This is a genomic window from bacterium, from assembly GCA_020444325.1.
Lineage (GTDB): Bacteria > Bacteroidota > Ignavibacteria > SZUA-365 > SZUA-365 > BM516.
Window position 1 is genome coordinate 1 of sequence record JAHLLD010000012.1, and the last position, 115,343, is coordinate 115,343.

Genomic DNA, 115,343 nt, shown 5'->3' on the forward strand with positions numbered 1-115,343 from the left:
TCCCGCGCGATGCGAAGCGGCGCTCCTGCGTGAGCGCAAGCGAACTCCCGCGCGACGCGAAGCGGCGCTCCTGCGTGAGCGCAAGCGAACTCCTGCGCGACGCGAAGCGGCGCTCCTGCGTGAGCGCAAGCGAACTCCCGCGCGATGCGAAGCGGCGCTCAGGCGCGAGTTCCGTCCACAGGACGGAACGAGCTCACTAGAATTCGTCGTCGAACTCTTCGCCGCCCCGGCGCTCTTCACCCTTTTCCTTCTTGACGGGGTTCAGGTTGTAGCGCAGCGTAAGGGTGACCTGGGGTGACTCGCGTTCATAGTAATGGTAGGATGAAAAATCGGTACCGAAGGTCCTGGATTCGCGGTCGGCACTGCCGAAGACGTCTCCGATGTCGAGGGTCGCGGAGAAGCGGCGGTCGAAGAATTCCTGGCGTACGGCAAGATCGGCAACGGCGTAGCCTTCGGTGCGTCCCTGCGCGGAAACCGAGGGACTGTTGTACCGCAGGTTCAGCTGCAGCATGGTGGTCGGTGAAAGTTTCAGCGTGTTGTTGAAACGCAGATTCCAGGTCAGGCGCTGCTCGTCGAAATTCTGTTCACCCAGCTGTCCGCTGATGCGGTAATCATACACGTTTCCGAGCAGGTAGATGTCCCATAACCCGAAGGCGCGGAAGTTGAACAGCAGTTCGGCACCTGAGGCTGTCTCTTTGCCGACGTTCTCCACGCGATGCAGGGTGACGTTATCATTGAAAACACTGCGCACGCGTTCGATTTTATTCGAAGTCGCGCGGTGGTAGCCTTCGAGGGATAATAGGTTTTCGCCAATGTGGGTTTGCCAGGCCATTTCCCAGGAATCGATGTACTCGGGCTGCAGGTCAGGGTTTCCAACGCGTACATTGTAAGCGTCCATCCATGTCAGGAAGGGCTCGAGATACCAGCCTCGTGGACGCTCGATGCGACGCGTGTAGCTGGCCATGATCTGCTGCGTAGCGGAGAAACTGTACGAGGTGTGGAGCGTGGGGAAATAATCCCATCGGTCAATGGAAAAGGTCGCGGCGGTATCGGTGTATTCCACCGTCCTGCCCGTGTACTCCCCTCGCAATCCCGCCTGGAAACCAAACTGCCCCACTTCGCTGCGGAACATGCTGTACAGCGCATGAATGTTGCGGTCGTAGGTGGTGGAACGGCTGAATTCGGGCTGCAGCACATACTGCTGCTGCTGCGTATCGTAATCCGACAACGTGGTTATATCCTCCGAGGAACTGATCCGCGACTGGTAACCGGATTCGAGTGAAGAAGCGGTACCGAGGGGACGAAGATAGTCAACACGGGTTTCGACCCTGGTTCCGGGACCATCTTCCGTGCTGCGCCGTCCGCTTGTGATCGTGCCGCTTTCGTCCAGCAGCTCGTCGGTGGTCTCCTCCTCCCCTGTTCGATGTCTGTACGAGAACTGCGCGTTCAGTTCGTGTTTCTCACCGTCGAAACGGTGCTGGTAGTTGGCATCGCCGGCAAAGAAATTTCCACCCCGTCCACGGGTATTCTCACTGACGTAAGAACGCGGGATTTCGCCACTTCGCGTCTCGACATAATCCATCGTACTGTTTCCACCATGATCCCGGTATCCGTAGCGGAGTCCCAGCCCGAAATTATCCCGTGCGCTGAAAGGGAGATCGATACCGCTGCGCAGACTCCACCCCTCACGGGCATGCCGCGAGTCCCCTCTGCTGTCAATGAGAATACTTCCGTCGCCCGTCTGAAATTCGCTGTTCTCACGCTCGGTTGCGTAGCGCCCGCGTTTTCCATAATCCCCACCGAAATACACCGAGAAGCCTTCTCCCCGCTGCGTAAGCAGCATATCGGCGCCATAGCGGTCCTGCGTTCCCGCATTGATATTGAAGGTGCCGGTGGTGCCGGATTGCCGGCCCTTCTTCATGATGACGTTGATGATGCCGGAAACGCCTTCGGGATCATATTTGGCGGAGGGATTGGTGATGATTTCGATGTTTTCGATGGCGCTCGACGGAATCTGCTCGAGCGCATCAGAGGCATCGAGGGCTGAGGGACGGCCGTCGATCAGCAGCGTAAAACTACCACTGCCGCGCAGACGAACCGCGCCGTCGAGGTCCACGGTGACGGAAGGGACGTTCTGAAGCACGTCAACGGCTGTTCCGGACGTGGCCGTCAGCTGTCCTTCTACATTGATGACTTTCTTGTCGATCTCATAGGATACCGGCGCACGATCCGCGGCAACTTCAACTTCCTCCATGGCGATGGAGGCGACTTCCATGCGGATGCGCCCGAGATCGACGGTATTTCCCTGCACGCGAACGCCATCGACACGCCGCTTCTCATACCCCATGAAACTCACATCGAGATAGTAGCGTCCGTCCGGTACATCGTCGAGTGTGAAGCGTCCTTCCGCATCCGTGATCGTTCCCTGCACCATGCTGCTGTCGGCGCTGCGCGACAGCACCACGCTGGCATATTCAATGATATGTCCGCTTTCATCATCAACGATGATGCCGCGCACTGTTTCGCCGCTTTTCGTCTGCGGAGAGCCGGACTGCGTCGCCTGCGGAGAGCCGGACTGCGTCGCCTGCGGAGAGCCGGACTGCGTCGACGGCCCCCGTGCATTCTCCGATGCGGGGGCCTGCTGCGCGAAAAGTGTGACGGGAACGATAAATATCAGGATGGGAATGAGAACGCGAAAACAGCTTGCGATCATGGATACTCGGAGTTCGTGGATGCTTTTGATGGTGGTTGTCAGGAAGATGCGGCAGAAGCTGCGCTGGATGCGACAGCGGCTGTCACAGCAGCCATCACGGCGGCGTTTACCTCGGCGACGACAGCTGACACTGCCTTCCCTACCCTCTCGTCCGTGATAAAGGCATCGATGCGCTTCTTCATCTCGCGCTTGTTCGATTTGCCGAACACTTCGGTGATGAGGTCGCAGGCGCGCACGAGACTGAGCAGCGCCAGAAGCCGTTCGGTTGGAGCAATGCGTCCTTCGATCAGGTCGTGCAGCATCTCGCGCACACGACGTTCCGGCTGCGGATCCTCTTCGGGATACCGCTTGTACGGAATAACCCACAGAAATTTCTTTTCCTCACGCTTCAGAATGCCTTTCTGCACAAGGTTGTCGAATACACGCGCGCGGAACTTCGGGATTTTACGCTGCAACCGGGACACCCAGTATTTGCCGTCCCTCTCCTTGATCGAGTCATGGATAAGCTCCATCGCTTCATCAGCCAGCGGATCGCCTGTGGGAGTGGTATCAATCAGGGCGACGGTTTTCTCGCGCCATTGCAGGCGCTTCTGCATGTGTAATTCCAGCAGCAGCGCTCCGGCCAGACCATACGGTACCGAAGTCGACCCCGCCATTACGACGCTTCCTTTTTCGTCATCGGTTGCGAGCAGCAGAAGCTGTTCTGCGAGAGTAAGTTTCTTCATTGTCGCTCCGTATGCATGGTGATTCCTGACCGTCTCCCAACCTATAAAACCTCTCAGCACCCTGAAAGCGTTCCTGGGTGGGAAATTCATCCCCTTGTGAAATCATCGTTAATAACCGGAATTCGAAGGAGGTGCCAGCTTCGCCCGGGTCAGGCGGAAATATAGAGGAAGCGCTTGATCTTCTGTGTGGGAGTTTTTTCGAAAGGAATACGCTGCTCAATCACCGTCGCCAGCTGTGAGAAACGGTTGACCTGTGTGTTGACATATCCTTTCAGCTCGTCCAGCGTCTCTTCGACCTTCTTTTGCACATATTGCACTGCTTCCTCCTTCATATGCGCGAAATGCTCCTCGATCTCCTCGTAGTTGAGATGCACGAGAGCGACAAGCTTCCCCTTCTGCTCCATGACCAGGGATTCGAGGACGTAGCGGTGACGGTTGATGACCGACTCGATTTCTTCAGGATAGATGTTCTCACCGCTGGAACTGACGATCAGATTTTTCAACCTGCCCTTGATATACAAATGGCCATCCTCATCGAAACAGCCGAGATCGCCCGTGCGGAACCAGCCATCATCCGTCAGCGTCTCGCGTGAAAGCTCGGGTTCATTGTAGTAGCCGCGCATGACGCTCGCCCCGCGTGCCTGGATCTCGCCCTCGCCGCTCTGCGAATCCGCATCGGCAATGCGCAGTTCGATGCCCTGCATGGCGGGACCAGTGGACTGATACCGAATATGCTCCGGATTGGCCCCGGCAAGCAGCGGTGCGGTTTCCGTCAGACCATATCCGACGGCATACGGGAAGCGCGCCTCGCGCAGGAATGCTTCAACCGACGCATCCAGCTTGGCGCCGCCGACACCGAAAAAGTGCAGGCGTCCCCCAAACGTCTTCAAAAGTTTGCGGCCGGCAATGCGGTACAGCAGTTTGCGGCCGGCATTCGTCCCGTGCACGCGACGAAGCAATCCATTGCGCGTGACTTCGGGAAGCACACGCTGCTTATACACTTTCTCAATGACGAGAGGAACACTGAGCATGATTGTGGGACGCACTTTCTCAAGCGCCGGCAGCAGCGCACTGGCCGTCGGAGGTTTCTCGAGATAATGCACCGAGGCGCCGGTGAGTATCGGGAGGATAAGTCCGAGCGTGTTTTCGTATGTGTGCGAAAGCGGGAGAATGGAAAGAAACACATCCTCCGGCTGTACGGGCTGTATCGTCTGCACCTGCGTTGCATTGAACGCAATATTGCGATGCGTCAGCATCACGCCCTTTGATTTCCCTGTCGTCCCCGAGGTATAGATAATGGTCGCCAGGTCATCCTCGTGTACGTCGGATGCTTCTTCCACGCCGAATGAGGGACGCCAGAGAGGAGCGTGCGCACCTGTCCGGGTCTCTTTCGCGCCGTCTTCGATGATCTCGAATGAATCTATGAGCACGCGATGCCTCAGACGTGGTAAATCCAGGCCTGCAAGCTTCGGGTACAGCCTGGCCGACACAAACAACACATCACACCCGGCGTGCTGCAGAAAGGTCCCGATCTCGTTTTCATGAAAATCCGGCAGCAGCGGCACCGCCACTGCACCCATGGTTGTAATGGCAAAGTACGCCACCCCCCAGTTCGGCATGTTGCCGCTGAGGATGCCGACACGATCTCCTGGACGCACATCGAGCTTTCTCAGGGAGGCACGCACCTGTGAGACCGCTTCGCCGAGCTCGCTGTAACTCATCGGCGTGGCCGAGACGAAGGAAAGTGCGGGACGCTCAGCGTACTCCGTGATGCTCTGGTTGAAAATGGCGGTGAGCGTCAGGTCTTTGGTTCTAATCATCGTTGTGCGATGGACTGTGGGGCCGGTGTATTTCAGGTAGGATGCGAGAGGCGGAAAGCCGGATTCTCGTGCAGACGCCTTTCAGCACTCTTATTGCTGAAATATCCCCCCATTCATGGAAATTTCAAAGCAAAAACGGTGTCATCGACTCGGGGAGAAGCCCCTGCGGCTGACTATTTGATCAGCTGCATGCGCTGTACGCGACGTTGTGTCGGTGTGCGGAGAACGCAGTAGTAGAGTCCACTCGAAAGGCCATGCGCATCGAAAAGTAACGAATACACACCTGGCTGCAGGCTGCCCTGCTGCAGCGTACGCACCACACGTCCCACATCATCCATGACGACGACTTCAGTATTCCCGGCCTCGATGATTTCGAACGTGATGACGGTGCTGGAATTGAATGGGTTCGGTCGATTGGCTTCGAGACGAATCGTACCGCTTGCATCGAACAGACGATCTCCGCCCTCGGTACAGATTTCCACAAGCACCGCTCCGTCGATCAGATCCGTCCGCACCGGTGCGCCTTCCCAGGTATACGCGTGCAGTGAGAGGGACGTACTGTCGACCGGACCGAGGAGAACGAGAAATTCAAGTGTGAGCAGACGCTGCGGGGAGCCTGCCGCGGGACCTGAGACCGGAACGATACGCATATCGCCTTCCATCCGGCCTTCGGCCGTTGCTCCCCAGGGAATCAGAACGCGTCCGTCAATCTCCAGCTCGGCCGACCAGCCGGTGAGAGGGAGTCCGGCGAGTTGCTGCGCCTCGAGCAGATCGATGCTGATCATGATTCGCTCTCCCGGCTCGGCACGCAGCGTGGGGAGTCCGACCACAGCGCGGGCTTCCGCCGGTTCCATGCGCAACAGATGTGTGACGGTACCCGGACAGCCGAGTGAATCGAAAACGAGCGCTTGGTACACCCCGGTGTCCGCCACTGTGATGCATTGTTTGTCCGCGATGCCACTGCCATCAGGCAATGTCCACCGAATCTGCTGCCAATTCCTGTCAAGGCACAGCTCAGTAGTGCCGCCATACACCAGCAGCGTGTCGCCAGTGATCACGGGAAGCGGAGCAGGATATATGGTCAGCATCACGGAGTCGCGTGCGGTGCATCCGTTTGCACCCCTGGTTTCCAGCACGACGCTCCCTGCCCTGTTGCGGCGCAGCGTGTCATCTGTACTGCTGCCGTCGGCGGTAATCCATCGATGCGAGGCATACGTCCCTGCCGCCGTCAGGCTGGTGCTTTCCCCTTCGCAGAACGCCGTCTCACCGATGATGAACGCGTCCGGCGCCGCGAGTGGTGTGACGATGATGGAGGACGTATCCGCACAGCCGCTGGTATTCGTTGCCACGAAGCGGTGCAATCCCAACTGTCCCGTTTCGATGCTGTCGGTCCCGGAAACCCGTCTCCCATCCGGCAGTATCCACAGGCTGCCGCTTTGATGCGGTCCCACGGAAAGCCACGTATTCTCTCCGCTGCAGAGCTGCGTTTCCCCTGCAATCGACGGAGCGATCACGGTTTCCACCAGTACCTGGATACTGCTGTCGTGGGGACAGCCAGACGGGAATAACCTTGTCTGTGCAGTGAGTTCGTGAGTACCGACTTCATTCCATCGCACGAGTACATCCGCGGTACCAGCGCCCTGGAGGATTTCACCACCGGCCGGGAGTATCCAGTCGACGGAGGAAAGGGAGTCGCCACCGACATGGTATCGCACTTCTTCTCCGGGGCAGACGGAGCGGGGTCCGTCAAATACCAGTGGCCTCAGGGGATACGTGTACACCCGAATGGTGTCATGCAGCACGCAGCCGCGCGAAGTCGTGACCGTTGCGACATAGCTGCCCGAATCCGTCACCGTAATGCGGCGCGTCTGCTCCCCCGTGCTCCAGGAATAGGAGGCATATCCCGCTCCCGCGTCGAGCTCGCGAGCATCGCCGCGGCAGAGTGTATCCGTCGATCCGCTGATGAGAACGGGGAGCTCCGCGTAAATCGGAACGGTTGTATCGCCACTGCATCCATTGTCCGAGTACACAGTGATATGATAAATACCGGGTTTCGTTACCTCGATGATGCGTGTGGTATCACCTGTACTCCATTCATACCGCGCATACCCACCTCCGGCGTCAAGAGAAACGCTCCCTCCGGGACATAGGGTATCGCTGGGGGGACGAATCTGCGGGGCGAGTTCATCGCCGATGCGAACCACGACGGTGTCGGACATGGCACGGCAGCCGATTTCATTTTCGACCTCTACCCAGAAGCGCCCGCTGTCGGTAATGGCGATGTTCGACATCGGCCCCTCAAGCCCTGTGCTCCAGCGGTAGATGTCGAAACCAGGTGTTGCATTGAGCATGCTGACGGACCCTCTGCAGAGTACGAGTCCGCCATCGAGCCAGATGTCCACGCTTGGTTTTTCATGAATAACAATGTTCACTGGGTTCGATTTTCCCACGCATCCCATGCTATCACGCACGGAAACCTGGTAGAGCCCCGGCAGGGTCACATCAAGCCAGGGGTCGGGGCTGAGCTGACCGGTGTTCCACTCGTATTCCGTGTACCCGGGTGTTGCTTCGAGACGAAGGATGCCCTCTCCACAGAGCACGCTGTCACCGACCGCCCGGAGTTTAATGTCGGGACCGGCATGCACAGTCAGCCGTATCGTGTCGGATGTAATGCGGCAGCCGTTGGAATCCGTTGCGACGACCCAGTAGTCACCACTGTCACCTCCGGGTATGGAAGGAATCTCTCCGTTGGCCCCCGTGCTCCAGCGGTAATTCACGAATCCCGGTGTGGCGTGCAGCATGACCTCCTCACCTTCACAGTGTTCGGCGGGACCATCGAGTATCAGTTCCAGGAAAGGTGTGGGACTGCGACGCACGGTAATGGCATTCGATACGACACGGCAACCGTTGGCGTCGTATGCAACGACGGTGTATCGTCCTGAATCGGTCACCGAAAGCAGGTTGCCCTTGCTGCTGTCACCGGTACTCCAGAAATACTGCGCATATCCCGGCGTTGCACGCAGCGTAACATCGTCTTCAGAGGAACAGATAACCGTATCACCGAGCGCTTCGAGTTTCAGCACCGACGCCGGATAATCACTGATGCCGATAGCCGGAGACAGTCCGCTGCAGCCGTTCGAATCGATGACCTCGACACGATATGTGCCGGGTACGGTAACCAGAAGCGTGCGCAGAGTGTCATGCGGCAATGCCGGCTCCCAGCGATAGTGCTCGTAAGCTTCGCTGACGCGAAGCTCGACCGGTTCTCCTGTACATTTGATGAGCGCACTTGCTTCAACATGCGGTGTCGGCCGTTCATGCAAATCGATCTGCATCGAATCGGAGAGGATGTAGCAGCCGAGTGACGTGCGCGCTTCATACCAGTACGTTCCCCCTTCCGTGATGAATCGCACCGTGCCGCCTTTCCCGTCGTTCCACCGTATCTGTGTGAATCGCGGGTCGGCCTGTATGCGGACGGAATCGCCTTTGCAGATGACATTGGAAACAGTCTCCACGATGGGTCGCGGGGTACCGGCAAGTTCGATGTCATACAAGACCGGATTGTTCGTGGTGGAGCTGCCTCGAAAGAACTCGACGATCATCTGTATGTACCGCCCGCTCAATGCGCTGTCACAGTTCAGTGTGCCGTTCTCGAGATAACGGTATTCCTCATCCAGGAGATCTTCACGGCTGTCTGAAGCCCGTGCTTTCACGAGAATTCTGGAATCTGACGGCTCACTTGCATTCCACCTGACGCGCTGCCAGAGCAGCCCGTCCGCCCCCCCATCATGCAGCACCGACCACGTACCGTACAGCGCATAGTACTCTCCATACGCCGCACCGGTCATGTCACTGTAGTTGTAGGGACGCGCTCCGAACCCGAGATCGACCACCATGTCTATCAGTCCCTTCCCTGCATCACCCGCGGGATCGATGCGAAACACGTTGTTCGTGTTCGCGCATGTGATCCACACTTTCCCGTTGTAATCCACCGCGACACCTGTCGGAAACTCCCCCGGTGTTCCATTCGATGCCAGATCAAATTCCTTGATCAGCGCTCCATCCGCATCACGCCGCTCAACGGTGTTCGTGCCCGTACATGCTATCCAGACGTGACTGTCGTCCGGTGTCACAGCAACACCGCGAACGAGTGTGCCGTTGAGTGCTATCGGATATCCCGGGAGTATGGCTCCCGTGGGATCGAGTTTGAAAAGCAGAGCCTTCTCATAAGACGACGCCCAGATACTTCCATCCGGCGCTTCCGCGATGCCGTAGGATTCCACGGCATCGATGCAGGTGGTATCGCCGGACGATGACATCATCAGCATGGGACCGCTCCCGCCATTGAGCGAGGAAGAAAAGATCGTACCGTTCGCACTTACCAGTCCCCCGTATCCCCCACATTTCAGCTGCTCCTTCAGCATGAGAACATCACCGGTGTGTCCGTCGAGCTTCATCATCGTCGACAGGGTGATGTTCTGCATGGAATAGCCGCCCACCCAGACGTTGTTGTCGGCATCGATGGAAATATGCCGGCAGTTGCGTGCAGGAATTTTCTCATAGAGCAGGATGCACTCATCCTCGGCATCCTCAACGCCGTCACCATCCCAGGATTTAATATCCCCGAGTCCGCGGGATGTCCGGATCAGCCCATCCCCGTCCCTGTCCACCGCCGAGCAGTAGAGAAACGGCGGCTTGAGATACTCTCCACTTGCGACAGGAAGCCCGTTCCGGTCACAGCGGGTCCCGCCGAGCACCACACCGATTTTCACCACCGACCCCATGCCCGTTCCTGCCGGAACCGGCTGATCCCTGTTCGCGGCCCAGACATTACCGGCCCTGTCGACGGTTGTACGCGAAGGATTGTGCAGCGCCCCCTGCGGCGTTGTTCGATACTCCCCGAGAATTTTCCCCGTATTCGCATCAATGCGGATCACCGTGCCGCGATCAGAGGCAGCAACGTTCACGTACGGCAGCAGGGCGCTCTCATGGTTCAGCTGCAGCTGATCCGCGACGACATCGTGATTGACGTTAATGAGCAGTCCTTCGTCGAAATCCGCATTCACCGTCCATTCCTTCAGCGACTGCGCGGAGAGGGACGAACACAACAGCAACGACAGAACGACGCACAGGATCGTGCGGTCCGCCCTGCGAAAACATGCGGTCCCAATCGGGTTCATTACTGCTGCTCCGTACAACAATGGGGATGAACGACTGCAAAGAAAATACATATTCTCTGCATACCAGACATTCAATGCAAAACGAAATCCTCGCAACAATACCGCTGCATCACTTCAGTACTGTCATGACCTGTCGCTGCAGTGTCACACCGCTGCGCAGCTCTATGATATAGCTGCCGCTGGAGAGCGCCGCGGCATCGAAGGTCACCACGTACTGTCCCGGCTCTGCTTCGGCGTCGAAAAGTGTCTCGACGACGCGTCCACTCACGTCGCGTACACTCAGCAGCGCGTGTGCACGTTCGATTACCTGGAAACGAATGGCTGTTACTCCGTTGAAAGGATTCGGACTGTTCGGCTGCAGTGCGACGCGCGCATCCCCGTCGAAGAGACGGGTCCCACCCTCTTCGCAGAGATCCGTCAGCAGCAGAAGACCGTTTTCCTCCGAAAGTGCGACATCCCCGCCCTTTGCGGCGCTGTGTTCAAGCTGGAGTGTCGTCCCGGTTGTATCGCCCAGGACGACGAGGAAAGTGAATTCGGCGATGATATCGTCGCGCAAGGGCAGCGTGGGCAGGTCATCGAGTGGAATGACGCGATCCTTCCCGATAAGCTGTCCTTCGGGCGTGGCGCCCACGGGCACGAGGAGTGAGGCACGGTAACGCAGCTGTGTGAATACGGATGTCGCGCCGGAAAGCTGGAAATCCTGCATATCACGAAGCCGAATGGGAAGCGTGATCATCGTTCCTGCGGCAGCGCGGACAGTGTCCGTCGCCAGCACGGCGGCGGCCTGTACCCCTATTCCTTCTCCGAATAACTGCATGGTCACGGGCAAGGGGAGCCCCGCGGCATGAAAATGCACGCTTCCGCTGGTGCGTCCCGCCCGTTTCGGAGCGAAACGAAGTGTCATTGCATGCGTGGACCACGGAGGAAGCATGAAAGGTTCTGCACCATCGAGCATCACAAACTGTGCGCTGTCCGGTCCCGCCTGCACGATGTGCTGCAGTTCGACCGGCAGCGGACTCAGGTTGCGCAGAACCACATCCACAAGACTGTCGCGCACTGCGCCGACAGGAATGGCACCGAAGTCTACCGGACCCGTTACCACGGTAACGCGCTGTGCCACCGCACGTCCATGAATCCTGTACCGCTGCGTATCAACCTGTGTGTACAGCACGATGTCTGCTGAAAAATCGCCCTCCACGGCAGGATGAAATGCGAATACCACATCGTGTCCCTCTCCCTCGCCCACACGCACCGGAGGAATGCCCCCCGTGACAGAGAACGACCCGGCCTGCCCTCCCTCAATGATGATCGTGTCGATGCGAATTGCCGTCCTTCCCGTGTTTTCCACGAAACGTCGTAACAGGGAATCCTTTTCTGATCCCGCGAAGACTATCCCCATGTCCACATCCCGCGCCTCGGACGATGGCATGACAATGGAAAACACTGCATCAGATTGATCATGCACCTGACTGACGAGTTCTGGAAATGACCAGCCAGTCACCAGCAGTAAAAGGACGGAATATGCGAGTGTGCGGCGCATCATCTGAATCTCCTGACCACGCGGAAGCCGATTCCGGATGTCGTGCGTACATGCGTCCCGTTGCGGGCGGCGCTGCGGCATTCTGTAGCGAAGCGGTTGAAGCCCCCGCCGCGGTACACGCGAAACTGGGCGGGTGAGGCGACAGCCGGTCCATGGGGATCGATCTGTTGTCCCTCTTCATAGACGTGGTAATAGTCCCAGCACCATTCAGGAACGTTACCATGCAGATCGTACAGGCCGAACGCGTTCGGAGCCAGGGTGGCAACCTCCTGAACGCTGCCTGAGTACACGTTCCCGCAGTACCAGCCGATGCGCGTCAGGTTGGCATCGGGTCCGGCACAGTAAGGTTCACGCATCGGACCATTGGTGAAATCGTCACCCGAACCGGCGCGGCAGGCGTATTCCCATTCTGCCTCTGTCGGGAGCCGGTACCCCGAAGCATCGAAATCGCATTCCGCACTGTCGCCTGTAATGGTATAGCAGGGCTGCAATCCCTCCGCCTCCGAGCGTTTGTTGCAGTACGCAAGTGCTTCGAGCCAGCTGATGTTGGATACCGGGAACATGTCTCGCTGATGCGACGATGGATTATAACCCATGACTTCTATCCATGCACGCTGTGTGATTTCATGGGTCGACATGTAGAACGATTCCGTGAGCGTCACTTCATGTACGGGACGCTCGACGGGACTCCCGTTTCCATTCCCATCTCCCATGAGAAAACCGCCGGGAGGAATCAGCACCATGTCCTGCGGCGCGGGGAGAGACGCGAGCAAAGTCACGCGAACGAGGCAATGATCGCTCTCCACCAGCGGCACGCGCCACGTGTACGCCAGTCCCTTCGTCCGCTCCGCAATAACCGACCAGTTGACACCCGCATCCGCACTGAAATCCAGCCGGACCTCATCCTCCGGGGTGGCGTCTGTCCACGTAATAACCGTATCGCTCCCGGCCACGAACTCCTCTCCCCCGTTCGGATGCACGAGGGTGATGACGCGCTCGTCTTCTCCCTTTCCCGGGTATCCAGCGGTGGCGAAAAATGCCTTCTGGCAGGCGGATGATTCAATCGCAAAGCGGCAACTGGCATAATTGGAATCCAGCGCTTCATACTGCACGCGTATTTCGCGTTTCCGCCAGGCACCGAGTGTGAATGGGGGATCGATCCCTCCATAGTCGAGGATGCGAAATCGCGCGTCATCAGGGGTGATGCTGCGGATGTCCACATCTCGTCCCACCGCCGAGATCAAAATCGTCGCCTCCCGTTTTTCACCCGGCGGCACACCCTCGAATGCGATAACAGCGGAAGGATAAAAATCGAGCGCAGGCATATCTTCCCTGGTCAGGCTGTAGCCCGAGCGTGCCATGCTGCCATGCGCCGGCAGACGCACCACGACATCCCGTGCGTACGAGCATCCCCCGCTTTCCCAGGTGATGCGGCAGGGCTGATGCTCCCGCGAGATGTGAAGGATACTGCGGTAAATGTTCACGATCTCCTCCTGCGTCATGACACGCGGGAACGCCATTCCCCCGCTCTCATCGCAGAGGCGCTGCAGAAGTGGCGGCGTCTCCTCGCCGAGCGTGACACAGAACACCTGCGCATCCACCAGACGCATGGCATCGATGATTGCCGACTCCGTACCACGTGCACGGCCGTCGGTGAGCAGCACAACCACTTTCTTGTGTTTCCCCCTGCTGACGATGCGCAGTGCACCCGCGAACGGATCGATCAGCGCCGCATCAAAGCTGGTTCCGCCTCCCGCAGTGAGACGGTCGACCGCCGCGCGGAGCAGCTTTCTGTCATTGGTAAAATCCTGTTGCAGCACATTGAGGGTGTTGAAGGACGTCACCGCACATTCAGATTCTCCGGGTGGGAACGCATCGATCCATGCATGCGCCGCACTGCGTGCGAGTCCGAGACGCCCCCCGTCCATCGACCCCGACACGTCAACAGTAAGCACAGCCGAAAGCGCCTTCGGCGGAGCAGGCGTCGGGCATTCGACATCCAGCACCACACACTGCTCTCCGTTTTCTGTCAGGAAGAAGTCTCCGGGCTGGAGTCCCTGCAGCATATCGCCCTGTGCGTCAAACGCATAAAACTGCGCATGCATAAGCGGGTAGCTTCCATGATCGATATTGAACACGGTCAGAGACTGGGCCTGGAGGGATTGGAGCGACGCTCCACCAGCGAGGAGGATACAGCCCAAAAGGCGGATACAGCCCACGAGGCGGATACAGCATAGCAGGTACGGAAACGAAAAGCTAGGGCGGCGCACGGCAGTCCTATCGCTGTAAGGGGTACACGTAATAATACGAATTAATCCCGTTTACGTCCAGTCCCTGCCGGACTGCGATCCCGCTCTGCCAAAGAAAATACCACAACGCCCCCGATGAAGCTTACCGGTTGAAACCGCGCAGTCCCGGATTCGCCTCTTCCCGTGCAGCAATGATTCCCCTTCGCAGCAGGTCCGTCGATACGGCCGAGAAAAAGCTGCGGCTGTTGAGATCGTCGTAGACGATGGAACCGTAATCACTGATGCTCCCGACCCAGATCACCTGGGCTGTTTTCGGGAGGAAAAGCTTGATCGCCCCCGAGCGCCAGGCCGGAGTATCGCGCTGAATATCCGGCGCTTCGGGATACAGCCATTCCCGCAGTGAACGGTCACTGTTGCCCCCGAACATGTAGAGAACCCCATCGATGTTCTCATCTTTCAGCGCCCAGAGCTTTTCCTTCTCACTCATGTTTTTCAGCGGGGAATACAGGTCGATGTCACGGTACACAATGCATGCCGTGTTATCCCGAAGATACGACGCGAATGCCTCCTCGAAGGCATCCTTCTTCGCCAGGTCATGCGAGTCGTAGACCACAAGGATATTCTGCAGCGGGAGTGAACGATTGGCGAGCAGAAACTGCGTGTCGACGACGGTGTTGAGATCCACGGAGGAGCAGCCGAAAAGGAAAACGGCTGTCAGCAGACTAAGCGGCAATAGGGCTTTCATGAGCGAAAAGAAGGTCTGTTTTTCAATGTGGAAAACCGTCGCAGCGCAAAGGACAGACAACGACGGCAGCGGCGTGCCATTCCGGCGTGCTGGCTCAGTTCTTCACGCGGGCCGGATCAGGCACGTGCGCAAACTATAAAAGCCCTGCGCAATAAGCAACGCATGCGGCCGCAGGTGCTCCCCGTCATGGAATGCGGTGCGACACGCAGTGCGGCACTGAGACGGATGTGCGGCACTGAGACAGACGTGCGGCACTGAGACGGACTTGCGGCACTGATGGGGATTTGTGATATTCCTCTACGGGAGCTTTTCATCCTGGAGAAATACCACACCATCGTCTGACGGAGAACACACATGCCGAATATTTCCACGACGTATATGGGACTGCAGCTTCGCAATCCCATCATAGTGGCCAGCAGCGGACTTACGAAAAACATCGAACGTATAAAAGAAGCCGAGAAGGCAGGCGCGGGAGCGGTCGTCCTGAAATCGTTGTTTGAGGAGGTGCTCGCAGAGAAGGATTTCGGCCTCAAGGAAGGCACGGTCGATCATACCGAAGCATACGATTACTATTTCGCGCATCTCGAACTGCTTTACGGGGCGTCCGATTACACCGACCTCATCCGTGAAGCCAAGGCGGAAACCACACTGCCTGTGATCGCGAGCATCAACTGCGTTTCCTCGAAGTGGTGGCCAGATTTCGCACGTCAGGCGGAAGGTGCAGGCGCCGATGCGCTCGAACTCAATGTGTTCACCACCGCAACCGATCTCACCTTCGACGGACGCAAGATGGAGGAGCTGTACTATGAGATTCTCAGCACGGTCAAACAGAAAGTCGGAATTCCCGTCAGCCTGAAAATCGGTCCCTACTTCTCCGCCCTGCCCAATGTCGCTGTGGAATTCGGTCGCCGTGGACTTGATGGACTCGTCCTTTTCAACCGCTTCACACAACCGGATATCGATATCAATGCGCTTTCGCTGAAAACGACGTTTGCGTTCAGTTCGGAGGCGGACATGCATCTCCCACTGCGATGGACGGCATTGATGTCACACTACCTCCCGTACGACATCTGCGCGACGACGGGTATTAAAACCGCGGAAGATGTGATCAAACTGCTCCTTGCCGGAGCTCCTGCCGTGCAGGTGGCCTCCGTGCTCTATGACAGAGGCATCGAACATGTCGCGTCGCTCAATGAAGGTATCGAACGATGGATGTCCGAGCACGGATTTGAATCCGTGGCCGATTTCCGTGGAAAACTCAGTTTCCACCAGGCGGACAAAGCGGCCCACTATCTCCGCGCGCAGTTCATGGAAAAAATCTCGGAAGTGGAATAATTCTCCTTTCCTCGTCCAACTGCTGAGATTTTCGCACATCCCCTCCGCTCTCGCGTGAGGGGATGTTTTTTTTTATTTTTTTTTCCATGTGAATTCTCCTAGAAATTTTCTTGAAGCGTTTCCTCTAACCCCTTCCATGAAACCCGCTTCTCTGTTTCCTACACACCGCATTCCTCGTAACAGTCATGATTTCACCATGTTCCGTCGCCTGGAACACTTGACAAAATAAAATCCATCCCTTATAATGGAAGTGCTTCCAATTCTTATAGCAACCATGGCACCCTTACGGAGGAAAGTTTGGGCGTAACCATATATGATATCGCCAAAGAGGCCAACGTCGGCGTTGGAACCGTTTCCAGGGTGCTGAACAATCACCCGTCGGTTTCCGATACCACGAGACAGCATGTCATCGAAGTCGCCCAGCGACTTGATTACCGGCCAAATGCCTCAGCGCAGCGCCTTGCCCGGCGAAAGAGCCGAACGATTACCGCCATCATGCCTTACATCACGAATTACTTTTTCGTTGAGCTGCTGGGCGGTATCCAGGATGCACTCTTCGAGCGGGATTATGATCTGCTGCTTTACGGCGTCAATCATCCAAAGCAGATCGAGGTGTACCTGCAGCGCTCGCTTCGTGCGGGACATTCAGACGGCATGCTGATTGCCTCCATCGACCTCCCCCCCGACTACACACAGAAATACCTAAAAAACAATTTCCCGATCATTCTGCTCGACAGATTCAACGAAAACTTCGACTCGTTTTTCGTGGAGAATGTCGAAGGCGCACGTGCCGCCACCGAGTATCTGATCTCGCTGGGACACAAACGTATCGCCATGATCACGGGTATTGAAGACACGACCCCCGCTCGTGAGCGTTCGACGGGGTATCTCAAGGCACTCTCCGCCTATCCACACGTGAAAAACATGGGTATTCACCACCCGGTAATGGAATCCAAAAACGATGGTTTCAGCAAGGATGCGGGCTATGAAGTCATGAAACGCATTCTTGGCATGCCCGAAGATGAGCGTCCCACCGCAGTATTCGTGACCAGCGACATCCAGGCCTTCGGCGCCATGCACGCCATCAAGGAGACCGGTGCTTCCTGCCCCGAAAACATGTCCATCGTCAGCTTCGACGACATCGAGCTGGCGCACTATTATGGACTGACGACCATGCACCAGCCCATCCGGAAACTCGGCGTGCTGGCGACAGACAGGTTGTTCGCACGAATGGACGACAACAGTCTCGAGCCGCTGCACCGTCGCTTTACGCCGGAACTGATGATCCGCCAGACAGCCGGACCGCCCCCTTCGCGCTTCGGTACCCTGTAACACTCTCGCAACCAATGAGCGGTGACAATGAAACGTTGGTATGCCCTTCTCATCCTGTTGTTCCTCCCCTCCGTCGTCCTGGCTGGCTCGACCGGAAAGGTCGCAGGCAAAATCGTAGACGCCGAGACCGGGGAAGGAATACCCGGGGTCAATGTCATTCTCGTCGGCACCACACTCGGCGCCGCGACGAATTTGGATGGTGAATACTCCATCCTCAATATTCCCCCGGGGACCTATGAACTGAAAGCCACGGCGATCGGCTATGCACCGGTGACCGTGCGTGAAGTCAGGGTCAACATCGATCTCACCACACGCATCAACGTCGAGCTCGGTGAATCCGTCCTCGAGATGAAAGACGAGGTTGTCATCACAGCCTCTCGTCCCCTGGTGCGCAAGGACCTCACTGCGTCTACTGCCGTTGTCGGCGACGATGAAATCCAGGCGCTCCCCGTCACCGAAGTCAGCGAAGTGCTCAACCTGCAGGCGGGGTACATCGACGGACATGTGCGCGGCGGCCGCCAGGGCGAAGTCGCGTACTGGATCGACGGCGTGCCGGTCACCGATGTGTACGACGGCGGAACGGTCGTGGAAGTCAACAAGAATCAAGTGCAGGAACTGCAGCTCGTCAGCGGTGCGTTCAACGCCGAGTACGGCCAGGCACTTTCCGGCATCGTCAATATTGCCACCAAAGACGGCAACAATGACTTCAGCGGAAGCTTCGGTACCTACTTCGGCGATTACGTCAGCAATGCATCCGACATATTCCTGGGGATTGATGAAGTCGAACCGTTCGCGATCAGCAACTTCGACCTCTCCCTCTCGGGTCCCGTCATCAAGGATTACGTCTTCTTCACCGTCAACGGAAGGAAAAATGCCTTCGGCGGCTGGCTGAATGGCGAGCGCCGTTTTAATCCAAGCAATGTCGCATACATCGACAGCGCCGGGAATTTCATCGAGAGCCGCGATCCTGATCAGGGACTCGGTGATGGCAGCATCGTGCCCATGAACAGCAGTGACAAGCTGTACGGACAGGCCAAGCTGAGCGTGCGCATCACGAAAAACATCAAGATGTGGTATCAGTATATCCACGATGATGTCAGCTATCAGGATTACAATCAGTTCTACAAATACAATCCCGATGCAAATCCCACGAATTATCGTCTCGGACAGACCCATCTCGCACAGCTGACACATCTGCTGTCGGACAACACCTTTTATACCCTTGGTGTCTCCGTCTTCGACAAGAATTTTCAGCGCTATGTCTATGAATCCACCACTGACCCCGGCTACGTCCACCCCAACCTGCTGACCGCCATCACGCCGTACAGCTTCGCGACAGGGGGTGTGGACATGCAGCATTTCGAGCGCAACACGAACACGGTGGTCGGGAAATTCGATATCACCAGTCAGATCACGCAGCAGCATCTGGTCAAGGCGGGACTGCAGCTGAGCAGCCATGAGCTGTTCTTCAACAACATCACCCTGCGTCCTGTGGAAATTCAATCGGATTTCGATCCGGCGACGGACGATCCCCATATCGCCACGCGGATTCTGGATGTCAGTACGATTTACCATGACGAATACACACGCAAGCCTATGGAGTTTGCGGCATACGTGCAGGACAAGATGGAGTTCGATGACCTGATCATCAATCTCGGTATGCGCTTCGACATGTTCGATCCTGCGGGACAGGTGCTCGCGGATCCGACAGACCCGAGCATTTATAATCCCATTCGTCCCGAGAACCGTTTTCACGACACCAATGGAAACGGCATTCAGGACGCAGGTGAACCCGACGTGACCATCGCCGAGCGTGAGAGCTACTGGTATCGCGACACTGAGGTCAAGTACCAGGTGAGTCCGCGCTTCGGCGCGGCATTCCCGATCTCCGATCGCGGCGTGCTGCATTTCAGCTATGGACATTTTTTCCAGATTCCCCGTTTTGAGCTGCTTTACACGAACCCCTACTTCAAACTCGGATCGGGAACCGGGAATCAGGGTACGATCGGAAACGCCGACCTGGAACCCGAACAGACCATCAATGCGGAAATCGGACTGCAGCAGCAGCTGACCGAAGACATTTCCATCGATGCGACGGCATACATCCGAGATACACGTAACCTGGCCGGAACACGCGCGGAACAGATCACGATCTTCGGCGGGTCTGCGACGTACTCGAAAGTGGTGAATTCGGATTTCGCCTACACGCGCGGTGTGGTGCTGTCATTCAACAAGCGATTTGCAGACGGACTCGCAGCCACACTGGATTACACGTTCCAGATCGCGCGCGGCACCGCTTCCGATCCCTACGCAGCGCAGCAGGCAGCCGCTCGCGGAGATCTTCCTGAAGTGCAGCTCACCCCGCTCAGCTGGGACCAGCGTCACACCGTCAATGCTTCGGTATCGTACAGCGCCTCCTCCTACGGCGGAAGTTTCATTTTCCAGTACGGCAGCGGCATGCCCTATACGCCACGTCGTACCGAGGATATTACCTCGCTGATCACGAACAGCCAGTTCAAGCCCAATACCGTCAATGCCGACATGCGGTTGTACAAGACCCTCACGTTCGGCACACTCGATTTCATTTTCTTCCTGCGCGTATTCAATCTCTTTGATACCGAGAATGAAGTCGGCGTCTTCGACGACACCGGCCGAGCGGGATACACGACGGATCTTGAACGCATCAAGGCGCAGAACACACCGGAATACGTGAACACGATTGAAGAATACTTCACCATTCCGACCAACTACTCCGAGCCCCGCCGCGTCGAAATCGGTGTGAGCGTGGAATTCTGATCATGAGATTATCGATCAAATCATACGGATGTCTATGAAACGACAATGGTACATCATCGCCTGCGCTCTCCTGCTGCTCGCAGCTGAGCTGTCCGCCCAGAGCGGCCGGGAATACCGCCGTTCCAACGTCATGGCCGGCAACAGGGTGAAAACCGTGTTCGGAAACTGGGGCGTCATCGGACAGCCGGCCACCGGTGGTCCGCGTGGAGCATGGATTTACGACAACGACGGGTATCTCGGAGACGTCAGTCCTTTCGTCGGTGCTGAAGTGCAGTGGAATGGCACGACCTTTCACTCTGTCGTGACTGCTCCGATGGATCGCCCGACATCCCGCCGTGACGAATCACCTTCCGGCATACCCTGGACCTGGGAGCCGGTCTCCGGATATTTCAATGCGAGCCAGGACGGTGTCGCCCTCCTGACCGATCCGGAAACCTGGCCTTCGTTCTGGCCCGACCGCCTCAACGATGCGACGGATCCCGGCTGGCGCGGAAGCTGGAACGGCTTCTTCGGAAAGACGTCCAGTAGTGACGAGGAAACGTATTTCGTCATGGACGACAACGTGGACGAGCGCTACAATTTCGCGGCCAACAACACACTGGGCGTGGCGTTCAAGCCGGATTCCCGCAAGCCGTCGCGAAACGGACTGGCACTGGAAATGCGCGTGCGAGGACTGCAGTGGGCGCAGTTCCTGGCGCAGGACAACATTTTCTGGCTTTATGAAATCACGAACACGGGGACGACGAATTATAATCGTGCGGTGTTCGGAATGCTCGTTGGCACGTACATCGGTGTCACCGGCGGAGATGATTCGCCCGGTGAATATGATGACGATTTCTCCTTCTTCGATGTAGAGAAGGATCTCACGTATACCGGCGACTATCCTGACAATAACAGCCGCAACCCGAGCTGGGTCGGTCCTGTCGGGATCGTGGGCTATGCGTTCCTCGAAAGCCCGGGCAACCCCTTCGACGGTATCGACAACGACAATGACGCCGATTTCGCTTCGGCCGCCCCCTACTTCCAGGCTGACAGCTTCGATTCAACCGTGGCCTCGACGGGAATGACACTCGTACTTATCGACGACAACTACGAACGCAGCACCGTACAGCTCGGATCCGCCCCTATGACGGTGAATACGCGTGGACTCGAAATCGAGGTTGTCCCCGGCAGCACGGTACTCATGGAAGGCAATGTCATCACGGACGCCCAGGGCAACAGCATCGTCAATCCCAACGCGTACGACGGCGTCGACAACGATCTCGACGGCATTATCGACGAGAACTACTTTCTGCATTACCGCCAGTTGAAGCGCGACACGCAGGGCAACACGCTCATCGATGTGCTGCGTCCCGTACGTCATGTCGACTATATCACCGGCTCCGGCACCAGCGACAATATGGTTGATGAGCGTCGAGACGATCTGGTTGACAACGACGGCGACTGGAATATCGATTTCGACGATGTCGGACGCGATGGCGTCGACGAAACCAATGACTACGGCGAAGGTGACGGTACGCCAACCTCCGGCTATGATTTCGGTGGTTTCGATACCGGGCTCCCCGGTGAACCGAATATTGACAAGACCGACGTCGATGAATCGGACCAGGTAGGACTCACCTCCTTCCAGTATTTCACACCGGCCAGCGATGTCACGCTTGCTGACGACAACGATCTCTGGGACCGCATGGCACCGGGATTCTTCGATGTCCCGACCTCCATTGTCAACAATCGTCCCCAGCGGGGCGAGGACGGCGACTTCATTTATGGATCAGGGTACTTCCCGCTTCTCGCGGGCGGCACCGAGCGTTTTTCACTCGCCCTCGTGTACGGTGGCGGACAGGGTGGTTTTTCGACGGATCTCGTCGACCTCCTCAAGCACCGTGAAACCGTACAGAAAATCTATAACAGCAACTACCGCTTCCCTGTCGCTCCCGACAAGCCAACACTGCGTGCCGTGGCAGGCGACGGTGAAGTGACACTTTACTGGGACCGTGCCGCCGAACGCTCCTTCGACCCTGTCCTCAAGGAATATGATTTCGAAGGCTACAAGATTTACAAGGCGACGGATCCGAACTTCATTGACGCTGCAACCGTGACTGACGCCGATGGCATCGTCGTCGGCTTCAAACCTGTTGCACAGTTCGATCTCGACAACAACATCCAGGGGTATTTCCGACCGAGTCCCGCTCTTTTCGAAACCGTCTCGGGACGCTCATACAACCTTGGAAGCAACACCGGCCTCGAACACTCATGGACGGATCACGAGGTGCAGAACGGCCGCACCTACTACTATGCAATTGTCGCGTATGACCGTGGGAACGAACAGACCGATATCTTCCCCGCCGAAAACTCGAAGCGCGTGCGCCTGACGGCGACCGGCGATCCTGAGCTCGACATCAACACGGCGATGGTTGTGCCCAATGCTCCGGTTGCGGGCTATGTCGAACCACTTTCCGGCGTCAAACTCACCTCACCAACCTCCGTCGCAACCGGTGCACTCGCCTACGAAGTGCTCGATGCGATGCGTCTCGAACCGAACAGTTACGAGGTAACGTTCGAGGATGTTATGTCTGACGAAAAGGACAACGATGGAGACGGCATCATCGACCAGGAAGATTTCCAGGAGCTGGCGCAGATCACGACCACATACAGCGTCCTGAACAAAACGCAGCAGCAGTTCGCGTTTACCATCGAAGACACCCTGCCCGTCAAACTGCCGCATGAATATATCAATGCGGATGACGTGCTGGTGCGCACGGCGGCGGGTCCCGTGCTTCCGACGCAGTATCACATCGACACCCGGCGCGGCGACATTCGTCCCACCAGCGCGGGCAGCCTCTCCGGAGACTATGAAATACTCTACACCTATTACCCGGTGTATCGGAGTCCCTACATCGCCGGCAGTCCCTACGTCTCCGAAGCCATCGACTCCGACATCTTTGACGGACTGCAGCTGAACTTCCAGAATGACTGGCGTATCGATCTGGTCGACAGTCTTTCCGGCTTCCGCACAGCAAACCCGACGAAGAGCATGATTTACACCTTCGCAACCACCGACATTCTGCTCGGTCCGGGAGATACGCTGCGAGGCGCCCGGTATCCGTCTGACTACGAAATCCGCTTTGCGAACAACATCATCGACACTTCAGCCGCACTGTACGGCTCCCCCGCAATACCAGTGAATTTCACCGTCTACAATGTGACCGAGGATCATACCATCCCGTTCATCTTCGTCGACACCGACGGTAATGAACTGCTGTCGAAAACCGATCAGGTCGCCTTCTTTGACCTCAAGCAAAATGGCGATCCCTTTTTCACATGGATCATGGCCTTTGAAAATCGTCCCAGTATGCCTGAAGACACGGTGTTCGATTTCGGCGATGGAGAGATGGTAGAGCTTCGGACGAGCAAACCATTCCGCCATGGAGATGTGTATACGTTTTCACCTTCGCTCCCCGAGGTCGACGAGGTGCAGGCGGGTGATCAGCTGAGCAGAGTCGGTGTGGTTCCGAATCCGTATGTCGCGGCCACGATTCATGAGTCGCCCCTTCCCCCGGGCGTAACCACCGGTCGCGGTGAACGAAAGATCGACTTCATCCACGTTCCGCGTGACTCGAAGATCAGCATTTTCACCGCCCGTGGTGATCATGTCATCACGCTCCGGCACGAAAGCGCCATTGACGACGGAACGGTGACATGGAACCTGAAATCGAAAGAAAACCTGGATATCGCCTACGGTGTGTACTTCTACGTACTGGAATCACCTGTCGGTGAGAAATCCGGAAAAATTGCAATCATCAAATAGCCAGGACATGGAGCGCTTATGAACACCCTGCTACGATCTGTTCTGCTCGCATTGCTCGTTGCTGCACTGCCCATCGCCGCCGGTGCGCAGAGTAAGGTCGGCACGACTGCGGCACAGTTTCTCGGCATCGGCGTCGGTCCACGTGCCGTGGCTATGGGCGGCGCCTATGTCGCCATGAGTGATGACGCCTCTGCCATGTACTGGAACCCGGGCGCGCTTTCGCGCATGGATCATTCCCAGGTGGTCGCCTCCCACACCGGATGGCTGGTCGGCACCGACCTGAACTGGGTCGCGCTGTCATTGCAACTCGACGCCAGCAATACCGTGGGCATCAGCCTGACGCAGCTCGACTATGGCGAAGAAGAAGTGCGTACGGTGGTGCAGCCCGAAGGTACCGGTGCGCGATGGACAGCGCAGGACCTGGCATTCACCATCAGTTACGCCAGAAACCTGACCGACCGCTTCTCCATCGGCGGATCGTTCAAGTACATCACGCAGCAGATCTGGAACGAAAGTGCCTCGACGATCGCGTTCGATCTCGGACTGATTTTCACGACGCCGTTTGACGGACTCCGTCTCGGCGCATCTCTCTCAAACTTCGGTGGCGACCTGCAGCTCGACGGCAAGGATCTCACCCGGCGCATCGATCTCGATCCGGAAAACACGGGGAACAACGAAACGATTGTCGCAAACCTGAAGACGGATTCCTGGGAATTGCCGCTGTTCTTCCGCGCCGGCATTTCCTATGATTTCATGCGCAACGACCTCTTTCGCTTCACGATGTCCGCCGATGCGGTGCGTCCGAACGACAACAACGAGCATGTCAATCTCGGTGGAGAATTCGGATACCGCGACATTTTCTTCGTACGCGGCGGATACAAGGCACTATTCCTTGCGGATGCGGAAGAAGGACTCACGGCCGGCGTCGGACTGCATTATCCCCTGTTCGGAACGACCGCCGCCGCGATCGATTACACGTATCAGGAATTTGGAGTATTTGACGGTGTGCAGACCATCACGCTGTCGATCGATTTCTGATCCATAACCATTACTGGAAGCAACAGCTTTAATGCGTTCGCTCTATAATCTCACTTCAACGTTTTTGGAGGTACCCTCTATGAGAAAAGGCTTATTCTTTGCCGCAGTGTTGATGCTGACGCTGTTTGCGGGAAGTGCCATGGCACAGACCGTAGACGTGACGTTTGTCATCAATACCGCCACCGTGCCGGATACGCTCTGGCCGGATGAGGCCTTTGTGCAGATGCGCGGCGATACATCGCCGCTGACCTGGGACAATACGAGTCCGGTCGTGTTCACCAACGCCGGCGGCGATTACTGGACTGCCACAGTCGCCTTCCCTGAGAACACTACCGTGAATTACAAACTCTTCACCAATGCGGTCGACAGCGAGGGCGACAACGCCAACAAGGGTTGGGAAAACGACATCGATCCCGACGGCAACCGCGTACTGACCACGGGCACGACGAATATGACTGTGCCGGTGCAATTCGTCAACGGTTCGCCCGATCGCCAGGAGCAGTTCTGGACCCCGTGGCCGCCGCAGCAGGACAGTATCGCTGTCTGGGTGCGCGTCAACATGCAGGGCTGGGAAGGCTTCAATGCTGCAACACAGTTTGTCGGCGTCCGTGGCGCTGCATCCCCCGACTATCTCGGCAACCTGAGTTGGGGACACACGAACTTCCTCACACAGGAACAGCCGCATGGAAACGGCGGCAGCCGCCAGTACAGCGCGGGCAATTTCTATTCCGGACTGGTCCTCATCCCGAAGGACGAGGTGACGGATGGACAGACCATCGAGTACAAATTCGTCATCGTCAATTCCAACGACCCGGACGAAGATCCTGCTACCTGGGAAAGCCGCAACAACCGAACCTTCAACATCCCCGTAGGTAAAGCCGATACCACGCTTATGTGGTCATGGTTTGATGATGTACGTCCCGTCCCCTTCGTGGGAAGCGACACCATCGTTGTAAACTATACCGTCGATATGAGCACCGCCATTCAGGAGCGCGGCTTCCGTACGGGTGATACCCTCTTCGTCCAGGCAGGATGGAGCGGCACCGCACGCAACCTGGCCGGTGAGAGTCCGACTCGCACCATCCTGACCAAGCAGGGATTCACGAACACGTACGTGGCCTCCGACACCCTGGTGCTGAAGAAAGGCGATCGCGTGTTCTACCAGTATTACGTGCAGAAAGACGGTCAGGATATCCGCGAAACCTACTTCAATTTTGCATTCGAGGAGAGCAGCGATCCGCTTGCAGAGCGCCGCTTCTTCACACCGGATGCAGACAACTTCGATGTGATGGATACGGAAGACAGTCGCGTCAGCGCCAATCGCATGCCGCGTTTCCGCAATACCTCCGTGCTGTCGCAGCCTGTCACCGTCACCTGGGAACTTGATGTGCGTCCCGCCATTTACCAGGTCCTGGCCGGCGACACGCTGGTCGATATCCAGGGCAATGACAGCGTCATTGATCCCGCCAGCATTCTCACCAACGGTGCATGGATGAATGGTCCCGCCACCGGCGGATGGACGACCTGGGGTCTTACACTCCGCGAAGACCTTCCGAAAAAGATGTATGACGATGGCACGAACGGCGACGCTGTCGCCGGAGACAGTGTGTTCACCGTGCAGATCATGTATGCACCGGACAGCACCGGATCGAAGAAGTTCATCGGACAGGAATACAAGTTCGGTATCAATGGCGGCGACAATGAAGGAGGATTCGGCAACAACCATATCGCCAACATTGACGATTCGCAGGATGAAGTGACCATTCTCACGCAGTGGGGATCCATCGATCCCAACTTCTACGACGCATGGGATTTCGATCTCCGTCAGCCCAAGCCGCAGAGCGTGGAAGTCACGTTCATGGTCAACACCGCTACGGTGCCTGACACCCTCTGGCCGGACCAGGCCTTCGTGCAGATGCGTGGTGACACCGCCCCGCTGACCTGGGACAACACCAGTCCAGTTGTGTTCACCAACGCCGGTGGAGACTACTGGATGGCGAAAGTCGAATTCCCCGCGAATACGACCGTCAACTACAAGCTCTTCACCAACGCCGTGGATGGTGAAGGCGACAACGCCAACAAGGGTTGGGAAAACGACATCGATCCTGACGGCAACCGCGTCCTCACCACGGGCAACAGCGACATGATGGTGCCTGTGCAGTTCGTCAACGGCTCGCCCGAGCGCCAGGAACAGTTCTGGACTCCATGGCCGCCGCAGCAGGACAGTATCGCCGTCTGGGTGCGCGTCAACATGCAGGGCTGGGAAGGATTCAGCTCGGCCACGCAGTATGTCGGTGTTCGCGGCGCTGCATCCCCCGACTATCTTGGAAACCTCAGCTGGGGACACACGCTGTTCCTCAATCAGGAGGAACCGCATGGGAATGGCGGAAGCCGTCAGTACACCGCCGGTAATTTCTACTCCGGTCTCGTGCTGATCCCGAAGGATGAAGTCTCCGATGGCCAGACCATCGAGTACAAGTTCGTCATCGTCAATTCCGATGATCCGGACGAAGATCCCGCCACGTGGGAAAGCCGTAACAACCGCACCTTCAACATCCCCGTGGGGATGGCCGACACCACACTGCAGTGGGTATGGTTCGACGATGTGCGTCCGGTGCCCTTCGTCGGCAGCGATACGATCAACGTCAACTACACGGTCGACATGAGTACGGCCATTCAGGAGCGCGGTTTCCGCACGGGTGACACCCTCTTCGTCCAGGCCGGATGGAGCGGTACCGCTCGCAACCTGGCCGGCGAGAGTCCGACCCGGACCATCCTGACCAAGCAGGGCTTCACGAACACCTATGTCGGTTCCGAAACACTTGTGCTGCGGAAGGGCGACCGCGTCTTCTACCAGTACTACGTGCAGAAAGACGGACAGGATATTCGTGAGACCTACTTCAACTTCGATTTTGAAGACAGCAGTGATCCCCTTGCGGAGCGCCGCTACTTCACGCCGGAAACTGACGATGTCGATGTGATGGATACGGAAGACAGTCGTGTCAGCGCCAATCGTATGCCGCGCTTCCGTAACACTTCCGTCCTCTCGCGCGCCGTCACCGTGACCTGGGAGCTGGACCTTCGTCCCGCATTCTACCAGGTGCTCGCCGGCGATACGCTGGTCGATATCCAAGGCGTGGAAAACGTGACAACGACTGAGTTCATCCTCAACAACGGTGTCTGGATGAATGGTCCCGCCACCGGCGGATGGACGACCTGGGGACTCACCCTGCGTGAGGATCTCCCGAAGATGATGGTCGATGACGGAACGAATGGTGACGCTGTCGCAGGTGACTCCATCTACACCGTCCAGATGATGTACGCACCCGACAGCACGGGTTCGAAGCAGTTCGTCGGCCAGGAATACAAGTTCGGCATCAACGGCGGCGACAACGAAGGCGGGTTTGGTAATAACCACATCGCCAACATTGACGATTCGCAGGATGAAGTCACGATCCGCACGCAGTGGGGATCCATTGACCCGAACTTCTACGATGCATGGGATTTCGATGCGGGCGGTCCGAAGGTGACTTCCGTCTCCCGTCTCGACGTGGTACCTGCTGGTTACACTCTCGAGCAGAATTACCCGAATCCCTTCAATCCGACGACCACGATCACCTACTCCATCACCCGATCGGAAAACGTGACCGTTAAGCTGTACGACGCACTCGGAAACGAAGTCGGTACGCTCATCAACCGTTATCAGACGCCCGGCACCTATCAGGTGACGCTCGACGCAGCCGATCTCGGCAGCGGAACGTATTTCTACCGCATGACGGCAGGTTCGTTCTCGCAGATCCGCAAGATGACGCTGGTCAAGTAAGCCCGGCCTCACGCTTTAACTGATTTTCCCCGAACATAAGCACCCCCGTCAGTCTCCATCCGTTATGCAGATGGGTCTGACGGGGGTGTTTTTATTTTCCGAATGCCGCTAGTGCAGCAGCACCTTCTTCAGCACGAGTCCCTGTGCGCTCTGACAGCTGACGAGATACATCCCCCGGGGGACATCCGTCATATCAAACACGACCTGCCGCACGGATCCCACGCGATGATACACGCTGTGGGATCGCAGTTCCTGTCCGAGCAGATTGAGCACCTGAAACGATACCACCCCTTCAAACTGCCCGCGGACGCGCACCGTGAACTGTCCCAGCGAAGGATCGGGAAACACATCAACGAGCATGCTCTCGGCCACAGGCAGATCAGCTGCGCCGAGCGCATACGCGACGAAGGCGTCGGATCGTGATCTGCAGCTTTCTACCACCCAGGTTTCCACCGTGTATGTGCCGGTATCCTGCATCACGTAGACGCTGGTATTCGCTCCCGGGATCGGAATTCCGTTCCGGTACCACTGCAGCGGAGGTGATGCAGTGGTCGACAACGTATTGTTCTCACGAAAGATCGCAGGCTTCTGGGGAACGGGAAGGATTGTGACGTCTACGGTCTGCGAATGCCCGACACGTCCCTGCGCATCCAGTACCGCAACAGAATAGCTTCCCGATGTGCGCACGACGATGCGCCGTGTGCTTTCCCCCGTACTCCAGCGGTACTGCGGGAAGCCGGCCTCAGCTTCCAGCACCACACTGTCGCCACTGCAGCATACAGGGCTGCCCTGCACATCCACCGTGGTCGTGAAATCCTCCGGAATAAATGGAAGCACAAGCGTCTCGCTGCAATTGCGCATGAGTACACCATCGTTCGTGAGGGTACTCTGAATGTTGAAGTGGTCACCCCCGGTGAGTGAAGTCGCCTGCACCTGCCATGTCACTGAAGCGCTTCCCGACGGTGGAATCACGTCCGGCGACAGTGTCTTGTGCAGCGTTTCCCCTGGCTTGAGATACAATCCCGCCGGCAGCTTCAATTCCGCGCCAAGTGTTCCGCTCTGCACGTCACCGATATTCTCAACGTTCAGGCTGAGATCGAATGGATTGGGCACAAATTTGCGCGTGCTCGCATCGAATGACAGTTCCGGCAGTTCGTAGCTGCAGGACAGCACTGCCGCCGCCGCAATGATGTCCTGCTGTTTGCAACACATAACATTTGCGTGATTCGCGAAGGTCGTGGGGAAGCACAGTTGACCAGTAGTATCACTGCTCTGCGCTTTCACGTGCACCATCCAGGCAACTTCCCCTGCGTCATTGACCTCGATGTCGCCTACACTCTGTTCCAGATCGCGTGGTTCGAGCAAATCATAGATGTTCGGATCGAACTCAATGCGCACGGTACCCCCCTGCGCTTCCTTCGTCCCCCGATTCTCGAGACGGACCCGCACCTCAAAGGGCGACGGAAGATAGCTGCCTGATTCGGTATCCCATTGCAGACGGGAAGGAGCCGTGACCGCGCAGGTCACTCCCGGCGCGCTTTCCGTGAGCGTCACGCTCCCGTCATCAACGAGCGGGATAAGACAGCCCTTCTCGTGCACGGCCTGCTCAACCTCGATCGGGAGGGAGATATCCGTCGAGGTCGTGGCGGTTGTGAATACCGCGTAGCATAACGTACCACGTCCGGTGATCGCACGCACTGTCGGAATGCGCAGCTTCCCCCCCTGCTGCAGGTCGGCGATGTCGATACGCATTCCCTCAAGCAGCGTACCAGGGGGCGTTTCCACGCGATCGAGCTGCAGCCAGTTCTTGTCATAGCGCAGATCGAGACTGAGGGGATAAAGATTTTCGTTATACATCTCCGAAAGCATCTCGATCGGCACCCATGCCTCCGTTCCACCGGCAGCCGTGGTTTGTCCGACGGTCAGATACTTGTTGCGAAATGTGCTGGAATCGAGAGGCGCAAAATAGTTGCGATGCTTTGAATCGCTCCCGTTGCAAAGCTGGGGGATGTTCAATACCACTTCGTGCTCGAATCCGTCAGCGCATCGGGGTTCGTAACTGACTACGCACTCCTGGAAAAACTCGAAGAGTACGGTAGAAATGTTCTTGTATATTTCTTTCAATCCATCCGCATCCGGGGCTTCGTAATAATTCCCACCTGTAATCTGAGCGAGGTACGACAATTCGTCCCGCCGAATAAAATCTCCGTACCCGATCGGAAAGACGCGGATGTTCCGCTCGACGGCAAAGGCGATGACTTCCTGCAGGTTATGCGATGAGAAATTGTCGTCACCATCAGTAAGCACAATGACCGCACGGCACTGATTGCTGCGGTTCATCAGATGCACCAGCCCTCGATACACGCCGTCCCACAGCTGCGTTGACCCGACTGCGGGCAGCTTATCCACAGCATCTTCCAGAGAGTCTTTCCGCGTCGTCGGGTAGATTTTCGAAACCACGTGATTGTTGAAATACACCACGCAGGCTTCGTCCACCACGCCATCCATGTTCGCGATGAAGTTGCGTCCTCCGGCTTTCGCACCGGCATTCCCTTCCCCGACCATGCTGCCGCTGGCATCGAATACCAGGGCAACAGAAATGGGACAGCGATCTGTTGGATCGGGACACCAGATACCAAAATCATCGAGCTTTCTACCATCCTCGAAAATCTCGAGGTCCATGCTCTGCAGGAAGTAGTTTTTGATATTGTCGCAGCCAACGGAGAGATACACCTCAACGATCGGCCAATCGAGGCGAATACGCTTGAACGTGAGATTGGGCTGCGCGGCGGTTTCGACAGGCGCTGCAAAGATCATCACCGCACATGTGGCAACGGCGAACCATACGACGGAAGGAGGAAAGCGCAGCGACGGTTTCATGCGATTCAGGCAGTTATGATACTGAAAACATGGGAGTAGGATGCCCCCGTCCCGAATATAACACCTCGATGGCCAAAATGTAACAGACACATCCGCCCCCTCTCACGGGAGGGATGAAATCAGCACCGTTCATTTGGATTTCAGGCGATCTACCCCTACATTTGTAGTCTCTATCAGGGCGGGTTAGCTCAGTCGGTAGAGCAGTGGAATCATAATCCACGTGTCGGCGGTTCGAGTCCGTCACCCGCTACAGGCCATCCAGGGGATGGCCTTTTTATTTACATCAACTCCGACGTGAGAGCATGCCATGCGCAAACATACGATTGATACGATAACCGAAAGGAGAAAAAAGCGTCTCGAAAGTGTCCTGCGCCGGCGTCAGACGGGTCTGACCATCGTCATCGAGAATGTCTGGGACCCACACAATGTGAGCGCCATCCTGCGATCGGCTGATGCCGTGGGCATCAGGACCGTGTACCTGCTGTACACCATCGAAAAAGCACCGAATCTCAAGCGGCATGGCAAACAGAGTTCGGCCAGTGCAAAAAAGTGGCTGAACTTTCGTGTCTTCGACGATACGGAGAAGTGCTTCGAGGCCCTGAGGGAAGAAGGTTTCCGTATCTACGCATCGCATCTGACAAAGCACGCCATCGGACTCCACGACATCGATTTCTCACAGAAAACAGCGATAATACTGGGAAATGAGCACCGCGGCGTTTCGGAAGAAGCCTGCGCGTTGTCTGACGGAGTCTATTTCATCCCCATGATGGGCATGGTGGAAAGCCTTAACGTCTCGGTTGCAGCGGCTGTTTCTCTCTACGAGGCCCTGCGGCAGCGCAACGAAGCGGGACTGTATGACGCTCCACAGCTGGGTGAACACGGGGTGCAGGAAACACTGATCGAATGGGCGCAAAAATAAGCTGATGAGAGGCAGGATGCGCGGGATTCCTGCAGGGGAGGTACAAAATCGCGAGGTATCGAGGGGAATCGTTGCTAGCGTAAGTTGAGGACGCCACGGACGGTCTGTTGTTCTCCGAACGTCAAGACAATCAGGTATTCTCCGGGTGACAACTGAGGGAGATCTACCTGGTGCAGATAGCTTCCAGCAGTCAGATATGCCTCAAGAAGCGTATGGACCAATCTCCCCTGTGCATCGAGCAGCTGCAGCCGCACCTGTCCGTCATGCGGAACAGTATACGAAATCGATGTTTTCCCATTGAACGGATTCGGGAAATTCGCGAGGTTCAGCTCCGGCTCCCTTCGCCGTAGCAATGGCCTGCAGATTCCGTCGATGATGACAACAGGCTGCTCGACCGAACTCCTGATCGCACAATTACTCTGAATATCGCTGAAACTCAAAGTGAGCGGGATGAATTGCACGTCTTTTGTGCCCACAGCACTGTAGCGAAGAATGAACAGCACGCTGTCCGCATTCCCCGATCCTGTCAGACGGGCCGTAACCTCGAGTCGTCCATCATTCGGCTGCAGCAGCAGATCACCGTCCTCGAGCATCGTCCCCGCTGTCATCACATCTTCAAAAATCAACGAAGGCGATGGATCAAGTATCTCCATCCCGAGCTCGTAATACTGTCCATCTTCCGGAACCGGCGACAGATAGACGGGAATCTCCACGATATCACCGTCAGAAACGAGAACGGTGTCGGAGGAAAGCAGGAATTGCTCTTCGCAGGCTCGGATTTCGAGGCTGCTTCCTTCCATGGAAACTATCATCGGACAGAGTGCGAACAGCTTCCCATCCACGATTTCCATTCGGGTTTGCACATCGTCCGATCGACTGTAGGTGGAGAACATTACCTGGAGCAGCGTCCCTGAAGAAAAGGCCGGTACGAAATTATTCAGAGCAATCCGCAGTTCTCCCGGAATCACTTCCGTCACCTGCACATTGCCGCCCGCTGACATCGTCCCAACGGTGGAAATATGCAGAAACTGCATAAGCGAAGCATCGTAATTGATTGTCAACGCATAGGATAGCGGCTGCGTAATCGAGAGACGCTCGAAGATGTTGACTGGAACGGCCACACTGTCTTTCGCGACGACTCCGGCAACCGGACCCAGTCTCAACGTCGCAGGAATAAGTTTGTTCTCAACATTGTAAAAGGTATCCGCCTCCCCGACGAATCCGAGTCCGGCAAGCGTCAGGTTCACGTTACGCAGGCTGCCGTCGAGGCAGGGGTTGGAGGAAGTGTAGCGGAGAACGCAGTCGTCCGTCAGCAATTCAGCGCCGAGCTGAAGAAAAATGTCCTTCAATTCGCTGGCAGTGGGACTGGGCATGTAGCGTCCCCCTGTAGCACTGGCGAGCGAACGGAGCGATCCTTCATCGATGTCCTCACCCAGGGCGATCGGATATACCGGGATGTTCTCCGTCTGTGCCTTCCTGATGACATCGCTGAGATCATTCGTCGTACTTCTGTCTCTGCCATCGGTGAGGACGATGAGAACGCGGCGTCCAGCCCGGGACTTGAGCTGATCCAGGGCGTCCACAATGGCGTCCCATAAAAACGTTCTGCCCTCGGCATAAATCGGGTACAGGCTCGCCTTCAGCGAAGCGATATCCGAACTGAAATCATGGTCCACGATGAAGCGGTGCACCCTGTTTCCCGCGGTCGCACTGAATCCATAAATGGCGGCCTCATCTCTTGATGTCAGGAGATCAAGAAACACTTCGACCGCCGCGGTCGCTTCCTTGATCTTGACACTGTCAACGATATTGGCAGCATTTCGCAGCATGCTGTTGGACCGGTCGACGAGTATTGCCACGGAGAGCCGAATACTGCTGTCTTCGGGACAGTCAAACGCTTCAACGATCTGGGGAATGCCGTTTTCTTCCAGGTAGGCATTATTGACCGTGGGTTTACTGCTGTTCGATGTCGCACGCTGCAGCTTGACAGCGAGCACGACCGTCGGAAACTGGGAAATGTCGATATCCGTAATATCCACCCCATTCCCCACCTGCGCAGAAAGCTGACTGCAAAACAGTACTGCGCCCAGCAGCACTGTACATGCAAAACGCATGAGCTACCTCGTCACTACAATCTTTTGCGTGCGAACCACTCCGCGGCTTCGGAGCACCGCAAGATATATGCCGCTCGCGAGCTGCTGTGGACGCCAGGCGGTTTCATATCTGCCGGCATCATAATATCCATCAACCAGTACCGCCTGACTGCGGCCGAATTCATCCACGATTTCAAGGAAAACATCCGATGCTTCCGTAATGCTGAATGCAAGGTCGCAGTTCGGATTACTTCCGGATATCGGGTTGGGGCGACTGGCTTCAAGAATCGGTCCCGCCCTGCGCCTGAGCAGCGGCTTACAGATTCCATCGGCAAACACGCGTGCTCCATACAGTTGAATCAGCGGAGTACAGGCATCAATGCCGAGCCCGGGTGCGAACTGCTGCAATGTGGCGGATTCTACCTTGAACGAGACTTCCTGCGCTTCCTTGAGTTCCGCGGCACGGAAGCGGAGTATGATGAGAGGATGTTCGTCAACCTGCGGGACTCCGGGACCGGCGGCAATGTGAAGCGCGTCTCCCATCGGTGTCACGCTCACGTCGAGCTTTGCACTCAAGGTACGCTCGATGAGATAATCGACATACGTGAACACGCTGCCGTCGTACTCGAGCTGGAGATCGTAACTCAGCAGCTGGACAGGATCCAGCGTCGCGTCAAGTACCAGGGGTACTGTGACGATCGATCCCGGCGCAGCGACTATCGTCGTATCGAATCCAAGAACGATGGAACTCGGGCAGCCAGCCAGCAGCATGGTGCTGCCTTCTGCATCAGGCAGTACTTCACAGATTTGCTGTACCGGACCGACATCCAGTCCAAAATACGTGGTATCGATATTGAATCGCTGCAGTACCTGCATATCGAGGGCAACCACAGCATCGGGACTGTTGTATGAGATGCCGCGCCGCGGTACCGCACCGCGCGCACTGATGCGCTTGTGTCCGTTGCCCATGTCGGTAAGCTGCAGATTCGCCGGGTCAAACACGGAATTGATATTGGAGAGGCCTGAAATCTGCACGAGTGCGGGATCATACGTCACGTCAATATCAAAATCCGTCGGTTCGCCGGCCCTCAGCTCCCCGTCACCCATGATCGGGATGTCGTACCGCTCTCCCGAGGAAATACTGCTTCCTGGAAACGCGTAAGACAGAGACAGCCGGGATCTGAGATCCGGCAGTGTGTAGGAATACTCTTCTGACGCAACCATCCCCTTCACCTCGGCCTGCAGTTCAACCTTGCGTTCGGAACCATTTCTGCAGGTATCGGGCGATGTGTAACGAACTACACAGCCGATTGTGTAAATACTTTCAATAATCGTAGAGAAAATCGCTTCGAGTTCTTCACTCGTGGGTGCAAAAAAGGCTTTTCCCCCGGTTCCCTCTGCAATACGGGTCAGTGTATCGACATCCTGCCGGAATGGATCCGTCGGATCGCGATAGAAACCGAGTCCGATAGGATACACCGGCACTCCACGCGACCAGGAGATATTGATCGCCTGCTCCCTCGTGTGACGCGACCGATTGTCTACGCCGTCCGTGAGAATGACAATAACGCGCTTGCCTTCCTGGTCTTCAAGGTACCCTGACGCCGTAACAATGGCGTCGTAGATGGCAGTCCCTGCGCGCAGGTACATTCCGGCAGCTGCATCGGCGAGGCTGGTCTTGTCGGTCGTGAAGCTCTGTTCCATCCAGAAATCCCCGGCAAAGCTCGCGAGAGCCCCTACGTCAACTGCGCGCAGCTTCTTGAATCCCTCACTGAAGACGTTCTTGGCCGTGCGCCATTTGACGCTGTCGGGATCCTTCTCGTACGTTCCTTCCTTGAATGCCATGCTGTAGCTGACATCCATGAGGAAAAAGAAATTGACCTTCTGCGCACCCTTGAGATCGCCGCAATCGACGGTGAGCGGAAACATGCGCACGCCGTTCTCAAACAGAATCAGGTTCTCAGCTCCGACGGAGTCGAGTGTCGCGGTATTGTCGAGCAATTCAAACGGAATCGCGATACTCGGATAGTCCGAGAAATCCGGATCACCGAGTACGAGCTGAATCTGAGCATGCGCGGCAGAGCTGCTCAGCAGGAACAGCATACCTGCCAGCAGCATAGTCCTGATCGCGTCCATTTGAATCCTCCTGGACACTGCAGTGTATCCTTTGATCTGATGGAAAAAAATACCACCAGAAATAAGACAATAACTGGAGAACTTTGTTACATCAAAATGTCACGAAAATACGAAAAGCTGTCAAGGCTGTTCGTCGAGAATGATGCGGAGCTCGACCCGGCGGTTCTGGGAACGTGCCTGATCCGTGTCTCCTGGCTGTGCGGGACGGCTTTCACCGTACGCATTGATGCGAATTGCGTCGAGGGGGACGCCGAGTTCGCGCAGGACGCGGCTGACTGCTGCGCCACGCCTGCGCGAGAGGGCGTAATTGTACTGTTCAGTACCGCGGTCGTCGGTATGGGCATCGAGCTCGATCGTATACGAGGTCCCTGCTTCCTGCATCGGGAGCAGTTCATGCTGATAAAGGTCCTGCAATTCCTCACGGAACTCGGGCAAAACGTCCGATTTGTCGAACTCGAAGTATGTGATGCTGAGATCGGGTGGTTGACGGGTGTCACCGCTTTCATCCTCTCGCGGCGGATGCAGCGGAGCGAGTCCCACACTCTTGCGAAACTCATTGTAATACAGAAATTCAGGTACCTTGATACGCACGGTCTCACTCTGATAGCCTTCGGCGGTAGCCGTCATGCTGTACCCGCGGTTCAGATCGGTGCGGAATTCATACCGGCCGTTCCGGTTGGCGGTGATGGTCATCTGCGCCCCGTTGTCGGGCACGATCTGCAGCTTGGCTCCGGATATCCCCATTTCCGTCAATGTATCAAAAATGACACCGCGAACGTGGTAGATATAGCGAAGGGAATCTTTGTACGGATTCGGCCACACAGCATAGAGATCGAGCATCCCCTGTCCTCCGGATCGGGACGAAGCAATAAAGACGGTGTCTTCACGCGGGGAAAGGCGGAAAAACATATCATCTGCAGAAGTATTGAAGGGTTTGCCGATATTCTTCGCAGGGGACCAGGTGTTACGCTTGATATTTGAAGACATGAACAGGTCATACCCGCCGCGACCCGGATGACCGTCGCTGGTGAAAAACAGATCCTGTCCGTTCGGTGCAAGAGTCGGAGCTTTCTCATCACCGGAAGTATTGACTTCGGGACCGAGGTTGCGCGGGCTGCCCCACTTTCCGCTGCGCAGGCGCTTGCTGCGCCAGATATCGCAGCCGCCTTCTCCACCAGGACGGTCGGATGCGAAATAGAGGTATTCACCATCGGGTGAGATGAACGGCTGGGAATCCCAGTATTTCGAATTCACCTTGTCGCCGAGATTTCGGATTTCCTGCCATTTGCCATTGAAATCCATGCGGGCGGAATAGATGTCGCAGTCTCCGAGTCCATCTTCCGTATCGCACTGCACGAAATAAATGTATTCGCCATCCGAAGTGATATACGGTGCACCCTCATCCTTCTGGGTATTGATCTTTCCACCGTAATTCAGTGAATGGGTCCATAGCGATGCCTCCCTGTCGGTAAACCAGAAATCGTCGCCCTGGATATATCCTTCGGCGGTGGGGCGATTGCTGGTGTAGTACAGGCGATTCCGGTAAAGGAACATTGCATAATCATCATTCGGGGAATTGACTTCCCCGCCGAGATTCTGCGCCACGACACCGTCGTGATCTATCAGATTTTCCGTAGAGATACCGCTGCATGCAGGAAGCAGCAGTACGGTAGCAATTAGCAGGGACAGAATGTATGGTGAGATACGTTTCATGCGATGTCAGAGCTCAAATTTGAAGACGCCGATAACATGAATGGCCGAGGCGGACCAGTTGTCGTCGTCGGAAATATTGGTGAGGGGATATCCGTAGGAAATTTCAGGGGCGAAGAGAATGCTGCGGCTGAGTCTGAGGTTGTATCCTGCTCCGAAACGCAGGTCTGCACGGATGCCATTGGCACCGGGAAGGTCGCCGGAATCTTTCAAGACTTCACGAGATTCGGGATCACCGACATCGAATGCAAAGCGCTCGTCAACGACCAGCAGCGTGTAATCCTGTGTGGCACTCATGTTGAATCCAATTGCAGGTCCGCCAAACAGATAGAATCCCCCAATAGGATGCAACTGAATAACTGGATGGATCATGAGGTACCCGAGTACAACAGTGTTCTGGCGTTCGAAAAGCACATCCTCAACAACCGTATTATCCGGGAGCAATCCATCCTGAAGAAGCTGATACGAATAGTCTGCACGCAGATCGTTGTATACCAGCTTCAGGGCTACGGCGATGCTGTTCGAGAGGAAATGCCCGGCCTCAATGCCAATGGCGAGTCCCGTTCCGCTTCCGTCCTCAAACGCGCATTCACAGAAATCCGTGACAAAATCACCGTCGTGCGAATTCAGATTCGCACCGGCCTGGGGGCCGATCCACCAGCGGCTGGGGGCGGGATGTAGTACGCTCGGTGGTGGAGCGAGGGGTGATGCAGCAACTGCGCCAGACCGCATCGTGGACTGCGATGCTGGCTGACCGCCGCGATACTGCGCCTGTGTCACAGCACTGCCTGCGAGAAATACCAGCAGCATGGCTAAACAGAGGTGTCGCGAAAACGTCATGTGTACCCTGAATGACTGGAATGGGGTGTTGGAAAGGACTACAGGAAAGTATCGATTTTTTATACCTGAAAATCAATATAAAAACACCGCCGGATGAGAGGATCCGGCGGTGCAGAATTGCTGACAGCTGCTGTCAGATATATTTCATCTCTTTCGCGTAGTGACGGAGCTCGTCACGGAATCGCGGGTGTGCCACGTGAATCAGTTCATTCACGCGCTGACGCACGGTTTTTCCGAACAACGATGCGATACCGTATTCGGTGACGACATAGTGCACATCCGCGCGGTTCGTGGTCACACCGGCACCGGGAATCAGATGCGTCACGATACGCGAAATCTCGCCGCCCTTTGCCGTGGCAGGAAGAGCGATAATGGGTTTCCCGCCTTCGCTTGCAGAAGCACCACGGATGAAATCCACCTGTCCGCCAAAGCCGCTGTAGAGACGCGGACCGATGGAATCGGCGCACACCTGTCCCGTCACGTCAACCTGAAGCGCGGAATTGATGGCGACCATCTTCTTGTTCTGCGCGACGACGAAAGGATTATTGACGTAATGACTCGGGTGAAATTCGACAATCGGGTTGTTGTCGATAAAGTCGAAAATGGTCTTTGTTCCCAGCACGAAGCTTGCGACCATCTTCCCCTTGTGAAGGGTTTTCTTTTCATTGTTGATCACACCCATCTCAACGAGCTTGATGACTCCGTCAGAAAACATTTCGGTGTGCACACCGAGGTCACGCTTGTTCTCGAGATAATTGAGCACGGCATCAGGGATCGCACCGATGCCCATCTGCATGGTGGATTCATCGTCGATGAGTTCGGCGATATGACCACCGATCTTGTCATAGACTTCCTGTTCGGCCTCGTTTGTGATTTCGCCGACCTGCGCCATTTCACGAATGGGCTCGTCGACCTCAACGATGGCATCCAGCTTGTTGACGTGTATAAAGCAATCGCCAAGCACACGGGGCATGTTCGGGTTCACCTGGGCCACGATGGTTTTGGCCATTTCACAGGCTGGCTTCGTCATTTCGACACCGACACCATAGCTGCAGAAGCCATGCTCATCGGGCAGTGACACATGAATGAGTGCCACATCGACGGGAATAATTTTTTCGTAAAACAGTTTGGCCACTTCATGCAGGTAGATATGTGTGGCATCCGCGAGACCGGCGCCAACCGCCTTGCGCACGTTGCTACCGATAAACAGCGCATTGTGCCGGAAATGTCCCTGCATTTCTTCTGATACGTACCCTGACTCACCGATGGTGAGGATGTGATCGACTTTGACATCGGTCAGATCCTCTCCACGGGCCACCATGGCCCGGATCAGTGTTTCGGGTACCGCGCAGCCCGGGTGGATGTAGACATGATCACCCGATTTGATCACCTGTACCGCATCTTCTGCGGACATGAGCTTGCTGCGATAACTGGTCATCCAATCCATAGAGTTTCCTCTTCAAATCGCTTGTATGTTCGGTTTACTGACAGCAGTCGTATGCGTCGACATCCATGCCATAGATGTCACGAAGTATGGAATGCGTAGGTTCGCCCTTATGCATCGTAACACCGCAGCGTACGCATGGATCCGTGATTTTCTCCGGATTGAACCCATCGAGCATAATTTTCAGATACGGCAGCAGCACATTCGTCAATGCGTAGGTCGACGTCCGCGCCACGACCGATGGCATATTTGGTACGCAATAATGGATCACGCCATGCTTGGTAAAGACGGGATCCTTGATGGTGGTGGGACGGCTGGTTTCGACGCATCCCCCCTGATTGATGGAGATATCGACGACCACAGCACCAGGCTTCATGGTCTTCACCATTTCTTCCGTGATGATCTGATGGCTTTCCGGCTCATTGATGGAGATGGACGTAATGAGCACATCTGCGATGCGGCAACCACGGCGCAGATTTTCGGGAGTCGCCATCACCGTTGTCACACGCTTGTTGAAATAATGATCAGCTTCACGCAGGCGCTCGAGATCGTTATCGAGCAGGATGACCTGTCCACCGAGCCCGAGAATGGTCTGCGCAGCCGACATGCCTGAGGCACCGGCGCCAATGATCACCGTCGCGGCCGGGGCAACACCACCGAGTCCGCCGATCAGCACTCCGCGTCCCCCGTGATCGCTGCGCAAATAGCGTCCCGCTATCTGTGCGGCAACCTGGCCGGAGATCTCGCTCATCAGGCGCAGTACGGGAAAACTGCCGTCCTTCGCACGCATGTGCTCAAAGGCAATACCCGTCACCTTGTTCTTCAGCATATAGTCGACGAAATTTTTTCTCCCCATGCCGAGGAGCTGGAAGGACATGAGTGCCTGTCCTTCGCTGAGCATTTCCCACTCAGCCTGCTCCGGTGGCATCACTTTCAGCACGATGCCTGCGCGACCGGCGGCCTCCTCGGCCGAATACGCGATACTTGCACCGGCCTTCTGATACTGTTCATCGGAGAAACGGGCATGTTCTCCGGCACCCGTTTCGATGACGACCTGAGCTCCGGAACGCACGATAGACTCGACGCCAAATGGCGAAAGCGCGACACGCTGCTCGTCTTCGAAACGTTCTTTGAGAATTCCGATTACCATAGGGACACCTCTATCGAGATTTTCTTAACTGGTTTCGCTCGTCAGCGTCCTGCCGCTGCCCTGATGGCTGCGTTGCAGGTATTCTGCATAAGCATGGCTATGGTCATGGGGCCTACCCCACCGGGTACCGGCGTAATCTTCGACGCTTTTTCGGCAACCGCATCAAAATCAACGTCACCGGTCAGCCTGTACCCTCGTTCACGGGTGGCGTCTTCGACACGGTTCATCCCAACATCGATGACGACCACACCTTCCTTCACCATCTCACCTGTTACGGTATCAGGCATGCCTGTCGCGACGATCAGAATATCCGCCTGCCTTGTAAGCTTACCGAGATCCGACGCGGCGGAATGCGCGACAGTCACAATGGCATTGGCTCCTGCTGCTTTCTGCAGCAGAATATTCGCAATCGGTTTTCCGACGATGTTGCTTCTTCCCACCACGACCACGTGCTTCCCTGCCGTCTCTACCCCGCTGCGGATCAGAAGCTGCTGAATCCCCGCGGGCGTGCAGGGCAGAAGCGTTTCCTGTCCAATCACCAATTTCCCGACGTTAATGGGGTGAAAACCATCGACGTCCTTCAGCGGCGAAACCGCCTCTATCACCCGGTCTTCGTTCACATGCGCGGGCAACGGCAGCTGTACCAGGATGCCGTGAATGTCGGGATCGATGTTCCATGTGTCGACCCGCGAGAGAATTTCCTGCTCCGTCGCGGTTGCGGGCATGGTCACAGTCGTTGAATGGAAACCGCAGTATTCACAGGCACGCTCTTTCGAGCGGACGTAGCTTTGCGAAGCGGGATCCTCACCAACGAGAAGAACGGCGAGGCCCGGAACGATCCCGTGTTCCGCCTTGAGCCTGGTTGCCCGCTCTCTTGCCTCGTCCTTGATACTTGCCGAGATGGCTCGGCCGTCAATGATCCTGTTCTGCATGGCTGCTGAACTCCGGTATGGTCATCGGTTGAATGGAAACTGCGCGGCCGCTCGTCATCTCCACCTCCATCAGCACCACGGAAAGATGGACATCATCACTGGCCATCTCGAATTTGTGCGGCGTCTGTTTCAGGAAGCGTCGCAACGCGATGTCTTTTCGCATACCGAGCACCGAATCATACGGACCGGACATGCCGACATCGGTCAGATAGGCCGTGCCTTCGGGAAGGATGCGCGCATCCGCAGTCTGCACGTGCGTATGCGTCCCGAGCACCGCACTCACCTTTCCATCGAGGAACCAGCCCATTGCAACCTTCTCGGCGGTGGCTTCCGCGTGAAAATCGACCACGATGATATTCGTGCGTTCACGCAGCTTGCCGATGGCCCATTCCGCCGCGCGGAAGGGACAGTCGATGGGATTCATGAATGTGCGTCCCTGAATGTTCAGGACGCCAACGACGCCAGCCGCTCCGCAGTCCACGGTCGTAAACCCGCGACCGGTGTTGTCACGCGGATAGTTGAGGGGACGCAGCAGATTCTGCTCCGACGAAAGCAGTTTCTGTATATGCCATTTCTCCCAGATGTGATTGCCGGATGTGACGACATGCACACCAAGATCGTAAAGCTCCTGCAGCTGCTGCTGACTGATACTCTTGCCTTCCATCGCGTTTTCACCGTTCGCGATTATGCAATCGAGACGGTATTTCTGCTTCAGGGACGGCAGGAACATGCGGACGGCATCCATTCCCGCATTTCCGACGATATCACCGATAAAAAGTATATGTATAGTGGACATGAGACATGTGTTATCAAGACGAAAATATAGGTCATGCAAAGTAGGAAAATGCCCCGGCAACTCCAAGATATGCATGTCTGAAATACCTCGAGCCGGTTTGATTTCCCGCATCGAAACCTTAGATTGTATCGATAAATAATACCTGAGCGCATGTATCAGACACCCGAAGAAAGGCGCGAACACTCACGCGCCGAGGATAAGGAACTCATCGCCCGGGCGATCGCCGGGAAGCAGGATGCGTATAAACGCCTCATGGCCAAATACCATAAGGCGATATACCATCTGATCATCCGTATGGTCGGGAAAAATGAGGATACGGAGGATCTCACCCAGGAAGCATTCATCAAGGCCTTCAACAGCCTGTCATCCTTCAACGACGAATTCGCGTTTTCGACCTGGCTGTACAAGATCGCCACGAACAATTGCATCGACTATCTGCGAAAGCGCAAGCTGAAAACCTTCTCCATTGACAGGCCGCTGCATTCAGAGGATGGTGACCAGCAGTACGAAATCCCCGATGATTCCCACATCCCCGATTCCGGCATTCTCCAGAATCAGCAGACCAGCACGATTCAGTATGCAATCAATCAGCTGCCTGAAAAATACCGCGTTGTGATCGTCATGCGCCATCAGGAAGAGAAAAGCTACGAAGAGATCGCCGATGAGCTGGACCTCCCTCTCGGGACGGTGAAAGCTCATATCTTCCGGGCCCGGGAAATGCTTTATCGCTCCCTCCGCGGCAAGGTCGGCAATTACTGAAAATTCGCACGATGCGCCGTTGAACTATTGCTTTTCAAGGTGCGAATAGCTACATTTGATACTACTTTGTTCGGGGCGTGGCTCAGCCCGGTAGAGCGCTCGGTTCGGGACCGAGAGGTCGGAAGTTCAAATCTTCTCGCCCCGACGAACAAAAAGGAAATCCTCACGGATTTCCTTTTTTTTTTGTTTCAGGAAGCAGGATTGAATAATCGGTGGACTACCCCTGGTGCTGAAGACGCGTGCTAAGGGACCTCCTTCCCTGCCTGCATCATTCCTTCCATCACGGCTTCATACAGTGGCATCACCCCGGGCATGGCCGGGATTCGTCCGCCGAATCCGAGCAAGCGCACGGTATGCATCTGCATGGCTGCCGGTTGCAGCGCATCGAGCATCGCTGCGTCAATGCGAATGCTGCTGCGCCCTGCAAGCCTCCGAAGCAGCTGATCGGTGCGCGCCCGGCGAATCTGCGGCCCTTCCTTTCGTGCGACGGTGTCACGCAGGGCCTGCATTCCGCTCAGTCGCATTCCCGGATAGCGCCGATCAAGCAATTGGAAAAAGGTGTAGCCGCCGTCAGCAGCGACGGGACCACCTCCGTCAGCGATGCGCATGCCGAAAGCCAGTCGGCCGATGCGTCCGCGCTCCGACACTGCGAACCAGTCCGAGGCACCGTTAAACGCCGCGTTCTCCCCTTCCTTCCGAAGCTGTTTGGCTATCCGCTCGAGTGTCTCCCCTTCCTGGAATGTCTTCACGGCTGTGGCAATACGGGAGGAGTCGCCTGCGTGTGCCTGGAGGATGCGAACCTCGACCGGGGCACCGAAGAGGTCCGGTCTGGTAATGTACAGGTGCCAGAGACTGTCATCATCCGCCACGAATTGTTCGAAAAGGAGATCCGGCACACTCTGGGCGAGTCCATTTGCCGTCCACATCGTGAGCTGATTGCGAACCTCACTGTCGCGCTGCAATCCCAGCGCATACGCTTTTCGCGTCACGACAAATCGATCGAGCATGTCGCGCACACGCTCCCGGTATAACCTGCGGGCAAGATCCGCCTGCTCCCGCTTCAGTCGCAGGTCGAGCTGTGCCAGCCTGTCGAGCGCCTCCCCGAGGGTCAGGACATCGCTTCCCACGCGTGCAAATGCTGCATCGAGATCGCTGCGCCACGTGGAGCGAAGGGAATCGAACAGCAGGTCCGATGCCTGCATCATATCGTCACCACGCGCATATTGCCTGCGGTAGTCCGCGAGCAGCGCTTCACCCAGTCTGCGGTACCAGGTTTCATCCATCTGCGCCTGACGGCCTTCCCAGAGCCTCTGTACGAAAGCGACGGACTCAGTTGCTTCCCTCTCGTTCCGCAATGTGTTTTCGATACGTTTGTATTGCGCATCGAAACTGTAATCATCGGGCAGTGCGCTCTGCCGTACCCTGCGCCGCAGCAGATACCAGCCATCGTCCCCTTTGAGAGGATTTGAGACGCAACCGCTGCAAAGCGTATCCATCGCCTGCAACAATGCTGGCTCAGGCGCCGATTCCGATGCTGCGTCATTCGCCGTCCCGGATCGCATGCGGACTGCAAGCAGCGTATCGAACGGGGTACCTCCGCGGAGGATGTCACCTACATTGCGTGCCCCCTGCTCACTGTCAAAGCGCAGGAAATCGAATTCGACCGCCTTCTGCTCCGCAAGATAGCGCGCACGTACATCGGCGGCGCTGACCTGCACCTTCGCGCGGACGCTGTCGCGATACAGCAGATCACGTGCAAACATCTCTTCCGCCATGCGAAGATTGCGCCGGAAACGATCCTCCGCATCATACCCGAGGCGTCTCGCCTCGGAAGCAAGAAGCCGTTCAGCCACCAGGGAATACAGGAACTGCCGCTTCACGACCGGAGTGAGTCCCGCCTGATCTTTGTAAGGAAATACCGAAAGCGCATACCGAAGCCGGAACTCACCGGCAGTGATCCCGGCATCCCCCACCCTCGCCAGCACCGCCTCATCCGGCACCGCCTCATCCGGCACCCCCTGCGCCAACAAAACGACCGGTGCCAGCAGTATAAGCCAGATTGTAATGAATCGCATCATAGTCTGATGAATGTGCAAATTTCAAATTGCAAATTCCAGATCACAGATTGCAATCTACAATCTGAAATCAGGGATTGCTTCCATGATCAGAGCAGACATCCGGGTACACACCAGGGGAAGCAATCCCTGCTCCAGGCCGGTTTGCAGTCTGAAATCTGCAATTTGCAATCTGTCATCTGCAATCTGTCATCAGCGGAGCGGGAATGCAAAACCCCCGGGGTTCGGGTGAACCACGGGGGTTTGCATACACAGCCTGGGGGTGGACTTAGAAGCCGACCTTCAGGGTAAAGACATGCTGACCGTCGAAGACTTCGCGGGTGCGATAGGCATAATCGAGAATCAGCTTGGCATCGCCGGCCCATTGCTGGAGACCGACACCGAATGACGGACCGTACATGTAGGCGGCATCGCCGTTGTAGTCGGTCTTGTCATTGCCCGTGATGGGCATGGATCCACGCAGTGAGAGCATCTTGTCGAAGGTGTATTCGACCGCGACGCGATACTGGTCACTGAGGAAATTGTTGTTTTCGAAGGACGTCATGACGGAAAGGTCATGCAGTTCCTCGAAAGTGGTGCCGTAGGCCATGCCGATTTCCAGCGAGGTCGGGAGCTGGAAGCCCGCGGCCTGGATGGCAAGCAGCTGGTTGGTGCGATCGGCATTGATTTCGTCGACATTGCGCAGGAGGCCGGGACCGGAATACGTCATGTTGCCACCGAGATGGCGAAGCGTGACGCCCAGTTCGAGCCCGTTGACTCCGGCGAGGCCGTTGTACTGCACACCGACGTCAAAGGCGAAGCCGGAGCTGGAAACACGGTCAAGTTCTTCACTCACGAGGTTGGCGGTGACACCGGCACGAATACGGTCGGTGAGCGCGCGCGAGTAGGTGAGTCCGAGTGTGATAAAGGTCGGTGTAAACACCGCACCCGTACCATCCGGCTGACGCTCATCCGTGATAAGGATGTCGCCGAAGGAAAAAGACTTGACCGAGAAGGCAACGTGACCGAAACCGGCGAAGTTGCTTCCGACACCGAAATAGCTGATGCCGTCGTTGTCGAGACCGTTCATCTGCGAAAACATGACTTCCACACCGTAGTTCATGCCGGAAAGTCCTGCAGGGTTATAGTAGATCGCTTCCACACCGGTGATGCCAGCGGTGTAGGCAGCGCCTAGCGCTATACCCCGGGCTCCAATTGGGACCAGCAACGGATCAGCTGCTGCTGTTCCTTCCTTGTTACCGCCGCCGGCAATCGCCTCGGATGCCATCAGGGCCAACGCCATGAACAGCGCCGCGGCAAGATATCTGGGACTGATGCGCATGTGAGTTACTCCTTTATTACGTTCGTTCACTTTCATAATCGATTTCAAGATGATTACCCTCCGGATCAGATACGATCCAGGAACTGGGTTTCAGTAACCACGGCAAGTTTGAGAATTTTCTCAACCCCGAGGCCGGGCATTTCGATGTGGACGTAGTAAAGACCACTTGCGACAGGCAGTCCGTTGTCGTTCTGCAGATCCCAGGTGGCGTATTGCGTCCCGTCATCTGTTTTCTGGAAGGAAGCGACTAGAACTCCGGAAATCGTATAAATCTTGAAATTCGCGCGCGGCGGCAGGTGATTGAAGGTGACAAAACGCTGGTATTTATTGCTTTCGCGCTTATTGGATCCATAGTACGGATTCGGGAAGACGTTGATTTCAGTGATGTCTTCCTTGGCCGTCTCGTCATCGTACGTCGACTTGAAGGTCGTGAAGGTGAAACGGTCTTCCGCACTGAAGGGGACCTTCGGTGTGATGCGATACAGATCGCCGTCACGCCATGCTTTCGTCAGTCCGGTGTACTGCGGCTTCAGGATATACCAGCCCCAATAAATGATAGGCATGGTGTTTCCGCTCTCCTGGATGGAGAAATCAGGATCGGCGTACGCCGGGTTCGGTGTATCACTGTAAGGCTCATCGATGATAAAGAGCATTTCCCTGTCATCGGCGAGTGCGGTCGGATTGTACATCTGGTTGTTGCTCGGGCGGTTGATACGCTCGATGAAGGCATACGAGAGCTGCACGTGATTCGCGGGATCGGGATCAGTGACGTCCCACACCTGAATCGGGGATTCGAAGTAGCCCTGGTATCCGTAGTTCGGCCGTGCGCCACGCAGGTACATGTAGCCCTTCGAGGTGTTGTCTTCGTCGAAACGGATTTCAACTACCTTGGTGACTTCGTATCCCTTGATGTTCGAACCGAACTGGTCGGGAGAGCCGAGCGTACTCGACGTGTACCCCATCTGCCAGGAATAACCACCTTCACCGCGCGTGCTTTCAAACGCTTCGAAGACTTCCGGACCACCTTCCCATTCACGAAGAAGGATCTCATCGTGGTTCTCTTTCGGGGCGCCATTGTCAAAACCGTCCTTGTTGAACTGGCGGTAATAGCCGGTGCCGCTCACGCCGATTTTGAAGCCGTCAAGGATGAAGAATTCCTTGTCGAGTCCTTCCATTGAAGGACTGCCGTCAATCAACACCTCATTCGTGGAGATGTCAGTCAGTGTCCAACTCGAGTAGTCGTCACGGATGAGCGTCTCATCGACAAAACCGTCGAGATCGCCGTCGTACGTGGTTTCAACCTGTCCGAGCGACTTGAACGACACTTCGTAGGAATCACCGGTGAGTTCCATGGGATCAGTGACAACGACTTCGACGAAGCCGGCGGACTTTCCTGTCACGTGACTGACGGGAATTTCGTCGTCGACCTTGTCGGTGTATCGCCAGCCCGGATCCGGCATCTGGGGACGCACGGTGATAATCTTCGGGGTAGACTCAAGCTGCCGCGGCGACGCATCGGGATCTTCGTTGTATGCGTAGGAAGTCACTGCGAAGTAGTACGGCTGGTTGTTGACCAGCGGACGATCCGTGAGTACATCAGTCGTGACATCATAGAGACGCTGAACACCGCCATCATTGCCGAGCTGCTGCGGCAGCTCAAGCACGATACCGGATTCGGGATCAATCTGTTCATCGAAAATAACCGATACTCCGTCGGTGACATCGTATGTGGCCAGACGGATACCCTCATCGAGTGTCGAACTCGAAGTCGGGAACTGGTACACGTTGTAACCCTGGAACTTGAATCCACGATCGAAATGATTTTCAATCTTTTGGACCTGCTCCGGTTCACCCCACTGCAGAAGAACACGTTTGTTCTGCAGCGATACGTTTACGTTCGGCGAGGGCGGTGCTTTCGGGAGATCAAAATTATTGTCGAACGCCAGCTGTGCGAACTTGTCGTAAAACTTGAGCACCTTCAGGCTGCTCAAACGGTCAGAGCCCTGAGCGACCAGCGAGGAGACAACGACCTCCTGCGTATCACCCACGGCGAGCGTGAACGGTCCGGCCGTCATAAGGAAGCGGCGGTCACCCGGACTGTTGACGATACCGTCAATCCAGCCTTCACCGGTAATGGGGTCTCCGGCGAGGCAGACGATGACTTCGTTGCCCGTTGTGGGATCGACGAATGCGCGTCCGTTATACAGCTTGCCTGTGAGATAGTTGTACATCTCAATCGTTCCCACAGCATTTTTCAGCCGGGGATCGCGGTAAATGGAGCTTCCATTGATGTAGAAAGCAAAGGTGGAAACCGGGAGGTTCTTGACTCCCTTGCGGATTCCGAAATTGTACACGGCGGAATCACCGGCGCTTTCAATGATCGGACCCTGGAAGAAGTCATAGCCCGCTGCGGGAGGAATGCCGTAGACTTCGTCTTTCGCAAGACCGTTGTAAACGTACCCCAGGCTGAGCGAGGTGTCGATGCCGACATAATCATCGAAGGCATCGCCGAGATCGGGATCTGACCATTTCGCGAAATAGGTCTGCGTCATGTCATTGAGTCCCTTATTGATCACGGTGTATTTCGTGAACACCATGTTCGACAGCGGACCGGTCTGACTGTACGCCCAGACCAGTGTATGGCACTCGATGCCTATCGGCTGCGAGCCGTAGAGGTCGCGCACACGGCGCTCATCGAGATCATTGGTAACAAACCAGATGGTCTCGTCACCGGGAAGCAATGGCGTGTCGGAAAGACAGTCATCGTATCCCTTGGAGAGGAATTCCTCGAAATCGGGCTCATAGACGCCATTCCCGTTCTTGTCGACCCAGGGAGCACCGAGTTCGTCGGGCCACTCCAGGAAATCCTGTCCCATCTGAGCCTGGTATTCAGGATCAAGGGAAGCAAAGCCTTCGGTATCGACCTTGCGGATCTTGAACATGCGGTTGAGCGGATCGTTGGGGTCTGACGCCGTACCATCACCTTTGATCGGACCGGCTGCCATTCCCGCATTGTACGTTGCGCCACCGACGCGGGGCTCGCCATCGACGAGACCGCCCCAGATGATGCCATCCGTGAAAATCGTGTACTTGGCGCTGCCGTTCGGCCACTCGAAACCGGATCCGTCAGACAGCGGATTGTGTGCCATGCGGCCGTTGTTCGACAGCCACATCAGACACTGGTTTACGGAGATGAAATCCCACTGGTCATTCTTTGTGACCTTTGAAAGGGATCCATCCTTCTTTGCACCCTCCGGAGACTCTGCACGGACGGGAAGAACCATCGCCAGCAGGAGCAGGGGGATGATATAATGCAATTGTCGTTTCATGTATTTCTTCTCCAACATGTATTCCGATTGAATTCTGCCTACTGGAAATGGATTAGAAGTTCACACGCACACCGAACCAGACGCGACGGGGTGCACTGTAGACACCGGCGTTCATCAGGACCTGCTGGTAGTAGAAGTCCTGATAGAGATTGGCAAAGACATCGCCGTAGCTGGCGTAGTTTGCAATCTGCGTCTGACCTTCATCGGTGGCCAGGTAATTGTTGCTCTCCGCACTACCGGAAGTGGCGTAGACACCTGTGACATTCTTGATGTTCAGCAGATTGGTCACGCGGATGTAGAAGTTCCAGTCGAGCGGACCAATGGTGACCGTCTTGTCGAAACGTGCATCCAGGTTGAACACCCACGGGGTGCGGGACGCATTGATCGCCTCAATCGGGGTGCGGCGGTCGCCGAAGGAGAATTCGTTCACGCGGGTATACGGTGTGCCGGAATTGAAGGTGAAGAGGAAATTGGCTCCGAAACGCTCGAGCAGCTGTACGCCGAAGACCTCCGGACCGTCATCCCTGCCGAAGCGATAGTCGACGTTCAGCGAACCGCGATGCGTCTGGTCAAAGGCCAGTGTCATCGGGTACTTCGGAAGGAACGGCGTCTCTGTCGGGGAGAGCCAGAGGGCACGGAAGGACGAAGAAGGACTCGATCCCGTTCCGCGTGCGTCGCTGTAAGTATAGTTGGTCTGCAGCATGATGCGCTCGGTGCGGCGCATGGTGATCTGCAGCGAGACACCGGTGGTGGTCGCGAAATCGCCGTTCACCCAGGCGTAATATGCGGGATGTTCCGCGCCGAATTCGGCCGGAATCTGACGCTGCTGAATCTGGTCGCGAATATCCTTGTAGAACGCGCCGATGTCAAAGGCCAGGTTCTCACCGAGCTGCTGACGGAAACCAAAGTCATACTGGATGGTCTTTTCAGGACGCAGGCCGAAACCGACCGGCGAGCTGACTGCATATCCACCCTTGATCTGCGAGGAAATGGTCGCGTTTCCGAGATACACGTCACGCAGACGCGACTGCTGCACGAAAATACCGTACTGCGCGTAGAACACCGTCTGGTCCGTCACCGGGAAGGAGAAACCGAGACGCGGACTCACGGTCTTGGACGGCTCGACATCCTTGACGTTATCCGGACTCTGGTCGATCAGACCGTCAGAGGTGAACTTGATGTTCTGCGGATCCACGAATTCCTTGGAGTTCGTGTTTATATAGTCGTAGCGCAAACCGACGTTGATGACGAGATCTTCGAGTTCGATCTTGTCGAGAACGTAGAATGCGGCAAACACAGGCTCCTTGGGTCCGTCAGGACCGCTGTCGAGCTTGCGTCCGTAGTAGTCATATCCATAGTTGTTCGTACCCATGGATCCCGCGATCTCGAGATCTGTGGCATCCGGGCTCTGACGCACGAAGCGCGCAAGGCTGAATGCACTGATTCCGAAGGAACGGATGGAGTACTGTGTGAACTCACCACCGGTCTTGATCTCATGCGTACGGCCGATCTGATGCACGAAGTTGAGCTTGGTCTGCAGGGAGTTGAAGCTCGTCTTGCCGTAGCTGGAGCCAATCGGGTAACCGGCGGGATAGAAGCTGGCGCCGAAGGCGGTGATGGGCTGCTCTGGGATACCGTCAGCCAGGAAGTGATAACCGTACTGGGCATTCGCAACGGAATCGCCGTAGGCAAAGATGTCGTGCTTGAGGTCAGGATCCATCCCCACACCGAAGTTCCCGAAGAATCCGACGTACAGTTCATAGAACGTGGTCGGACTCAGGAGATGCGTGAATTTACCGTTCAAGCTGTAATCTTCACTCTGATTGAGTCCGGCGCGCTGCTCAGCGAGCTGCGTCGTGAGTCCGGCACCGTCATGACTCGTTCCGTATCCGTACGATCCATCGATACGCACGTTGATCGGATTGAGATCAAAGGTAAGGTTACCATTGAGCAGGTAGCTTTGACTCGCGGCGTTGTAGAAATATCCGCCGGGGAAGCGATAATCGATCTTCTGTGCGCTCGGTCCGAGTCGCGGATCAAAAATACCCACTTTCATCTGTTCTTCCGGAGAAAGCAGTGCGTGGGCGTCGGTCTGACGCAGCAGAGGATCGTAATACGTCGTCAGGTCGTAATCCTCACGCCAGCCAGAAGTCGGCGTGCGGGAAAAACTGTTCTGCGCCGCGACGAAGAATTTCACCGGACCGTACAGCGGTCCACCCGCCGTGAGGATATAGTTGCTCGATCCGGACTTGTACGTACCCAGGGTACGCTCACCGTAGTCTGCCCACGGGTAGTTGTCCGTGTACACCTCGAGTTCCACATTCAGCTTGCGTCCACCGGTACGCGTGGTCGTACTGATCAGACCGGCGTTTGCGCCGCCAAACTCTGCGGAATATCCACCAGCCTGGAGACTCTGCTCTGCAATGGCATTGTTGATGAGGGACAGGGAGCGTCCGCCGGCGAGCGGGTTGTTGACCTGCATGCCGTTGATGACAAAACCTGTCGCATCCGCACGACTGCCACGGATGTAGAGGCCGCCGCCGAGAGAAACCACACCGGCCTGTGTGGCGGAGATATTCTCCACACCACGCACAGGAAGGTTTTCAATATCCTCCTGCGTCACCGTTGTTTTGCTGTTTGTGACATTCTTGTCAACCAGCGGTTTCTCAGCGACAATAATGACCTCCCCTTCCAGTTTGTAGGAATCGGAAGGCAGCTGAATGTCCTTATCCGTCGTTTCATTCGACCGGACAAGCACATCCTTCACCTCGGTTTTCTGATAACCGATGTAACTTACCGTGATGTTCACCTTGCCGATGGGCACGTTGAGAACAACGTACCCGCCGTTGGCATCCGTTGCAGCACCACGCGTGGTACCACCGGAATTCACTATGACGTTTGCTCCGATCAAGGGCTCTCCGGTTTCAAGATCAGTGACCTTGCCGGATACCTTTCCCGTCTGCGCAAGCAAAGAAGCGGGAAAGAGCCCAAGCAGAAGCAGAACGAACAGTAGCTTTTTGTGCATACGAGCCTCCATTGGGGTTAAAGCTAAAGACTATCGTTAACGCTTGTGTGTCTCAGTATTTATGGAGCCGGCGTGCTCAACGCCGGGTTTTGGCCGTCAATCAGTGAGCGAAGCTCAGATCTGAGCGCAGGCTCAGTTTCGTCTTGTAGACACAGATTCGTGGAATGCGTTACGAAATCACGACCGCCGGCCGTGATGTCGGAGAAATTCCTTGCGGAACTGCACAGGGACGCGCGCCTGTGGTGGGATAATGCGAGAAGGAAGTCAGTCGCCAAGTCCGCTATCAAAACCTGTCTTGATTACGAGAACGACATGGGCAAAGCCCGAAATGCAACCGGAACTGCACCCGGTTTCCATCGCACGCAGGGTCGGCCAGGACCCTCTGCGATGTCATGACAATATCAGCTTTTACTATCGGATATCCAAGCCTTGAGCTCGCTTCGCTCGCGGTGTTGCTCACCTGCGGTTCGCGGTGTTGCTCACCTGCGGTTCGCGGTGTTGCTCACCTGCGGCTCGCGGTGTTGCTCACCTGCGGCTCGCGATAGTCCAACCGAGCGCCAGCGAGCAAGAACGCGAGCGCCAGCGAGCAAGAACCCTCGAATTTTCGCCGTGGGTTCGTTATGTTATGGGATAGAAAGGAAATGACCATGTCCCCACTTTTACTCATGCTGCTGACCTTTGCCGGGTACATTGTGATGTACAGGCTGTATGGTCGCTATATAGGGAAGAAAATTTTCCGTATCGATGACGGGAATCCGGCTCCTTCGGTGGAATTCGAGGATGGTGTCGATTATGTGCCGACACGTAAGGAGATCATTTTCGGGCATCATTTCACTTCGATTGCAGGCACGGGGCCGATTGTGGGTCCGGCCATCGCCATCATCTGGGGCTGGCTGCCCGCGCTGCTCTGGGTGTTCGTGGGCAGCATTGTCATGGGAGCTGTGCACGATTTCGGAAGCCTCGTCATTTCCATGCGCAATAAGGGGAAATCCATTTCCGACTATACATCCCGCTATATCAACAGCCGCACACGATGGTTTTTCTTCGTCATCGTCTTTCTCGAGCTGTGGATCGTGATCAGCATTTTCGGACTGGTCATCGCCATTATTTTCAGTATGTTCCCCTCTTCCGTCCTGCCCGTCTGGCTGCAGCTGCCGATCGCTGTCGGACTCGGTATCATGATATACCGCAAAGGCGGCGGACTCACCACGTGGTCGCTGATCGCCGTCGCGCTCATGTATGGCAGCATCGTGCTGGGCGCCTGGGTTCCGCTGGAACTGCCCACGATGCTGGGAATTCCCGCTCCGGGACTCTGGACGATCATTCTCCTCATCTATGCCTATATCGCCTCGGTGCTGCCCGTGACAACGCTGCTGCAGCCACGTGACTTCATCAACGCCTATCAGCTGATTATCGCCATGGCCCTTCTTTTTGCGGGCGTCATGTTCTCTTCCTTTGCCGGCAAACTGCATATCGTTGCTCCCGCCTTCCAGGCGGCGCCCGAAGCCGCTCCCCCGCTCTGGCCCTTCCTGTTCATCACCATCGCCTGTGGTGCGATATCCGGCTTTCATTCACTGGTTTCCTCCGGCACGTCCGCCAAACAGGTGCGGCGGGAAAGCGATTCGCTGTTCGTGGGATACGGTTCTATGCTTGTGGAAGGCGGACTCGCGACACTCGTCATCATCGCCGTTTCTGCCGGGATAGGGATGGGATATACTTCTGTCGATGGGGAATACCTCACCGGGGTGTCGGCATGGACGAATCACTATGCATCCTGGGCTGCCGCGGCCGGACTCGGTTCCAAGGTCAAGGCCTTCGTCGATGGTGCCGCAAACATGATTGCCATGACGGGTATTCCGCGCAGCATCGCTGTGGTGATCATGGGCGTGTTCGTGGCCTCGTTCGCGGGCACCACACTCGATACGGCCACACGCATCCAGCGCTACATCGTCTCCGAGCTCTTCACCACCCTGAAGCTCCGCGTATTCCAGAACCGCTACATAGCCACGGGCTTCGCGGTGCTCAGTGCTGCCGTGCTCGCCTTCGCATCCGGTGCGGATGGAAAAGGTGCCCTCAGTCTCTGGCCGCTCTTCGGTGCGGTGAATCAGACTCTCGCTGCACTGGCGCTCATTATCGTAACACTCTACCTCAAGGAGCGCGGAGGCTGGTCGTGGATTACCGCCGGCATTCCGGCTGTGTTCATGAGCGTGATCACCATCTGGGCGGCAGTGCTCAATCAGCTGCAGTTCGGGACGGATCAGAACATCCTCCTCCAGGTGATCAACGCGATAATCATTCTCATCGTACTCTGGGTCACGGCGGAAGGAATCGTGCAATTCGTTCGAGGCAAAGAGCAGCCAGACCCGGCGGCTGAAACCGGGAGCGGATTATGAGTATGCATGGCATGCTGCATGCCCGTCTCCGGAAAACCTGGTTGTGGATGGCCCTCCCGCCGTTTATTGCACTGACGATCTCGGAAACGCTGCGTGGCATGGAGGGGTTCAGAGGCTGGCATGTCCCCGGACAGGAAACACTGGAAATCCTGCTTTTCATTTTTTCAGCCTCGGCGTCACTTGCGCTCCCCATTCTCTATCGGTCCATGTTCGCCAGGGCACATCGCGACCGCAGCAGCATCACGCCCACCATGTACTATCGCTACGCCAATAACAGCATAGTGCTCGCTCTGCTGTCGCTCTGGGTCATGGTCATCGCCAGTATTCTCAATTTCACACCGTTTTTCTTCATCGGTATTTTCCTCATGTGCCTCTATGCAGGATACACGCAGTATCCTACGCATCACCGCATCAAAGCGGATTCCCGCATTTTCCGGGTTGAAACATGACGCGCACCACCAATATCATTCGCAGGCTGCGAGCAATGTTCGCCACGCTCGATGCGGTACAACGGCAGAAAGCGGTTGACAGCATAGAATGGGAATACGAGGAAATGCGGCATGTTTTCGCTCTGCTGGTGATGGGACAGTCGGTCGGACTCCCTTCCCCGCCCCCCGAAATCACCTTTGCACTTCTGCCGTACATGGAGGATGACCTGCGTCTGCTGCTGCGCCGCATCGACACCGCGTCCGCCCCATTCTCCCAGCTCTGGTCATCCCTGCCCATGGAATGAACCATGTCCCTTCAGACGGTATTCCATATCGGCAAAGGCGGCGTCGGTAAATCGACGCTCTCCGCACTCACCGCTCTGGGCGCAGCCGGGAAAGGCCAACGCGTCCTTCTGCTCTCCCTCGATCCCGCGCACAATCAGTCCGATCTTTTTGAAGCGTCCTTCGCAGACACTCCCCGCAACGTGCATCGCGCGCTGGATGTCATGGAGGCGGATATGGAGGCGTGGATCAGACGCTATCTTGACGAAGTACAGCAGCGCATGCGGGACGCCTACAATTACCTGACAGCGATCAATCTCGACAGACATTTCCGGGTGTTCAGACACTCACCCGGACTCGAAGAATTTGCACTGCGCCGCGTCTTCGAGCATGTCATTGCGGAACAGGACAGGTGGGATCTGCTCGTGGTCGATATGCCCCCCACCGCACTGTCTACACGATTTTTCGCTTCGCCAACCATCTCTTCGGCGTGGACCACCGAACTGCTCGCATTGCGAGAGGACATCAAGGAGCGGCGGGAAATGATTACCCGGGTGAAGCTGGGAAAAAAAGAAATCGAGACTGACCGCGTCATTACCGCGCTGTCTGAGGAACAGCAGCGCAACCAGACGCTGCGCGAATTTTTCACTGACAGCACGCGGTGTGCTGTGCGTCTCGTCATCAACCCTGATCCACTTTCGTGGAATGAAGGACTGCGCGTCCGACGCGCACTCTCTGACCTCTCCATCTCCCTGAACGCGGTTCTGCTCAACAGGGCCACGGACGATGCCCGAACACATGCACAGCTCGAGGATCTTCCGCACCTGCGTATACCCGCCATCGATCCGGCACCGATCGGAAAACAGGCTCTGCTCACATTGCTATCCCGAATCCCTGACCTTCAACCCCGCTTTCCATCACACTAGCATCAGCGTTTTTTCCCTGCGGCATAGCGGCTGAGCCTGCCGTGTTTTTTCCCTTCATCGCTGATGAGCATGTCGCCATCCGGCAGAAAGGTCAGTCCTTCCGGCTGTTCATGCAGATCTGCATCGAGCCGTCCGGCTGCCACCATCTTTCCGTTCGCATCGACCTCGATGAGCAGATGTCCCTGCGAGGCAAGGATGAAAAAATGTCCCGTGCCTGCTTGCCGTTCAATGGCCGAGGGACGCATTTCCTTCCCCTTCGCGATATCCTTGAAATCCCTTTCATCGAGTACGAAGCGCGGCTTGTCGCGCAGCCTGTGCGAACGCAGGTCGAAACTGTAGACTGCACGGTCATGCTTCCCATAGCCGTTCCCCGCATCACCCTTGCAGGCCAGAAGCAGCGAAGAGGTCGCAGGGTCATAGCAGAGTCCTTCCACATCACTGCGTTTGTCGAGCGGCGTCCTGTGCACACGATACGCCACGCGTCCCGCATCCTTCCCTTCCCTGAACTGATACAGGTCACCGTTGCTGGTCACGAGGTAGAAGTATTCGCCTGCAATGGCGAGACCCTCAAAATCCTCCGTCACCACCGTCCTTCCCAGCAGAAAATAATCCAAGATGCTCCCGGTCATCGGGTCGATGCGATAGACAACGCCCCGTTCGTCGTCATGCGCGAACACGCGGCCCCTGTCATCCGATGCCAGACCTGAAATCTCCTTCAGGTGTTTGGCGAGCTTCATCACATGCGGTTTATCGCCGAAATCATATCCTCCCGGAGCTCGCTTCGGCTGCGCGTCGCACGCTGCAACGAGGAACAGGACGCCGATTATGCAGAATGTGCATATTCCCCGCCGCAGCGATATGCAGAAACTGCATATTCTCGCGGGCAGGTTTATGCAGAAACTGCATAATGTGCGTTGTGCGGGAGGCTTCATGATCATTCCTCAAATGTGGCGAATCCAGGGATAGCGTACAGAAAAGACTGTGCGACGGGAACCGCAGGGCGAATTCCGCGCATCACATGGAGAGATTCCTGTCCGGGTTCTTGAATTTATCAAAAAATCTCGCTAGCATAAACTTCCCGGATATCAGAACTTCAACCCCCACTATCCCCTAATGCATTATTTGTGAGGATTCTGTTATGTCTCAAACCGTTCACGTAGCCGTAACCGGCGCCGCCGGCGCCATTGGTTATGCCATCCTCCCTCGCATCGCTTCCGGACAGATGTTCGGTCCCGACACCAAGGTAGCACTGCACCTGCTGGAACTGCCGCAGGCCATGGGCGCGCTGGAAGGCGTTGTCATGGAACTCAACGACTGCGCATTCCCCCTGCTCGAGAGCATCAGCATCGCCGACAATCCCGATGTCGCCTTTGACGGCGTCAACTGGGCCCTGATGATCGGTTCCAAGCCCCGCACGAAGGGCATGGAACGTAACGATCTTATCAAGGACAACGGACCGATTTTTGTCGGCCAGGGCAAAGCACTGCTCAAAGCCGCCAGCGACGTACGCGCCGTGGTTGTCGGGAATCCCTGCAACACGAACGCGCTCATCGCCATGAACAATGCGCAGGACCTTCCGAAGGACCGTTTCTCCGCGATGACGCGTCTCGATCAGAACCGCGCCATGGCGCAGCTGGCCACCAAGGCCGGTGTCGGTGTCAGCGCCGTGACCAACGTCACCATCTGGGGCAACCACTCCGCCACCCAGTATCCCGATGCCGCCAATGCGAAGATCAACGGTCAGCCCGTGTTCGACGTGATCAGCGACCATGAGTGGCTGAAGGGCGACATGATCACGAAGGTGCAGAAACGCGGCGCAGAGATCATCAACGCACGCGGCAGCTCCTCCGCGTTCAGCGCTGCGAACGCCGCCATCGACCACGTCGTCAGCCTCATCAATCCCACGCCCGCCGGCAACTGGTACTCCGCGGCCATCCCGAGCGACGGCAGTTACGGCATCGATGAAGGACTCATGTTCTCCTTCCCGCTCGTCACCGGCGCCGATGGCAAGTACAGCATCGTGCAGGATATCCCGCACGACGACTTCGCAAAGGAGAAGATCCAGAAAACGCTCGACGAACTGAAAATGGAACGCGAAGTGGTCAAAGACCTCCTCTGATCACACCCCTCGCATCCAGGAAAACTCACAAGGGCCGCCTAACCAGCGGTCCTTTTTTTTCACTCAAAAGAATCGATTTCGACTTCGATGATCGATTTCGATTTCGATTTCGATTTCGATTTCGATTTCGATTTCGATTTCGATTTCGATGATCGATTTCGATTTCGACTTCGATTTCGATTTCGATTTCGAAATCGATTTCGTATTCCTATTCGAGTATTTCGGTGATGACGCCGCCGCCTACGACGTCGTCTGCCTCATAAAAGACAGCGGATTGTCCGCGAGTGATGGCGGTTTTGGGTTGGTCGAAGGTAATGACGAGAGATCCGTCGGACTGTGGCTCGAGCGCGGCGGGCGCTGGCGTATCACGGTAGCGGATTTTCGCGTCGACGCGGAGGGGTTCGGTGGGATAAGCGTATTTCTGCATGGTGATGTCGCGCACACGAAATCTGCGGTGCTGCAGATCGGCTTTACGGCCAACGATAATGGTGTTGTCACCGGATTGGATTTCCGTCACGTACACGGGCTCTCCGACGGCGACATTCAGTCCGCGCCGCTGTCCGATGGTGTAAAACGGATATCCGTCATGCTCCCCGATTTTACGTCCTTCGAACATGACATCGCCACCCTTGAGGCGTTCGTCGATACCCGGGACGTTATCCCGCAGGAAGCGTCCGTAATCGTCGTCAGGGATGAAGCAGATTTCGTAGCTCTCCTGCTTCGAAGCCGTTCGCACTCCCATACGTTCGGCAATGGCGCGCGCTTCTTCCTTGCTGATATCCGAGAGTGGGAAGATGCTGCGCGCGAGGCTTTCCTGTGAGAGCCCCCAGAGCGCGTACGACTGATCTTTTCTCCCATCGCCGCCACGGGAAATCCAGTAGCGTCCGCTCGCCTCGTCGTGGGAAAGTCGTGCGTAATGTCCCATTGCGACACTGTCCGCACCGATCGTGAGTCCCTTGCGAATCAGTTCCTCCCACTTGATTTTGCGATTACAGATCACGCAGGGATTCGGTGTGTTGCCGGCCATGTATTCGTCGATGAACATGTCGATGACATTCTGACGGAACGGCTGACTGAAATCGAGTACGTAATGCGGGATACCGAGATCCGCGCAGACGACACGCGCGTCGTTGATGCCGTCAAGCGAGCAGCAGCTCTTGTCGTTCGCGGCGTTGCCGCCCACATCTTCGTAATTGTATGTCTTGATGGTGATGCCGATTACTTCGTAACCCTGCTCCACGAGCAGCGCGGCTGCGACACTGCTGTCAACGCCGCCGGACATGCCCACCACCACACGTTTTCTGTCTGTCACGTAATCATCCTTTCGCTTCATCGGTCGACACCGCGTCATTGGTCCACGGTGAGGGACCTGCTATATTTACCAAACGCATCCCCCGAACGCCCCGGTTCCGGGTATCGCATAAAGGAACAAAAAATCATCGCATGATCACAGCCGAAAAATCATCCCTTCACGCCCGCTTCCTGACGCCATATTTCAGGAGAAAGCTCCGTCGCAGCTTCGCTGGCGTGCATTGCAAGGGAATGGACTTTCTGGGAGAGGCGGAAAACGGCGTCCCGGTCGTACTCTACGCCAACCATCCCGGCTGGTGGGACGCCGTGCTGCCCATCTTCCTGAGCTACGACGTGTTCAGGCATGATGCCTATGCGATGATGGAAGAAAAGCAGCTGTCGCGCTACCAGTTTTTCCGCAAACTGGGTTGCTTTTCCGTCATCAGGGAGAACCCCCGCGAGGCGATGCGCAGTCTGCAGTATGCAGCATCCCTGCTTCACGGCAGTGATCGCGTGCTGTGGATTTTCCCCCAGGGAGAATTGACATCGGTCGACAAACGGCCTCTCAGTTTCTATCCCGGTACCGCGCATCTGCTGCGCGCCCTCGGCGACGTCACTGCCATCCCCGTCGCCTTCCGCTATGATTTCCTGGAACAGGAACGCCCGGAAGCCTTCATTGCCATCGGCAAACCCTGGCGCATCCATGCCAACGAGCGCGTCGACATCCCCCTCACCAGTTCCATCCTGCAGCAGCTGATGGAATACGAAATGGACGTCCAGCGTGAAGACGTCATGGAACGTGAGTTCGACGCGTATACCACCCTTCTGAGTGGAAAGCGATCCATTAATGAGATTTGGGATAACCTACGTGGGAAGTTAGTCCAGCCTAAGTAGCTCTGCAGCCCTGTTCCCACTGCGCACGGCGCTTTCTATCGTGGCAGGCAGCCCCGTATTGGTCCAGTCACCGGCCAGATACAGGCCAGGTATGGAAGTGGTGGGATCGGGACGAATGGATTCGAGTCCTGGAGCCGGAACAAAAGTCGCACGTTTTTCCCGGATGGGCATGATGCGGTCGATGTCCTCGTCCCGGAGATCAGGAACGGCAAGCGCGAGTTCATCGTGCAGCAGTGCACGCAGGGCATTTTCCCCGGCAGGAAAATCCTCCGGTACGGCAGATACTGTCGCACTGTAGTGATACCTGTTGTCGCTTTCCTTTTCCTTACTGAAAATCCAATGCAATCGCGTTTCGAGCAGTCCCGTCATGCGCGGGAGCCGGAGGTCTCGTCGCGTCCAGAAATGCAGGGATAGGATTTCCGATGCTTCAAAGCGGGAAAAATCGATGGCGAGTTGCTCCAGCACCCCCGATTCCCGCGCGAGACGTTCAAGCGCCCAGGGCGGGATGGCGCTGATGACGGCGTCTGCGGGAATTTCCTCTCCTTCCGAAGTACGTATACCCCGCACCGCACCATCGCGAATGAGAATGCTGTCAGCGCGCAGACTGCATTGCACCTCGGCACCGGCACTCCAGAGTTCAGCGAGAGCGCCATCGACCAGGAGAGGAGTGAGTCCCGTTTTGGGAAGCAGCATATCCGCTGCATCTGCGCTGCCGAGGAAGATTTCACGCAGCACAACGGTCAGCAGCCAGGCGGAAGCCCGGTCAATATCGCTGTTCATGGTTGCCAGGACGACGGGACGCCAGAAGCATTCCAGCGAAGCTCGATCCTGCCGCAGCAAGCGCAGCCAGGCCGCGGCTGTCATACCATCGAGTTCCTCGCGATCAGCCCCGGTGATGGATCGCAGTTTCCATGCAACGGAAGCGATGCGCAGACGCGCGCTCAGCGGCAGCATGGAGTAGGAAAGAAATGCCTGTGCGAGTCCGATGGGATGCGGCAGCGTGCCGGCAGTCAAAGATGCGCTGCGTCCGTCCCGGTGAAAGAATTGCAGCGCCATGCCTTTTCTGCGTTCGAGCAGGTCGCGGGTACCGCAGGCTTCCAGGTACGCAAGCGTGGCGTGGCAGCAGCCCATGAGCACATGCTGGCCGTTATCGATTTCGACTCCGCCCCGGCGCGGCGAAAAGCTGTAGGCGCGTCCCCCGAGTTTCGGCGATGCTTCGAGCAGGGTGACTTTCCAGCCACGTCGTGATGCACGGAGCGCTGCCGCCAGTCCGGCGACACCTCCGCCCAGGACGATGAGCTTCATGACAGGGTGGCGTACTGGAGTGGAGCGCGGCTGAAATACTCTGCCGCAGCGATGCGGAATTTTGCGAAAGAGGAAATGGAGATGCGCTCGTCGAACAGGGCGAACTGCTTCTGCTCGATTTTCTGCAGGATGCGGTAGTAAATGCGATCCATGATGCGCGCGGCGAAGAAGGCGGCATGATCCTCATGCGCAAGTGCGGAACGGGCACGTGCGTAATACTCGCGTGCACGCTGCGTCTCGAAACGCATCATACGTATGAAATTTTCATTATACGTACTGGAAAGCAGTTCTTCGTAGGAGTATCCGAAGCGCGTAAAATCTTCACCCGGCAGATAAATGCGTCCGATGGCTGCGTCGGCCTTGACGTCACGTACAATGTTGGTAAGCTGCAGGGCGATGCCGAGATCGATGGCGTACTGCTTTGTGGTCTCCCTGGTATAGCCGAAAATTTCACTGCACATGAGTCCCACCGTCGACGCCACGTTATAGCAGTACTCATAGAGTTCCTCGAAGCTCTGATAGCGGGCCTTCTCGAGATCCATGCGCATGCCGCGAATAAGGTCGAAGAAATGTACAGCGGGAATACTGAAGCGATCGGCAATGACACTGAGGCGATTGAGCAGCGCATGACTGCTTTCATTGCGCAATCCGCGCTCGAGCTCTTCGGTCCACCGGTGCAGCCGCTGCGCCTTGCTCTCGTGGTCCCCTTCCTCGTCGACGATATCATCCGTGCAGCGACAGAACGCATACACGGTGTGAATGGCATCGCGTTTGTGCTCGGGAAGCATGGCGAACGACATCATGAAGTTCGTTTTGCTTTTCCGGGTAATGTCAGCTGCGGACTCGGGTTCGTGCATCTGGCTTTGCTCTCAGTACAGCAGCGGAAAATAGTTTGATTCCATCGACAACGGACAGACTCGGTCGGGAATCAAGTACATTATACCCTTGTTTTTCAATTTTTTCAAGCACTGTCATCCCTCCATACCAGATCGCCCGCAATTCAAGTCGTAGGCGGTATGGCACCATCGGAAAGAGCGGCACGGCGGCGAGGAAATATCCACGCGCGCGTTCCACCTCCCCTGCAATGACCGTACGCATGCGATGGGAATCGTTTCCGGCAAGGACATCATCGACGGACAGTCCCTGTGCCTCAAGACTCGCGGCGGGCAGGTACACACGCGGTTTTTTTCGGTCGACGGAAACGTCCTGCCAGAAATTCGCGAGTTGCAGGGCGGTACAGAGGGCGTCGGAGTAAGGACCGGTTTCCTCGTTCAACCGCCCGAACAGCGCCAGGATGATGCGTCCCACGGGATTGGCCGAACGCCGGCAGTAATCGAGCACCTCATCGAAATCCTCATACCGCTCCTTCTCCGTATCCTGCACGAAGGCATCCAGCAGGTCGTGGAAAAGCTGTTCCGGTATGGAAAAGCGGCGCATGGTATCGCCGAGTGCGAGGAATACCGCGTCGTCCGCTTCCCTCTGCTGACAGCTGCGGAGGCGTTCGCGCCAGGCTTCAAGTTGTGCCCTGCGCTGATCGCCGCTGCGCTCCCCTTCGTCCGCCATATCATCCGCATGCCTGGCGAAAGCATACACCGCGGAGATATGCGGCCTGAGCGTACGCGGTAACAGGTGCGATGCCACCGGGAAGTTTTCGTAATGGCTCCGGGCGAGCTGCATGCATTCCTGGTATGCCTGCTGTAAGGTCATACGCAAAAATGCACAGAATTCAGGCCATTTCCTCGAACAGCGCCGTACTGAGATACCGTTCACCCGTGTCAGGAAGAACGGTGACAACATTCTGTCCCTCATCCATCTCCTGCGCGCAGCGAACGGCCACACTCGCGGCAGCGCCGCAGGAAATGCCAACGAGCATCCCCTCCTTGCGGGCAAGCGCGCGTGCCATGGCGATGGCTTCTTCCGTGCTCACTGTCATGATTTCATCGATGACGCTGCGATCGAGGATTTCAGGCACGAAGCCGGCGCCAATGCCCTGGATTTTGTGGGGACCGGGCTCACCGCCGCTCAGCACCGGCGATTCTTCCGGTTCCACGGCAATGATGCGGACGTCGTCGCCGAGTTCCTTGCGCAGCACCTGTCCCACACCCGAGATGGTCCCACCCGTTCCCACGCCGGCAACGAAGGCGTCGATATGCATGCCCTCCATATCCTCGAGAATCTCCACCGCCGTCGTTTCCCTGTGTGAGGTCACATTGGCCTGGTTGCGGAACTGCTGGGGAATGAACACGGCTTCCATGTTCGCGGCGAGCTCCTGTGCCCTGTCGATTGCGCCCTTCATCCCTTTCTCCGCTTCGGTGAGCACGAGTTCCGCACCAAGATGACGCAGAATGCTGCGGCGCTCCTGGCTCATGCTTTCGGGCATGGTGAGAATCAGGCGGTATCCTTTAACTGCACAGACCATGGCGAGTCCGATGCCCGTGTTTCCTGAAGTCGGCTCGACGATGGTGGTGCCCGGACCAATGACGCCTTCCTTTTCCGCCGTCTCTATCATGTACAAGGCGGGACGCTCCTTGACGCAGCCAAGGGGATTGAAGGATTCGAGCTTCACCCACACGGTCGCGCCCTTTTCGGGAGAAAGCCGCGAGAGGCGAACCAGCGGTGTACGTCCAATGCTCTCGTTGATATTCTGAAAACGCATGTTCCTGCGCTCCTTTCCTTTTCAAATAGTGTAGTACCAGGCAGCGTTGTCACGGTCGCCGGCGGGAATGACATTGATGCGCGGCTCGCTCGTGACAACGGCATGCGCCTCGACGGATTTGACGAGCCAGACATTTCCTCCGATCACCGCGTCGTGGCCGATTTCCGTTTCGCCCCCGAGTATGGTTGCTCCTGCATAAATGGTGACGCGGTCTCCGATGGTCGGATGCCGCTTTTTTTCCGAAAGTTCCTTCCGCACGCTGAGCGCGCCGAGAGAGACGCCCTGGTAAATTTTGACGTGCTCCCCGATGAGTGTTGTTTCCCCGATGACCACACCCGTACCGTGATCGATGTGGAAATACCTGCCGATCTGTGCGCCCGGGTGGATGTCGATTCCCGTCCTGCTGTGTATGTACTCGCTCATCATGCGCGCGATCAGACGCACACCGTGCGTCCAGAGAAAATGGGCCACCCGGTGTACCGCAATGGCACGGAGTCCCGGATAACTCAGGATGATTTCTTCCCGCGATTTCGCGGCAGGATCTCCGCTGAGCAGAGCTTCCACGTCGGTCGAAAGAACGCTGCGCAGCTGTGGGAGCGCACGAAAGAAATGCTCGACGATGTCGCAGGCTTCCTCGCGCAGCCCCGATTCATGTTGCAGCGCCCCGTTCTCCCCTCGATCAAAGTGCAGATTCTTCCGCACCTCCTCCACCAGCTTCTCATACACGCGCACGAGCCGGCCCCCGGTCAGGAAGCTGAGGTTGGCCCGGCTGAGCGATTCATCACGGAAAAATCCCGGAAAAAGCAGCGCCTCAATATCCCGCACCACGTCGATGATGGCATCGCGGGATGGAAGGTTGTTGCCCTGAAAGTGATTGATACCACCTTCGCGGTGATATGAAGCGAGCAGGGCTTCTGTGAGGTCCTGCATGTCGCCCTGATGTTCTGTATTCATGTCGACTCCTTTCTGCCTCAACGCAGAATATTGGAAGAGGATTCCTTTCCGTGCGGGGAAAAGTGTATCACGGAGCCGCCGGGCCGTATCCATTTTCGTGAATTCCGTATCTTTGGCACATGAAACACGACAATTCAGTGCATAATCCGCAGCTTCTTCGCACGATGTTCCTTCAGATGGTCTGCCGTACGGGACGCCGCCTGCAGCTGCTGCTGTTCCTCCTGCCATTTTTCATCATCCTTCCCGCCATGCTCCACGCGCAGGTCAACACGGAAAAGCTCCGCCGCGATGGCGAGAAAACCGGGGTGTTTTTCAACACCGGGGTGGCACTCGGACTGGTACGCGGGAATTCCGAATTCGTCTCCGTCGAGGGTGATCTGCGTTTCGACTACGTGCGGACGGACAACGACAACTTTGTCGTACTCAACTATGCGTTCAAGGAAGCGCGCCAGGGAAAAATCGCGAACAAGGGCTTCCTGCACGGAAGAAGTATATGGGATGTGGCTTCAGCCCTTGCGGTGGAAGGATTTGCGCAGGCCGAGTTCAATGAATTTCTCTCCCTGAAGAACAGGGATCTCCTCGGCGCAGGGGCGCGATGGAAAGCGATCGACCTGCGGGACAATGATGAAAAAAGTCGTCTCGAAATCTTCCTCGGCATCGGTGCGATGTTCGAGCATGAGGAGTATGACACGAGTCCCGCTGCCCTGCGCTTCGACCGCATGCGTTCGACGAATTACCTGACCCTGAACTGGACGCCCTCCGACGCCGCGGCAGCCACCCTGATCGCGTACGCGCAGCCGCTTGTCGAGAATCCGGAGGATGTGCGCATCATCACCGATGCATCCGTCGAATGGAAAATCGTAGCGGGACTCCATTTCAACGTGCGCTGCAGCTGGCGGTATCACAGTCGTCCCGTAACCGACGTCAAGCGCTATGATCTTGAGCTGACCAACGGACTGCGGCTGTCACTTCCCTGAGCAGCGTTTCCGTCACACGCGTCGTCATGGGAATAATCTGTGCCATTGTGTGTCCTTCCATCACACACTACCCGGCAGGAGGTTCAGAATGATTCGTTTTGCATGCCTGTTTCTCATCCTCACTTCATTTTGTCAATCGCAGCAGTACCAGGTCTGGGACTTCCCGGAAGGGACGAAATACGTATCCGTTCGATCCATCGATGACGGTATCGTCGCCATGGAGGAAAGAACAGATGTACAGGCGTATGGAGGACATATCCCGGGGTGGTATGTCGAAGCGGTTGTCAATGCGTTTATCCCGAAAGATGATGGAACACTGCGGCAGTACGTCCTTCGTCCTGATACGACCTACCACAGTGGACAGCAGATGGAGTACACAGCTCCCGTGTACACGTCGGATTTCACTCGCCTGGATGATGAGACTGTACTTGCCGTGCTGGCAACCGCGGAGGTGCAATACACCGATCTGGGCTCATGGATCACGAATATCCCCCCGATGCGGCTTTTCGTTCTTCATGACACCGGATTGGAAGTTCTCGCTGAAATACCGGGTGCGCTGAATCCATCGTTTCATCGCACACAATCGGGCGACATCCTTATGGTGTGGGACGAGCGCAGCATTCCGGACGAGCCATGGGAAATATCTTCGTCCGATGATGCTGAGATTCATGTGGCGCGTGTGAGTGCATCTGATGGACTTCAGGATGCCGCCGTCATCGGATCCGGTTTTCGGCCGCATTGGATTGAAACAACGGATGGCAGCCGCTACCTCGCCTATCTCCACAGTGTACACCGGGAACGGAACGACAGGCTCGACTTCACACTGCGCCAGGTTGCGCCATCAATCGGTCAGCCAGCAGCGCTCGACAGCATGATCCGGGAGAGGCTTGCAACCGGCTACGCAGACTTCCCTCACAACCTGCAGACCTGCGTGAATGCTCAGAATGGTGTATCCATCCTTCTGGAAAGCGATTCGCTGCGCTTCATGCACCGCTCCGGAAATGGTCAGTTCACTCAGTATGCAACAAGGCTCGGCCGGGGTGCACAGCTTGCGCTCTATGGCAGCGAAGAAACACCCACGGTATTCTGGCGCCGCAATGATGGAGCCGTGGTATGGTCGGATATGAGTATGGGTGTAATGTTTACCGTGGTTGACACGGTGAACGGCGCCGCCGAGCATCCGCACTGGTCGAACCAGTGGACGACGCAGCGATGGATCGACGGCAACATCACGTTACTCCACCGTTCACAGGATCTGCACCGGTCGATCATCGTGCGACAGAACGCCACCTCCCCGACATCGAACGGGACGCTGCTCTTCACCCTTCCGGAAGACCGCACCGAAATTGTGAGCTGGCTGCTGAAGGATGACGCGACCCTCTGGTTGACACAGACCGACACGACACTTGACGGCACGGTGCGCTCCGCACTGTACAGGGTTACCGATCTGCCGCTGAGCGCTTCGGCAGCGCCTGTGCTTCCAGTGCAATCCGCAATACTCGGCAGCTTTCCTTCACCCACCCGGGGAGTGACGACACTGAACTACAGAGCTGCGCATGCCGGCGTCGTTCACCTCACGTTGCACGATTTGCTTGGGAAAAGATGTGCCAGGCTTGGTGATCGTATCGTCCACACCGGCGATCAGCTCCTGTCCCTGCGCCTGCCGGATCTGCCGACAGGAACCTACCTGCTTTCTGCCGTGACAGGGACGCAGCGCATCACCCGTCCCCTGCTCATTCGCTAGCGCACATCGGTTGCCCCAAGGTGATCACTCAAGTCTGCGAATGCATTCGACAGAGCGAACTCAGCTGATAATCCGGAGGCTTCCTTCGGCGGGAATGAGGATGTCATGTTCCCTACGTTCCATGTCCTTCAGCGTGATGACATCATAGCGCTGCACGCGCTCTGCATCGGCATTGCGGTCCGTTCCGTCGCGCCGGTTGCGCTGGCAGACCGATCTCCCTTCTTTCCCGCACATATGCCACCACAACCGTCCTTTCTCGTCGAAACGTTCACTGACGACACGCGTCAGCATTTCGCTGGTAGTGGATGTCCTGCCGGGAGCGGATGTGTCCAATGCTTCTCTGAGCGTCTTTCCATTCCTGTTGAGAACAACGTAACTGTACTTGAGTGACTTCTTGATATTGCCGATTTCCTCATCGAGTTCTTCCATGAAATCGGGCCGTTCCCACGGGAGGTCGTCATGGCACCAGTCGGTGGACTTGATAAGTGCGGGACAATCCTTCTGCCGCAGGCAGGGTGAAAAAACCGTCCACCCTGCACGCACAGCCTCATCCCGCAATTCCAGCAGAGCGCGAGAGGTTTCACGCAGCGCAGGTTCTATCAGCAGCAGCTGTCCGTTTGCATCAGTCCGATCCCCCAGCCATGTGAGCAGCTGCGCGCGCTTTGCGGGAGGAAGCTCGTTGACGACATTCATCGCGAGAACAAGGTCGTACCGTTCCTTCAGCGGGGGCGGTGATGTCAGGTCCGCTGACTGCGTCGTGACATGCATGGACAAACCGCCTCGTGCGCTGACTGCAGTCGCGACCAGCTCGTATGTCGCTAGATTCTGTGACACGGCGTCAATTGCAGTGATGTGGATTTCCGGAATCGCGTCAGCGGGATACAGTTCGGGGAGCAGAGCCGCGAGTCCGGCAGCAGCCGTTCCGGGTCCCGCCCCAAGGTCCAGCACACGCAACGCACCCCCTGGCAGAGCATCCGCCATCGCAAGCTCGCGCAGCGCACGATGGAGTTTGAGCATGTTTGCGGAGCTGTAATAGACGAGATAGGCCGTCCGCAGACGCTTATCCTTCATATACCGCTGCGCGCCACTCCCGCGCGCATCCGTCGCATTCAGATATGCTGTCAGCTGCCGCAATGCTGGCAGCAGGCGATGCAGCTGCGAGCTGTCGCCGGTGTCGATACCCGTCACCTGCCGCAGGGCCTCAGGCCACCATGCTGGGAGCTGCAGTTTTCCGGGCTTCAGCGCCATATCACAATCCGCCCAGGAGTACTGATGGTGTGGTCAGTCATCATCCTCTTCACCAGCTCCATAAAGCTCTATTTCCTCGTTCGCGTCAATGATGATGGACGCAAGATCAACCACTGCGACCGCCCTTTCACGAGGCACGAAGGTTCCGAGCAGGGCCATGCCGGCATCGAGCCGCGCACCAGCGTCATCATTGTCAAAAATATCAGTCAGCACCTTGTTCATTTCCTCAGGCGTGAGATTGAGAAATCCCTTCTGCATGGCTTCTTCGAACTTCATGTCTTCTCCTTGCTGTGCTCTGGCAGATAGTTACTTTCTTCCGCTGTCGCGGCTCCCGAAATATACACAAATCACATCACCGCGTTGACGGATATTCCCCCCTGCTATTCGTTTCTCTCTCCTATTCCTTTCCGCCCCGCGATTCCGTATTTTTTTGCGATAGTACGTGCCTCATCACAGCACTCAGCTTCATGCCAGCATCACTTCCCGACTGTTCCCACATCGCACTGCGCCGCGTCCGTGAAGAAGACGCCACATCATTCCTCTCCCTGATCGATGCGCTCGCGGCGTATGAGAAGCTCGATCCCCCCGACGCTGCCGCCCGCGACCGGCTCATGCGCCATGCGTTTGGTGATCACCCCCGCTACGAAGCATTTCTCGCATCCATTGACGGGGAGGATGTGGGGTACGCCATCATCTATGAAACGTATTCCAGTTTTCTCGCCCTGCCGACGATGTATCTCGAAGATATCTTCGTGCTGCCCGCGGCGCGGGGGAAGAAAGCCGGATTGGCGCTGTTCCTGCACGTTGCCGGACTGGCGCGTGAACGGGGCTGCGGGCGGATGGACTGGACGGTACTCGACTGGAATACGCTGGCGCAGGACTTCTACGATCGGCTTGGCGCCACGCATCTGAAGGAATGGCAGCTGTACCGGCTCGACAGTACCGCCCTCGCGAAACTGGAGTCCTGAAACGCATCCTGTTGCACGCAGACAACAACGCACAGCATTGATACAAACGCTCCGCTTTGATACAACGAGGAATACAATGAAACGCAGCACATCGCAACGCAACACTACCCTCCTGCTTCTCATTTTCCTGATCACACTGCTTCCTTCCGGCCTCACGGAGGCACAGGAGAAAAAGCCCGTCACGCTGAGGGACGTTTTCGGCAACCCGGCCTTCTTCGCGCCACGGATGGCGAACCTGCAGTGGATGGCCGACGGAGAACATTACGCCTATGTCAAGTTCAACCGGGAATCCCGCAGTATGACCATCGTCAAGGTCAATGCACGCACGGATGAGGAAGCCATTCTGCTCGATCCGGCGAATCTGCAATTCGAGGGCTCCGATGACGCGGTCACCTTTGAATCGTTTTCCCTGCAGAAAAATCCACGCTTCCTGGTTCTGACGCTCGATGAGCGTCCCATCTGGCGCCGCTCCACCATCGGCACGTACGCCGTGTACGACCTGGAAACAGGTGCGCTCATCGCCCTGCCGGAATACGAGGAAGGCGTGATGAACGTCAAGGTGTCGCCGGACGGACAGTGGGTCGGCTATGTGTACAAGGACAACATTTACATCATGAATCTCGCGAGCGGCGACGTGCGTCAGCTGACCAGCGACGCGCGAGAGGATGTGCATAACGGACGATTCGGCTGGGTGTACGAAGAAGAATTCAGCATCGTCGACGGATGGCAGTGGTCCCCCGACAGCAAGCGCATCGCGTTCTGGCAGGAAGATGAAACCATGGTGCCCACCTTCGAGATGGTCAACTTCATGCCGCTGTACATGGAGCGCATTCCCATTCGCTACCCGAAGGCGGGAGACAGCAATCCCGTCGAGAAAATCGGCATCATCGATCTGGCCGATGGCAGCCGCCGCTGGATGGACATCGGGGAAGAAACCGATCAGTACATTCCCCGTATTCGGTGGACAAAGGACGCAAACACACTCTGCATGTACCGGCTGAACCGGCTGCAGAATCACGTGGAACTGCTTTTCGCAAATGTCGAGGACGGCAGTTCCCGCGTCGTACTTTCCGACCGCTCTGAAACGGGCTGGATCAGCGTAGACGACGGCGCCTTCCTGCATTTCATGGATGACGGCCATCGCTTCCTCTGGGCGTCCGAGCGCGACGGCTGGAATCATCTCTATCTGTATGATTATGACGGCAGCCTGCTGCGCCAGGTGACCTCAGGCGAATGGGAAATCGTCGATGTGCTCGGCGTCACGCCCGACGACGCGCAGGTTTACTTCACCGCCACGAAGGAAGCACCGACACAGCAGAATCTCTATCGCGCCGCTGTTGAGGACGACGATATGGATCGACTGACCGAAGACGACGGCTGGCATGCGATCAACCTCTCACCCACCTGTGCACTCTATATCGACAGCTGGTCGAGCATCGAGGCCCCTACGCGCCGCATGCTCTGCGACGGCGATGGCGATGAACTGCGCAGCCTCGGCGCGGTCGATCCTACCGTCTACGCGGAATATTCATGGAGCGACAAGGAGCTGTTTACGGTGACCACCGACGACGGCTGGACGCTGGACTGCAGCATGATCAAACCCGCAAACTTCGATCCTTCCAAAAAGTACCCGGTGTTTTTCGATGTCTACGGCGGTCCCGGCACATCCGCCGTGCGCAACAGCTGGCCCAGCACCATGGCGGAGTGGTACGCCAGCGAAGGCTTCATCGTCATTGAAGTCGACAACAGGGGAAGCAGCCGCCGTGGTACCGCATTCAAGCATGCCGTGTACAAGCAGCTCGGGAAATGGGAAGCCCATGACTACGTCCAGGTCGCCAATTACCTTTCCACCCTCCCATTCGTGAACGCCGACCGCATCGGCATCTGGGGCTGGAGCTATGGCGGGTATATGGCGGCACTGACCTTGCTGCTGGGCAACGGCACCTTCCATGCCGGCGTCGCCATCGCTCCGCCGACCGACTGGCGACTGTATGACACGATTTACACGGAACGCTTCATGCAGCGTCCCCAGGACAATCCGGAAGGTTACGACGTCGGCTCCTGCCTCGTGCATGCCGACAAGCTGCAGGGCAGGCTGCTCATCATTCATGGCGGACTCGATGACAACGTGCACGTGCAGAACACGATGCAGTTTGTGCATAAACTCGAGGAGGCCGGCAAGCAATTCGATATGCGCATATATCCCAATGGCAACCACGGCGTCGCCGGCGGCATGCAGTCGCGTCTCGGACTCTTCGAATACTACGTCCAGCACATGAAGGAACATCTGCAGGATCAGTGATCCTGCATTCCCCATTTTCAAATGCTCCCTCCGTCTCGCGGAGGGAGTATTTTTTTGTATTATTGCATATGCCGCCACCAAGACGACATGTCCTCATACTCCTTCTGCCCTTCCTCCTGCCTTTTCTCCTAGCCGCGGCGTCCATTACGCCACCTCCTCACACGGCACATCCCACAGGCGCGAATCTGGATGCACATGAGCCGCCCGTCGCTCCTCCCCCGGTCCGCAGCTTCCCGATCTTCGGCAGCGCGTACGCCGATGTGGAAGTGCGTGACCACAGGCTGCGGGGTGCGGTGTACTACATCGTCAGCGGACATGGGGGACCGGACAGCGGTGCCCGGGGCAAGCGCAACGGTAAAACGCTGTGCGAGGACGAATACGCCTACGATGTCGCCCTGCGCCTGGCACGCAATCTCCTCAGTCACGATGCGAAGGTGTATATCATAACGCGCGATGAGAATGACGGGATCCGGGATGAAAAGTATCTCGCCTGCGACAGTGATGAGACGATCTGGCGTGGGAAAGCCATTCCCAGGGGACAGCTGGCGCGACTCAGGCAGCGCACGGATGTGGTCAACGCCCTGCACCGTCGCAACAGACATGCGGCATATCAGCGGCAGATCGTTCTGCATGTCGACAGCAGACAGAAAGGCAGCCGCGTCGATATTTTCTTCTACCACCATTCAGAAAGTACGGCCGGACGTCGCACCGCGTCGCAGCTTCAGCGCACTATTGAGGAAAAATACCGCAGACATCAGCCTTCGCGCGGGTACCATGGAACCGTGGACGCACGCGACAGGCTCTATATGCTGCGGAAAACCCTGCCCCGCACTGTCTACATCGAACTCGGCAACATCCGGAATTCCCAGGATCAGCGGCGCTTCGTTTCTGTCGACAACCGGCAGGCGCTGGCCAACTGGTTGAGTGAAGGACTGCTCAAAGACCGCCAGAACAGCCGAAATTAGTCCTTTCCGGGGCGAAGCACGACCAACAGCCCTGCGGGACTGCTGCCGAACGCGGCTCCCCGCTTCCCCCTTTCCTTCCAGACGCAATCTCTCTACATTATTCATATTGCAACAAACCCCGGATTGGTGTGTCTTTACACTGACGCGGAGGTATAACGCGCATAAGGACCCTGTTTTGCAGGAAGAGAACCGGCATACATCCCCGGCACGCTTCGAGGAACGCAGTGACGTCGAACTGTTCCGGATGATTCGTGAGGACAATCGCAGCCGCGAGGCCGCATTCAGAGAATTGTACTCTCGTCTCTCAGGCAACGTGTATGCGTACTGCCGCTGCCTCGCCTGGCGCAGGGATGAAAGTGACGACCTCTTCCAGGAAGCGTTCACGCGTCTGTACGAGAGCGCGCTCGCGGGACGCGACATCACCAATGTCGCGGGCTATGTCATCAAGATCGCGCGTAATCTCTTCCTCAACATGCAGCGTGACCGCAAACCGACAGTCACCATCGAACACGACACGCTGAGTATGAGCGACGTGCCTCACGAGCGCACGGAAATGCTCGAACTGATACACATGGCCATGGAACTGCTGACCGACGATTATCGCGAGGCGTTTTTCCTCCGTGAATTCGCGGACCTGCCCTACGAGGATATCGCCTCGATCATGAACCTGACGAATGTGAACGTGCGCATTCGCGTGACACGCGCGCGCGAGAAAATACGCACCATCCTTCAACCCTACATCGCTGAATACGAAGAACACAAATAAGTATGCTGCCATGAATCCGCACATTCCCACTACCGACGAACTGTTGCACGCCTGGATCGATGAGGAACTCGACCCTCAGTACGAAGCACAGTTTTTCTCCCAGCTCGCGACGGATCGCGAGCTGCGTGATCGCCTCCGCCAGCTGCGCGCGGTACGCGTTGAAGCCCGCAATTTCGGAGCAGTTGCCGAACCGCCCGAAAGCACCACGCGTGCGGTTTTCGAACGACTCGGCTTTCCTGCCGAGGAGAAAAAGGAAAAACGCACTGTTGGCATTCTCCCCCTGTTCTCGCAGGCATGGAGTCCCATCGCCTCGGCCGCGGCAGCAGCGGCAATCACGGCGATGATATTCCTCGGCGTGCGCAGTACCGATGTACAGAACCTCGCAGAGCCGATGGCGTCGAAACAGGAAGCAGCGACGGAAGCTGTATCCTCATCACCCGCGGAAAGCAGTTCCCACGCTCCTGAACATACAGCACAGTCACCGGCAGTGGCTGAACAGCAAAGCGAATCGCAGGACGCGAGTGAATCTGCACGTGTAAACGGCGCGGCAGTCATGTCGCAGAAGCCGTCCATCGCAGCAGTCCTTCCGCCTGCAGCATTAACAACCGAAAGCTCAGATAATGGTGATATGGCCGCAGCAGGCACGTCATCGACCCCTGTCGAGGCGAGCGATCGCACCGGCAGATTCGAGGATATCTCTGACGAGGAACTGGCGGCGCTTCGCGAACTGTATGCGTCGCTCAACGATGCTGAATCCCCGCAGACACCTCCCGCCTCCTGGGTGGACGCTGGGGTACAGGACGGACTGCATACGTCGGAGAGCACTGTGGTCGCATCCTCGCTTCCATCGCGCGATGCGGACTTGACTGCGGCGCTGTCGTCGATGCCGGAGCAGACAGGGAGTGTCCTCGCACAGCAGCAGGTACCCGTGCAGGCGCATCTGCAGGCTCCCAATACGCAGCAGTACTTCCCCACGCTGGGCAAGTCGGAACTCCTCAACGCAATATCCGTCGAGCTGCGGGGCATGAACACGAAATCCTTCCCTGAGGCGACCATCGGTACGGATGCGGATCCCCTGCTCGAGAACATGGCGGTAAGCGCTTATCTCAGCTACGACAGGCATGATATCGGACTCACCTACGGCGAGGAACCGTATTCCATGCATTTCAACGGCATCGAAGAAGGAGAACAGGTGGGCTGGCAGCAGAATCTCATGACGTCATGGGTTGTCGCGAGCTGGCGCTACCGCTTCTCACCGATCCGTGCTCTTGCGAACATCGAACCCTACGTCACCCTCGGCGCGGGCACCAGCGTCCAGTTCTGGCCGATGGCCCGTTCGGGATTCGGACTCGCGTATATGCCCGATACACGTGTTCGATTCTATGTCGGACTCGAAGGAAGCCTGATGGCATATCCTTATCAAAGCGCCTGGTTCACTTCACGCCGACTCGGTCTGACCTACGGCATCGCGGTACTCATGTAACTGATTGCTCACTGGCAACAACGCAGGATCTCTCATGTCGAGAAACATCATGTGGTCGAAGCGTCACAACATATTCAAGCACGTATGCGCTGCAGCAGTACTCGTATTGCTGACCACCTCCTGTGAATCCCCCCTCGACCCGGATACACCCCGGATTCGTATCACGGAGCCAACGCCGTATTTCCTTCGGACTTTCAACTTTTCGCTGACCATGGATCGGGAAGTGGGGCAGGACGTTCTTCAGCTCGATGACGGGGGCTACATCATCACCGGAAGCGTCACGACAGCCGACACGAAGTCAGCGGATGTCATGTTGCTTCGCACCGATGCGGAAGGCCATAAAATGTGGCTGAAAACCTATGGCGGCGTCAAGTCGGATATCGGATATTCCGTCGCACAGGCCAGTGACGGCGGCTTTGTTATCGCGGGACAGACCGAGACCTTCGGTGAAGCCCCTGCCGATATGTGGATCATCAAAACCGACGCAAACGGTACGATGGAATGGCTGGAGCTGCGCGGCGGAGTGGGACGAGATATCGCGCAGGACATCATTCCCTCTTCATCCGGTGGCTACCTCGTTACTGGCTGGATAGACGATATCAACCACGGCGCGAATTATCTGTACGCTTCGCTGATCGACGAACGGGGCAAGGATGTCTGGGTATTCCAGCCGACCGGCATGAATCGGAATGACCGTGGACTCGCGGCGCTGGAAACGGCCGAGGAGGATTTTGTCGTCGTCGGAAGTACCCCTGATACGGCGGATGCCGGACTATCCGATATCTGGCTCATCAACATCGACGGCGGAGACGGGTCGGTGAACTGGTCGCGGATGATTGGCGCTCCCGACAATCTCGAGGGGGTCGATATTGCACAGACAATGGATGGCGGGTTCGCCATTGCGGCAAACAAAAGCACCGTGGGCTCCAACAACAAAAATATCTATGTCGTCAAAACCGATTCCGCCGGCAACGTGCTTTCAAGGACGGTGCTGTCTGAACCTTCGGTCTCAAGAAGCATCAAGAGCTGCAGTGACGGTGGGTTTGTGCTGTGTGGATACACCAATCCGCTCGTGCAGACGAGTTCCGATATCTTACTGCTCCGCTTTGCGGCAGACGGATCCCTGCTCTGGAAGAAAAAAATCGGCGGCGAGCACATCGATCAGGCCCATGGCGTGGAGGTCACACTGGAAGGCGGCTACATTCTTACCGGTACGACACAATCCTACGGAAGCGGAACCGAGGATGTCCTTCTTCTCAAAACCGATGAAAACGGGAATTACAAGGAATAGCCGCTCCTGCGCTTTTTTCGTAGATTAGGGAGATGAATGCGTCAATCGAGACCATAGCGCAGCTCTCCGTCATCGTCATCGCGGGACGGGAAGAAGATAACATCGCAGATTGCCTGGCATCAGTGCGTTTCGCGGATGAAATCATTGTGGTTTGCTCTTCACGGGAAGACGCCACCATGGATATCGCATCCCGTTATACGAAACACGTGCATTTCAGGGACTTTGATGGCTACGCCACACAGAAACAATTCGCGCTCGATCAGGCAACACGCGACTGGGTGCTGAGCCTGGATGCAGACGAACGTGTGACGCCGGAGTTGCACAGGGAAATCACTGCTATCGTCAGGAACGATGGTCCGATGGACGGCTACACCGTGCCCAGGAAAAATCACTTCCGCGATAAGTGGCTGCGGCATGGCGGATGGTATCCCGACCGCCAGCTCCGCCTGTTCCGCCGCACGCATAGCAGACTCACCGACCGTCTCGTGCATGAGGGATTTGAAGTTCGCGGCAGCCGCGGTGAACTCGAAGGACCCCTTCTCCACTACACACTTCCTCACGTGCGTCACATGCTGCAGAAAAATCTTGCGTATTCGCTGTACGAAGCGCGCGAGAAAAGGAACAGACGGCGTGTGGGAGCACTGGATTTCCTGCTGCGTCCCCCACTTGAATTCGCCAAGAAATACATCCTGCAGCGCGGCTTCCTCGATGGCTGGGAGGGATTCGTGGTAGCGGCCATTCATGCACAGAACAAGATGCAGGTGTTGCTGCAGCTCTGGGAGATGCAGTATCGTGACAGCGAGGCGAAGCGTTGAGAACACCGCGCAGTATTCTCGTCATCCGGCCCGATCGCATCGGGGATGTCGTCCTTTCCACGCCAACCATTCGCGCGTTGCGACGCAGTTTTCCGGATGCACGCATAAGCGCGCTTGTGCGTCCCGCGACCGAACCGGTGCTGCGAAACAATCCGCATCTCAATGACATTCTCATCGACGACTGGGAAGGACGGCATGCGGGACGCAGCGGTTTTTTCGATCGGCTGCGCATGCTGCGGCGGCACCGCTTCGATACGGCATTGATGCTGCTGCCCACGGAACGTCATGCATGGATGACCTTCCTCGCCGGTATTCCACGGCGTGTCGGTGTCGGGACAAAACTGTACCAGGTCCTGACGTTCGCGCGTTCTGTCAGCCGCAGAAAGTACACTCCCCTGCGGCATGAGGCGGATTACTGCCTCGATCTTGCACGTTCGATCGGGGCCGAAGATGACGGACTCGCAACTGAAGTATTTCTCGAGGACCAGGAACGCGACGCCGCAGCCGCGCGGCTCCGGTCGCTTGGCTGGACGCCCGACCGGCGCACGATTTCACTGCATCCCGAGAGCGGTCGATCGGCACCGAACTGGGAAGCGGAGAAGTATCGTGATTTCGTGCAGGAAACACGCACACGTTTCCCCGACGCGCAGGTGGTTGTCAATATCACACCCGCCAATACCGCTGTGCGCGATCTGTTCGCACCGTTCGCATCCGACCGCGTCTTTCTGCCCGACAATGGTGGAGACCTGCGCATGGTGATGGGATTTATCGCCCACGCATCCGTCGCCGTGTCAGCCAGCACTGGTCCCATGCATCTCGCGGCAGCGCTTCGCATCCCGACAGTCAGCCTCTTCTGTCCCCTCACTGCCTGCCACCCGAAGCTCTGGGGTCCCCAGGGCAACCAGGCCGTGACGCTGCTGCCTCCCGAAGATTACTGCCAGCAGCGCTGTCCCGGGGATCCGCATATCTGCACGCTCAAAGGCGGACTCGAGATTGTCGATGTTCTCGACGCGCTCCCACCTTTCCTCACAGCCTGACTGCTCCCCCTCCCGTAACCGTATTGGCGAACAGGAAAAACGCCCCACAGCATGAAGCCACGGGGCGTTCGATACACATTTCCCTGCGTGATGTCAGTCTGCTTCTTCCGCGGACTGCAGTTTCTTCGATGACTTGTACAATGCGTCGAGTCGGCGTTCGACCATTCCGAATACCGTGCCCGGTGGAAATGCACCATTCGCGCCACGTTCGCCGGCCTCCACTCCGGTCAGTATTTCAATACCTTCCCGAATCGAGGAAATGGCCCAGATATGGAAGCGTCCGTCCTTCACCGCCGCGACAACCTCAGTGCGAAGCATGAGATCGTTGACATTCTGGATCGGGATGATCACGCCCTGCTTCCCGGTCAATTCTCGCGTCAAGCACACATCGAAGAACCCTTCGACTTTCTCATTCACTCCGCCGATGGGCTGGATGTCACCTTTCTGATTTACCGATCCCGTGACGGCGATACCTTGCTTGATGGGGAGCTCTGTCAAGGAGGACAGCAGAGCATAGACTTCAGTGGATGACGCACTGTCGCCATCGATGCCGGAGTACGACTGCTCGAATGAGACCGAGGCCGTGAATGAAAGCGGCTGGTTCTGCGCAAACTGCTCGCGGAAATATCCCGTGAGAATGAGCATCCCCTTGTCGTGCGTCTTCCCGCTCATCTTGGCTTCACGTTCAATATTGACAATCCCCGCCTTCCCGGCGCTCACCGCAGCAGTTATGCGCGTGGGTTTGCCGAAAGAGAACCTGTCACCTCCGTACACTGCGAGTCCGTTAATCTGGCCGACCCGCTCACCTTCCACATCGATGAGAATGACTTCTTCTTCGATCAGCTCCTGCAGTTTTTCCTCGTAGAGCGAATGCCTGTTGTACGTTTCCGCGATCGCCTTGTCGACATGACTCGCGGTAACATACTTGTTGCTGTTCTGCTGGCACCAGTAATTGGCTTCGCGAACGATATCCGCAATCTCACTGAACTGTGTGGTAAGTTTGCGCTTGCTGTCAACCAGGCGTGCTCCGTATTCAACGATGCCCGCGATGGCCCGCTTGTCGAAATGCTTCAGTCCTTCGTCTGAAATCAGCTTCCGGATAAGTGAGGTGTATTGCTGCACGGCCAGTTGCGTATTGGGCATCTCATGGTCGAAATCGACTTTTACCTTGAATATTTTCTTGAAGTCACGCTCGTATGCGCTTAGCATACCATAGATTTCATTATTCCCTATCAGTATGACTTTCACATTCACATCGATGGCTTCCGGCTTGAGAGCGATGCTGGATTGCTGACTCAGCATCTCGATACTCTGAATCTCCAGCTTGCGATAGAGCAGGACGCGCTGCAGGTTTTTCCACACGCCCGGCTCGGTCAGAGCGTCAGCCGCATTGAGCACGAGGAAACCACCGTCCGCGCGAAGCAGGGATCCCGACTTCACCATGGTGAAATCCGTATACCAGAATCCGTTCGAGTCCTGTCGTCTCCCGATAGTTCCGAATATATTGCGGAAGTTCGGAGAGGTCTCGATGATCACCGGCGTATTCGTGGTCGCACTGTTGTCGAGAAGCAGGTTCACCGTGTACTCGGAAGGCAACTCGGCTTCGTCTTCCGCATGCGCCTTGAACTGTTCGATATTATCGAGTACGCTGTCGACGAGCTGCGAGAGATAGCGCTGCACTTTTTCGTCACCGTAGTCCGACATGATTTCGGCGATGATGGCGTTGACGAAAAATTCACCGACTTCCCTCTCATGATCGGCGATGCGCTTTTGATACTCGCGGGAAAGCCGCATGCCACGGCGGAAGACATCCTGCAGTTCGGACTTGTGCTCGCGGTATTTTTCTGCAAGCCGTTCCGCATCTTCCTTGCTGATGAGCTCCTGCGTGACAGCCGAAGGAAGTTCAGAAACCATGACGGCCTTGTCCTCGAGTTTGACAAGGATTTCCGGGTGCATGGACTGTCCCTCCTGCACACGGCCAAGCACGAATCCATCAGGAGCGATCTGCTTTTCGAACGCCGAGAACAGCTCCGCTTCCTTCGCGTTATACTCGTCGATGTAGGATTGACGTTTCTTGAGGTATTCCTCTTCTTCAAACACGCCGGGGATACGTGCCCGGATCATGTCCATGGTTTCGGAGACTTCCTTTTTGAAGCGGCAGCCGAGGCCACGGTCAAAGGTCAGAAGAACCGGATGGTCCTCATTCTCGAAGTTGTGCACATAGCAGTAGTCCTTGGTCATGGCACTGCTTGGCTGAATTTTTTCGAGAATGGTCTTGATCGTGGTCGCCTTTCCCGTACCGGAGAGTCCGCATACGAAGACATTGTAGCCGGGACTGTGCAGCTCAACACCGAGCTTGAGTGCTTTCAGCGCCCTGTCCTGCCCGATGATTCCCTCGATCGGTTCGACGCTTTCGGTCGTTTCCGCGGGGATGAGGTCGGGTGGACAGTACCAGCGTAAATCTGCAATGGGAAGGGATGCGTGTTCGGGGGCGGTGCGTACTGTTGTGTCTGACATACGACAGAGGTGCTTGTTGATGTTTGCTGTTTCAAATTAGAGCACTGAAGGACGCTGCGCAACCATAAAACGAAACAGGGCCATCCCGCTTCCGGGTACGGCCCTGTTTCATCAGATCATGGGATCAGTCAGAAACGGCTTCACCCGGCTTCTCGCGTCCAAGCCGCCTGCGGACGACGGCACCGATGCGGTTGCCGACCAGCTCGAAGTAACTGTAGAATGTCGGGACAACCACGAGCGTGAGGAAGGTCGACACTGAGAGTCCCGCAATAATGGTGATACCGAGGGGACGCCAGAAGTCGGAGCTTTCCGCACCGATCACGAGCGAGAACTGCCGCCAGTCAACGTCCACTCCCGTGGCAAGCGGCACCACACCGAGAATGGTCGACACCGCTGTGAGCACGACGGGACGCAGACGCGTACGGCCGGCTTCGAGCAGTGCCTTGTCGAGAGGCATGCCTTCCTGGATTTTCTGTTTCGCGAAATCCAGGAGCACGATGGCGTTCTTCACCACGATACCCGCGAGGGCGATAACACCCACACCGGTCATGATGATACCAAACGGCGTTCCGGTGATCAGCAATCCCCAGAGCACACCGATCAGTGACAGGATCACGGAAATCATGATCACGACCGGTACCTTGATGCTGTTGAACTCGCTGACCATAAGAAGGAAGATGAGGAAGATCGTGATGATCAATGCTCTCTCGAGGAAATCCGCAGCTTCCTGCTGTTCTTCCTGCTGACCGGTAAAGCTGATCGAGTAGCCCTCGGGCATCTCGAAACCCTTCAACGTGCTTTCCACGTCCGCGAGAACATCATTGGCCAGGCGACCCTCGGCATCACCGCCAATGGTGATGACACGCTTGTAATCCTTGCGACGGATGTCGGTCACACCGGTGGTGCGCACGACTTTCGCCACGGAAGTCAGGGGCACGGAAACCAGCTTCCCGCGACGGTTCATGAAGGTGATATTCAGATTTTCCAGATCCTCAGGTTTCTCACGCTGGTTCTCACGCAGCCGTACGTTGATTTTGTATTCATCTTCGCCGACGCGGAATTTCGCAGCTTCCGTTCCATTGACGGCGGTGCGTACTGTAGAGCCGATCTGCGCCGTGCTCATTTCGAGCAGGGCAGCCTTTTCCCTGTCGACGATCACCTGCACTTCCGGTTTCCCGGCGTTGTAATCGTCATCGAGGTCCACAAGACCGGGGATATCCCGAATCCTGTCCTGTATCTGCTTCGAGAGGACGTGCAGTTTCGCGTAATCTTCACCTGATACTTCGATGCTGACCGCCTTGCCGACCGGGGGACCCATTTTCTGCACTTCGACCTTGATCTCGGCGCCGGGAATGTCGTCGGTGGCATTGCGAATGTCTTCGACAGTCTCAAAGGAACTGTACTGACGATCTTTCTTGTCGTGGAAACTCAGGGAGTAATTTGCCTTGTTGGCGATACTGCTCCCGCCAAAATCGAAGGGGTTATTGGACGAACCGACGTTCGTGACGCGGAATTCGATGTCGTCGATTCCCTTGACACCCCTGACACGCCGCTCCACCTCACTGGTCACCTGATTGGTGATCTCGAGGGGAGTGCCCGGCGGCATGGTGATCTGTACGGTAGCCTGCGCCGGCTGTGTGGACGGGAAAAATTCGACGCCCTTGTTGAACATCCCGAAGATCACGAACGTGAACAGGAGGAGTCCGATGGTCCCGAGTACCGTTTTCCCACGGTGCTGCAGCGTCCATGCCAGAACTTTCACATAGTGCTTCTGTGCAGCCGGGAAGAACTTCGCATCCACCCAGTGATAGGCGATGGTGAAGGGATTGTACTTCTTCCAGAACGTCGGGTTTTCGAGATCCTGTTTCGCCTTCGCGATTTCCTTGCGGTAATTGATAAACACCGACCCCTGCACGGGACTGATAATGAATCCCACGAGCAGAGACGACATCATCGTCGCGATGAGCGTAATGGGCAGATAGCTCATGAATTCACCGACTACGCCCGGCCAGAACAACAGGGGAAGAAACGCGGCGATCGTCGTCAAGGTCGCAGTAACGACAGGCACGGCAACTTCGCTTGTGGCCTTCTTCGCAGCCACGATGAGGTTTTCCCCGTACTCCTGCTGATGCCGATAGATGTTCTCGATGACCACCACGGCATCATCGACGACAATTCCCAGCACAAGGACCAGCGCGAACAGCACAACGAAATTCAGCGTGATCCCCATGATCGAGAGGATGATGAAGCCCATGAACATCGACAGCGGAATGGCCGTACTGATGAGCACCGCATTCTTCACACCGAAGAACATGAACAGCACGAGGATGACGAGAAACATACCCGTCATGATGCTGTTCTCGAGTTCGTAGACGCGATCTTCGATCATGATGGACTGGTCGTTGGTGACTTCGACATCGACGCCTTCCGGCACTTTCGATCGGAAGTCGCTGACCAGCTGTTTGACATCCTTGGCGATACGCACGAGGTTTTCACCGGCGCGTTTTTTCACGGGGAGAGAGACCACGGTTTCGCCGTTGAGGCGCGCGTAGGTCTGACGATCCTCGAAAGCGAAACGGACATCCGCCACATCACGCACGTAGATGGGTTTCCCATTGCGCATCTTGACGATGATGTTTTCGATGGGACCCGGATCCTTGTACTCGCCAGGGATACGCACGGTGTAGTCCGTCGTGCCGTTGTCGAGCGAACCACCAGGGACGGTGATATGCTCATTCTGAATTGCGCCGATAACATCGCCGAAGCTGATATCGTAGCCTTTCATCCGGTTGACGTCGCAGTTGATCTGCACTTCAGGCTCGAGCGCACCGGTGATATCGGCGCTGAGCACACCGGGAACGCCTTCGATATCATCCTGCAAATCCTCTGCAATCGACTTGAGCCTCGGGAGCCCGACATTCCCACCGATATTGACGAAGAGTATGGGGAATTCGGAGAAGTTGATTTCCGAGATGATCGGCTCCATGATATCGTCCGGCAGGTTCGGGCGGGTCGAGTTGACCTTGTCACGAACCCTGCGAAGCGCTTCATCGATGTCGATCCCGGTTTCAAATTCGATAAATATCGTCGCCAGTCCTTCCTTGGACGATGACGTGATGACTTTGACGTCTTTCAGCGTCTTGAATTCCTGTTCCATCGGCTGCGTGATCAGTCCTTCCATGTCGGTGGGACTCACACCGGGATAGGGCACGGAGACGATCACATAGGGGATGGTGATATCAGGTGCTGCCTCGCGCGGGAGTTCGCTGTAGGACTGAAACCCGAGGATCACGATGATCAGCACCAGGATGTAAACCGCGACACGATTGTCGACGGCGAGATTCCATATTTTCATTATTCTTCCTGTCGTTTCGTCTTGACTGAGATCAGTTTTCGACCATTACAGGCTGTCCGTCGGAAACATGCTGCTGCCCGGTGGTGATGAGACGGTCTCCGATGCGGAGTCCGTCGAGTATCAGCACGTTGCCGCGGCTGCTTCCGCCGATTTTGACTTCCCTTTCCACTGCCTTGCCGTCTTGTTCGATGTACACGACAAAGCTGTCCATGTCGTTCTTGATGATATAATCCTCAGGAACCACGATGGAGTTTTCACGCGCGCGGAGACGCACGGTCATGTCCGCAATCATGGAAGGCTTGAGACCGCCTCCGGCGTTGCTGACATGCACTTCGACCGGAATGGTGCGGTTGTCGGTATTGACAGCGGCACCCACAAAAGTGATTTTCCCGTTGAATTCCTTCCCGGCGATTGCATCCACCGTGAAGGTTACCGGGTCACCGGTGCGAAATGCTGACGCATAACGTTCGGGGATACCCGCTTTCAGCTTGATGCTGCTGGTATTAACAACATGTGCGATGGGCATGCCCGGCGCACTCATCTCGCCCTTTTCAACCAGGCGCTGATTGAGCACACCGCTGATCGGACTGCGCACGCTGCAGCGCTGCAGTCTCTCCCGCGCAAGCTCCATTCCGGCCTTCGCAGCATCGCGCTGATACTGCAGCGTCTTCAATTGCAGTTCGGAAATGCCCTGCTCTTCATACACGCGTGCCTGCTTCTCATAGCTGGTCTGTGCAATGTTGTATTGCGCAAGCGCGGCATCATACGCGCTGCGCAGCAGAGCACTGTCGAGCTGCACCAGCACCTGGCCGCTCTGCACATGGGCACCGAGCGGGACACGCCAGTTCAGCACACGGCCGCCTTCGTCTGCAGGAACCATGACATCACCATCGGAAGCGACCGCTCCGGTGATCTCAATGACCTGGGTGAATTCCTGCGGTTCGATTTCGTCGATGCGGATCGAGACCTTCGGGATTTCTTTTTCCCCATCCGAACGGTTGGCGGAGGATGCTTTTTCCTCCCCGCAGGATGAAAGGAACAGAGCACCTGCAAGCAGCATAGCGAGCAGCGGCAGGGTGGGAAATCGTTTCATGGAAATACTCATGATGTATGATGACATTCTATTCTATTACTTACTGTTCATGCTGAGCAGATACTCGAGGTCGGCTTTGGCCACGCTGTAATCATACACTGCCTGGACACGGTTGACGCGTGCCTGCAGCAGGGCGAGGTCGGCATCGTTGACTTCGAGCTGAGTGCCGGAGCCGGACTGGTAGCGCGTGGTCGCGATACGGTATCCCTTTTCCGCCTGCTCCACCGTTTGCGTCTGCGACTCGATGCGGCGATGCGCCTCCTCAAGCCGGTAACGGATGTTCTGTGCATTCGTAATGAGGGCATCCCGCGTTGCGTTGTACTGCTCTTCCGATTTGAGATAATCTACCTGCGCCTGGTTGACGCGCGAGGTGGTCTGCAGTCCGTTGAACAGGTTGACGTTGAGGGTGATGCCAACCTGCGATGTACTCACGAAATCGTTGGTGGATATACGTCCGAGGGCGTCGTTTTCCGCCAGCCATCGGTAATTACCGAAGGCCGAGAGCGTGGGAAGGGATTCTGACCTGTAAATCGTCACCAGCTTTTCGTTGACGCGTGCCTGGTCCTGCAGTGCGCGCAACGAGGCGTTTTTTTCCACCACGAGCGTTTCCGCACGATCCACCATGACATCTTCGGCAGGAATGAACTCCAGCTCGCCTTCAATTTCGATGTCTTCCTGGGGACGCAGTCCGAGCAGCAGTTTGAGTCCGTTCACCGCAAGCGTTACGTTCCGTTCCGACTCGATAACCCTCGGCCGGATATTGTCCGTCTGCACCCGCGCACGGATGAGATCGTACTCTGAAACGATGCCCTGCTCGTTCATCACCTCAACATTGTGGAGATTGTCTTCGGCGTTGGAGAGGCTGGCTTTCATGAGTGTGAGTACATCCTTCGCGAGGAGTACGCCATAAAAGGCCTTTTTCACGTCGGCAATCGTTTTGTTGTAGGTCTCGGTGTACATGTGCTTTGAGGCGTCTTCGTAAATCTTTGCCGTCCCGACACCCGTGAACACGGCCGCGTTGAACAGCACCTGAGACGCTTCAAAACCGAACTGATACGAATTGTCGCTGCCAATCTCGACCGGAATCACTCCGTCTCCCGCATTCGGATCCATGAATCGTGCGGGAAGAAAAAACACCGGTTTTTTCAGCGTACGCGTGTAGGTACCGCCAGCGCTGATTGACGGCAGTGCGGTACCATACGCCTCGCTGACCTGGTACCCGGCCTTGTCCATGTTGAGTCTGGAAATCTCAAGCTCCCTGTTGTTGTCTACCGCCAGGGAGATCGCATCCTCCAGGCGCAGCGTCCGCGGCTGTGCGACGGCAAGAGTAATGCCGAACAGCAGCAGGACACCTGTGGAGAATAATCTGTGCAGTGTCATGCGAAGTCCTGTCTGCATTGATGATGGATGCTTCAACGTTGTGTAAAACAATTATGCCTCTCTCCTTCCCCGTCGCGCGCAAGTATGCCGTGGAAAAATGTTTTCTCTATCAGGCGCACCGCGCGATCTATTTCCTGATCAATCTCGCTTCCTGAGAGCGATATCTCCTGCGATTGCCGCGTGAGTACATCGCCGTGATACATGTGCAGCGAAGATTTGAATACGGAAAAAATTGTGGATAAAAACATCATCGCCACCTGCTGGGGCAGCATCTCGTCTATCTGATCCTCCCGGATCGCCTTCTTTACGGGATCGGAAAGCAGAATCAGCAGATTCGGGAACAGCGTCGCGAGATGCGTGTTGGAATCAATTTTGTGAAATTCGCGCATCACCAGTCCGTAAATGCTGAAATTCGCATACAGCAATTCCAGCAGCTGGCGGGCAAAACTCACGTAACATTTCTGCAGCTCGCAAGATTCTCCGCCACAGGTCCGTGTCGCCACATCGACGAACTCGTCCACCGCATCAGCGATCACTGTTTCAAACAACTCTTCTTTATTCTGAAAGTAGTTGTAAAGCGTGCCCTTGCTGAATTCTGCCCTGTCAGCGATTTCATCCAGTGTCGCTGCGGAAAAACCGCGCAATGCAAACACCTCGCGGGCCGCTTCGACAATCTCCTGCCGCTTGAAAAGACGTTCCCTTTCCTTCCGGCTCAATATTTGCGTTTCATCGTTCATGACTCTCTAACACAATAACAGAACTGTTTAGTTCTCGAAATGAACGCTCAGTCAGTAAAATGACTGATCAGTCACATTTACGCTCAACATGCTGAAATGTTGCAACGGAAACAAGAAAATATTCTGAAGGGGGATTTTTGTGACCAACGACTGGTCGGGAGAGTGGCTCAGGCCCTGAAACAGAGTGCAACGAAGGGGCTTATCGCATCTATGTGCCTGAATATTAAGAACCTGGGTGCCGCCATGGGTGGCGGCTGATGGAATACTACCAGGTGAACACGAGCTGCATGCCATCGATGCGTCCGGCATAGCTCGTCATACGTGCATGCATGCCGGGAAGTTGCGACAGCCGTTCGGTCAATGAAGCGTTATAGGAATTCACTGCCGTGGCTGCCTGGATGGCACTCCAGATGCGATTGGCGATCATGCCGAGGACGAAGTAGGTAACCCCATTGTGCAGTTCATCGGCAAAAATGCGCTGGTCCTTATAATCGAGCCTGTTGTCCTTGCTGTCCCAGTTCCAGCGCCACTCCTGTTCATCGGGATACACCTCATCGAGACGGCGTTCAATAAGCATCTGGTTATTGTACGCGTACAGATCCTGGTAATTCTCGATATCCACGAAGAAGTTATCGTCTTTCCCCGCTGTCTGGATTCCCGCATGCTGAATTGCATACAGGCGGGCATCATCCTCCACCCAGTTTCCATAGCTGTTCACTCCGACGAGTCCCAACCAGAGACCCGTCTCAATGATCAGCGGATATTTTCCCTTGTCGAAACGGCCGGCGTAAAGCTCACCCATTCCCGGGAGTACGAGTGAATAGAGTACGCCGATGAATGCGGATTTTCGTTCCGCTGTGCCGACATCTTCCGGCAGCAGCGCCTGTGTTTGCTGAGGAGCGGAGGATGCGAACGCCTGCTCATAGGCAGCGGAAAAGCTCTGCACGCTGCCTGGATGTGATTCATCCTGCTGTTGTCCAGTCAAGGGCACTGACGGTTGCTGTGCGTGCATGCTGCCGTTGAGGAAAATCATTCCCAGCATGAAACAGACGGCGTATCTCATTGTCATTCCTGATGTTCGGTGCGAAAGCTTCATCGACAATCTACCTGTTCCCTGTTCACTGCACAAGGGCATTTTTCCGTCAATCCCGAACCACCTTGCGCAGCGGGAGAAAGTCGTACCCTTTTTTGCGCAGTCGTTTCATTTCCGCAGTGAGAAAACGCATGATATCGTCACGCAGCTCGATGACACCGATCGAGAATTTTTCACGGATCGAAAGCGCCGCAATGTCATTCATACGCGCGCTCATCACGCTTTCCTGGGATCCGCGATCGATGTACGAAAGCATGGCGCTTTCGAGCTTCCGGTAGGAAAGTCCCTGCATCACCTCATCGACCATACGGGTGTACATTCCGAGCGCACGCTCGGAAGTGACGTAATAGTATCTGCATCCCGGATAGTTTTTCGCGATGTAGCGAAGGTGCGACGAAAGTTCATCGAGGCTCAGATCTTCCGCCAGTTCAAAACGCGATTCGCTTTCGCTGACCGGTTTGAAATGCAGGTGGAGCACCACCTCCTTGTCCTGCTTGCGCAGCTGGGTGTGCAGGGGAATGTTGTCCTTGTCCGGTTCGATGATGCATGCAACCGGCTCCCTGCTCTCGAGATACTGGTCAATTTCACTGTCGGGCGCGTCCGCGATGCCGTCGACGAGGAGAACAATATCCCCGGCCTGCCTCGCAACCTCGGATGTGGGCATGAACAGCAAGGAGTAGCGTACTTTTCCGCGAAAGGTGATGTGCAGGGCTATGCGGCCTTCACGGGCATTCTCCACGGCGAAGGCTCTTCCGCCGTACTGCACGACAACATCCTTGAGATCGAGATTCACCGAAGCCAGCGGAAGATCGTGCGGCACGCGCACAAGCCAGAGATCACGTACATGGCTGCCATCCTCGAGATCGATGCTGCGTTCACGCACCCATTCGGGCTGCATGCCGAAATCGTCGAGCACCTTGCGCACATCCTCTTCGAGATTTTCGACGCTCTGCAGGTCGCGTTGCGTCTGCATGCGCTCGATGTTGGGCTGCACAAGCGTCACATACCTGTCTGCAACGAAAAGCAGTATGATAAGCACAACGAGGAAGCCAGCGATCCAGAGCCGCCGCCGTACACCCCGATTCTGTTCGTCTTCACCGTCAAGCGTGTAGGAAAAATGCTCTTCAGCGTATGACCTGTCTTCGTCCTTTCGGCTCATGCGCCTTTGAAATCCGCTTTCCGCTTCTCGAGAAAGGCCGTTGTTCCTTCCTTGAAATCTTCCGTTCCACAGGCCAGGCCAAAGAGCGCGGCTTCCGTCGCCAGTCCTTCACGCAGGCCCATCTGCGGAACGCAGCGGAGTGCTTCAAGCGAAAGGCGCACGGCCACCTGTCCCTTCGAAGCGATTTTCTTCGCCATGTCCGTCGCAACGTTCAGCGCCTCGCCTGCAGGAACGGTCTTGTTCGCGAGTCCGATGCGCAGGGCTTCCGCTGCGTCGACCATATCCCCGGTGAGAATCAATTCCGCCGCCCTTCCCTGTCCGACAATGCGTGCCAGTCGCTGCGTACCACCATAGCCGGGGATGACAGCAAGATTGACCTCGGGCTGACCGAATTTTGCGTTTTCCGAAGCGATGCGAATATGGCAGGCAAGCGACAGCTCACAACCACCACCGAGCGCAAAGCCGTTCACCGCGGCAATGACGGGTTTGGAAGACTGCTCAATCGTGTTGAACACATCCTGACCAAAAAGCGCAAACTGCTGTCCGCGCACGGCATCCTGGGCAGAGAGTTCCTTGATGTCGGCACCTGCGACGAAGGCCTTTTCCCCGGCCCCGGTGAGGATGATAACATCGACCGCGTCACTTGCATTTGCGGCAAGAACCGCCTGCTTGAGTTCGGTGAGAGTTTCGTAGTTGAGGGCGTTCAGCTTGTCAGGCCTGTTGATGGTGATCACAGCGATGCGCTGCTCTTCGGTGTAAAGCAGGTTGTTGAATTCCATGCCTCGATACTCCGTTCTGATGTTGCGTGCGCTCAATTCCACTGTGCAGTCCCGCGCGGGATTCATCCTTTGCGGAATACACACTGGCGTAAACAGAAAGATACAAGCACTCAGGGACGAAATCCAATGCCCGCGGTGTGCGTCCATCCCAGGTCGGGATGCGCAGAGACGGCATAGCCGATTTCCCACTGTCCCCATTGCACCCCGGCTCCACCGGATGCGATTCCGGGGATGGTGGATGCGCCCGCGCGCAGGGAAAGGATATCGAGCAACCGGTATTCCACCCCGAGCACGAACACGGCCGGGAAGCGGCTCTGCTTGACAAAATCACAGGCCACACGGAACGCCCCCTGCTCCAGGGCGGTACCAAGCTTCATCGTTATCGGAAGACGCTCTTCTTTCGCAAATGGAAGTTGTGCCACATTCTCCGCAACCGCCCCGCAGGAAAGTTGTTCCGACAGCTTCATGCGCACGCCTATATCGATTCCGACGGCGTAGCCACTGCCGTAGCGCAGCATGGATACGTGCGTGTACCGTATCGTGCTCCCGCCCGCAAGTTTTTCACCGAGAGCAATTCCCCCACCCACCGACAGCTGCATCTCCCGATAGGCTTGGAAACCGAAATGCTGGAGCGCCGCGCGCATGCCGCTCGCGGTCCATCGCCGGGTATACGCACAGCCGGCGCTGCCAAGCTCCGGCAAGCCGAATCTGGCAGGAACCCAGTGCGCTTCGAGACTCGTCAATGCCGCGGTCAGCAGAGCGGGATTGAGTGTGTGATTGCCTTGCAGCGCACACCCGCTGCCCGCCATGGCCGCCGTGCGTGGCGTCTGCGGGAAGACATCACCACCGCGCAGTACATCGGGATTCTTCAGGGTGGAACTGTGCACAACCCCTCCACAGGGAATGCACATCAGCAGAAGAAGCAGCAGAAATTGTCCCGCATACAGTGCCTTGCCGACCCTGCGTGATTTTTCTATCTTGGGTGTAATATGCTTGTCACAGTTACACCGAAAGTGTCCATGCGTCGCATACTTCTCGCAATTTTCCTCCTGTCCACCCTCACCGGCACACTGTCCGCCCAGGAGATTGACCTGATGACGGAAGTCACCATGGATGCACTGACGCCGTCGCAGAAAACCTATCTCGCAAAATTTGAAGAGAAGGTCAAGGACTACGTCAACATGCACCGGTGGACGGACGTGGAGTTCTATGGCGACCAGATCCCGGTGCGCATGAGCATCAATTTCCTTTCTGGAACCGACGCCGGCGAGTTCACCGCACAGGTCGTGGTAGACGGACAGCGCCGCCTCTGGAAGGACGGCAGACCACTGCAGATGACTTCGCTCATGTTTCGAATCATGGACAGCAAGTGGGCCTTCTCCTACCAGCAGGGACAACCTTTCGTCCACGATGAATATCAGTACAACGACATCACCAGTCTCCTCGACTTCTACATGTACATTGCGCTGGGACTCGATTTCGACAGCTATGAACCGCTTGCGGGCTCGCCGTACTATCAGAAAGCGCTCACCATCGCACAGCGCTCGCAGAGTTCGCGCAACGCCGGGGAATGGCAGGGACAGTCGAATCAGTACAGCCGCATGAACTTTCTCAACGAACTGCTGAACGCGCAGTACGAACGCTTTCGCGAAGCGCTTTACTGGTACTACTATGAAGGACTCGATTTCCTCGAAACCGAACCGGAGTTTGCACGGCGTGCCATCGCCAAGGCACTGGAAAAAATCGGGGATCTGCTTTCGCGCACCGGATCGCGCTCCCTGGTGCTGACGATGTGGCTCGAAGCCAAGGCCAATGAGTTCTGTGCCAAACTCGAAGGGTATCCCGATCGTGCAAAGGTCATGAAGCTCATGATGCAGGTCGATCCCGCCCGGCAGCAGATCTACCAGAAGTGTTCGTTCTGACATAATATTCTCCCTATAAATGTTTTTGCGCCTGCGGCGCGGTGTTGCGCCTGCGGCGCGGTGTTGCGCCTGCGGCGCGGAGCGTTTTTCTGTACAGTCAGCCTCCCTATAGCTGGTTCAGATTGTCTCAGCTGCCTTCGAACATGCGGCGGAGCTTACTGTGGTCTGAGGTGACGGCGAGGGACAGCATGAGTTTGATGCGTGCTTTCTGTCCGTTGAGGTAGCGGGCAAAAATGACACCGGCGTTATGGAGATTACGGCCCGCGCCGTAGTAGCCGTAGACTTCGTCGGTGCTGCCACGGGGACAACGGGAAACGAGCACAACGGGAATGTCATTCCTGAGTACTTCGAGTATACCATCATATGCCTCGGGCGGCACGTTGCCTGTTCCCATGGCTTCGACCACCAGTCCCTTTACCCCTGTCTCGATACAGGCAGTGAATGGCAGGGCATCCATCCCGGCATAGCATTTGATTAGGTGCACGGGTTCGATCGGAGGGTGCATGCCCACGTGATCGTGTATAAATGGCTGACGGAGAAACACGGCGCGTCCTTCAAAAATGCGGCCAATGGGACCGAAGTCGAAACTCATGAACGTGTCGCGCTGCAGTGTATGCGTCTTCGTCACCTCACTCGCTGCATTGATTTCCCCGTTGAGGCAGGTGAGGACGCCAAGACCCTGGAACTGACCACTGAGCACCGTAAGCATGGCGTCGCGAATGTTTCGTGGTCCATCCCAATCCGGGTCTTCCGAATGATGCATTGCGCCGATGAGGATCACAGGCTTCTCGGTGCGCAGGGCGAGATCGAGGAAATAGGCGGTTTCCTCCAGCGTGTCAGTTCCATGCGTGATGATCACACCGGCGATCTCCTCCCTCTGCGCTTCCTCTGCGGCCAGGCGAGCGATGTCGAGCATCATTGCGGGAGTGACATGGGGACCGGGATATTTCCCGAATTCGCGGTAGCGAATCTCGGCAAGATCAGCGACATCATCCAGACGTGCGAGGATCTGATCACCGGATAGCGATGGTACTGCACCACCGGTTTCGGGGTCGATTGTCATTGATATCGTTCCGCCGGTGAAGATCATGGATACATGTTTCACGGATAGCTCCTGTCTACGCGGCGCAGCTGCGCCATAGGTGATTCAATCTGCAGCGCGGCAAAAAGTGCGAACGGCCATGCCTCGCTTGAAACACGGAGGGACACGCTTCCGGCACGCCCTGTCGATCGCAGCGTCCAACACACGCTGTCTGCATCCGCTTCGAGTGTGACGAGTTCGCTTCCCTGCATCAGCTCCACTGTGCATGGCGTCGTGGAGAACGGCACTTCTCCTCCCAGGCGGTTGATGGCGAGGAGATGCAGCGTCGCAGCTTCTCCTTCGACAGCATATAAATGCGACGGAGTGATTTCCACATCGTATCGCATTGCCGTCAGTATGGAGCTGTAGCTGAACAGTCCGGCAGCCACCATAAACAGCAGGGCGCCGAGCAGCAGTGCCGGACGCAGGCTGCGTGTGTTCTCCGTACCAGGCGGTATGGGTGTCTGTCTCGTTTTACTCACCATGCTTGAAGCTCCCTTCGGGGATGCGTTAAACCCTCGCGCTCCCCAGGCCGTCTAAAAAGCGAAACTACAGTGGACACTATCAACGCGCAAGGAAAAACGTCATGAAACACAAAATCATTATCCCTCTCCTCATTGTCCTGTTCGCGAGTCCCGTACTCGCGCAACCTGAAGACCGTCCCCCCGAACTCATGCGCAAGCAGCTCAAGGAGCTCAACCTCAGTCCCGAACAGCGTGACGCCATGCGTGAACTGCGCAGCAGCACGCAGAAGGACATGATCGACATCCGGGCATCCATGCGCAAAATCCGCGTCGACCTCGACGACATGCGCAAGGCTGAATCCCCCGACCGTGCGCAATTCGAAAAACTGAACCGCCAGCTGGCTGATCTCCGCGTCCGTCAGGCAATGCTTCGCTTCGATGCCCATCAGAAGATGATGGAGCAGCTCACGCCGGAACAGAAGGAGAAATTCAACGATATGATGGACGGCATGCGCATGAACATGAAAGACCGGATGCGGGGGAAAATGAAAGAGCATCGTGGTCACGGACCACGACGGTAATCTCTCCTGTGCCTCACCATGACATAAACGCAGCACTCTGTCACTGATGGCGAACCTCCTTCACCCATGCTGCATACGCCCGCACTCCCTCCGTTGTGCGGGCGTTTTATTATGGCGTACTATCGTCGGAAAGCGCGTTGCTGAATACCGTCTCGATGCGCTTCCGCAGCTCCGCCACCTCTCCGCCCCTGACGCGGGCTCCGCTCGCGAAACGGTGTCCCCCGCCGCCGAACTGTTCCGCAATATCGTTCACGGTGATGCTGCCGCGCGAACGGAAACTGATTTTACAGCCATCTTCGACTTCCGTGATGAGCGCCGTGAGCTGCACACCTCGAATGCCGAGTCCGTAATTCACCATGTTTTCCACATCGTTGAGCGTCGTGGAAGTTTCCTCGAGCATAGCCCGGGTCACGGCAAAAATCGTCGCCTTTCCGTCACAGCATGGTTCGATACCTGAAAGCACACGTCCCAGCAGTTGCGTCCTGCCTATGGGAAAGTCGTCGTAAATGAGCCGATGCACGCGCGTGGGATCAACGCCCTGCTCGAGCAGCGAAGCGGTGAGACGATGCACCCGGGGTGTCGTGCGATCAAAACGAAACGAACCGGTATCCGTCATGATGCCGACGTACAGTCCGAGAGCGATCTCATACGTCAGCGCACCGTCTGCCGCAACGACGAGATCATGAATAATCTCCGCAGTGGAACTGGCTTCAATCACACTCAGGTATTCGGAAGCGAATGCATGCGGATGCATGTGATGATCGATGACGACACGCGTCGCGCTGCTCGCGATGAGTGCTTCCTCCATATCTCCCACACGCGAGGGATGGTTGAAGTCCAGCGCTGCAACGACATCGGCTTCTGCCAGCAGATTGGCATGGATATCCGCTTCCCATGTCTCGAAAACACCACCTTCATTGAGGAAGGCGAGGTTTTCAGGGACGGGATCACAGTTGACGATGCGGCAGTCCACGCCACGCGATTTGAGAAACTGCAGCAGCGCGAGTTCACTGCCAAGCGCATCGCCGTCAGGATTGCTGTGCGTGGTCAGTATCACGGTGCGCGCCTGCAGAAGTATTTCACTCATGCGGCGATGATCAACGATGCGAATCCCCTGTTTCATATTTATTCCATCTCCTGGAGTTCTTCAGCCAGCAGCTGCTTCTGATACAGATCTGCGTACATGCCGTCACCGCGGACGAGTTCATCGTGGGTACCGGATTCATGAATTTTCCCGTCATGGAGTACGATGATGTGATCGGCCTGCTTGACCGTCGAGATACGGTGACTGATAAGAATGCTTGTGCGTTCGGCCATGACATCACGCAGCCGCTGCAGAATGTCCTCTTCCGTATGCGTATCCACCGCGGAAAGCGCATCGTCGAGTATGAGGATGGAGGGACGGCGCATGACGGCGCGCGCGAGACTGACGCGCTGTTTCTGTCCCCCGCTCAGCGTGATCCCGCGCTCACCGAGTATGGTCTCATACCGCTCCGGAAAATCCACGATATCTTTGTCCACCTGCGCAATCTCCGCCGCCCACATGATGTCTTCCTCCTTCGGATGCTCGACACCATAGGCGATGTTGTTGCGCAGCGTATCAGAAAACAGGAAGGTTTCCTGTGTGACGTAGGCGATGCTGCTGCGCAGTGTCCCGACAGGAATCCGCTCGATCTCATGTCCGTCGATCGTGACAGTCCCTTCCGTCGCATCGAATATTCTCGGGATCAGATTCACGAGCGTACTTTTCCCCGATCCTGTCGTCCCGATAATGCCGAGTGTGCTGCCGGCGGGCACATGCAGGTCAATGCTGTGCAGCACTTCGGGAAGCTGCTCTTCGTAACGGAAGGTGACGCCGCTGAAGCGCACATCGCCTTTCAGACTGGTAATCGATGCATCGGTGTGTTCGTCATCGGCGATATCCGGTTCCGACTCCAGGATGCGATCGATGCGCTTCATCGAGGCGGAAGCACGCTGTATGAGGTTGACCACCCACCCGATTGCGGCCATCGGCCAGATCAGCATGCCGAGATAAATGATGAACTGCGTAAGCTCCCCGAGAGAGAGTTTATTCTGAATGACCTCGCGTCCCCCGAGATAGATAATCAGGATGGCGGATACGCCGACGAGCATGGCGATCATGGGCATGAACAGCGACTGCACACGGATCATGCGCATATTCCGCTGGCGATACTCCTCACTCATCTCGTGGAAAATCCCGGCCTCATACTTTTCACGCAGATAGGCCTTCACGACCCGTATTCCTGAAATGCTTTCCTGGATGCGTCCCGTCATGAAGCCGTAATGCTGCTGAATGTCTTCGTAGCGCTTGTGTATCATCGTCCCGAGCCGGTTGACGGCGTAGCTCAGGAACGGAAGCGGCAGCAGCGCATACAGTGTGAGCAGCGGATGGATGCTGATCATCATGCCGACGATGATGATGAAATTGAAGACGGTGTTGGACGAGTACATGACGGCGGGACCGACGAACATGCGCACCGCGGCGATATCGTTGGTGGCATGCGCCATGATGTCGCCCGTCGTCATCGTGGAAAAAAATCGCTGTGACAACCGTTCGACATGCCGCAGAAAGTCGTTCCGCAAATCGTACTCGATGCGACGCGACATGACAATGATTGTCTGCCGCGTGAGATAGAGAAACAGACCACTGAGCAGCGATACGGCAACGATCAGAAGCGCGTAGCGAAACAGGCTGCCGGCAGTCAGGGCGTTCGACAGGCTGTCGATGGCATCGCGTATGATGATGGGTGCGATCACGGCAAAAACCGTGGAGAGAAAAATGAAGAACACCCCCCACGCGAGTGTGCGCCTGTAGGGACGGAAATAGGGAAAGAGCTTTCGCAGAGCGTTCATCGTGTTTCCAATCGCTGATCGGTATCGAAGTCTGACAGTATGCGCGGGATTTCCGCCCAGTGATGCGCAACCGCATCCGCCGCGGTCCGGTCTTCCCCGTTTTCATGGTAGTAACGGCCGCTCTCATCACCGCGGAACAGCACCGCCCGCATCCCCAGTGCCTTCGCACCTGCAATGTCCGTGCGCTCGATGTCACCGATATGCGCAGACGCTGCAGGGTTTGCATCGAGCGCGGACAGCGCGCGTTGAAATATTTTTCTGTGGGGCTTGGACACCCCGACTTCATCGGAATACGCGAGGAAGGTAAAGTGCTTTGCGATACCATGCGCTTCGAGCACCTTCCGCAGCACACGTCCCGGGGAGTATGCCGTGTCGGAAATCACAGCCAGCCGGTATCGCGATGCCAGCGCGGCGATACCCTCTGCCGCCCCGGGGAGCAGCGATGGCATGCCGGCAAGGATGCTGTCCTCGAAACTGCGCACGGCACGCGCGTGCACCTCGCCGGGAACGTCAATGCCGAGATGCTTCCAGATGACATTCAGGCTTTCGGAAGCGGACGGTGTGCGCTGTTCCCCCTGCCAGACATGCTCGAATGCAGCGTAGGAGACGCGAAAAGCCTCCTCGACCTGCGCTTCATTCCACGGGAGTCCACTTGCTTCGTAGACCTCCTTCATGGCGTCGTGACGAACCGCACGACGGGAGGCCCCGTTGCGCGAATCCACGATAGTATTCCAGAAATCGATGGTTACTGCCTGTATCATGCTGTCTTTCTAACAACGGAATGATAATAAAAGCTCCTCGATCAGCACGTGAAAGAGGAGCCGGAAATCGAATCGCGCGAGGAACTACCCGATCATCGTGAAACCCGTATATGGCTGCAGCACTTTCGGCACAATGATTTTTCCTTCAGGAGTCTGGTAATTCTCGAGAATGGCGACCATCAACCTGGATGTCGCAAGTCCCGAACCGTTGAGCGTGTGTACGAATTCAGGTTTGCTCTTCGGTCCATCAGGACGCCAGCGAATATTTGCCCGCCGCGCCTGGAAATCTTCAAAATTGCTGCAGGAGGACGCTTCAAGCCAGGTTTTTTCCGCAGGCGACCACACTTCGAGGTCATAGGTCTTCGCCGACGAAAAGGAGCTGTCGCCGGTGCAGAGAAGAAGCACGCGGTAGGGAATTTCCAGCAGATGCAGGATACGTTCCACATCCGCAACCAGCGACTCGAGTTCGTCATACGACTCTTCGGGGCGCGCAAACTTGACCAGCTCGACCTTGTTGAACTGATGCACGCGCAGGAAACCCTTGGTCTGTTTTCCATAGGAACCCGCTTCCCTGCGGAAGCAGGCGGAATAGCCGCAGAAACGCGACGGCACTGCTTCACTGTCGAGGATTTCGTCACGGTACATGTTCGTGATGGGGACCTCAGCGGTTGGAATCAGGTAGAGATCGTCATCCGCGCAGCGGTACATGTCCTCACTCATCTTGGGCAGCTGTCCTGTACCGTACATGCTGGCTTCGTTGACGAGAAACGGCGGGAAGACCTCGCGGTAGCCATGATCGCGGAGATGCACGTCGATCATGAAATTGATCAGGGCACGTTCGAGCGTGGCACCCTCACCGGTATAGAGCGCGAAACCGCTGCCGCTGAGTTTCGCACCGCGGTCGAAGTCAAGAATATGGTGTTTCTTTCCAAGTTCGATGTGGTCAAGCACGTCGACCTCAGCCTCTTCCGTGAGGCCGATCGCCTGTTCGGGCACCCAGGAGCGGATCTCGGCATTGTCGCTTTCACTCGTGCCGACCGGCACACTTTCATGGCAGAGGTTGGGCAGCATGAGCAGTGCTTCGCGCATGCGTCCGTCAACATCTCGCAGTTCCTCGTCCATACTTTTGATGGTATCGGAAACCCCTTTCATCTCCGCAATCTTGTCGTCCGCATCCTGTTTTTCCTTCTTCAGGCGCGCGATCTCCTGCGAAACCACATTGCGGGTATTTTTGAGCTGTTCCACTTCGGCAATGATTTCGCGGCGCCGTGCATCGAGTGCGAGCACGGCATCGACATCACCCTTTTCATTTTTGTTCGCAATGCCCTGCCTGACGAGGTCGGGCTGTTCACGGATACGCTTGATATCCAGCATCGTGGACTGTCCTTATTTAGATGAAAGAAATCTGCTGTCGGAAAGGAGATCCGTATGTGTGGCGCCTTCCCGGAACTGCTGCTGCAGCCGGGTAAGTCCCAGCTGCACGTCGCTGAGCCGGAAGTCGCATTCAGACTCGAACTTCAGCGTGATAAAAGTACTGTCTGGAGGTCTGTTCGCCGGCTGACCAATCTCCTGTGACGTCGTCGGTGATACCAGCGACCTGTCGAAGGAGAAAATGTCGGCAATTTTTTGTGCAAATGAAAAACGATCGATGGATTCAGGCCCTGAAACGTGGTACACGCCCTGGCATCTTTTCTCGATGAGCTTCAGGATGCCGAATGCAAGATCGTCGGCCAGGGTCGGATTCCCACGCTGGTCATCGACAACACGGAACGGCAGTCCCTTCTCAAACTGTGAGAGCACCCAGGTCACAAAATTGGGCCTCGTCTCATAGCCCGTACCGTACAACACCTGTGTGCGCACGATAACCCCCTCGACCGGAGAAGATTTCACGGCGTTCTCCGCCGCCAGCTTGGATCTGCCGTAGTAGCTGACAGGCTGGGGACGCGAGCTTTCCGAATACGGAGCATGCCGGCCATCGAACACATAATCGCTGGAGAGCTGCACCAGTCGGCAGCCATCGATGCGACGTGCGGGGATGAGCAGGTTTTTCACCCCGTCGACATTCAGCTGCCACGAACCCCGGCGGTCTTCTTCACAGCCATCGACGTTGGTCATGGCGGCGGTATTGATGATGACGTCGGGACGGAAGGAGGAGACCAGGCTCTTGACGTCACCGAGACGGGTGATGTCGAGCTGCTGGTAATCGAAACGATCATGCAGGAAAAATGTTTTCGGCGCGAGATCGGTGAGCAGCAGCTCGTCGTCCGTTTCCCTGCCGAACATCAGCGCAAGCTTCTGTCCGAGCAATCCATGCGCGCCTGTAATCAGTATTCTCATCGTGTCATCTCTCCGAGTGCGTCATGCAGCGCTTCGAGTCCGACAGACCCCTTGATACCTACGACATACGAGGCCGCACGGGCAGCGCGCGCCGCGGCATCGGCAAGATCACTGCCACGTGCCAGTTCCATCCCGAGTGTTGCACCGAAGGCATCGCCACAGCCGGTCGGATCCACCGTCCGCGCTGCGGGCACGACAGGAACATGAAGGCAGTCACCGTTGCGCGAAAACACCTCCGCCCCGTTTTCTCCGCGGGTGAGCACAAAATGCCTGCATCCGCTTTCTTCGAGCAGCCGTTGCATGTACTCCGGCGTGGCGGATGCGCCCCCGGTGAGTGCATCGAACTCGCGCGCGTTGCACTGCACGACATCACCCGCGGCAAGCCATTGTTTCCATCGCTCTTCGGAGGCGGGCTCTCTGCTGCCGTCAGCATGCACCCTGTATGCAATCATGTGGAGATCGATATACACGAGGCGACCGCTTCCACGCAGCAGCGATGCATGCTCGAGCAGGATATCATCTCCGGTCATGAGGTTGAGGTACACAAGCTGTGCATCCCCGAGTATGGGGGAAAAGCGTTCGGGTGGAATGGGCGAGAGACTGCGGACGAGCTGCGTATTGTACTGCTGTTCCGCTTCGTGGAACAGTCGCACGCGCGTGGTATCCTGCGGCACTTCCCAGCAATGGTCGAAGGAAACGCATGGGAACCTGGAAGCGAGGTCCTGCAGCGTTGGTCTGCCGTCAGCGCCGAACGGAAATACAGGCAGAATGCTGTCTTGCTCACCAGCCAGGGCGTTGAATGCACCGAGGGGAAAAGTTATGCCTCCGGCTGCATGCCAGATGCTGCCGTCCAACGCATGGATTTCATCCAGTACGAGATGTCCGAGCAGCAGCGTGGTCATCGTCCGGGTCCCTGTTTCCCCTGCTGCATGCGCTGTTCACGCTGTCGCAACTGTTTTTCACGTTCGTTGAGCTCACGCAGTTTCTGATTGACCATGCGCAGCTTGTGCTGATAGGCGGACATCGGAGGATCTTCCTCTTCGAAATTATCACCTGCGAAAACGCGGCCGAACAGCCAGTGTTCACGCATGGCATGCAAACTGTTCGCAGCCTGGTTTGCGGCATCCGCTGCTTCATACCCAACGTCGTTCAGGGTGGTCAGAAGCGTAACGAGCGAGTCATACAGCGCGCGATCCTTCATAAGCGCACCGAGCGTCCCCTGCCCGCTGTTGATATCGTCCATCAGCTCAGCCGCTTCCGCGGTGATCCGGCTGGTACTGCCCATCGCCGTATCGGCTTTCGTGGCGATGCGTTTGAGCGTTTCCGCACTTTCGACGAGTAAATCGGAGAGCTGGTCAAGCCTCGCGTTCGTCTGCTTCAGTCCACTTTCCGTCTCCTCGACAACACCGACAAGACGGCGATAGATCTCATCATCGGTCAAAAGCTTTCCTATTGTCCCGTCACCCTCATTGAGATGAGTGAGCAGGGTGTTCATCTGCACCATGACGAGCTTCGCCGTATCGGTGATGGAAGTCACATTGTCGGCGAGACTGGTCAGCGCAAACGGAGGCACGCCTTCGATAAATCCGTAATCATCAACCGGCTTCGCCTTGTCCGAACCTATATTGAGGTTGATGAACTTGTTCCCGACCAGTCCTTCCTGTTTCACCTCGGCTTTTGAATCCGTCTTGATGAAAGGATGCACATCTTCGCTGACGCGAAGCAGAAGGCGGACGCTGTCGGCTTCCTCGGTCAGGCTGATAGAGGACACTGTTCCGACATTGTATCCGGAGAGCACGACGTACGCGCCGGGTTTCACTCCTTCCGCACTGGAGAAATTCACCTGCACGTAGAAGACGGAGCTGAAGAGCTGGCTCTTGTCTCCGATGTAGAAGATGGCCAGCGTGAAGGAGATCACACCCAGGAAAATGAGAAGACCAACGCGGGCTTTGGACAGATTGGCTTTTTTCATAATGCCACCTGGAAGAATGCACGGGTATACGGATCGGTGGAGGATTTCAGCTCATCGTACGTGCCCTGGTGCTGGAACACGCCGTCATCGAGAATGTAGATGCTGTTTGCGATAATGCGGGCACATTCGAGATCGTGCGTCACGGTAATCGACGTGATGCCGAACTGCTCTTCGAGGCTCAGGATAAGCTCTGAAATTTCGCGTGCGGTAATGGGATCGAGTCCGGCCGTCGGTTCGTCGTAGAGAACGATTTCCGGTCGCTTGATGATCGCCCGGGCCAGTCCGATACGCTTTTTCATCCCCCCGGAAAGTTCCGAGGGCATCTTATCGATGGCGTCTTCGAGTCCGACCAGCCTGAGCTGTTCAAATACGCGATCGGTGATCTCATCCTCATCGGCATCCGTGTGCTTGCGGAGGGGAAACTCCAGGTTCTCGCGCACGGTCAGCGAATCGTACAACGCCGCGTACTGGAACACGTAGCCGATTCTCTTCCGCAGGGTGTTTATCGCACGGGTTTTCATTCCGATGACCTCTTCGCCCATCACGTGAATTGACCCACGTTCGGGCGTGAGAAGTCCGACAATACTTTTGAGCAGGACGCTTTTCCCGATACCACTGCGTCCGAGAATAACGTCGCTCGAACCGTTGCGCACCTGCATGGTGATGCCTTTGAGCACTTCGTGCTCGTCGAACGATTTCCAGACATCCGCAACGTCGATGAGAATTTCGTTGTTCTGCATCAGGCCCCGGTTCCGAGAAAGAGATACGTGAGCTGAATAATAACCATATCGAGAAAGATGATGTTCAATGATGAAAGGACGACGGCAGAGGTGGCCGCGCGTCCGACGCCTTCCGTTCCCCTGCTGGTATTGAATCCCTGATAGGTTCCGATCACACCGATGATATAGCCGAAGGCGATGGTTTTCCCGACGCCCGGGAGCAGGTCGTAGAAGCGGATCGACTGAATAACCTCAGTGAAGTACAGCTGGAAACTGGAGTTGTGATTGAGCCATTCGGCCACATAACCACCGAAAATCGCCAGGAAATCGACGTAGGCGGTGAGCAGCGGCAGGATGATGGCGCAGGCAAGCACACGGGTGACCACGAGATAGTTGTAGGGATCGACCGCGGAAACTTCAAGTGCATCGATCTGCTCAGTCACTTTCATCGAACCGACTTCCGCACCAATACCTGAACTCACCCTTCCGGCAACGATAAGCGCGGTAATGACCGGACCAAGTTCCCGTACGATCGTCAGGGCAATCATGGCCGGAAGAAACCCGCCTGCGCCGAAACGATCGAGAGTGGGACGCGACTGCAGGGCAAGGATGAGTCCCATGATCAGTCCGACAACCGTCAGCAACGGCAGCGATTTCGAACCGAGATCATCGAGATGCTTGCGTACCTGTCCGAATTCATACGGCGGGACAAAGAGATAGCGGAAAAAGCGCAAACCGAACATGGTAATCCTGTACACTTCCTCCATGGAGGACCGTACCCGCTGACGCGTGAATTTCAGATATGAAATGCGAGGTTCTTCCCGTTTCTTGCTCACTGTGTTCTCCAATCTGGAGTATCTTTCAACCTAGGGAATTGGTGTGCTATTTCCAATGTCATTGTCCGGATCCATGTGGCCTTCCGCCTTTCTTGCCACCCGGCTTGCCACCCGGCGTTCCGCCGTCATCATTGTTTTCAGAATCCCGTTCAAACTCACGCATCCAGAAGCGGATTTCATGTTCTGAGACCGCCTGCGTTTTCAGACGCATTTCTACGGTATCCTGCTTTTCCTTTTTCTTTTGCGTAATGAACTCCTGCGCGCCGAGAACTTCCGCTCCGCATGCCAGGGCATGAGCACGGACCTCGTTGTCAGAGCTGATCACCAGGCACATGCGCGGGTGGTGTTCTTTTTCCAGGCTCATGCGAATCCAGGAATCCGCTGTGCGGGTCAACGAGTACACCACCGAAATCCGTGCGCCGCCGCCAATCACATCACCATGTCCGTCGAACACGATGACCGTATGGCCGAGGCTGCGCGCCCTTCGGCGCACGAACTCGACGAAGCCTCTTCGTGCCGCGTCGGCATTCGACTGCATGAGGCGTTCGAGCCGTGAAATCTTTCGGAGAACGTTATAGCCGTCAATATAGGTCTTTTTGTACTCCATATCCTCCAATGAACGCAACTTCACGTTGTCCGTCAAGCGCATATTCATACACCGTGGCGGGATGGTGTTTTATGCCGGTACAAGCAAAAGCCCCCTCCCGGTTCGCGGGAAGGGGCCTGCAAAGTACTCGCGGGGAATCAGAGATTCCCGCGACGCTCCTGTTCGCGTTCGATCGAGACGAACAGCGCCTTGAAGTTGCCCTTGCCGAAGCTTTCGGCACCCTTGCGCTGGATGATTTCGATGAACAGGGTGGGACGATCTTCCACCGGCTTGGTGAAGATCTGAAGCATGTAGCCCTTGTCGTCACGATCGACGAGAATGTTCAGTTCCTTGAGCGGTGCGAGATCTTCATCGATCGGTCCGACACGATCGAGCAGATCGTCGTAATAGGTGTCGGGAATATCGAGGAATTCCACGCCCTGGTCGCGCATGAGGCCGATGGTCTCGACGATGTTGTCGGTTTCGATGGCGATATGCTGCACACCGGGACCGTTGTGATAGACGATGTATTCCTCGATCTGCGATTTCTTCTTGCCTTTCGCGGGCTCGTTGATCGGGAATTTGATCCACTTGTTGTGATTGGAGACGACGGTGGATTTCAGTGCACTGTATTCGGTGGAGATGTCGCCGTCGTCGAAACTGACGAAACGGGAAAAACCGAAGACGTTGAGATAGTAGTCAACCCATTCGTCCATTTGATCCCAGTCGACATTGCCCACGATATGGTCGATATGCTTGAGTCCGACCGGACGCGAGATGTTGTCTTCGGGCGTGGCAATGAAACCGGGCAGAAACGGTCCATTGTAATCCATGCGCTCGATGAAGGTATGCACGGTATCGCCATAGGTCGCGACAGTCGCCACTTTGGCTTTGCCGTGCTCATCTTCGATGATATGCGGTTCGGCGATCGCTTTCGCTCCGCGCTCAACGGTGGTTTTGAAGCAGAATTCCGCATCGCTCGTTTCCAGGGCGATGTCGCGCACACTGTCGCCGTGCTTGGTGAGAAAGGGCCCGATCCCGTCATCGGTCAGCGGTGTCGTCAGGATCAGTGTCACCTTGTCCTGCTGAAGGACGTAAGACACGCGATCGCGAACACCGGTTTCCGGTCCGCGATAGGCCACGAGTGAAAATCCGAACGCCGTGCGGTAATAATAGGCGGATTGCTTGGCGTTACCACTGTAGATCTCAACATGATCGACCGCGCGCAGCGGAAGCAGATCCTGCTTGAGTTCGTGGGATTCTACCTGCATGATTGCTCCATTGTATCTGTTGGTAAATTGAATATCTGTTGGTACAGCAACACGGTCACGGTCCCCCGAAAACACACTGGGACATGGCGCAGCCATGAAAGAACCAATTCCATGCGAGCTGATCAATTAAGATACAAATACTCTGGAAAAATGCCCATCTGAGAGGGGGAGAAATTACTGCACAATGAGGCGGCGGGCCGCGGATCCGCTCGAAGTATGTGCGATGAGCATGTACATGCCGGCTGGCAGTCCCTCCCGGTTCAGTATATACGTATACGCACCTGCCTGCAGCCGGTAACTGACCCGGGTTGCGGATGCGGGAATGTTTCTGTCCTCATACACATAGCTGCTCGGTGTCTGCACAGTTCCCCCACCCGGCACAAAGCCGAGCACTTCCCAGTCGCTGTCCCCCCTGGAAACGGGGAAACGACGCTGGATTTCAAACCCATGGTTGTTGAGTTCCGTCGCGGTTCTCCACTGCAGCGTAATACCGGCATCCTTCCGGTACGCGGAAAAATGCGTGAGTTCCACCGGCGTCACGCCGACGTGACCCGTGTACACAGCTACCGAGCCCAGGGTAACGAAACTCCCGCCGCCGCCATCGAGTAATCTGCCGATGGTGACATCTCCCGGAGTTGCGCTCCAGGCCAGATCGCGATTTTTATTCCCCCAATTTGTCCCTTGCCTCACTCCATTGATACTTACCCAGCCCTCACCGCTCGCCGCATCGTAGCCGCATTGCAGCAGGTCGAACGCACCGGATATGCCCTGCGGCAGGCTTATGGGACCAATACTGCGCGTTCTCGTCTGCACGGCATTGTGCTGCACCTCATAGGTAAACACCAGCGCACCGCCGGTGATCTCGATACTGATTCCATCGTGCTCGTAGAGATACGCGGTACTCTCGTTGCGGGCGTACTCAATGTGAATGTCGATGCTCGCATACATCAACAGGGTATGCATGTGCTATCACCACGCTTAATACTATCACCGCCCCCAATGTAATGTGGGCGGCACATGCGCACCAGTTAATAAGATGTAAGTCAGGGAGTTGTAATTTTACTGAACGATAATCGTACGGTAAAATAATAAACAAAATAAACCCGTCTCTGCCTACGGGTCGATAGCGCGGTGATAGGTGGGGCAGAGACGGGATAATGTGAGAGAAAACAGGTATCAGTCAGATTCGGGACAGCGACGTTACATCAGAGGAGAGCGCAATGCAGCGTCCCCGGAATGAACATGCTTCTCTCAGCTTATGGGTACAGGACTTAAGTGCTTGTACTGATGACGGATGGCGGCTTTGGCCTCAACGTTCGTCAGCAGCGAGTCAAGCTCCGATGATTTATCACAAAAACCATGAATATCGAGATTGCTATAGGCGTTGCGGTCAATTTCAGAGAGAAATGCCGAATACACACAGACTTCAGTGCCGGGCGAGTAGTCAGGGACCTTGCGCAGAATTTCGGTTCCATCCGAGGATTTCAGCTGATGTCCGAGAATAAGCACATCGGGCTGCAAATCCAGCAATTTCAGGATGGCATCATCTGCGGAGGAGCAGTAATTCACGGTAGATACACCAGGCATGTTTCGGAACAGTCTTTCCAATCGTTTTCCAACATCAGGCATTTCGTCAGCGATCAGGATTTTCACAATGCCACGGAGAACTTGTTCAACAACGTACAGTGGCAAATGTAACTTCCTCCTGTCTACTACGCTGTAATCAGTAATCCCGATCTTACCCTCCGAATCCCTCATTGACCAGTGATGAAAACCCGTACACCTTGTACGGGAAATGCATACACCGTCAAATTCCTGCATCAACGAGCTTGTGATCAACGGCGTAGCGCACGATATCCGCTGTCGAGTGCAAATTCAGTTTCTGCAGTATGCGTGTTCTGTACGTGCCGACCGTACGAGCGCTGATTGCGAGTACATCGGCGATTTCCTGATTCTTTTTTCCCTGCGCGATGAGCAGCATGACCTGGTATTCCCTGTCCGAGAGCTCATCATGGGGAAAATCCCCACTCTCTCCCTGGAAGGCGGAAAAAAGGTGATCCGCGACCGAGGGAGTGATATACCTTCCTCCGCCGTGAATTCTGCGCACGGCACTGACAAGTTCATCCGTTGCGGAATCCTTGTTCAGATACCCCGCAGCCCCTGCTTTGAGGGAGCGTACGGCGAGTACTTCCTCCGGGTGCATGGTGAGGACCAGGATTCCCATTTCCGGGTACAGGCTTCTCAAATCCTTGATGACATCGAGTCCACTGCGTCCCGGCAGCGAAATGTCCAGCAGAAGAATATCAGCCTTGATCCTCTGCAGCATATCCAATGCTTCTTCCGAACTTCCGGCTTCCCCTGCAATTTCCATGTCATTCTCGAGCGTGAGAATTTTCTTTAATCCCTCACGCACGATTCTGTGGTCATCTACGAGGGCTACTCGAATCATGACTCTCCTCTTCTATGCGAAAGTGCATGCAATTCATGATACGCACTCCCAATTACGCAGGGTCAGTACAAAATAAATACGCAATAAGCGAATAGAATCCTTATTCCTGCGGAATATGTTCATGTACACAGACAGAATACGCATTTTTTCAGCCGTATTCAATTATTGAGGAAAATAAAGTGGTTTTCTTACTCTACATTGATCTCATCCGGATCGACTTCACGCACGATGGGTACGGTCACACGTACCACGGTACCTCCATCGTCCCCGGGAAGCACATCGATATTCCCACCGAGCAATTCCGCACGTTCACGCATACTGATTAGTCCCATGGAACTGCTCTGTTCGCTGTCGCGCGGTGATATTCCCACTCCATCATCCGTGATTTCGAGAAAGATACGCTGTGTCCGCTGCCTGAGGGTGACGGATATTTTCTTCGCATGCGCATGACGGAGAATATTGGTCATCGCTTCCTGCGCGATCCTGTACAGTGCCAGGGCGGCACGGGGATCCAGATTCTCACCGATATCCTCAATGCGATCCGTCAGTTGCAGCTCATTGCGCCTGGAGATGTCATGCGCGTGCTGGCGGAGGGCGTCGGAGAGTCCGAGCTGGTCGAGCATGCCCGGACGCATCTGCCACGCCAGGTGACGTGCCTGGGAAATGAGCTGTTCAACCAGGGAGCCCATGGACTGCATGGCATCCTCTTCCTGTTCCGCTGTTGTTCCTTTCTGATTCCTGAGGCGGCGCAGATAAGAGATGTCAATTTTCAAGGCAGTCAGTGACTGGCCGAGTCCGTCATGAATTTCCCGCGAGAGGATAAGTCTCTCTTCCTCGCGGATTCGGTCGAGGCGTTCGGCAAGTGCGCGCAGTCTGGTGCGGCTCAGCAGGAGTTCCCGTTCAGCCTCTTTCCGCAATGTAATGTCACGCCAGAAACAGAGCACCACAGGCTGATCCTGCAGTTCAATGCGTGTGAGACTCACTTCGATTACTGCTGCCGATTGGTCCTTGCGGAGATGAATCCATTCGAACACCCGCCTGCCGGAGGAAATACTCTCGTGTATCAACCTGGCAGCCTTGCTTGCGGAGGCTTCACCGTCGGGCTGATTCGGCGGGGAGATGTCTTCCGGTCGTTTGCCCACAAGTTCACCGATTTCCATGTCCAGCATTCTCGCGGCCGAAGGATTTGAGCTTACAAATACACCGTCCTGAAGGAGAAGGATTCCATCATTCGCGCGTTCGATGAGGACACGGTAGCGTTCCTCGCTCTCGCGCAATGCCTTTTCTGCAAGTTTCTGGTCCGTGATATCACGTCCGACAGCCTGAATTTCCTTAACGGAATCGTCTCTGCCGAACAGCGCCCGCAGTGACCACCAATGCCAGCGGGGGTTGCCCGATTCATCCGAAATCACGAGCACGCCTTCCCAGGTGGGACGCTCCCTGCCGAGCGATTCAAAAACGGCGGCGGCTTTCTCACGGTTATCATCCGTCAAATGGGCGAAGAGGGATGTACCGATCGTTTCCTCCGTCGTCTGGTTGTGGTATTCGCAGTAATTCTCATTTGCGAACGTCAACGTCCCGTCCACCTTGCAGCGCACGATCCACTCGTTCTGCGCTTCCAGAATGGCGCGGAGGCGCGCCTCGCTCTCTCTGAGCTCCTCTACAGCGCGGGTGCGTTCGGTTACGTCCACGACCATGGAAACAAGGGATTCAAAATTGCCATCCTTGTCGAGAATCGGTGTATTGTACCACTCGGTCACGAGCTTTTTCCCGTCCCGTGTCATGGCTTCCGTGGTCAGGTGTGCGGTCAATTTCCCCCTGAGAAGTGATTCCCGCACCTCTTCGAAATATTCTTTTGATGATTCCAGAAGGATCAATCCGTAGGGTTTGCGTCCATGAACTTCTCCCCTGTCGTAGCCGAACAGCCGTTCCGACATGGGATTGAGATACTGTATGCGGAAATTACTGTCGGAGACAATGTAACCGATCGGCATACGGTCGACGTGCATCTGAAGGCGGGTGAGCAGTTCTTCCCTCTCGCGCTGCAGGTCGATCTGCCGCTGAATGCTGTGCTTGGTGGTAGTGATGTCGCGCAGGTAGAGCGTCATGCCACCGGGAAACGGGTGATAGCGCATCTCCCACCAGAGGCCCTTTTCGTCGAGCAGTTCGCGGGATGCCGGCTTCGCGCCAGTGAGTGCATCCAAGGCGTAAGACTTGATGTCCAGTCCAAATCGGTCGCTAAGCTTCTCCCAGATGTCGTGGTTCGCCGACCAGCCGTCGACCAGACCGAACAGCTCCTCCGCCCGCCGGTTGTGGTACTGCAGCATGAGTTTGGGACTGAGAACGAACAACGCGTCGGGGAAGGAATCAAACACAGACTGAAGCAGAATGTTGACATCACTCAGCGCCCGCTCTTTCCTTCGCTGTTCCCTCATATGCTTGCGCAGGGACAGAAACAGAAGCACACTGGTCACGAACACGAAGAGCCAGCCTTTCAGCGTGCTGATCATCGAGATGGTAGCAGGACTGAACAGGGCGTCGAAAAGCAGCATGTCGGAAAACAGAATCCAGAGCATCGCAACGAGAAAATACAGCAGCGGGACGCGCCATTCTGTCGGCAATGCCGCACGAGACTTCATGAAAAACCTCTCCGGGTACAAGCAGGTGTTCTCATGGAAGTTATGGATTTCATAAAAGAGATTCTATTTTATCTGCATGTGCGACTGGTAAATCATCAATTGAAAGGGGTTCATATTCATGCCGCGAATCATGCTGCCTGTACTGGCTGCCCTGCTTCTGCTCTCCGCCTGCGGAAAAGACGAAACGCAAATGCAGGAAGCCGATCAGTTTCTCAAGGACTACAACGCACGCTACGTCGAACTCTATTACGCTTCGTCGAAAGCGGAATGGAAATCCAACACTTTCATTCAGGAAGGTGATACCGCCACGGCAGCGGCAACGAAAGCCGCAAATGAAGCGCTTGCCGCCTTCACCGGCAGTGAGGAAAACATCACCCGGGCACGCGCACTGCTGGAGCATCGTGACGCGCTGACGGATCTGCAGGTGCGGGAGCTCGAAGCAGTGTTGTACAACGCTGCGAACAATCCTCAAACCGTTCCCGATCTCGTGAAAGAACGTATTGACGCCGAAACCAGGCAGACCGAAAAGCTTTTCGGTTTCAATTTTACCATTGACGGCAAAGCGGTCAGCACGAACGACATCGATACGCGCCTCAAGGAAGAAACGCTTCTCCCCGCACGGCTCAAAGCCTGGGAAGCGAGCAAGGAAGTGGGACGCGAACTGCGTGACGGACTGCTGAACCTGCGGCAGCTGCGCAACAAAACGGTACAGGCGCTCGGGTATGACGACTATTTCAGTTACCAGGTCTCCGACTACGGGATGACCACGGAAGAAATGATGGACATGAATCGTCGCCTCGTCGACGAAATCATGCCCCTCTACCGTGAGCTGCATACCTGGGCACGCTACGAACTGGCGAAGCGCTATGGCATGGCCAAAGTGCCCGACTATCTCCCTGCACACTGGCTCCCGAATCGCTGGGGACAGGACTGGAGTTCGCTGCTCACGGTCGAAGGACTCGACCTCGACGGCGTACTCGCGCAGAAGGACGCGGAATGGCTCGCCCGCCAGGGAGAGCGCTTTTACGTCAGCATGGGCTTCGAGACGCTTCCGCAGAGCTTCTGGGAAAAGTCAAGCCTCTACCCGCTTCCCCCGGATGCGGATTACAAGAAGAACAACCATGCATCAGCCTGGCATATGGATTTGAACCATGATGTCCGCAGCCTGATGAGCATTATCCCGAATGCCGAGTGGTATGAAACGGTGCATCATGAATACGGGCACATTTATTACTTCCTCGCATACAGCAACGACGACGTGCCTCCCCTGCTCCGGAACGGCGCGAACCGTGCCTTCCATGAAGCCGTTGGGAGTCTGCTGGGACTCGCTGCGATGCAGCGTCCTTTCCTCGAGCACCTCGAGCTGCTCCCGGCCGATGCCC

General features: G+C 56.3%; 82 protein-coding genes and 2 tRNA genes (1 of these 84 running past the window's edge). 29 read left to right on the forward strand and 55 right to left on the reverse strand.

The window, feature by feature from the left end; genetic code table 11:
* Window positions 1-196: 196 nt before the first annotated feature.
* The 7 genes from KQI65_14245 to KQI65_14275 all read right to left on the reverse strand — a co-directional run bounded on the left by KQI65_14245 (window position 197) and on the right by KQI65_14275 (window position 14,972).
* Window positions 197-2,713 carry a TonB-dependent receptor gene (locus tag KQI65_14245; protein MCB2205899.1) on the reverse strand — a complete coding sequence of 839 codons (2,517 nt, stop codon included), beginning with the start codon at window positions 2,711-2,713 and terminating at the stop codon, window positions 197-199.
* A gap of 38 nt (window positions 2,714-2,751) precedes the next feature.
* Window positions 2,752-3,438, reverse strand: coding sequence for a GPP34 family phosphoprotein (locus tag KQI65_14250; protein MCB2205900.1), 687 nt, complete (start codon window positions 3,436-3,438; stop codon window positions 2,752-2,754).
* Between the two features lie 149 nt (window positions 3,439-3,587).
* Window positions 3,588-5,258 (reverse strand): AMP-binding protein, encoded by a 1,671-nt coding sequence (locus KQI65_14255; GenBank protein ID MCB2205901.1) that lies wholly within the window; start codon window positions 5,256-5,258, stop codon window positions 3,588-3,590.
* A gap of 173 nt (window positions 5,259-5,431) precedes the next feature.
* Window positions 5,432-10,438, reverse strand: a complete 5,007-nt coding sequence (locus KQI65_14260) for a hypothetical protein (protein ID MCB2205902.1) — start codon at window positions 10,436-10,438, stop codon at window positions 5,432-5,434.
* 109 nt (window positions 10,439-10,547) lie between these two features.
* Complete coding sequence (locus KQI65_14265; GenBank protein MCB2205903.1) at window positions 10,548-11,981, reverse strand: choice-of-anchor D domain-containing protein; 1,434 nt, start codon at window positions 11,979-11,981, stop codon at window positions 10,548-10,550.
* Window positions 11,978-14,179 carry an SUMF1/EgtB/PvdO family nonheme iron enzyme gene (locus tag KQI65_14270; GenBank protein MCB2205904.1) on the reverse strand — a complete coding sequence of 734 codons (2,202 nt, stop codon included), beginning with the start codon at window positions 14,177-14,179 and terminating at the stop codon, window positions 11,978-11,980. Before KQI65_14270 ends, KQI65_14265 begins: the two co-directional genes overlap by 4 nt.
* Window positions 14,180-14,369: 190 nt before the next feature.
* Window positions 14,370-14,972 (reverse strand): hypothetical protein, encoded by a 603-nt coding sequence (locus tag KQI65_14275; protein ID MCB2205905.1) that lies wholly within the window; start codon window positions 14,970-14,972, stop codon window positions 14,370-14,372.
* Between the two features lie 354 nt (window positions 14,973-15,326).
* Between KQI65_14275 and KQI65_14280 the strand changes: the two genes are divergently transcribed.
* The 6 genes from KQI65_14280 to KQI65_14305 all read left to right on the forward strand — a co-directional run bounded on the left by KQI65_14280 (window position 15,327) and on the right by KQI65_14305 (window position 29,104).
* Window positions 15,327-16,307, forward strand: coding sequence for a dihydroorotate dehydrogenase-like protein (locus KQI65_14280; GenBank protein MCB2205906.1), 981 nt, complete (start codon window positions 15,327-15,329; stop codon window positions 16,305-16,307).
* A 297-nt stretch (window positions 16,308-16,604) separates the two neighbouring features.
* Window positions 16,605-17,639 (forward strand): LacI family transcriptional regulator, encoded by a 1,035-nt coding sequence (locus tag KQI65_14285; protein ID MCB2205907.1) that lies wholly within the window; start codon window positions 16,605-16,607, stop codon window positions 17,637-17,639.
* A 27-nt stretch (window positions 17,640-17,666) separates the two neighbouring features.
* Window positions 17,667-20,435 carry a TonB-dependent receptor gene (locus tag KQI65_14290; GenBank protein ID MCB2205908.1) on the forward strand — a complete coding sequence of 923 codons (2,769 nt, stop codon included), beginning with the start codon at window positions 17,667-17,669 and terminating at the stop codon, window positions 20,433-20,435.
* Between the two features lie 34 nt (window positions 20,436-20,469).
* Entirely contained in the window at window positions 20,470-24,243 is a 3,774-nt protein-coding gene (locus KQI65_14295) for a hypothetical protein (protein MCB2205909.1), read from the forward strand.
* A gap of 18 nt (window positions 24,244-24,261) precedes the next feature.
* The gene (locus tag KQI65_14300) at window positions 24,262-25,281 is read left to right on the forward strand and encodes a PorV/PorQ family protein (GenBank protein MCB2205910.1); all 1,020 of its coding nucleotides are present in this window, start codon (window positions 24,262-24,264) and stop codon (window positions 25,279-25,281) included.
* 79 nt (window positions 25,282-25,360) lie between these two features.
* A complete protein-coding gene (locus KQI65_14305; protein ID MCB2205911.1) occupies window positions 25,361-29,104 on the forward strand; it encodes a T9SS type A sorting domain-containing protein in 3,744 nt (1,247 codons plus the stop codon).
* A gap of 108 nt (window positions 29,105-29,212) precedes the next feature.
* Here KQI65_14305 and KQI65_14310 read toward each other — a convergent pair whose 3' ends face one another.
* The gene (locus KQI65_14310) at window positions 29,213-31,984 is read right to left on the reverse strand and encodes a VWA domain-containing protein (GenBank protein ID MCB2205912.1); all 2,772 of its coding nucleotides are present in this window, start codon (window positions 31,982-31,984) and stop codon (window positions 29,213-29,215) included.
* 177 nt (window positions 31,985-32,161) lie between these two features.
* On the opposite strand from KQI65_14310, the gene KQI65_14315 reads away from it, so the two are divergent.
* A tRNA-Met gene (locus KQI65_14315) sits at window positions 32,162-32,234 on the forward strand.
* 57 nt (window positions 32,235-32,291) lie between these two features.
* The gene (locus tag KQI65_14320; protein MCB2205913.1) at window positions 32,292-32,903 is read left to right on the forward strand and encodes an RNA methyltransferase; all 612 of its coding nucleotides are present in this window, start codon (window positions 32,292-32,294) and stop codon (window positions 32,901-32,903) included.
* Between the two features lie 74 nt (window positions 32,904-32,977).
* On the opposite strand, the gene KQI65_14325 is transcribed toward KQI65_14320, so the two are convergent.
* The 8 genes from KQI65_14325 to KQI65_14360 form a co-directional block, all read right to left on the reverse strand.
* On the reverse strand, window positions 32,978-35,017 hold the full coding sequence (locus tag KQI65_14325; GenBank protein ID MCB2205914.1) for a VWA domain-containing protein: 2,040 nt from the start codon (window positions 35,015-35,017) through the stop codon (window positions 32,978-32,980).
* A gap of 3 nt (window positions 35,018-35,020) precedes the next feature.
* On the reverse strand, window positions 35,021-37,132 hold the full coding sequence (locus tag KQI65_14330) for a VWA domain-containing protein (protein MCB2205915.1): 2,112 nt from the start codon (window positions 37,130-37,132) through the stop codon (window positions 35,021-35,023).
* A 120-nt stretch (window positions 37,133-37,252) separates the two neighbouring features.
* On the reverse strand, window positions 37,253-38,845 hold the full coding sequence (locus KQI65_14335) for an OmpA family protein (protein MCB2205916.1): 1,593 nt from the start codon (window positions 38,843-38,845) through the stop codon (window positions 37,253-37,255).
* Between the two features lie 6 nt (window positions 38,846-38,851).
* On the reverse strand, window positions 38,852-39,652 hold the full coding sequence (locus tag KQI65_14340) for an outer membrane beta-barrel protein (GenBank protein MCB2205917.1): 801 nt from the start codon (window positions 39,650-39,652) through the stop codon (window positions 38,852-38,854).
* 163 nt (window positions 39,653-39,815) lie between these two features.
* The gene (locus tag KQI65_14345; GenBank protein MCB2205918.1) at window positions 39,816-41,129 is read right to left on the reverse strand and encodes a 4-hydroxybutyrate CoA-transferase; all 1,314 of its coding nucleotides are present in this window, start codon (window positions 41,127-41,129) and stop codon (window positions 39,816-39,818) included.
* A gap of 34 nt (window positions 41,130-41,163) precedes the next feature.
* A complete protein-coding gene (locus tag KQI65_14350) occupies window positions 41,164-42,276 on the reverse strand; it encodes an alanine dehydrogenase (GenBank protein MCB2205919.1) in 1,113 nt (370 codons plus the stop codon).
* Between the two features lie 41 nt (window positions 42,277-42,317).
* Window positions 42,318-43,208: a bifunctional 5,10-methylene-tetrahydrofolate dehydrogenase/5,10-methylene-tetrahydrofolate cyclohydrolase gene (locus tag KQI65_14355; GenBank protein ID MCB2205920.1), complete on the reverse strand. Its 891-nt coding sequence runs from the start codon at window positions 43,206-43,208 to the stop codon at window positions 42,318-42,320.
* Window positions 43,189-44,004 carry a TIGR00282 family metallophosphoesterase gene (locus tag KQI65_14360; protein ID MCB2205921.1) on the reverse strand — a complete coding sequence of 272 codons (816 nt, stop codon included), beginning with the start codon at window positions 44,002-44,004 and terminating at the stop codon, window positions 43,189-43,191. The genes KQI65_14355 and KQI65_14360 overlap by 20 nt, the downstream gene beginning before the upstream one ends.
* Window positions 44,005-44,154: 150 nt before the next feature.
* Between KQI65_14360 and KQI65_14365 the strand changes: the two genes are divergently transcribed.
* Window positions 44,155-44,763, forward strand: a complete 609-nt coding sequence (locus KQI65_14365) for a sigma-70 family RNA polymerase sigma factor (protein ID MCB2205922.1) — start codon at window positions 44,155-44,157, stop codon at window positions 44,761-44,763.
* 71 nt (window positions 44,764-44,834) lie between these two features.
* Window positions 44,835-44,908 (forward strand) — tRNA-Pro (locus KQI65_14370).
* A gap of 97 nt (window positions 44,909-45,005) precedes the next feature.
* Here KQI65_14370 and KQI65_14375 read toward each other — a convergent pair.
* The 4 genes from KQI65_14375 to KQI65_14390 all read right to left on the reverse strand — a co-directional run bounded on the left by KQI65_14375 (window position 45,006) and on the right by KQI65_14390 (window position 54,513).
* Window positions 45,006-46,838, reverse strand: coding sequence for a peptidylprolyl isomerase (locus KQI65_14375; protein ID MCB2205923.1), 1,833 nt, complete (start codon window positions 46,836-46,838; stop codon window positions 45,006-45,008).
* A gap of 268 nt (window positions 46,839-47,106) precedes the next feature.
* Window positions 47,107-48,159: a PorV/PorQ family protein gene (locus KQI65_14380; protein MCB2205924.1), complete on the reverse strand. Its 1,053-nt coding sequence runs from the start codon at window positions 48,157-48,159 to the stop codon at window positions 47,107-47,109.
* A 65-nt stretch (window positions 48,160-48,224) separates the two neighbouring features.
* The gene (locus KQI65_14385; protein MCB2205925.1) at window positions 48,225-51,488 is read right to left on the reverse strand and encodes a T9SS type A sorting domain-containing protein; all 3,264 of its coding nucleotides are present in this window, start codon (window positions 51,486-51,488) and stop codon (window positions 48,225-48,227) included.
* A 52-nt stretch (window positions 51,489-51,540) separates the two neighbouring features.
* Window positions 51,541-54,513: a TonB-dependent receptor gene (locus KQI65_14390; protein ID MCB2205926.1), complete on the reverse strand. Its 2,973-nt coding sequence runs from the start codon at window positions 54,511-54,513 to the stop codon at window positions 51,541-51,543.
* A 647-nt stretch (window positions 54,514-55,160) separates the two neighbouring features.
* Between KQI65_14390 and KQI65_14395 the strand changes: the two genes are divergently transcribed.
* The 4 genes from KQI65_14395 to KQI65_14410 are packed head-to-tail and all read left to right on the forward strand — an operon-like array spanning window position 55,161 to window position 58,542.
* Complete coding sequence (locus KQI65_14395) at window positions 55,161-56,906, forward strand: carbon starvation protein A (GenBank protein ID MCB2205927.1); 1,746 nt, start codon at window positions 55,161-55,163, stop codon at window positions 56,904-56,906.
* A complete protein-coding gene (locus tag KQI65_14400) occupies window positions 56,903-57,355 on the forward strand; it encodes a hypothetical protein (protein ID MCB2205928.1) in 453 nt (150 codons plus the stop codon). Before KQI65_14395 ends, KQI65_14400 begins: the two co-directional genes overlap by 4 nt.
* Window positions 57,352-57,639 (forward strand): hypothetical protein, encoded by a 288-nt coding sequence (locus KQI65_14405; GenBank protein MCB2205929.1) that lies wholly within the window; start codon window positions 57,352-57,354, stop codon window positions 57,637-57,639. The genes KQI65_14400 and KQI65_14405 overlap by 4 nt, the downstream gene beginning before the upstream one ends.
* Before the next feature lie 3 nt (window positions 57,640-57,642).
* Entirely contained in the window at window positions 57,643-58,542 is a 900-nt protein-coding gene (locus KQI65_14410; GenBank protein MCB2205930.1) for an ArsA family ATPase, read from the forward strand.
* 2 nt (window positions 58,543-58,544) lie between these two features.
* Here KQI65_14410 and KQI65_14415 read toward each other — a convergent pair whose 3' ends face one another.
* A complete protein-coding gene (locus KQI65_14415) occupies window positions 58,545-59,279 on the reverse strand; it encodes an SdiA-regulated domain-containing protein (GenBank protein ID MCB2205931.1) in 735 nt (244 codons plus the stop codon).
* A 401-nt stretch (window positions 59,280-59,680) separates the two neighbouring features.
* Here KQI65_14415 and KQI65_14420 point away from each other — a divergent pair, with 401 nt between their 5' ends.
* A complete protein-coding gene (locus tag KQI65_14420; protein MCB2205932.1) occupies window positions 59,681-60,661 on the forward strand; it encodes a malate dehydrogenase in 981 nt (326 codons plus the stop codon).
* 208 nt (window positions 60,662-60,869) lie between these two features.
* Here the strand turns inward: KQI65_14420 and mnmA are convergent, their stop codons facing one another.
* Window positions 60,870-61,973 (reverse strand): tRNA 2-thiouridine(34) synthase MnmA, encoded by a 1,104-nt coding sequence (gene mnmA, locus KQI65_14425; GenBank protein MCB2205933.1) that lies wholly within the window; start codon window positions 61,971-61,973, stop codon window positions 60,870-60,872.
* 131 nt (window positions 61,974-62,104) lie between these two features.
* Between mnmA and KQI65_14430 the strand changes: the two genes are divergently transcribed.
* Window positions 62,105-62,845 (forward strand): lysophospholipid acyltransferase family protein, encoded by a 741-nt coding sequence (locus KQI65_14430; GenBank protein MCB2205934.1) that lies wholly within the window; start codon window positions 62,105-62,107, stop codon window positions 62,843-62,845.
* Here the strand turns inward: KQI65_14430 and hpnE are convergent.
* Genes hpnE through KQI65_14455 form a run of 5 tightly spaced genes read right to left on the reverse strand, consistent with a single transcriptional unit; the run spans window position 62,828 to window position 67,736 of the window.
* Entirely contained in the window at window positions 62,828-64,150 is a 1,323-nt protein-coding gene (hpnE, locus tag KQI65_14435) for a hydroxysqualene dehydroxylase HpnE (protein ID MCB2205935.1), read from the reverse strand. The genes KQI65_14430 and hpnE overlap by 18 nt on opposite strands.
* Window positions 64,147-65,007 carry a presqualene diphosphate synthase HpnD gene (gene hpnD, locus KQI65_14440; GenBank protein MCB2205936.1) on the reverse strand — a complete coding sequence of 287 codons (861 nt, stop codon included), beginning with the start codon at window positions 65,005-65,007 and terminating at the stop codon, window positions 64,147-64,149. The genes hpnE and hpnD overlap by 4 nt, the downstream gene beginning before the upstream one ends.
* Window positions 64,982-65,827, reverse strand: a complete 846-nt coding sequence (gene hpnC / locus KQI65_14445; GenBank protein MCB2205937.1) for a squalene synthase HpnC — start codon at window positions 65,825-65,827, stop codon at window positions 64,982-64,984. The genes hpnD and hpnC overlap by 26 nt, the downstream gene beginning before the upstream one ends.
* A gap of 49 nt (window positions 65,828-65,876) precedes the next feature.
* Window positions 65,877-66,806 (reverse strand): cysteine synthase A, encoded by a 930-nt coding sequence (gene cysK, locus KQI65_14450; GenBank protein MCB2205938.1) that lies wholly within the window; start codon window positions 66,804-66,806, stop codon window positions 65,877-65,879.
* A 21-nt stretch (window positions 66,807-66,827) separates the two neighbouring features.
* On the reverse strand, window positions 66,828-67,736 hold the full coding sequence (locus tag KQI65_14455) for a serine acetyltransferase (protein MCB2205939.1): 909 nt from the start codon (window positions 67,734-67,736) through the stop codon (window positions 66,828-66,830).
* Between the two features lie 143 nt (window positions 67,737-67,879).
* On the opposite strand from KQI65_14455, the gene KQI65_14460 reads away from it, so the two are divergent.
* Window positions 67,880-68,737, forward strand: a complete 858-nt coding sequence (locus tag KQI65_14460; GenBank protein MCB2205940.1) for a DUF481 domain-containing protein — start codon at window positions 67,880-67,882, stop codon at window positions 68,735-68,737.
* A gap of 88 nt (window positions 68,738-68,825) precedes the next feature.
* Window positions 68,826-70,481, forward strand: coding sequence for a T9SS type A sorting domain-containing protein (locus KQI65_14465; protein ID MCB2205941.1), 1,656 nt, complete (start codon window positions 68,826-68,828; stop codon window positions 70,479-70,481).
* 60 nt (window positions 70,482-70,541) lie between these two features.
* Here the strand turns inward: KQI65_14465 and KQI65_14470 are convergent, their stop codons facing one another.
* Window positions 70,542-71,729 carry a small ribosomal subunit Rsm22 family protein gene (locus KQI65_14470; protein MCB2205942.1) on the reverse strand — a complete coding sequence of 396 codons (1,188 nt, stop codon included), beginning with the start codon at window positions 71,727-71,729 and terminating at the stop codon, window positions 70,542-70,544.
* 33 nt (window positions 71,730-71,762) lie between these two features.
* On the reverse strand, window positions 71,763-72,005 hold the full coding sequence (locus KQI65_14475) for a hypothetical protein (protein MCB2205943.1): 243 nt from the start codon (window positions 72,003-72,005) through the stop codon (window positions 71,763-71,765).
* Window positions 72,006-72,196: 191 nt separating this feature from the next.
* Here KQI65_14475 and KQI65_14480 point away from each other — a divergent pair, with 191 nt between their 5' ends.
* The 8 genes from KQI65_14480 to KQI65_14515 all read left to right on the forward strand — a co-directional run bounded on the left by KQI65_14480 (window position 72,197) and on the right by KQI65_14515 (window position 81,356).
* Window positions 72,197-72,697, forward strand: coding sequence for a GNAT family N-acetyltransferase (locus KQI65_14480; protein MCB2205944.1), 501 nt, complete (start codon window positions 72,197-72,199; stop codon window positions 72,695-72,697).
* Window positions 72,698-72,773: 76 nt separating this feature from the next.
* Complete coding sequence (locus tag KQI65_14485) at window positions 72,774-74,999, forward strand: S9 family peptidase (protein ID MCB2205945.1); 2,226 nt, start codon at window positions 72,774-72,776, stop codon at window positions 74,997-74,999.
* A 68-nt stretch (window positions 75,000-75,067) separates the two neighbouring features.
* Complete coding sequence (locus KQI65_14490; GenBank protein ID MCB2205946.1) at window positions 75,068-75,964, forward strand: N-acetylmuramoyl-L-alanine amidase; 897 nt, start codon at window positions 75,068-75,070, stop codon at window positions 75,962-75,964.
* 175 nt (window positions 75,965-76,139) lie between these two features.
* The gene (locus tag KQI65_14495; protein MCB2205947.1) at window positions 76,140-76,730 is read left to right on the forward strand and encodes an RNA polymerase sigma factor; all 591 of its coding nucleotides are present in this window, start codon (window positions 76,140-76,142) and stop codon (window positions 76,728-76,730) included.
* A gap of 10 nt (window positions 76,731-76,740) precedes the next feature.
* Window positions 76,741-78,213: a hypothetical protein gene (locus KQI65_14500; protein MCB2205948.1), complete on the forward strand. Its 1,473-nt coding sequence runs from the start codon at window positions 76,741-76,743 to the stop codon at window positions 78,211-78,213.
* 34 nt (window positions 78,214-78,247) lie between these two features.
* Window positions 78,248-79,504, forward strand: a complete 1,257-nt coding sequence (locus KQI65_14505) for a hypothetical protein (protein ID MCB2205949.1) — start codon at window positions 78,248-78,250, stop codon at window positions 79,502-79,504.
* 32 nt (window positions 79,505-79,536) lie between these two features.
* Complete coding sequence (locus tag KQI65_14510; GenBank protein ID MCB2205950.1) at window positions 79,537-80,319, forward strand: glycosyltransferase family 2 protein; 783 nt, start codon at window positions 79,537-79,539, stop codon at window positions 80,317-80,319.
* Entirely contained in the window at window positions 80,316-81,356 is a 1,041-nt protein-coding gene (locus tag KQI65_14515) for a glycosyltransferase family 9 protein (GenBank protein MCB2205951.1), read from the forward strand. The genes KQI65_14510 and KQI65_14515 overlap by 4 nt, the downstream gene beginning before the upstream one ends.
* 93 nt (window positions 81,357-81,449) lie before the next feature.
* Here KQI65_14515 and KQI65_14520 read toward each other — a convergent pair whose 3' ends face one another.
* The 9 genes from KQI65_14520 to KQI65_14560 all read right to left on the reverse strand — a co-directional run bounded on the left by KQI65_14520 (window position 81,450) and on the right by KQI65_14560 (window position 94,356).
* Complete coding sequence (locus tag KQI65_14520; protein ID MCB2205952.1) at window positions 81,450-83,873, reverse strand: AAA family ATPase; 2,424 nt, start codon at window positions 83,871-83,873, stop codon at window positions 81,450-81,452.
* 124 nt (window positions 83,874-83,997) lie between these two features.
* Entirely contained in the window at window positions 83,998-87,228 is a 3,231-nt protein-coding gene (locus tag KQI65_14525) for an efflux RND transporter permease subunit (GenBank protein MCB2205953.1), read from the reverse strand.
* A gap of 31 nt (window positions 87,229-87,259) precedes the next feature.
* Entirely contained in the window at window positions 87,260-88,321 is a 1,062-nt protein-coding gene (locus tag KQI65_14530) for an efflux RND transporter periplasmic adaptor subunit (GenBank protein MCB2205954.1), read from the reverse strand.
* 36 nt (window positions 88,322-88,357) lie between these two features.
* Entirely contained in the window at window positions 88,358-89,701 is a 1,344-nt protein-coding gene (locus KQI65_14535; protein MCB2205955.1) for a TolC family protein, read from the reverse strand.
* 32 nt (window positions 89,702-89,733) lie between these two features.
* Entirely contained in the window at window positions 89,734-90,438 is a 705-nt protein-coding gene (locus tag KQI65_14540) for a TetR/AcrR family transcriptional regulator (GenBank protein ID MCB2205956.1), read from the reverse strand.
* Between the two features lie 265 nt (window positions 90,439-90,703).
* A complete protein-coding gene (locus KQI65_14545; protein ID MCB2205957.1) occupies window positions 90,704-91,501 on the reverse strand; it encodes a hypothetical protein in 798 nt (265 codons plus the stop codon).
* Window positions 91,502-91,580: 79 nt separating this feature from the next.
* Window positions 91,581-92,690 carry a hypothetical protein gene (locus KQI65_14550; protein MCB2205958.1) on the reverse strand — a complete coding sequence of 370 codons (1,110 nt, stop codon included), beginning with the start codon at window positions 92,688-92,690 and terminating at the stop codon, window positions 91,581-91,583.
* Window positions 92,687-93,469: an enoyl-CoA hydratase/isomerase family protein gene (locus KQI65_14555; protein ID MCB2205959.1), complete on the reverse strand. Its 783-nt coding sequence runs from the start codon at window positions 93,467-93,469 to the stop codon at window positions 92,687-92,689. The genes KQI65_14550 and KQI65_14555 overlap by 4 nt, the downstream gene beginning before the upstream one ends.
* Window positions 93,470-93,579: 110 nt before the next feature.
* Window positions 93,580-94,356: a hypothetical protein gene (locus KQI65_14560; GenBank protein MCB2205960.1), complete on the reverse strand. Its 777-nt coding sequence runs from the start codon at window positions 94,354-94,356 to the stop codon at window positions 93,580-93,582.
* A gap of 102 nt (window positions 94,357-94,458) precedes the next feature.
* Between KQI65_14560 and KQI65_14565 the strand changes: the two genes are divergently transcribed.
* The gene (locus tag KQI65_14565; protein MCB2205961.1) at window positions 94,459-95,391 is read left to right on the forward strand and encodes a DUF4835 family protein; all 933 of its coding nucleotides are present in this window, start codon (window positions 94,459-94,461) and stop codon (window positions 95,389-95,391) included.
* 127 nt (window positions 95,392-95,518) lie between these two features.
* Here the strand turns inward: KQI65_14565 and KQI65_14570 are convergent, their stop codons facing one another.
* Window positions 95,519-96,496 (reverse strand): asparaginase, encoded by a 978-nt coding sequence (locus tag KQI65_14570; protein MCB2205962.1) that lies wholly within the window; start codon window positions 96,494-96,496, stop codon window positions 95,519-95,521.
* Window positions 96,493-96,957, reverse strand: a complete 465-nt coding sequence (locus tag KQI65_14575) for a hypothetical protein (GenBank protein ID MCB2205963.1) — start codon at window positions 96,955-96,957, stop codon at window positions 96,493-96,495. The genes KQI65_14570 and KQI65_14575 overlap by 4 nt, the downstream gene beginning before the upstream one ends.
* A gap of 101 nt (window positions 96,958-97,058) precedes the next feature.
* Between KQI65_14575 and KQI65_14580 the strand changes: the two genes are divergently transcribed.
* Window positions 97,059-97,517 carry a Spy/CpxP family protein refolding chaperone gene (locus KQI65_14580; protein ID MCB2205964.1) on the forward strand — a complete coding sequence of 153 codons (459 nt, stop codon included), beginning with the start codon at window positions 97,059-97,061 and terminating at the stop codon, window positions 97,515-97,517.
* Window positions 97,518-97,626: 109 nt separating this feature from the next.
* Here KQI65_14580 and KQI65_14585 read toward each other — a convergent pair whose 3' ends face one another.
* From KQI65_14585 to KQI65_14655, 15 genes are all read right to left on the reverse strand, one after another.
* Window positions 97,627-98,640: a bifunctional oligoribonuclease/PAP phosphatase NrnA gene (locus tag KQI65_14585; GenBank protein MCB2205965.1), complete on the reverse strand. Its 1,014-nt coding sequence runs from the start codon at window positions 98,638-98,640 to the stop codon at window positions 97,627-97,629.
* A gap of 2 nt (window positions 98,641-98,642) precedes the next feature.
* Window positions 98,643-100,391: an ABC transporter ATP-binding protein/permease gene (locus tag KQI65_14590; GenBank protein ID MCB2205966.1), complete on the reverse strand. Its 1,749-nt coding sequence runs from the start codon at window positions 100,389-100,391 to the stop codon at window positions 98,643-98,645.
* Window positions 100,388-101,152 carry an HAD family hydrolase gene (locus KQI65_14595; protein ID MCB2205967.1) on the reverse strand — a complete coding sequence of 255 codons (765 nt, stop codon included), beginning with the start codon at window positions 101,150-101,152 and terminating at the stop codon, window positions 100,388-100,390. Before KQI65_14595 ends, KQI65_14590 begins: the two co-directional genes overlap by 4 nt.
* 84 nt (window positions 101,153-101,236) lie before the next feature.
* Window positions 101,237-102,526, reverse strand: coding sequence for a serine--tRNA ligase (gene serS / locus KQI65_14600; GenBank protein MCB2205968.1), 1,290 nt, complete (start codon window positions 102,524-102,526; stop codon window positions 101,237-101,239).
* Window positions 102,527-102,538: 12 nt separating this feature from the next.
* Complete coding sequence (locus tag KQI65_14605) at window positions 102,539-103,489, reverse strand: NAD(P)-dependent oxidoreductase (protein MCB2205969.1); 951 nt, start codon at window positions 103,487-103,489, stop codon at window positions 102,539-102,541.
* Window positions 103,486-104,391 (reverse strand): carbohydrate kinase family protein, encoded by a 906-nt coding sequence (locus tag KQI65_14610; protein MCB2205970.1) that lies wholly within the window; start codon window positions 104,389-104,391, stop codon window positions 103,486-103,488. The genes KQI65_14605 and KQI65_14610 overlap by 4 nt, the downstream gene beginning before the upstream one ends.
* Entirely contained in the window at window positions 104,388-105,461 is a 1,074-nt protein-coding gene (locus KQI65_14615; protein ID MCB2205971.1) for an MCE family protein, read from the reverse strand. The genes KQI65_14610 and KQI65_14615 overlap by 4 nt, the downstream gene beginning before the upstream one ends.
* Entirely contained in the window at window positions 105,458-106,201 is a 744-nt protein-coding gene (locus KQI65_14620; protein ID MCB2205972.1) for an ATP-binding cassette domain-containing protein, read from the reverse strand. Before KQI65_14620 ends, KQI65_14615 begins: the two co-directional genes overlap by 4 nt.
* Window positions 106,201-106,947 (reverse strand): ABC transporter permease, encoded by a 747-nt coding sequence (locus tag KQI65_14625; protein MCB2205973.1) that lies wholly within the window; start codon window positions 106,945-106,947, stop codon window positions 106,201-106,203. The genes KQI65_14620 and KQI65_14625 overlap by 1 nt, the downstream gene beginning before the upstream one ends.
* A 127-nt stretch (window positions 106,948-107,074) precedes the next feature.
* Window positions 107,075-107,623: an NYN domain-containing protein gene (locus KQI65_14630; protein ID MCB2205974.1), complete on the reverse strand. Its 549-nt coding sequence runs from the start codon at window positions 107,621-107,623 to the stop codon at window positions 107,075-107,077.
* A gap of 137 nt (window positions 107,624-107,760) precedes the next feature.
* Window positions 107,761-108,873, reverse strand: coding sequence for a 4-hydroxyphenylpyruvate dioxygenase (gene hppD / locus KQI65_14635; protein ID MCB2205975.1), 1,113 nt, complete (start codon window positions 108,871-108,873; stop codon window positions 107,761-107,763).
* 174 nt (window positions 108,874-109,047) lie between these two features.
* Complete coding sequence (locus KQI65_14640) at window positions 109,048-109,836, reverse strand: hypothetical protein (GenBank protein MCB2205976.1); 789 nt, start codon at window positions 109,834-109,836, stop codon at window positions 109,048-109,050.
* Between the two features lie 288 nt (window positions 109,837-110,124).
* Window positions 110,125-110,526 carry a response regulator gene (locus KQI65_14645; protein ID MCB2205977.1) on the reverse strand — a complete coding sequence of 134 codons (402 nt, stop codon included), beginning with the start codon at window positions 110,524-110,526 and terminating at the stop codon, window positions 110,125-110,127.
* 154 nt (window positions 110,527-110,680) lie between these two features.
* Window positions 110,681-111,322, reverse strand: coding sequence for a response regulator transcription factor (locus KQI65_14650; GenBank protein ID MCB2205978.1), 642 nt, complete (start codon window positions 111,320-111,322; stop codon window positions 110,681-110,683).
* A 188-nt stretch (window positions 111,323-111,510) separates the two neighbouring features.
* A complete protein-coding gene (locus KQI65_14655; protein ID MCB2205979.1) occupies window positions 111,511-113,961 on the reverse strand; it encodes a PAS domain S-box protein in 2,451 nt (816 codons plus the stop codon).
* A gap of 118 nt (window positions 113,962-114,079) precedes the next feature.
* On the opposite strand from KQI65_14655, the gene KQI65_14660 reads away from it, so the two are divergent.
* Window positions 114,080-115,343, forward strand: the 5' portion of a protein-coding gene (locus KQI65_14660) for a M2 family metallopeptidase (GenBank protein ID MCB2205980.1). It continues 527 nt past the right edge of the window; only the first 1,264 of its 1,791 coding nucleotides appear in the window; the start codon lies at window positions 114,080-114,082; its stop codon lies off the right edge, out of view.

What these genes read in the sequence shown, in the direction of transcription:
- KQI65_14460 (MCB2205940.1), top strand. Translation starts at nt 67,880, where the DNA reads ATGAAACACGACAATTCAGTGCATAATCCGCAGCTTCTTCGCACGATG.
- KQI65_14345 (MCB2205918.1), bottom strand. Translation starts at nt 41,129, where the DNA reads ATGGATTGGATGACCAGTTATCGCAGCAAGCTCATGTCCGCAGAAGAT.
- KQI65_14510 (MCB2205950.1), top strand. Translation starts at nt 79,537, where the DNA reads ATGAATGCGTCAATCGAGACCATAGCGCAGCTCTCCGTCATCGTCATC.
- KQI65_14625 (MCB2205973.1), bottom strand. Translation starts at nt 106,947, where the DNA reads ATGGAGGAAGTGTACAGGATTACCATGTTCGGTTTGCGCTTTTTCCGC.
- KQI65_14305 (MCB2205911.1), top strand. Translation starts at nt 25,361, where the DNA reads ATGAGAAAAGGCTTATTCTTTGCCGCAGTGTTGATGCTGACGCTGTTT.
- KQI65_14500 (MCB2205948.1), top strand. Translation starts at nt 76,741, where the DNA reads ATGAATCCGCACATTCCCACTACCGACGAACTGTTGCACGCCTGGATC.
- KQI65_14415 (MCB2205931.1), bottom strand. Translation starts at nt 59,279, where the DNA reads ATGAAGCTCGCCAAACACCTGAAGGAGATTTCAGGTCTGGCATCGGAT.
- KQI65_14360 (MCB2205921.1), bottom strand. Translation starts at nt 44,004, where the DNA reads ATGTCCACTATACATATACTTTTTATCGGTGATATCGTCGGAAATGCG.
- KQI65_14585 (MCB2205965.1), bottom strand. Translation starts at nt 98,640, where the DNA reads ATGAAACAGGGGATTCGCATCGTTGATCATCGCCGCATGAGTGAAATA.
- KQI65_14610 (MCB2205970.1), bottom strand. Translation starts at nt 104,391, where the DNA reads ATGACCACGCTGCTGCTCGGACATCTCGTACTGGATGAAATCCATGCG.
- KQI65_14580 (MCB2205964.1), top strand. Translation starts at nt 97,059, where the DNA reads ATGAAACACAAAATCATTATCCCTCTCCTCATTGTCCTGTTCGCGAGT.
- KQI65_14545 (MCB2205957.1), bottom strand. Translation starts at nt 91,501, where the DNA reads ATGAGATACGCCGTCTGTTTCATGCTGGGAATGATTTTCCTCAACGGC.
- KQI65_14295 (MCB2205909.1), top strand. Translation starts at nt 20,470, where the DNA reads ATGAAACGACAATGGTACATCATCGCCTGCGCTCTCCTGCTGCTCGCA.
- KQI65_14540 (MCB2205956.1), bottom strand. Translation starts at nt 90,438, where the DNA reads ATGAACGATGAAACGCAAATATTGAGCCGGAAGGAAAGGGAACGTCTT.
- cysK (MCB2205938.1), bottom strand. Translation starts at nt 66,806, where the DNA reads ATGCGTTTTCAGAATATCAACGAGAGCATTGGACGTACACCGCTGGTT.
- KQI65_14310 (MCB2205912.1), bottom strand. Translation starts at nt 31,984, where the DNA reads ATGAAACCGTCGCTGCGCTTTCCTCCTTCCGTCGTATGGTTCGCCGTT.
- KQI65_14350 (MCB2205919.1), bottom strand. Translation starts at nt 42,276, where the DNA reads ATGGTAATCGGAATTCTCAAAGAACGTTTCGAAGACGAGCAGCGTGTC.
- KQI65_14245 (MCB2205899.1), bottom strand. Translation starts at nt 2,713, where the DNA reads ATGATCGCAAGCTGTTTTCGCGTTCTCATTCCCATCCTGATATTTATC.
- KQI65_14375 (MCB2205923.1), bottom strand. Translation starts at nt 46,838, where the DNA reads ATGCGATTCATTACAATCTGGCTTATACTGCTGGCACCGGTCGTTTTG.
- KQI65_14275 (MCB2205905.1), bottom strand. Translation starts at nt 14,972, where the DNA reads ATGAAAGCCCTATTGCCGCTTAGTCTGCTGACAGCCGTTTTCCTTTTC.
- KQI65_14475 (MCB2205943.1), bottom strand. Translation starts at nt 72,005, where the DNA reads ATGAAGTTCGAAGAAGCCATGCAGAAGGGATTTCTCAATCTCACGCCT.
- KQI65_14595 (MCB2205967.1), bottom strand. Translation starts at nt 101,152, where the DNA reads ATGATACAGGCAGTAACCATCGATTTCTGGAATACTATCGTGGATTCG.
- KQI65_14300 (MCB2205910.1), top strand. Translation starts at nt 24,262, where the DNA reads ATGAACACCCTGCTACGATCTGTTCTGCTCGCATTGCTCGTTGCTGCA.
- KQI65_14405 (MCB2205929.1), top strand. Translation starts at nt 57,352, where the DNA reads ATGACGCGCACCACCAATATCATTCGCAGGCTGCGAGCAATGTTCGCC.
- KQI65_14250 (MCB2205900.1), bottom strand. Translation starts at nt 3,438, where the DNA reads ATGAAGAAACTTACTCTCGCAGAACAGCTTCTGCTGCTCGCAACCGAT.
- KQI65_14410 (MCB2205930.1), top strand. Translation starts at nt 57,643, where the DNA reads ATGTCCCTTCAGACGGTATTCCATATCGGCAAAGGCGGCGTCGGTAAA.
- KQI65_14650 (MCB2205978.1), bottom strand. Translation starts at nt 111,322, where the DNA reads ATGATTCGAGTAGCCCTCGTAGATGACCACAGAATCGTGCGTGAGGGA.
- KQI65_14465 (MCB2205941.1), top strand. Translation starts at nt 68,826, where the DNA reads ATGATTCGTTTTGCATGCCTGTTTCTCATCCTCACTTCATTTTGTCAA.
- hpnD (MCB2205936.1), bottom strand. Translation starts at nt 65,007, where the DNA reads ATGCACGAACCCGAGTCCGCAGCTGACATTACCCGGAAAAGCAAAACG.
- KQI65_14505 (MCB2205949.1), top strand. Translation starts at nt 78,248, where the DNA reads ATGTCGAGAAACATCATGTGGTCGAAGCGTCACAACATATTCAAGCAC.
- KQI65_14470 (MCB2205942.1), bottom strand. Translation starts at nt 71,729, where the DNA reads ATGGCGCTGAAGCCCGGAAAACTGCAGCTCCCAGCATGGTGGCCTGAG.
- KQI65_14525 (MCB2205953.1), bottom strand. Translation starts at nt 87,228, where the DNA reads ATGAAAATATGGAATCTCGCCGTCGACAATCGTGTCGCGGTTTACATC.
- KQI65_14640 (MCB2205976.1), bottom strand. Translation starts at nt 109,836, where the DNA reads ATGCATACCCTGTTGATGTATGCGAGCATCGACATTCACATTGAGTAC.
- KQI65_14455 (MCB2205939.1), bottom strand. Translation starts at nt 67,736, where the DNA reads ATGCAGGACCTCACAGAAGCCCTGCTCGCTTCATATCACCGCGAAGGT.
- KQI65_14355 (MCB2205920.1), bottom strand. Translation starts at nt 43,208, where the DNA reads ATGCAGAACAGGATCATTGACGGCCGAGCCATCTCGGCAAGTATCAAG.
- KQI65_14290 (MCB2205908.1), top strand. Translation starts at nt 17,667, where the DNA reads ATGAAACGTTGGTATGCCCTTCTCATCCTGTTGTTCCTCCCCTCCGTC.
- hpnE (MCB2205935.1), bottom strand. Translation starts at nt 64,150, where the DNA reads ATGAAGCTCATCGTCCTGGGCGGAGGTGTCGCCGGACTGGCGGCAGCG.
- KQI65_14380 (MCB2205924.1), bottom strand. Translation starts at nt 48,159, where the DNA reads ATGCGCATCAGTCCCAGATATCTTGCCGCGGCGCTGTTCATGGCGTTG.
- KQI65_14280 (MCB2205906.1), top strand. Translation starts at nt 15,327, where the DNA reads ATGCCGAATATTTCCACGACGTATATGGGACTGCAGCTTCGCAATCCC.
- KQI65_14385 (MCB2205925.1), bottom strand. Translation starts at nt 51,488, where the DNA reads ATGAAACGACAATTGCATTATATCATCCCCCTGCTCCTGCTGGCGATG.
- KQI65_14485 (MCB2205945.1), top strand. Translation starts at nt 72,774, where the DNA reads ATGAAACGCAGCACATCGCAACGCAACACTACCCTCCTGCTTCTCATT.
- KQI65_14550 (MCB2205958.1), bottom strand. Translation starts at nt 92,690, where the DNA reads ATGAGCCGAAAGGACGAAGACAGGTCATACGCTGAAGAGCATTTTTCC.
- KQI65_14260 (MCB2205902.1), bottom strand. Translation starts at nt 10,438, where the DNA reads ATGAACCCGATTGGGACCGCATGTTTTCGCAGGGCGGACCGCACGATC.
- KQI65_14390 (MCB2205926.1), bottom strand. Translation starts at nt 54,513, where the DNA reads ATGCACAAAAAGCTACTGTTCGTTCTGCTTCTGCTTGGGCTCTTTCCC.
- KQI65_14655 (MCB2205979.1), bottom strand. Translation starts at nt 113,961, where the DNA reads ATGAAGTCTCGTGCGGCATTGCCGACAGAATGGCGCGTCCCGCTGCTG.
- KQI65_14615 (MCB2205971.1), bottom strand. Translation starts at nt 105,461, where the DNA reads ATGAAAAAAGCCAATCTGTCCAAAGCCCGCGTTGGTCTTCTCATTTTC.
- KQI65_14630 (MCB2205974.1), bottom strand. Translation starts at nt 107,623, where the DNA reads ATGGAGTACAAAAAGACCTATATTGACGGCTATAACGTTCTCCGAAAG.
- KQI65_14365 (MCB2205922.1), top strand. Translation starts at nt 44,155, where the DNA reads ATGTATCAGACACCCGAAGAAAGGCGCGAACACTCACGCGCCGAGGAT.
- KQI65_14590 (MCB2205966.1), bottom strand. Translation starts at nt 100,391, where the DNA reads ATGAACGCTCTGCGAAAGCTCTTTCCCTATTTCCGTCCCTACAGGCGC.
- KQI65_14340 (MCB2205917.1), bottom strand. Translation starts at nt 39,652, where the DNA reads ATGCTGCTGGTATTTCTCGCAGGCAGTGCTGTGACACAGGCGCAGTAT.
- KQI65_14320 (MCB2205913.1), top strand. Translation starts at nt 32,292, where the DNA reads ATGCGCAAACATACGATTGATACGATAACCGAAAGGAGAAAAAAGCGT.
- KQI65_14255 (MCB2205901.1), bottom strand. Translation starts at nt 5,258, where the DNA reads ATGATTAGAACCAAAGACCTGACGCTCACCGCCATTTTCAACCAGAGC.
- KQI65_14520 (MCB2205952.1), bottom strand. Translation starts at nt 83,873, where the DNA reads ATGTCAGACACAACAGTACGCACCGCCCCCGAACACGCATCCCTTCCC.
- KQI65_14325 (MCB2205914.1), bottom strand. Translation starts at nt 35,017, where the DNA reads ATGCGTTTTGCATGTACAGTGCTGCTGGGCGCAGTACTGTTTTGCAGT.
- KQI65_14555 (MCB2205959.1), bottom strand. Translation starts at nt 93,469, where the DNA reads ATGGAATTCAACAACCTGCTTTACACCGAAGAGCAGCGCATCGCTGTG.
- KQI65_14335 (MCB2205916.1), bottom strand. Translation starts at nt 38,845, where the DNA reads ATGAAACGTATCTCACCATACATTCTGTCCCTGCTAATTGCTACCGTA.
- KQI65_14330 (MCB2205915.1), bottom strand. Translation starts at nt 37,132, where the DNA reads ATGGACGCGATCAGGACTATGCTGCTGGCAGGTATGCTGTTCCTGCTG.
- KQI65_14265 (MCB2205903.1), bottom strand. Translation starts at nt 11,981, where the DNA reads ATGATGCGCCGCACACTCGCATATTCCGTCCTTTTACTGCTGGTGACT.
- KQI65_14565 (MCB2205961.1), top strand. Translation starts at nt 94,459, where the DNA reads ATGCTTGTCACAGTTACACCGAAAGTGTCCATGCGTCGCATACTTCTC.
- KQI65_14535 (MCB2205955.1), bottom strand. Translation starts at nt 89,701, where the DNA reads ATGACACTGCACAGATTATTCTCCACAGGTGTCCTGCTGCTGTTCGGC.
- KQI65_14605 (MCB2205969.1), bottom strand. Translation starts at nt 103,489, where the DNA reads ATGAGAATACTGATTACAGGCGCGCATGGATTGCTCGGACAGAAGCTT.
- serS (MCB2205968.1), bottom strand. Translation starts at nt 102,526, where the DNA reads ATGCTGGATATCAAGCGTATCCGTGAACAGCCCGACCTCGTCAGGCAG.
- KQI65_14480 (MCB2205944.1), top strand. Translation starts at nt 72,197, where the DNA reads ATGCCAGCATCACTTCCCGACTGTTCCCACATCGCACTGCGCCGCGTC.
- KQI65_14430 (MCB2205934.1), top strand. Translation starts at nt 62,105, where the DNA reads ATGATCACAGCCGAAAAATCATCCCTTCACGCCCGCTTCCTGACGCCA.
- KQI65_14400 (MCB2205928.1), top strand. Translation starts at nt 56,903, where the DNA reads ATGAGTATGCATGGCATGCTGCATGCCCGTCTCCGGAAAACCTGGTTG.
- KQI65_14420 (MCB2205932.1), top strand. Translation starts at nt 59,681, where the DNA reads ATGTCTCAAACCGTTCACGTAGCCGTAACCGGCGCCGCCGGCGCCATT.
- KQI65_14490 (MCB2205946.1), top strand. Translation starts at nt 75,068, where the DNA reads ATGCCGCCACCAAGACGACATGTCCTCATACTCCTTCTGCCCTTCCTC.
- KQI65_14530 (MCB2205954.1), bottom strand. Translation starts at nt 88,321, where the DNA reads ATGAAACGATTTCCCACCCTGCCGCTGCTCGCTATGCTGCTTGCAGGT.
- KQI65_14620 (MCB2205972.1), bottom strand. Translation starts at nt 106,201, where the DNA reads ATGCAGAACAACGAAATTCTCATCGACGTTGCGGATGTCTGGAAATCG.
- KQI65_14575 (MCB2205963.1), bottom strand. Translation starts at nt 96,957, where the DNA reads ATGGTGAGTAAAACGAGACAGACACCCATACCGCCTGGTACGGAGAAC.
- hppD (MCB2205975.1), bottom strand. Translation starts at nt 108,873, where the DNA reads ATGCAGGTAGAATCCCACGAACTCAAGCAGGATCTGCTTCCGCTGCGC.
- hpnC (MCB2205937.1), bottom strand. Translation starts at nt 65,827, where the DNA reads ATGCAGCTCGCCCGGAGCCATTACGAAAACTTCCCGGTGGCATCGCAC.
- KQI65_14395 (MCB2205927.1), top strand. Translation starts at nt 55,161, where the DNA reads ATGTCCCCACTTTTACTCATGCTGCTGACCTTTGCCGGGTACATTGTG.